Source organism: Paenibacillus sp. WG02 (assembly GCF_055396115.1).
The window spans coordinates 4,238,407-4,353,749 of record NZ_AP036016.1 but is presented as its reverse complement, the minus strand read 5'-3'; the positions used below and the strand labels follow the sequence as shown (position 1 = coordinate 4,353,749).

Below are 115,343 nucleotides of genomic sequence, written 5' to 3'. Positions count from 1 at the left end.
TTATTTGGAAAAAAGCCGGAGGGGAATCGGAACTTGATCCCATTCCCGACAGAGTGTATTTAGTTGTTAAGCTATTGGAAAGTTTAGTACAATTTAAAAAGGACTTATAGTTGAGTCAGCGAATTTATAGAAGGCAACAATTTCCATTGTTTATTTTTGAATCCAATTTATGGTGGTGATTAAGTGGGTACTTGGGGATATGGAATCTTTGAAGATGATTTTACGCTGGATATAAAAGATTATTATAGGCTTTTCAGAAAAGAAGATATTTCTGCAAAACAGATTGAAGCCAGGATAGGCAGAATTTATTCTGAATTGATGATAAAGATCTTGAACCATTATTTTATATAGGATTGGCTGCAACTATGATTGAGTTTGGAGAATTAACTGTAAGCATTAAAGAAAACGCTTATAGGCATATAGAATTAGGAAATGGATTAGAGCTTTGGAGAGAAGCAGGTATAATTCCGTTATTTAGAAGAAAGTTAGCTCTCAATAACTTCAAGAAGAAATTGTTGAAGACAAAATGCATACTTGATACAAGTCCAATTAATGAAGAAGATCTTAGGGAAGACCAATTTGATCCGCATAATCAAAATTATTATGTTTATGAAATCACTTTTCCTTCTGGTAAAAAACTAATTGGCAATACAGCACATAAGGAACAAAGAGAAATGTTCTTTGAACAAAATCCATTGAAATAGAAATATCTTGAGAAAGTAGAGCCCCAGACCCTATTAAACCTTAACGCTTAACACACTTCCATCATGGAGCCGTAAGATAATGTAGGAACATTTATGTCGTTGTTGGATGATATTGATGTAATCTAACGACACAAATGTGCCACATAAAATTTCTTTAATGCCCATAATATATGGGCTTTTCTTTATATATGTAGGAACTTTCTTGTCGTAACTCTGCGTCACAAAAGTTCCCACATTGTACTTAAATGACACAAATGTAGTTACATATTTGGTTATTGTAAAAATAACAAATAAATGTCCTATATACATGGGAGTAGATGTCCCGGTAACCGGTAACTTTCTCAGGAAACAGGAAGCCGCCTTGCGATATGTCGCATTGCGGCTTTGTTTTTATCGTAAACCCTTCATATAACTTTGAACTTTCGGGGCAAGCAGTAGCAGGATGAAACCAAGGATTAGTGATATCGCTCCAATGACACCGAAGTAACCCATTTCGTTTTCTGGTGTGTAGAACTTAACAATCTGTGCATTAACGGCCTGAGCGGCAGCGCTTGATAAGAACCACAGGCTCATGCTTTGAGCGTAGAAGGCGGCGGGCGCTAATTTGGTCGTAGCGGAGAGACCTACAGGTGATAAGCATAATTCACCGAGCACACATATGAAATAGCTCAGAACGAGCCATAATGGATTAACCAATGACCCAGTGCCGCCAAAGTAAGCAGGTAATAGAATGACAATGAAGGATAAGCCGGAGAACAATAAGCTTAATGCAAATTTTACAGGAATGGATGGTTGACGTTCTCCAAGTTTTACCCAAAACCAGGCGAATATGGGTGCAAAAATGATAACAAACAACGGATTTAACGATTGGAACCAAGCAGGTGAAATATGAATACCTGCAAAGTCTAACTGTGTGCGTTCATCGGCATAATTGGCAAGGATGGTTGATCCTTGTTCTTGGATCGCCCAGAACATAACGGAAGCAATGAACAGCGGAATGTAAGCAATGATTCTGGAACGTTCGATAGCTGTTGTTTTAGGACTTCTGTACATGACAATGAAGTAAAGGGTTGGAATGAGAATCCCGAGAATTCCCACTAACTTAACAAAAGTACTAAATGTAAGCAGCCCCATTGGAATTGTAATAGCCAGTGCTATAGCCACAAGAGCAACACCCAAGCCAATCCTGAAGAACGCTTTTGCCCTTTCAGCCGGTGAAAGAGGATTGGCGATGAATGTGCCGGCAAGACCGAGATTTTTTTTCTTGGTGAGCGTAAAAACGACGAGGCCTAGAAACATCCCTACAGCTGCAATTGAAAATCCTAGATGGAAGTTATATTGTGTGCCTACAGTTCCGACAACCAAAGGAGAAAGAAATGCGCCAAGGTTAATCCCCATATAGAAAATGCTGAATCCGGCATCGCGGCGGTTATCTTTTTCACCGTAAATTTCACCTACAACACTTGAAACATTAGGTTTTAACAAGCCAGTACCCAGCACGATGAGCACCATGGAAACAAAGAACAACGTGACGCTTCCAGGCACTGCAAGAACAATATGGCCAAACATAATCAAGATCCCGCCGTAAAATACAGCTTTTGACGTGCCGAATATTCTGTCGGCCAGCCAGCCGCCGATGATGCCGGACATATATACCAGCGAACCGTAGATGGACATAATGGCTAGAGAAAGGGTTTTGTCCAGTCCCAACCCGCCTCTTGACACCTCATAATACATATAGAAAACAAGGATAGCCCGCATACCATAATAAGAGAAACGCTCCCAAAACTCGGTAAAAAAAAGAGTGAATACTCCCTTTGGGTGTCCGAGAAAGCCATGTTGGGGGACACTCTCGACAATTTTTTGTTTATTTGCATCCGACATAAAAACAACCTCATTTATTTTTCTATTTATTGTCAATAAGTTATTAATTCCCATGTTGAGTATGATTTATGTGATCAACACAAGTCGATTTAACTAACGCAGAACGATGGTTCGATAAACAACAAAACGAGGCTGCCGGTGGATCAATGGCAGCCTCGTTACGTTAACGGGCTGTATGGCTGGTGATTGACAGATGCTTACGCTGAACGTAATGAATAGGTATTCATATAGCGAACTGAATTGACAAACTAGATGTTAGGGGAAAGGAGAAGCATCATTTAGAGACATACTTGTGTCTCTTGGATCATCCATAAATCAAAGAAAATAAAATTGAAAGTTGATGCGGATTGGGTCGATACAAAAATATTTATTGAATTCGCAAAATTACTACATTCTATGAATAAGGAACTTAAATTTACTTACTTTAACCTGGGGGGCAGGATTGCATAATTGGTTGTGCAACTGAGGAGCATGTTAGTGAAATAAAAGAAAGAACAGGAATCGAGTTTGTTTGGTTAGTTACATTGTAGTCCAAAATGGTTGCAGAATCGATTGTTCTTGATTGCCTTTTTACGGAGAACAACAGTGTAAGAGCTTGCTTTGAGGCAGCTCTTTTTTTGATTTCATTGAAGTAACAGGCAGGATAGTTCCAATATGTGGTATATTTGATTAAATGACATTTTCTAAGCGGAGGTGCTTATGAATCCTGCCTATGACACCTACATCCAATCGCTGGCCGGTCGGGACGTGACCGTCATCGGCGCTGGCGTCAGCAATTCACCACTGATCCGCATGCTGTGCTCGGCCGAGGCGCACGTCACCGTGTGCGACCGCAATCCGGCCTTGACGCGGGAGGAGTGGGACAATCTAGGCGTCGGGTTGTGCCTGGGGGAGAATTATCTGGATCGCATTGGGGGCGACGTAGTGTTCCGCACTCCGGGTATGCGCCCAGACAATCCGGCGTTGGACTCGGCCCGTGCTGGCGGCAGTCGAGTGACCAGTGAGATGGAGGAGTTCTTTGCGCTGTGTCCTTGTCCTATTTTCGGCGTGACCGGTTCGGACGGTAAGACCACCACTACGTCATTGATTGCAGACATGTTGGCTGACGGGGGGCGTACGGTTCATCTGGGCGGCAACATTGGCACGCCACTTCTGACGCGCGTGGGCGAAATGTCGCCGCTGGATGCATGTGCGGTTGAGTTGTCCAGCTTCCAGCTGATGGACATGACGCGCTCTCCCCATGTGGCGGTGATTACCAACCTCTCGCCTAATCACCTCGACTGGCACCGCGATATAGATGAATATGCCGCCGCTAAGCGCCGCCTACTAGATTTTCAAAGTGCTAACGACTTTGCCGTCCTAAACGGCGACAATCCGGCGACCGCTGATCTGCGCGGGCGGGGACGGACCAAGTATTTCGGCGTGCACACTATCCACGATGGCATAATTGACGGTCTATTACCCATCAGTGATATTCGTTTGCCGGGATGGTATAACGTGGAGAACGTTATGGCTGCCATGACCGCCGTACGGGGGACCGTGTCTGATGAAGCAATCCTGGAGACGGTGCGCAACTTCGTCGGCGTGGAGCACCGAAACCAGTGGGTAGCTACTGTGGGCGGCGTGCATTATTACAACAATTCAATCGGCTCCAGCCCCGCCCGTACCGTCGCTACGCTGCATGCGCATGTGGGCCGAGTGCTGCTGATCGCCGGTGGGCGAGATAAGAAAGTACCCTTTGACGAGATGGCTAGACTGCTGCCAGAACATGTCAAGGTGCTGCTGTTGATCGGAGAAGCGGCCAGTCAAATCGAGGCAGAGGCGCGCAGAGTGCCTAGTTGCCCACCTATTGTCCGCTGCGAAGGCCTGGCCGAAGCAGTGGCGCAGGCGCACAAGCTGTCCGTACCAGGTGACACTGTGCTGTTGAGTCCTGCATGCACTGCTTTTGACCAATATCGTAACTTTGAAGAGCGCGGGCGTCACTTTGTAGACCTGGTCGGGTCGCTGCACCGGTCGGTCGGAGGGAAATGATTGATTACTTGACGGCAGTCGGCAAATGATCGGCTGCCGTTATCTGTTGTAACGGGCAGGATGACGGAATCTACAATACTTGGAAGCATATAATTAAAGCAGTTGCTGTATGAATCGGCAGCCGCTTACGGGCGGTTAAGAACATATAACCAATATCAGAAGGTGATAAATAGGTGAACATAGATATAGAGTTTCTAACCCAAGTAATTAATGACTGGGACCCTGTTGGTCTTTTAGCAGGAGGTGCTCCAGAAAACGAATATAGCATTGAAGTAAGAGAAATCTCTCAGAAATCCTCGTCGTGTAAGTCTGAAACAGACTTAGCGATACTTATTTACAGAGTGTTCAACGATAAAATGGGGGTGAAATTAAATCAACTTGCTTGCTTAAAGCAGGCATTTAAAATAACTGAATACGGAAAATAAGAGCACAAGTGATTAAGCTAACGAGAACCGTTTGTTCAATATACAACAGTGAAAGTCTGCCGGCACGATCGGCAGTCTTTCACTCACTTATCAGGCAGATTTCATTAATGGATCTTTGCAGGAATAAACTAATCTTATCGAGCTATAAAATGAGATCTGAGTGAGGTGGTATTATGTATGACTATATTAGTATTCACTCTGATGATTACACAAAACAAATAAAATCGGAAGTGCTGGAGTATTACTTAACGAGTAATTTGGGGTTTACAAAAGTTAGACACCTAAAATTTATTAAAGAGATCAATGGAGAGACTGTAGAAATAATGGGTATTCCTGCAAATCCCAATGGAGGCTACGCGTTTAATACACTTGATGGTATCGAAGAAGTAAATTTAATTGAGATCGATCTACCGAGATATATTGATAACATTTTAGAACATTCGATATCTGAAATTGCAAACTTAATTGCTAAAGAGTTTTCATGGATGATTGACGATGACCATGGATTAAAATAACACGGAACGATAGTTGAGCGATACGCAACAAAACACTTCAGTATTTTTTTGAAAAAGTGGTGAAAACAATGAAGAAGATTTTTTTAGTTTCTCTGATATCTATAAGTCTATTTATTATTTATCAATTACAAAAACCCATTCTTACAGAAGATAATGCTATTATCAAAGCAAAAGAATATATTCAAGTAATCAACAAAAAAATGAACGCAGATATAGATACGCAGAAGTCAGCTGAATATTGTGTGCTTACGAATGATACGGTTTGGAACAAAATTATAGGAAGTAGGCAATGGTCTGTTATGGTTGTTGGGTATGGTGTAAATATTCAGGCTAATACAGGAGAATTTGTCCAGATGATAGGACCCTTGGATGGAGTCATTTCGGAACTCCCCCAATAATGGTCTCATCATTGAACTAACGGAAACTATAGCTCAATCCACACAAAGAGAGTCAGCGGTATTTAGAGGGAAGGAAAAGATTAGAATGAGCAGGAAAAGCGTGGTTGCCGGGATACTTTTATCCTTGTCTGTACCGATGATCGTGTTTTTCGCAATTGTAGCTATTACTAATCTCGGTATCGTGAAGGGGCCTCCAGAAGATTTTCAATATCACGATTCTTACTTCGTCGTGATACATATTGATCCATACGTGTATCCCGTATTGGCTGTGATTACTTTCACGGTTTATGCAGCAATTTTCTGGGTCGTGCGATACGTTAAGCGAAAGAACCTGTAAGCTTTCGAAGAATGAATCAATGATTCGTTACGCTAGCGGAAACGATAGCTCAACAATTATACGAAGGCACAAGATACCAGTTGCAGCGGACACATCTGCTGCCAACATTAAGGCTCTGATCGCGGGCCATACACCATGGTCCAGATCGGAACCTGATCGCCGGGGTTCTTCTCATTGTAAACATTGCCCACCCAAGGTGTGCCGCAGATATGCAGATAGGAGTAAGGTGTGCCATCAAACATCACCCAGGCACCCGCATCTCTGACTGTATTGGGCAGTCCGAACTTCTTGGCGTCAAAAGGCCAAATTATCATCCAGTGCGGACCAATCGGGATTGCCGGGCTTGTTTTATCGAAAGGGTCGGTATTGCTATGCTGCGTGGCTCCGCACAGCATATAGATGATGCCTGGAGCAGTATTCGTGGGTTTCGGTTTCTTGGCCATGATGTCCATCATCCATTGCAGGCCCATGTGATCGGCGCACATAGGGGGATTGCTGATCTGATTCTCATCTCCGGGAAAGCATATCCAATCGTTGGTGCCTTGACGCAAGATGATCAGTTTGCCGTCTGCACCCATTTCTGCAACTGTTGCATCCTCGGTGATGTGTCGCGGGCCAGACAGCATCGCCCTCGCGATCTTAATGCCGAGGGCTTGCTCTTGATTCGAGGTGGGGACCGACTGTACAGGCGGCATCATTGCGATTGCGCTGTTGCTGTAAGCGCCAGAGGCCCCTTGTTTGTTTGACGAACCAGGTGTGGAACTAATCTTTATTTTCATCGCTGCTTCAGTCCCGGGCACCACTACGGATGAATTTTTCCTTCCTTTAGGTATAGTAGATTTTCGCTTTGCCATGGACTTCTTCCACCTCATTTTAAATAATCATATTGAAGTCCTCCAGGAAGAATTAAAGTTACTCCGCGATAAGGCCTCTCAATATTGTATGCTGTACGCTATTTCTTAAGACAATGTAATGAATGTTGTATTCAATGACCGCGCAGGTAAATCTGCCGAGTTTATTCTTCCAATGAAAAGGTTTTTCGAACCCATAGGAGCTCTTATTGAAAGATGAATAGTTGTTCAACGGGACACGTTAGTTTAATCGAACAGCGGTAGTCTAGGACTTTACTTTCTCGTCCAAGGCTACCGCTGTCTTTTTGTTGGGGCCAGTCTAATACTTATTTTATGGGATCTGACGGTTTTTAAAAATTAAAAATCCGCTTATAGCAGCATATCTAGTCTATTACATTATTTTTTTCTGACAATTGGGCAAAAAGAGATATATTCTTTTGAAGATCATGTATTTTTTCTGAATAACATTTTGGTCAACGGAAAACTTTAGCTCCACAATATTGAACTAGGGTTGCTGCTGCGGTACTCTCGGTGACCTATTGGTTAATTCGATGTTTGCCATCTTCACATGAAATCCAACCCGTAAAAATAGCACCACCCGCTGATGATCGATTTTGAACCGTTAGATCTCCCTGGTGTAATCGCAGAATTCTTTGTGAAATCGTAAGTCCAAGCCCAGTGCTCGCGTTTTGCGGATTTCTTGAAGCATCTCCACGATAGAAAGGCTCGAAGATATGTGGTAAAGCTAGATCGGAAATTCCGGGCCCAGTATCTTCAATTGTGAAAGTTATCCGCGTCTTTTCCATCTGACACCATATTTCAATCCTGCCAGTTGGGGGGGTATATCGGAGTGCATTATCTATTAAATTTCCCACCGCACGTCTCAGCAAATGAGCATCTCCCTGAAGCATGCATCGTTCCTGTGGAGATTCATAAAGAATCACCACATCTTTTTCCTGAGCAATAGCGCGAAAATCATTCAGCGTTTCAGACAATAATGAATTGAACTCCACTTGCTCTCGGTGAATGGATTGTTCCGCGTACTCCAACTTCGTGTAAGAAAAGAGATCGGAAACAAGGCGTTCGAGTTGTTCAGCTTTTTGATAGCAAATCGTAATGTACTTCACAGCTTTCTCCGGGTTATCTGCAAGTCCTCTCTCAAGCCTCGTCAAAAAACCTCGCAAGACAAATAACGGCGTCCTAAGGTCGTGAGCGATTGCACTGATAAAGAAACGGCGTTCTTCTTCCAATTTGGACTGACGTGTCAGCGATTCTTGGAGACCGCTCCCCATAGTCTGGAAGGCTGCGCGTACATCTGCGACTTCCGCGACGGTTGATCCAGGCAGTTCGAAGTCAAGATCGCCTCCAGCGATCCGTCTAGCTGCGGCGCTCATGGCTTCAAGAGGTTTTACAACAACTCGCCCCATTTGATAGCCAATAAAAAGAATTGCACAAGCAGCAGCGACCACTGCAAAAAGAGAAGCCAAAATACTTCCTTTATTTGGAACGAAAAACAGCACACTCCCCATCAACTGACTTCCTTCCATGACAACCGCTTGTCGATCAGGATTTTTTTCTGACCTATTAGACAAGGAACGAAAAATCTCGTGATCAGAAGAATCCAGAAGTAAAACCCCTATATGAGATTGAACGGCTTTTTCGCGCAGATCAGCTTGCCAGTCGGCATCTTTCCAACGTGATACACCAGTAGTCACCTCTCGCAAGATAGTAGCTAATGCTGTTTGCTGGTGCAATTGCATATTGCGTTCGAATACGTTGTGATCGAGAAAGCTCGGAATTTCATAGAACAAGCGAGGAATGACAAGTACGATTAACATGCCCAAAAACATCCATTGTCGTATTTTCAACGGCTTCATCTTCGCACCCCTTCGAAGCGGTAACCGACTCCCCAAACATTGGTAAGAAGTTTGGGATTTTTGACATCAACTTCAATCTTTTCGCGAATCCGGCCGATATGGACAGTAACCGTATGCTTGTCACCGATACCATCCCAAAAGCGTTGCAGTAGCTGATCATAAGTAAACACTTGACGCGGATATTCCAAAAACAAACGAAGGATATCGAATTCCTTGGGCGTAAAAGGCACCGGTTGACCGTTAATTCTTGCTTCATGCGCTTTTAAATCAAGCACCAGTCTATCAAAATCCATTTCAAGTTTTTGGTCCCTATCATTTTTTCCGTAACGGCGTAGCACGGCCTTAATGCGTGCTACGACCTCTTCTGGAGTGGCAGATTTGACAATATAGTCGTCCCCGCCCAAGCTCAAACCACGAATTTTGTCCACGTCCTCGCCACGCGAGACTGAGGAATATAAGCGGAGTATCATTTGTCCGTCGAATTTGGCGGCAGAGCTCGAACCCATTCTGACCAGGCATCATAATATCCAGGATAATGCAGTCCACCATCGATTGGCTCAAAATAACCAAAGCCATTTCGGCATTAAATGCTTCGATCACGCCAAACCCCTCATCTTCGAGAAAATCGCGCATCAATTCCACGATTGTTTGATCATCGTCAACAATTAATACGGTACGTTTGCTGTGCATACGAAAACCACCAATCACAAATCATATAGGATCTTGGATGAATTGTACCATATTTAATCTCGATATTTGCGGGTAGAACTGGATTGTAACTCCTTGGTGATCGTTTTGTGACTTTTTCCAGCATTGTTTTGTGATAATCAACGGGTAGTGTAGGAAATGAAATTAAATAAAATACCAAGCCATTGGGAAAAGCTGTAAAAGAAAAGAATGAATACTTAGAAAGGAGTAAGAAGTATGAAACTAGGTAATGAAAACAAGAAGACTAGAGGTAACTCAGATTCTATAGATCTCCTCAGGTTATCGACAGTCGCCAAAGTGGGGCGTTTTATCTATCTTTTGCTAGCATGGGCGTTTCTAATCTGTATTTTGGTTCAAGTATTCATCGCTGGCTTGGCTATGTTTTCAAATTCAACCGATTGGGGGACTGCATAAAAGTTTTGTGAAAATGTTCGCACTGGTACCCCTTGTGATGTTTCTGCTTACTTTTATTGGCAGCTTTCAAGGACGAATTCGCTGGATAAGTCTTTTGTTGTTCGTTCTGGTTATTTTTCAGTTTCTGACTGTTCAAGTCTTTTCCTCCATCTCGGCAATCACAGCGCTTCACCCGATTATCGCGTTGCTGCTGTTCTGGGGTTCGATTACAACGTTGAAAAGTGCAAAAAAAGATAGGGTATGACAACATTAATAGGAGGAATGGGAATGAGCATTCAGTTAACTGGGAAAATTGCACTCGTCACAGGAGGGAGTGGAGGAATCGGCAGCGCCATTGCCATTCGGTTAGCATCCTTCGGAGCGGTTGTCGCTGTTCATTATCTGAACAACAAGGCTAGCGCAGAAGATACGGTTCGCCGAATAGAAGAGGCAGGGGGACGGGCACAGGCATTCCAAGCAGAGCTTACAGATGTCAAACAAATGGATTCTTTAGTGAACCAGATCCACGCCACTTTTGGCTCTTCCATCGATATTCTAATCAATAATGCCGGACAAATGAGTGGTCGGGCATCAATCACAGAAATGACTGAGGATTATTACACGCAAATGATGGATTCTAATTTCAAGTCCTGCGTATTCTTGAGCAAAGCAGTTTTACCCTCCATGGTTGAAAAAGGAACGGGCAACATAGTTAATATTTCTTCTTTGGCAGCACACAGTGGGGGAGGTTTAGGCATTGCGATTTATGCAGCAGCCAAAGGTGCAATGCTGACCTTTACTAAGAATATCGCGAAAGAATTTGCTGGTAAAGGGATCCGTGTCAATGCTATTGCCCCTGGAGTGATTGCTAATACATCGAATGATCGCTTTAAAACGGATGAAATCCGCAAGTCTATTATCGCAAGCATACCGTTACACCAAGAAGGATTGCCAGAGGATGTGGCGAACAGTGTGTTGTTTTTGGTTACTGACCTTTCCTCATTTATATCAGGAGAGACGTTGGAAGTAAACGGCGGTATGTACATGAGGTAATCAATAGGAAACAAGAAATGGAGTGGTCAGATTTATGGAAAATACTTTAAACCCACAATGGTTGAAACTGATTCAGTTCCAGCATCCCGAGAAGATGTTGAGCTTCATACGCAACATGGACGAGAGTTTGATTGCAGCACTTTATGGAATGGATGTAGTGAGCTATCAGTTGACAAAAAAACAACTGCAGCTACAAGCACTGAACGCGGCAAAAGAATTGCTGGAAGATCCAGCTTTTGCGGATAGAGTCGACCAATTACCTTTTAAACAGGGAGAGAACATAATTGGCGTCGGCGAAAGCACGACAGATGATCTTCTTTCCTGGCTCGAAATTCTGCGGCATTTGCTCGAACTGCGTCGGCCAGAGGACGGAATTGTTGTAATTAATGAAGGGATTTCAGGCCATACCTCCACACAAATTCTCGGGCGATTTACAGGAATTATGTCCAAACAGCCTAATTGGATAATTTGCATGATCGGAAGCAACGACGTATTACGGGTTGGGCCTGAGCCAACCAAAACTCAAGTGAGCCCTGAGGAGACATCCAAAAATTTAGCTGCAATCCGGCATATCGCCGCACTAAAGAGCAAAACTAGTTGGGTATGGATTACCCCTCCAACGTTCGACGAACAGAGGATCGGCGCAAATCCACATTTTCTGCACGGGGAACTTGTCTGGCGTAACGACGATATTCTGGCTATTGGTGATATTATTCGCAATCAGGTGGAAACGGTTGTCGACACGCAATCAGGTTTCGGTGTACCAGTTTCAGCCGAGTTCATTGGGCCGGACGGTATTCATCCTTCGATCGCTGGTCAACAAGCCATCGCCAAATGGCTTGTCGAAGAGCTCACCGGAGGAAAGTCAGAATGAAACTAATCGTGTTTGGAGCTACGGGTGGCACCGGACGTCAGGTCGTCGTTCAGGCTCTTGAAGCAGGCCATGAGGTCACCGTCGTTGTCCGCCAACCTGCAGCGTTCGACATTCACCATGAAAGGATGGAGGTGGTCCAGGGGGATGTGCTGAATTTCTCCTCGATCGAGAAACTCATGTCTGGAAAAGACGCTGTCGTTTCGGCGCTCGGGGTTTCGCATCGCAATCCTACTACCGTCTATTCGGAGGGTACGAGCAATATCATGATGGCCATGAGATCCGCCGGTATTCGCCGCCTCATTTGTCTGTCTTCGGCTGGTCTCGAGATTCCTGCAGACATCTCTTTTATGCAACGGATCGTCATTAAGCTCATTGTGCAGCGTATGTTTAAAAATGCCTACGAAGATATGGCTAGAATGGAAAAAAAAGTTAGTCAATCCTGTCTAGACTGGACGGTCATTAGACCTCCACGGTTGACTAACGGTTTGAGAACGGGAAAGTACCGAACAACCGCAAATCAACATTTACAGCGCGCTGAAGGAATTGCAAGATCTGACCTCGCTGACTATATTGTGGCCCATCTGGACGATTATGAGTCTTTTCAAAGCAGAGTTGAGATTTCGTATTAAATCCAAGGGAGTCAGTAAAAATGAGAAAAAATACAGAAAAAAAACCGAGGTACGTAGAACTATAGTTGCATAACAAAAGGTCAATTTGCTTCAGCAGAGCGGTGACATCAAGCATCATCATTACGATGGTGCTTTTCTTATGCCTATGAGATCGTCATCAAAAATTAGGTCTTATCGGGGGAGCAGATGTGGGGGCATATATTGTAAATTCGATTCAAATCCGTTGTAAAGTACCCCCCATGCCTTGACAAAGAAAAAGGACACCTAATTCTGAACTATCGATTCTCGTTAATTGAAGAACGAAATGTTTTTTTTCATATCTGAGCCAAAAACAATTAAATATCTATCCAAATCACTCACCGAAACTTGACTTTACTATCGCAAATGTCCAAACAATTTATTAATTAGTTTCATAGAATTATATATATTGATGGAAAGGGGGGAAAAGTATGAGCTTTGCAGGACTTCATACTTATACTGCTACGAAGGGTGTCTCTATTATTGCGTGTACAAATAACTCCAAATTTATAAATAATGTATTTAGTAATTATAAAAATCAGATTGGGATCAATAAAGAACTGATTATTATCGTCAATCGAGATGATGTCAGCCTAATTCCTTACCAAAATAAGGCTAAGCATCTCAAAAATGTATCCATTTACCGTATGCCTGAAAAAATTTCACTAGGAAACTGTTTGAATTTTGCCATTGCCAAAGCTAAATATGAATATATATCCAAGTTTGATGATGATGATTATTATGCACCGAATTATTTAAGGAGAAGTATGAGTGTATTAATGCGAAAAGATGTAGATGTTGTTTGGAAAAGCTCCGTTTATGTTTATCTACATTCAAAAAAAAGCTTGCTACTTCGTAATCCTAACCGAGGAGATAGATTAGTCGGATTTGTAGCCGGCGGAACGATTATGTTTAAGAAAAAGGTATTCAATCGTGTGAAATTTGCAAATATATCATTAGGTGAAGATGCACGGTTTTTAAAAAAATGTAGAGCTAGAGGATTTAAAATTTATTCTACAGATAAATTCAATTATGTTTATATCCGAAGAAAAAATTCAAAGAGTCATACTATGAAAGTGCAGGAAAGTTATTGGCTTAAAAATAGTAAGCTGGTCAAATACACTCTGAACTATAAGGGCCTTGTAAGGAAATAACTAATAAGGGTTGGTGTCTTTTGTTGTGGCCTGGAAATGCGGTTTGGAAGACTACTCTAGATAATTAAGGAGAAGAGGGTTATTTTCCATAAAGACAAACCCTCTTCTATACTAACTGCCCCTAACCAAAAACTCGTAGCAATCAAATGGGGGAGTTGATAACTGATTGAAGAGGAAAAACAGCCAATTTTTGAACAAGGGCAAATTATTGTACCTGTTTGAACAACTCCCGAAGTTTCCAGATCCAAAAAAACCAGAAGCGCTAGACAGCCTACTGCCATGGTCATCGTTGCTTCCGCTAACACGTTTTTAAATCCTGATTTCGGCTTCTCCTGGTCCTCATCTTCATGACAAGGTGGGGGCTATTTGACGCTTACATTGAAATGAAGTCAAGGGAGTGGGGCATTTAGTTTGGAATAGGAATTAGATTTGTTTAAGTGGAAGCAGTATGAATCAGAGGTTATCTTGTTAAGGGTAAGATGGTATTTGAAATATAGTTTAAATTATCGTGATTTAGTAGAAATGATGGAAGAACGGGGTTTACATATCGCTCATACAACGATCTTGCGATGGGTTCATGAGTTTGGACCGGAATTAGATAGCGTATTCGTCCCTATTTGAAGCCAACAATCGATTCATTCCACGATGATGAAACATAAAAGTCAAAGGACAGTGGGAATATACTTTATAGAGCAGTAGATTTCAAACGGAAACACAATTGATTTCATGCTGTCTGAAAATCGAGATGCTCCTGCGGCCAAACGATTCTTCAAAAGGCGTTGACTTTATCTCATAATCAATCACCGCGCGTGATCACCGTCGATAAAAACCCAGGATATCCTACAGCAGTTCAGCAATTGAAGGACGAGGAAGTTAATGGGAGCGGTAGAAATAGAAACGCTTTGTAACATCTCGTTATTATCTGGCAACATTTTGGCTAATACTATGGAATCTGCTACACTTAAAGAAGTGAGGTGAACTATTTGGGAAAAAACTTTACTCATATTCAAAGATTAAGAAGATTAATTAAATTCAATTATTTAAAATTACTACGATCTCCAGGCGGGGCAGGGAAGGTTTCACGAGGATTTGCGGTAGGATTTGGGCTTGAAATCATTTTGCCGTACACACTTTATACCGGATATGCATTATTATATCCACTTGTTTTATTGTTTCGAGCATCGTTACCTACTGCAATCATTGGTAACTTACTTTGTAAAGTAACATTTTTACCGTGGATTCTTGTTCCATTAGGAATTAAGATTGGTAAATATATACCTTTCTCAAAACCAGAACACATGTCAAAAGTAATTTACAAATATTTAAAAACATTGATTGGCCTTAGTACTTCTGCGATTATAACAGGAATCATCTCTTACTTAGTTATGTATTTCTTGTATGAAGCAAACAAAACATACAGACTAAAAAAAAGAAAAGAAAAAAACACCTTGAGAGAACTGTAAGCGTCAAATAGTCCCTACCTTGTAAAAGGAAGGGACTGCTTGATTCTATTTATTAAATATACGGCAGGTCAGAGGCAGTTTCTGTGACGAAGGAAGTAGCATAACCAAAGAACCTTAAGGTCATTAGAATCTGGGGAAGTTCAGAGAACATCAGTTCTGTTTTCAAGACGTAATCGGAGTTGCGCTAAACCGCCGTACCCATCATCCTATGCTAATATCGTAGTAAATGATGAACTTTTTGTTTGGACTGTCTCTCCAGATAGTGGTTATATCATCATGATAGCAGAACTTGAATCCTATAAAGGAAGCCGGATTGAAGTTTACATCGATTCAGACATAGATAGCCTTTGGGTGAACTTCCCTAATACGGAATATTTGAACTCAAAGATAAATAGACCTAAAGATGTAAAGTTTTTTATCATTCAGTCGATTGAGCAATGGAGCCCTAAAGAAAAAGGACCACCCTTAGTCTTTGAATTTGATGGTAAACAACTCGTGAAGAGGTTGAACTAACGGAAACGATAGCTTCATATAAAAGATCAAACAGGCTGCCGGTGATAAACTCGGTGGCCTGTTGTACGAACGGGCAGGTATGCGTGGTGTGAAAGATACTACTGGAATTAGTTGAAGAAGTAAGAATGAATTGTTAAAGGCTCATTAAGCTAGCGAAAAACTATAGCTCAGGAGCTGTATTAAAGCAGCTTTTTTTGATTTCAAGCAGTTTAATTTCGGAATTGACAAAAATCATAGAGGAATATACAGTTATATGCAGCTTATAAAGGTAAATTATGGTCCTGGTTTAAAAGAATTCATTCAGAAAGGAGAAAAATTATCATAAGCTTCGGTACTTTGATAGCCTTTGCCTTCGTTTCTCTTGGTATGGTTTGTTCTCCTGGTCCTAACATGATTTACTTAATTTCTCGTTCTATTACGCAAGGGCGTATGGCGGGGGTTATCTCTCTTCTTGGCGTCATGCTTGGTTTTCTTGTTTACATCATTGCAACAATGTTCGGACTCACGATACTTTTTACTGCGGTTCCATTTGTTTTCGAAACAGTCAAAATAGCAGGTGCGGCGTATCTACTCTGGCTTGCTTGGAATGCAGTTAAGCCTGGAGCTACATCTATTTTGTCGACTCGAATTCTTCCAATTGATCCTCCAAAGAAGTTATTTTTCATGGGGTTTATGACTAACCTGCTCAATCCCAAGATTGCTATTCTATATGTGTCGCTACTGCCTCAGTTTGAGAACCCTGCGCGGGGATCATTATTTTTTCAAAGCGCGTCTCTAGGTCTAGTTCAAATAACCGTTAGTTTTATAGTCAACCTCTTGATTATACTGACTGCGAGTAGAGTTGCCGTGTGGTTCAGCACGCGCCCTACTTGGTTATCAGTACAGCGTTGGATCATGGGGAGTGTTTTAACTGGTCTTGCTGTACGTCTTGTTTTTGAACGCCGGCAATAAGTTGGTTTAAATAAATTCGATATTTGTTACAAGTGGAGCGTGTATCGTTGGCGTTTCCTACACTGCCGGATGGAAGCAGAAAAAAATTCACTAGAAGAGATAATAAGCTGGAACACCGAGCTACTTACTCGTCTTGGGTTTGATCAACATGTCATGCATGATAAGCTTTAATTCAACTAACGAGAACGTTGGTTTGACTTGATGATAGTCAATACTAAGGAAACCACTCCATTGTTAGGAGTGGCTCTGTCTATATATACTAATGTATATATTATGGTCAAACTATACTTTGTTTTTAGATATATTTCGGTGAACCTAATCACAAGTAACGGCAAATTTTTGCTCAATGCGATTCCTTATGAAGTTTGGATCTTTCGGGCGACACGTTCCCCTAGCTCGGGGGACGCTTGGTACAGGTAGCCGAACACGATGTTTTGCGTTTCGGGGGATATGCCGGCAAGATCGAAGGCTAGGTTATCTACCAAGTGTTCTTGCTGCAATGGGGAAAGAGCAAGATAATACTGACCTGCTTGCGCGAAGTCGTCTTGCTTGGGCACGTCGGACCGCACGAGGCGTCCTGCCACGAATCTCCCGTTGCCGCTGGTCACAAGGGAATCGGGCGTCCAGTTCTGCTGATGATTAATTGGAATCTTACGGAATTCCGGACCAAGCCGCCGTCGCTGCGAATCCCAATAAATATTTGCACGCCCCTGCAGTATCTTATCGTCCGATAACTCTGCTCCTTCCAGCAGGTTGGAAGGGGAGAAAGCCAACTTTTCTACTTGCTCCATATAATTATCCGGATTGCGATTTAATACCAATCTCCCGACCGGGAGCAAGGGATATTGCCCCTCATCCCATACCTTTGTATTATCCAACGGATCATAAGTGAGAAAGGACTCGTCATTGGGGTTCATCAGCTGCACATAAAGCCCATATTCAACCGTTTTGCCCGCGTTCAGCGTATCGAATAAGTCCTTGCCAGCATAATCCGGATTATCGTTAGCGAGCCGGGCTGCTTCTTGACGGTCAATATACTGCACACCCGCAAGAGGCATCCAATGATATTTCACGTAAGTGCGGACACCTTGCGCGTTTTTCCAGACGTAAGTATTGACGCTGTGGCCCGGGATGTGGCGAAGACTCTTGACAGTGCCCGCGTCGGAGTAGAGCCTGACGAGAAAACTTGTGGATTCCGGTGCTCGGGCGACGAAGCTCCAAAATCGTTCCGGATCGATGAGATTGTTGACGGGCGACGGCAGGAAGGCCTTGATAAACTCGGGAAAGCGGATGGCGTCTCGGACGGAGAACACGGGGATATGGTTACAGACAAGATCGAACACACCATGATCCGTATAGAACTTGGTGGCGAGTCCGCGCACGTTACGAGAAGTATCCGGCGTGCCTTTGTTGCTGACGGCTAAGGAGAATCTTACCGCGACGGGGACCTGCTGACCTGGACTTTGCAAGAAACAAAGCTGCGTGTAAGCCGTCATGGCATGTACGGTCTGAAAGTAGCCGAATGCGCCATAGCCTTTGACATGCACGGGCCTTTCCAACAATTTCGTATGGATGAAAGTCTCCAGCGTTTCATGCAGCACGTTGTCCTGTTCCAATACGGGTCCTCGTTCGCCCACCGTCTGCGAATGAAAAGCATCCGGAGTATCTCCGGACCATTTGTTAAGGCGAGTTCCATTGTTCTCGTTCATCTCTCAGCCTCCCATGCCGGCATGCGAATTGTTTGGATATATCAAAATGTATGAAGAGCTACTATGCGAATATGACAGTGCGGCGTCCAATAAAAGGAACCGTATCATAAGTGATGAAAAAAAATTCGTTTTAGCTGACCGGCTCCGAAAACAAGCGAAGCGCCCCCCATTCGGGCGCTTCATATGTCTTTATGGGAGTTTTTCGGATATCTCTGGATAACGGTCCGGGCAGCGGCGTGAAAATGATCAGATTAGCATCTGTTTGACCGCGATTAGCGTACTTGCCGATAGAGACGATGGTCCATATTCTGGTCCATCAAACATGTGGGAGCTTTTCCTTATGATTTCTTATGAGGGTCAGGGATTGTATTTGAATATTGGGCTTGCTATATTGTTACTTTCAATGTTCTCACTTTTCAAGCAAAGAAAAAGTATAATCAAGCGTTGACGAAGAACTATAGCTAAATAAATATCAGGAGAAGGCTGCCGACAGCAAATGGATCGGCAGCCTTCTCAGCTCCTCTTAATATCTGCCAGGTTGGGGGGTCATCGGAGCGCCTTCTCTTATGATACTTAAACCACCACCCGTGGAAAAGTCAATTTTCAAGTTGAAGGCATCATGCGCAAACCGCCATGTCATCGGAAAGTAAGTAATGTCCCGGAAATTCAATAGTGGGTAGTCTTCAGCACTGTTGTCTATGATTTCTCCGTTTACCTTAATAGGATAAGAAGGCAATACAGCTGTAAAGGTACCGTTGCTATCGTTATTACCGGACAAGTCCTGCTTCATTTCGGTCATTCCAGTTCCTGTGTTCTGAATCTCAAGCCCACCATCTTGGCTCCAATTGATCGTTAAGCCCAAGGATTGGCAGTAATCCCAAGTCAGCGGGAAGTATGTGATGTCTTTATAGAATAGTATCGGATAAGGCGAGGCGGGTGAATAGATTCTCATCCCGTTTAAATTCACCTTAAATCCGGGGATTTCGGTGATCACTGTTTTAGTGCTAGCCGCTTGTACAGCTGACCCTGAAACAAAGAATCCCAATGCTAATAAAGCGAAGACAGAAGACCTACACCATTTTTTCATAAGAGGTACCCACCTTTTAATAATCTTGTTGTACTTTCAATATATATTAACCTCATATGCGTATTCTGCGTTGGTGTACAGATGCAGCTAAGACCTGAATATTGGTATCCACGAGACCAACAGTCGTTGCACTCAACACATATACAATCGTTCCTCCGACCAGCATGCCAGAAATATTTCTTTCATGTTCAATCATCTCCAATTCTTTATCTATTTACCAATATTAGACTACATTCACACTTGTTTCGTTGTGAATAAAAAGAAAATGGTTCCAAATATACCCATGAAGCCAAAATCCTTTTTGTCCTTCAAACTGTGGAGGATATTTAGGATGCGAAACTTCCGAAAAGTCGGAGACGCGGATCACTTCAGATAACAGGACGAGGCTGCTGGTATGAAACGGTATCCTCGCTCCAGAGTAACACATCCGCTTCACCTACAATATGATGTGTATAGAAATCTAAAGAGGTGAGCCAATGGCAGTCGTAAAAGCCAGGAAACAGGATATTGATATGTTGGCAAGGTTGCTTCGAGCTGAAGCTGAGACCGAAGGCGAAAAGGGCATGCTCCTTGTTGGAAATGTTGGCATTAACCGAATAAGAGCGAATTGCTCCGATTTTAAAGGAATCCGGACAATTCCCCAAATGATCAACCAGCCGCATGCGTTCGAAGCATTGCAACATGGTATGTACTATCAAAACGCAAGAGAGAGGGAACGCCGTCTGGCCCGACGGACTGTGAATGGGGAGCGGGATTGGCCAGGCAAATTCTCCCTATGGTATTTCCGTCCAGGAACGTTCGAAAATCCCGGACCATGTCCGCCAACTTGGTATAATCAGCCGCTTGCAGGACGATGGAAGAAGCACTGTTTTTATGAACCGACTGCGACAGAATGTGAAAATGTATATAATACTTTTTAATTTATTAACGAAAAGAGCTCACGATATCTTAACTTGACTTGTCACAGCCATATGTTGGTTGATAAGAATTTTATCTCATTAAGTGCCGCGTAAATAGCGGCTTCTTTGGGTTTAGTGGAATAAAGTTGTTGTCACGGTCATTATTCGGAAACTATACCAACGTGACAGGCCGTCCGATGTCGGATGACAAGAACATTAGCTGAATGAAGTCTGTTTGAGTTCAAAAATAATCTATTGATAAACCTTACAAAAAACGATAGTTAAAAACATTTGAAGGGCTGCCGCGTGGTAGCCCTTTACTCCGAGGGACGGGCAGATTAATTCAATAGTGAGCCTATCATTTCTCCTCGAATTAGGTTATTATTGGAAAAATTACTTGTGAGGAGAGATGCAGATGTCGGACATACAGGCAATTGTATTAGACTTGGAAGGAACATTGTTCGGCAGTGACAAATCCATATCACCTAGAAATGTACTATAAATATTTAGTACTTCCACATATGTACAAATGAATGATAAATTTATTACCAAAAAGGCAGTGGGCAGAATGCTTGATGCTGTAGTTGAATTATTAATTAGAAAAATAGGTTTTATTCTGTTAGGTGGTGTGGTTCTTACCATAATTGTTGTTTTATTTTTTATGGTAGTAGTCTCCATTATTAAGGACATTAAAAAATGAATTAGATTCTTCACTTGAAAAGTATCGTTACATTAAGACATTAAATGACTGCCTTTTTCACGAAAACGTCGAGCAGGATAGCTTAATGCTTAATTTTACCAAGTGACAAACTAATCCTCAGTTGTGTTAATCTGTAAACTGCACCAAAGTTACTACATATATGAATAACGTTTAGTTCTGGAGGATTTTAGTGAGGAAGGTTGTTTATTTTTGCTTCATGATTGTACTGTTAATATTTTTATTTGCATGTGAGAAAGTACATACCAAACAAATTGCTGATTGTAACAATGTTGAGCCGCCAATTACTTTAAGTCCTACAGTTCCAGAGTGGGAAATAAGACCCAATATGCTGCTTTACGAGGCCAAGCCTATAAATGACCCGAAGCCGTTATCTATTGTTTCTTATGAGGTGATTTTAAAAAATCTCAGTATGGACGCGGCAAGAAATATACATGTATATATTGGGAACCAACTGTTTGGTTGGGAACGTATGGGCTTTGATTCTAAATCGGAATTGGCATGTTCAGAATTACAGCCAAATCAATTCAATATTTGGGAATGGTCACATGGTTGGGACACACACCTTGATCCGTCATGACGCTCTATGATGGAACAAACTGTACAGTTACGGTTCGTGTGGGAGGACTCAAAAGGATGGCATCAGGTTCAAGGACATTTGCCAAATCAGTACAGCAAAAGTTTCATGGCAAATGATTTAAGTCCGTTACCCGAAAAGTAAAGAAATAAGCTGTTTCGCAGAAGTCTGTCGCCAGCAATGGATCGGCAGACTTCTAAACTAACGGCAGACTAATTTTAAACTCGTTATGTTAAAATGGGAAAAAAATCTGTAATTGGAGTTTCATGATGATTAATTCTGCTGAAGAATTTGTTAGACTAAGACTTAGTGAAAATATGGATGAATACCTGAAAGCTGCATGGGATGATGCTCCCTTTGAGGTTTGGTTAGAAGTGATTAGGAAGTACCCTGAAATGAGTGAATGGGTAGCACATAATAAATCAATTCCTGTTGAGATAATGGAAATTCTCGCTGACGATACAAATGAAAGGGTTGGATTTAATGTTGCAACAAAAAATCGACTGCCTGAACACTTACAATTAAAATTAGCGAAAGATTCAGATTGCTCAGTTAGACAACGAATTGTCTATAACAAAAAAGCGACATATCAAGTTATAAGTTTATTACTAAACGATCTGGATGATGATATACGAACATCGGCAAAGAAAAGAATTGATGAAGGACGATATAAGTGAGCATTCAACTAACGGATACGTTTGTTCAATGATAGCAATGTAAGGTTTGCCAGTTTGAACGAAAGGTGATCGTAGTCTTTTTTACTAGGCTTACATTATAGATTTAGCGTTTAAATCCATTTAACTGCTGCTCAGCGATTTGTACAAGACGCTTTGTAATTGTTCCTCCGATAGAGCCTGCATCCCTTGTAAGGAGATTTCCATTGTAGCCATTTGGCTGAAGAGGGATGCCCAATTCTTGAGTTACTTCATACTTTAGTTGGTTAATTGCCGCTTTAGCCTGTGGTACGAGTAAAGTGCTGTTATTTGCCATGGGATAAAATCACTCCTTTTCTCAATGTACTTTATTTTGTGGAGATTAAGGGAGGATTATGTAAGAATAATCTCATTTGAAAAGCTTTAGTTCCCAGTAAGAAATTATTGTTTAATTTCGCCGACCAACTAAGTGATTGGCACAATGTGTCTGCTTATATTACTTCTTAAGTGAGTACAATATATATGTTTCAAATTACTCAAAGGGGTGTGCTAAAGTTATGACTAATCAAAAGAAAAGCGTGAAATCCGAAAAGCAAAAAAACCAAAAACCAAATCAAAAGGGTAAAATTGATGAGGCAAATATTAATTAAGGTGGTTAGTTAACAAAATGGTTCACATATAAAGCCCTAAAAAAGCCTGAGGAAACTTTCCCACAGAACAGGCTCAATTTTTTAGCTTATTTCATCAAGATAGAAAGGAGGTAATCTCAATGTCCGATAAAACTAAAACTAAGATAACCAAATCTCAGCGTACCGTAGATAAGGAACTGCAATCTCGAACTCGAAAATCGCCTGACCAGTCTGCACAAAATAATACACACGATCAACCAGGTGATGCTTAAAAACATTTCAGCGAACCATTAAATTAACAGTAGCTGAATCTGTTGATGTTGATTACACAATTGCATGAGGCGAAAACGAACCAATGAGGCTCTATGTGGAATAAGGGTGGAAAATAGCATCATAATTTAGTAGGGAGATCAACTTTCGAATTTGGAGGATAAATACAATGACATCCAGTAGAGGACATCAAGGAGCTCATGGCACAGGACAAATTGTTAAGCAACTGAACAATCAAGCCCAAGCCGCGGAGCAAATTCAAGGAAGTAATAAGGTCGATCAAGAAATTCTTGCAGCCGCAAACGAACATAGTTCAGAACTGGATGAAATCATTGATACGGATGTCAGTTCCTAAGTTGAGCTTCGGCATGGAACGATCTAAAGTAATACGAGTTAAAGACCTGCGGCATGCTTCATGCTGCGGTTTTTTTTCTTGTTCGGCGGCACAAACATAATCGTTGTTTACAGTAAGTAAAAAGTGCGTAACAGCGAACAACAGTTGAGGGGCTTACCTCGCGGCAATTCCTTTTTTTCTTCATTCAACTAAAGGGCAGTTATGCGTGGAAAACAGCAGGATATTTGGGAGGAAAATAGGTCTAGCTGTGGAAGTATATATTATTCATTTTCATTGAGGAGTTTATACTTTTGAAGCTTTTTACAAAGGAAGTCAAGAAGATCGTAGTCGATAATTTCCCGTTTCTTTGCGTAATAGACCAAAGACCGGAAAATGAGTTTATTAGCTTTAAGATATACCCGTCAGTTACTAATTCATCGTATTACTTGATACTCTTTTCTTGGAAAACCAATTGGGCAACGAACTTATGCCAGCCATGGGTTTGTTCAAAGCTAATTCAACATGCGGTAAGCAGTGGTTGGAACTATAAGGATAAAAATGCAATAGTAAAACTCCAAAATGGAGATAATCTTATCAGTCTATTAGGTTTAGACGATTTAAACCCGTAACAACAATAGGTTAACCTAACGGAGAACGTTTGTTCAGTAATGTAACAGAATTGAAATCTTATTTTCATCCAGAATTAATGAATCAAGCCTATAATAAAACTCGACCCCCTTTAAAATATAAACTTTAGACCTGCAGCCCGTTGCTGTGGGTCTCTTTTTTGTTACTCAACCTTCCTGTAGGGCCTAAAAAATGGTCTTTGTCAAAAAAGGAGCGCCTCGGTATGATGGGTTTGTCCACGGGTTTGAAACCCAACACCATCAAGGAGGCGCTCTTATTATGAAGTTTAAGCAATCAGACGAACAAAATCAACGAATAGAACGAATTACTCCATCTCACTTAGTAATTGGCATCGATATAGCGAAGGATGCACATGTCGCACAAGCAACGAACTTTCGCGGAATTGTTCTTTCTAAACGACATCTTACGTTTACCAACAGCAAGGAAGGGTTTGAAAGGTTTGGACGTTGGATTAATGAGTTGCAGCAGAATCACCGTTTGAACAACATAATAATTGGAATGGAACCGACGGGGCACTATTGGTTTAATTTAGCGAATTGGCTGGTAGAACAGGGGTTAAGCGTTGTTCTGGTGAACCCTGTTACGACGAAAAGAAACAAGGAGAATAGAGATAATTCTCCTTCTAAAAATGATCCGAAGGACGCTCTAGTCATCGCGGATGTTGTTAGTAGGGGGTATTACTCTGAATACACAAAGCAATCGCATTATTTTGAAAGGATGCGCGTTATCATGAGTGATCGAGAGTTTTGGGTAGCGAATAGCATACGGCTTCAGAACCGAATCATTCGCTGGTTGGATATTCGTTTTCCCGAATATACGTTAGTGTTTTCAGATTGGACCTGCAAGCGATCCTTGGCGACGCTTTATGAATTCCCTGTTCCAGCAGACTTACATGGGGTGACTACAGCAGAAGTCATAGCAAGCTGGAGAAAGCACATGAAACGAGCTGGCGGAACTACAGGGCTAGAGAAGGCTGCATAGCTCATCGCTTCTGCAGCTAGAAGCATAGGAGAAATTGTAGCTACCCACGAAGCTAAACAGGATTTGCGCCGGCTACTCGATGAGTATTGCCGCATAATCGAGATTCTAGAGATGATTGAGCAAGAAATCTTGGTGCTCCTGGACAAGATACCTTTGGCTCAACAACTTCGCTCCATTCAAGGTCTTGGACCCATCTTCATTGCGGCAATCCTTTCCGGTGCAGGTGATCTAAGCCTCTATTCCCATGGACGACAATTACTGAGAAGAGCAGGCCTGAACCTAGCTGAGAGTATGTCAGGGAAACGGAAGGGGCAGATCGTACTTTCTAAACGTGGAGATGCAACGCTGCGAAAGTATTTGTATTTAGCGACCTTACGTCTTATTGGGAACAATCCGTTATTTCGGAAGTGGCATGAACATAACGTACAGGTAAGGCACATGAAAAAGTACCGTTCTATGTTTAAATTAATTGGTAAGCTAGCACGTATTCTGGTTGGTCTAGCTCAACGAGGAGAGTCTTTTTCTACTGACAAAGCGGTTATACATGACTGTGTAGCTTAAAGTAAATCTATATACGTAGGTTGGTTCATTCGCAGGATTACAAAGAAAGCACGGAGTACCGATTACCCGTTACTTAAGGGCACAGACCCGCATATTGAACTTGATCGGCCTCCACCCCTTGGACAGGTGTAACGAAGGAAGGTAAGGGCATAGACCCGTTGAGATCTGGGAGGGTGAACCCCCGAGGGCATTGTGGAGAAAGCGTGCAGTAATTGGAATAATGAGGAAGTTAAGACTTATCCTCTATTTAAGTATGCCTTCATGGCCGTTCGGTGATGTCACTACCACTACTATGCCGTTATATCCTTTTTACCAAGAGGGTGTAATCCTGCGAATGAGCGAGTAAACGTGAGAAAATCCCTTAATACCGAGGGAAGTAACGGGCAGGATAATTTCAATCGCTTGACGAACATCTTAAATATGGAATGAACGCATATATACCGTCACCTACACGGCGTTTGATCTTGCAGGTAATAAAACTTCCACTTCAGCAACTGTTACGGTTCCTCATGACTGATCTGGAAAGTAAAGGAATATAACTCTACAGGTAATTTTAAAATTATAACAACTGACTCGAATAACCAGGGAGCAGATTGCCACGGCAGCTGCTCTCTGATTTTCTTTGGCGGAAGTTCAGGGAATAATGAGTAATATTATCAAATTAGGGGGGGTGAACTATCGTCGTCAAGATAAGTTCACAGAGATCCGCTTACGAACAATCCCTTGTACCATACGGCTTGACGCTTCGTTCTTCGCGCTACGGCTTCTGCCGAGCAGCTGGCAGGCAGGAGCACAAAGCTTGCGGTGTCACCGACCTTTGGCCATACTTGTTCGCCTTTTTGGTCGAGCGGTGTTATCCCGCCTGTAATGAATCCTAGAGATTGAGAGAGCGAACATTCATCGTTACACCCATATAGTTCAGCGAACCGTCCAGCTTTCTCCAGTTGATCGCCATTTCCAAAAGGAGACCAGTGATCAGTCAGGCTGTCTGTTGCTAATTTCACATGAACACCTTTGTTATGCAGCATCGGGAGAGGCATCGTAGTTCTTCCGATTGGCACCGTCGAGGCAATGGACATGCCCAGAGAAGACATCCTTGCAGCTACTTCTTCGGATTCCTGCTGAGGAGCACTAGCGAACCAAAACGCATGGCTAACGGTCACCTTTCCTTGCAAGCCAGCTTCTTCCGTCAAATCAGCCAGCCGCAGCAAAGTTTGCTTCCCTGCTTCATTTCCATCATGCAAGTGAAGATCAATACCGGCATTGTTCATAACCGCTAGCTCTACCATGGTCTGTAGTGACTTTTCAATATTGCCATCTACCGTGTATGGATCTACCCCGCCGACAAGGGTCGCTCCTTCTGCCAAGGATTGCTTTACCAATTGAACAGAATCCGATCGAAGCAGTCCATGCTGAGGGAACGCAACAATTTCAGAGGATATTTTACCAGAGAATGTCTCCAAGGCTTGCTTGGTTGCCTCTAAACGGTGCAGACCGCTTACGGGCTCGATATTACAATGGCTGCGCACATGCGTGGCACCAAACCCTTGAATAAGAGTCAAAATGCTCTCGGCTTGTTGTCTTGCCATAGGCAGAAGATTAGGCAATAATATTTTTTCTTCTTCAATCCGTTCGAAAATGCTTGAAACTTTTTTCACCGCTTTCCACGGCCCGTCATAATACGTTTTATCTAAATGGATATGCGCCTCCTCGAAAGAGGGCAGCAGCAGGAACTCCTTGCAATCGTACTTGGGAAGTGGTCCCTGAGGCTCCAATTCCGATCCGATAATTTCAGCTATGGCGTCGCCGTCAATCCGGACATGACAAATCTTCGTATGTGTACCGACCACTTGTCCGTCTTCTTTGACATAACCCTGTTCTAATCTTACATTCATTAACCAATATGAAGTATTTAACATGATATCCCGTCCTTTTCACAACAAATAATTGGAGGCTATATTAGGCCCCGGCGTCTACTAATAAACGTTCGATAGCTGTAAAATGATGCGCTCTAGCATGCTCCAGCGGTGTAACTCCATGCTTATCCGGTATCGTCACGTCAGCTCCGTGTTCAATTAGGAGTTTTATGACTTGCTGCTGCCTTTTCCCACCATTGCTTAGTACAATCGCTTCCATCAGTGCCGTCCATCCGAGATTGTTTACGTGATTTACATTCACTTTTGATCGGGTAAGAAGCTCTTTTACGACTTCAACATATCCATGTTCGGATGCAGGAATGAGCGCTGTTCCTCCATAGCGATTGGTGATGGTTGGATCAGCGCCAGCTTCGTTCATCAACTTGACGATTTCGAGCAATCCTTCTGCCCCAGCGTATAAGAGAGGATTATCTAAGAAATGATCTTGTAAATTGATATCTGCTCCAGCCACGATCAACGCTCTAACCGTATCTGCTTGATTGCCGTGTGTGGCGGCTAAAATCGGAGTACGTCCGCGTTCATCTCTTCCATTGATATCCGCGCCATCTTTGATACATTGCACAACGAATTCAGTTTTTCCGCGTTCTGCTGCTTGAATGAGGGATAGATTTATTGACGACACATCCTCTTCGACTAAGTTGACATACGCAATACAAAGCAACTACTTTCTTCCGATTATACGGATATGGTACCATAGCCATTAGCATACGAAAAATATTTAAAAAGTTTGGTTTCTATACGTTTAACATTCGATAAGGAGGTTGTCTCTTCCTTGGATATTCGCCAACTTCGTTATTTCATAGCTATCGCTGAAGAGAAGCAAATTACAGCTGCCGCCCAAAGATTGCATATGACTCAACCCCCGCTTGGCCAACAATTGAAGAACATGGAGCAAGACCTCGGAGTCCAGCTTGTCATAAGAAACGGTAAAGTATAAAGTATTAGAACTGACCGACGCAGGACAGGCCTTATACAAGCATGCCGTTCATATGACGCGGCTCTTAGAAGAAACGGAGAACGAAGTGAAAGAAATTGGCATGGGGACACGAGGCAAATTGACGATAGGCGTGAACACATTGTCTTCAGCACCGTTGCCTCATTTGTTGCGTATTTTCAAAACTCGCTATCCTAAAGTTACTTATAAAATACAGCAGAGTGAATCCTTACAGCTTCTTAGGCTCATTAGAGAACGTTCCATTGAGCTTGCCATAGTAAGGCTACCGCTGGAACTAAGCGATTTTGAAGTGCTGAGGCTTCAAGCTGAGCCGTTTTATTTCGTTACAGCTAAAACCTTTGCGCCTGAATCACATGGATTTACCTACGCTGACATTCAGCGCTATCCGCTTATTCTGCCTAGCAGCGAAGGTCTTGGCTTATATCAAAGTATCATCGATCAATTTACCGAGCGTGGTTTGCAAGCGAACGTCATCGGGGAGTGTTCAGATATCGTCACGTTAATGGAGTGGGTATCCTCAGGGGATGGGGCGACAATCGTGCCGGAATCCATTCTTCATTTGCATCGAGGGTATGACATTCAATCCTTTGCCATTGCAGAGAATCAGCTTAAATTCGCAACCGGATTAATCTGGTTAAAAGAGCGCTATTTAACAAAAGCAGCACAGCATTTCATCGAACTTATCAAAGCATCAAGGATTTGAACCCAATATGGAAAACATAAAGCATGAGTACTCAAATTCCAAATAATATTAAAGTTGAACTAAAAACCACCGCTATTAAAAGTGGATGACTTTATGCACAAACATGAGTGCTTTTAGATCCCCGTCAATCGGGGATTTTTTATTTCAATGCACATATGCATGTGTCGCGAGGTCACGACACAAACATATGCGCATAATCGTGGTGATAGTAAATGTTGGATATGTTATTGTTTATTCTTATGTCCATTAAGCTAAAGGGTAGAAAAATTGCATAGCGACAAAAGTAAATTTGTGGTAAGTATAATATTAATTTATCAATTAACTGGTGGTGTAATTGAGATGCACTGTGATCAATTTATTGAAGCTACTCACTCACTCTTCGGTGACTTATTGACAACATTTGATGAAGGAGAAGAATATGCTTTTTACAATTTTGGTCCTCAGTTGATTTACCGTATTGGTTTTTCAACGAATATTACACCAGATATCGTACGTCAAGCTGCTGAAAACAAGATCGATCTAATGTTACGCATCATGATGCTTGGGATTTCGTATTCGGGATGAAGGAAGAATGCCATAATCTACTGAAGCAATTTCAAATCAGTCATTATTTCGTTCATTTACCACTTGATTACGCTGATTTTGGTACGTGTAATTCACTTTTTCGAGCATTAAAGGTCAACCAAATTATTCAAACTTCTTATCATAATGAAGGTAGGAGTATACCTGGAGTAGGTATATTCAAAGACCCATTAACGTTTGAAGCCTTGAGTGAAAGGGTAACAACCGTATTAAAAGAAAGTGTTAAGTCATGGAAGAATTCTGAAAAACGAATTAGCAAAGTGGGCATTATTATGGGAGCAAGAAACTCAACTAACAATATCCTCGACGCGTTAAAATTTGGATGCGATGCATACATAACAGGTGAAAAAACATTGTATTCGGTACAATATGCTCAATAAACGGAACACGATAGTGAAGGAGCTTACCTCGCGGCAGCTCTATTGGACAGAAGAAGGCAGACATCCATTTTTTATTCGTGTGGATGGAAAACTGGCTGGTTTTGCTCTAGTGAGGATGATGGGGACAAAGGAACATAGCATATCTCATTAAGCTCCTCTCGGAGAACGATAGCTCAATAAAACAGCGGTAGTCTAGGACTTTATTTTCTCGTCCAAGGATGCCGCTGTTTCTTTTATTGGGGCCAGTCTAAAACTTATTTTACGAAGGCTTCCGATTTTGTAATTAAAAACCCGCGTGGGATCAGCAACTCCAGTCTAAAACTTTATTTTCAACGAACACCAACAGTTGTGGATCATCGACATCTACGGCTTAACGCTCGCATGGTTCTGGATCACAAATGAGGACGCTGGGAGATCGGATAGGCCGCCGCAAACTGCTGTTGATTGGTGGGGCCGCATTCGTCATAGCCTTTCGCGACACAACTATCTCCAACTCTACTAAATTTGGTATAATTTGTATTTTTATTCCGATATGTGTATGATAGTGAAAGAATTATTACTATATTTGGTAATAGAAACAATGTGGAGGGAATCAAATGAAACGTTGGATGTGTACACTCGCTGCGATTGCGGTAACTGTCTCGCTGACAGGGTGTAATTTTTCGGAGAAGGCTAGCGGTACTTCAAGAGAAGCCGGATCACTTAAGAAGCTGGGGAAAGACGAGAAAGCAACGATTAAAGTGATGTATTATGACAAGAATTCCTTTTACCAACAGTACGGTAATCTTTTCATGGCCAAAAATCCGAATATTGACGTAGAGGTCATCTCGAATCAAGGCATTTATGGACCCGGCAAAGATCCTCAGGAAGCGCTTGATAAACTCATCGATGAAGAAAAGCCGGATATTCTCCTTGTTAACGGTACCGACCAGCTTGAAAAGTTCGTACAAAAAGGACGTCTGTATGCGCTGGACGATGTCATTAAACAGGATAAATTCGATGTAGAGCACATCCTTCCAGCTACACTGGATACGATTAAGCTCAAAGGCGAGGGTAAGTTATATGGACTTTCACCGGACTTCTACAGTCAGGCTCTTTACTATAACAAGGATCTATTCGAACAGTATGGCATTGAGCTTCCGAAAAATAAGATGAGACTGGGAAGATGTCATTAATCTCGCCAAACGCTTCCCGACCGATGATCAGGGAGATCAGCGAATTTACGGATTTTCCGCTTATTCTTACATGCGTGAAGGAGTCGCCTATCAATATATGAACAGCATCGGCACTACGCTGGGTCTGTCTTATATCGATCCTGAGCAGATGAAACTGACGATCCAGACAGATGCCTGGAAAAAGGCTCTGCAGTTTACCGTCGACTCTCTGAGATCCGGTGCGTTGTACATGCCAAAAAATCAAAACGCCGATTCTAATGCACCGCGCATGTACGAGGATTATCTCAAAGAGAATTTGTTCGTCATGGGTAAGGTTGCGATGACAATTGATGGCAACTATATGATGCAAAATCTGCAAGAGGCCAAAGACCGCCTGAAAGATGTGAAGCCTATCAATTGGGATATTGTCACGGTTCCCGTTGATCCGCAAAATCCGGACTTTTCTAACAGTGTTTCCGTATCCAATGTATTCGGTATCAATGCCCAATCGCCCAATACACGGGCAGCCTGGGAATTCTTGAAATATATCAACAGCGATGAATTCGCTAGAGTCATGTCCAAATCTTCGAGCAGCCTGATGACCCGCACCACTTACTCCAAAGAGAGGAACGGCCATAATTTAGAGCCATTTTATCTCCTAAAACCTAATCCAAACAAGATTACTAAAGGTTACGAGAAAATCCCAGGTGGCTTCTACCAGCCGTTCAGTATGATTGCCAATCAAGAAATTCAGGCCGTTATCGATGGGAATAAATCAGCTGATGAGGCACTTAAGACGATTCAAGATAAAGGACAAGAACAATTACTGCAAGCCAAACAAGCGGATGATGCCCAGAAAGAGGCTCAGTCCAAGCAGAAATAAAGCCAAGAGGCTGCCTCTAAGGTTCTTTTCAAACCTTGGTGGCAGCCTCTATGTTTCGTCCTGATTGAGCCAGATCGATGAACTTCTTTTCTAAAGGCTTACAATGTCAAGCATATGAGGCGATTACCAACAAAGTTACATAATAAATATACCCTGGGGCATTGAGCTAACGGGCATTGACAATAGAATATCTGAAATAAAATTTATGTATAAGAAATTTTGTAAAAAATCCCATTTATAAAAGAAACTTATTACTTGTCCGCTCTGTCTAATTTCTAAGAACTGAGCTATGAGAGTGATGAATTTTGAAAAGGTTTCTTCTAGGTCTAATTTGTGGGATTTGTTTAACTGCGGCAACTACTGTTTATGCGGCTGACACAATTCAAGCATACTTGTTTCCAACCAAATTTGAAATAAACGGACAAAGCAAGGAATTAGAAAGTGACTACAAAGTTTTGAATTACAATGGTCATGCTTATATCCCTGTTCGATTTGTTGCTGAAAGCTGCAAAACCTAATTATAAATACAATCACGGGCAAGATTTTGATATGAATGGTTTTGAGAAAGGAGATCTAAATGCCCAGTTGTATATTAAATGGTCAATACAAAAAGAAATTGAGCATATTGGTTTAGGATATACGCAGGGGCAAGACGAACAAAGACGAATTTACTTCCAGTATGTTCTTCCTGATGGATCAACTCCTGAAGGATTGTACGAATAATTTAATGAATAAAGTAGAACAAATACAAATGATTTTATTCCGCAAACGGGTAACTATGCTCATATACGCCGATTAGAGATATAAATAAAATTAAGTTTAAGGATGTGGTTGAAAGTTGAAAAATAGTGATTACAATGAACATAATAAAAACCTATTTGATGAACTATGGAGAAAACTACAGGAGCAGGATGAAGCTTATACTACTAAATTTTTAAGACTCCTTGAGAAGAATCATTCCTGCTATTTTCTTTCTAATTATATGGGTTCTGGGAATAAATGAATGAAAATCAAATGGTATATATAAAGAAAGAAAAGAATGTATCAATAGATTCGAGAAGTTCGCTAAACTAACGGGGAACTATAGCTCAATAACCAAAATGAAAAGGTAGCTGCTGATACGGCTGCCTTTTCCCCGAACCGGGCAGAATAGCGGTGAAATAAACTCCATTTAAGGAAATTATTTTCGGAAATTTCCCTATTTTCACAACAAAATGTAAGCTTTAGCTTCTATATTTATAAACAACGAAAAGGGGTGCCGTATTGAGAAAATTTATATTGGGATTGAGTTTAGGTTTAGCTATTGCCTGTTCAACTGTTATTTTCGCATCGGATTCTATTCAAGCGTTATTATTTCCAGCGAGTTTTGAAATTAATGGTAGTAATATTGGATTAAACAATGATTACAAGGTACTGAATGTGGATGGACATGCGTATGTACCCATTCGCTTTATAGCGGAAAATTTGGGAGCAACCATCGATTATGATGCGGAATCAGAAAAGATTTTTGTCAAAAATAAAATTCTAGACTTAACAGATCCAGATTACAAAGATATATCTGTTGGTAATTTAATATTAACTAAAGATGGTAATAACACAAAAGTTACGGGGCAATTGAAAATGGCAGGTGTGGGAAGCTCAAAAAATAAAATAGAAGCTAAATTAGCCTTTTATAATGATAAAAGTGAGAAAATTGGCGATATTGCAATAAGCGGAAATGACTTTGGGGTAGAATCTCAAACGTTCGTATCTGAGGGTGCAGGTGACTTCAGAGCCTATTCAGCGGTTAATCTTCGAATAGGTGCTGTAAATGATCATATTATTAGTGAATTACCAAGCGTTCTTTATGAAAACACGAAATATAATTTCACTCTTAAACTACCCAAAACTTGGGAGGGAAGATATGAAGTTGAAGAAAAGGTAATCGAAAGTGAAGGTTTCCGTGCTGATAATTATAATTTTATTGATAAAGCAAATAAAGGGTATGGGGGAGTTGTTTTCACGATCACAGTATGGACAAAAGAGGATTGGCTTAAAAACGGTCCATCACTAATCGGGGTGGGTCAAATATATAAAATAGGTGAAGATGGGGATAAAGTGTTCACATTAGCTCCACCAGGAGATGTTGAATACAATCCTCACGATGAGATGTTAAAAGCAGAATTCTTTTCAATGTACGACCACATAAACACAATAAAAACCACTTTTAAGCTCACCCCTGCACCCAGTCTTGTGGGTTATATTACCAAGCATGAAAATCAAAGAGCTTTAGTGGTTAGTCCGATAAGTAGAGAAATAAATCAAACGAGAAAAGAGTTCTACGATGCAATATGGGTTTCAAATATGCCCCAAGATGTAGAGGTTGGACAATACGTTCATGTATGGCTTGAAGGTGCCATAGCTACGTCATACCCTGGTCAAGGAAAAGCATCGAAGGTCACCATAACTAAAATACAAAAACCTGAAAAAGCAATCCTGTCTCAAGACGAAGTAATACGCAAAGCCCTCTTAAACAAAGATATTTCAAGTATCAACAACTTTGTTATCAATGAAGTAGTTTATGATGAAAATTCAGATGTTTGGACTATTCGATACAAAAGTGCAATTATTACGGATAGTTTAATTGAAGAACATATTATACAAGTTCCAGATAAATAACATTACGCTCCCTCGATATGATTTAATTTTCTCACGCAAGCTCGTGTATTCGCAGGATTTCATCCCTATTGGATTCGATGGAAGAATGAAGAGGGTCAGGATTTGTTACGTTGAGCCTTTAGAAGGCGTGTGGGAATAGAGGTGGGGGCATCCGCACCTAATTATTTCCATATAATGCACGTATTCTCCACAGTGCCCTTAGCGATTTTCGCTCCCATGTCTCAACGGGTCTAAGCCCTCTCATTCTATGATGAACAGCGATGTTGATGACGGATGTAAACCTATAAAAAACAGGTCAAGTAATTATTCAAAAGATTTTGATTCAATCATCAGAAGTGCATATTATAATGAGAAATTTAGCATTGGTGCAGGTTCCATCATTTCAAACTGCGATGATTTGTTCAAATGGTACACCTGTTTACGGGATCGTAAAATCCAATCTCAAAAAACGTACATTAGATTTGTCAAAGAGAACAAAAACAATTACTGCTATGGACTGGAACATCATCATATTTACGGCACAGATAGATATTCCCATGGGGGAGATCATCTTGGGATAAGCACCTATATGCAGAATTATTTCGATGAAGATATTTGTGTAATCATTCTTTCAAATAACGAAGCTATCAATCAGTACAGACTGGGCAATGCAATTTCAGATATCTTGCATCAAGTTGATGTTGATTTTCCGTTAAAACATGAAGAGTTTCCAATCAACGAAAACAAGCTTAAAGAGTATTGCGGAACCTATTTGAAAGATAAGATCAAAGTAGAACTTATTAATGGAAAATTATACTTTACGAGATTTTCAGGAAATCTTCATAACTTAAAAGATCACACATTGAATATCCCATATGATAATCAAAGATTTGATGATCATGATCGAGATGATTTAGGGGAAAACTTGCTGAAAACAATTAGCATTCTTGATAATGCAATTAATAAAGTATTGAAAAGGAAAAATATAGGCTTGTAGCGATACAAAGTTCAAAAGTGGTCATTATTGAGCTAACGGGAAACGATAGCTTCATAACAAGATCTAGCAGGCTGCCGTTGATAAACTCGGCGGCCTGTTGTGCTAACGGGCAGAATAGTTCCAATATGTGGTATTATTATTTTAGTTCTGAACACATAAAACGGGGTGATTAGCTGTGAATAGGTATGGTTTTTACTTGTTCAGTTCTGCAGTATGTATCGTTCTTCCCTTGGTATTTTTAATTTATGGTTATTGGGATGCATCTCAACCAAAGGTGGGTCCTGTTGGGGATGGTAATCAGAATCCGACCTTCTTACAAATCTTTCCTCTAATTTGCACACTGGTTACTGGCGTCATTAATACACCACTTGCTATTTACCAGTATAGAAAACATAAAAAATCAAGTTCAACTTTTAGGTGTCATTATTATACTGTTCGGAGTAATTGTTTTGTTGGCATTTGAAGGTTCTTCTGGATATGGATTTACTTTTGGATTAATTGGTCTTATAACAGGCATTTTCGGTTCATTTAGAGAATCCCAAAGGGCTAAAGAAGAAAAAGATGGTTGAACTTACGGGAGAACGATAGTACTGTTTCAGTGAAGCTATGGGGGAGATAAGTGTGAAAACATTTAAGAAGTTTATTTTGTTACTGACTATGTATCTAACATTTGTTGGTTGTGGAAATGGCGTCATCCCAAATAATCCTGAGACAAGTCCTAGTGCTGTTGCTGAAGACAAATTATACATTCCAGAGAACTATAAAACCCAACTTGAATCGTTAAAATTAACTGAAGTAATATCGCTCCCCTATTTTCATGAACCTTTTATTTGTATAGCAAAGGATGCAAGCGGGCAACAATTTGCTATTGTTTTTCATTCTTTGGAATCAGAAAAAATGGTGAAATTACCTATTTCTTATGAAAAGATAATAAATGTAATTGAGTCTAACGGGTTTAAAGTTGAGATAAACACATCATCCTCCTTTCAAAATATACGCATGTTTGAAATTAATAAAAAATTATTTTGGAATTACAGTGACGGCACAGGTAAAATATTTTTAAATCTTAATGGCGAGGTTGTAACGAATCCGTGGGAAGTTGGATTGAACTAACGGAGGAACGATAGCTGAGCAACCTGGGAGCAAGTCGCCGCCGGCAGCTGTTCTCTTTTTCATTGAAGTAACTGGGAAGATAACGTGGAGAAGAAATTGATGTAATCTCTAGTTGCCGAGATACATTGCGAGGTATTTAGCAATAAAAAATCAAAGGTGAAAAATGAACAAGAAAAAATCGGTATTTTATTTTATTTTAGCATCATTTTTATTCGGCGGAGCCATCTGTCTATTCAAGAGCATCTTTTGGACTTTATTCTTTTTAATATTTATAGGCTTTCTCTTAACGATCAAGATATCAGATGAAAGAAGAAGTTTCGGGAAACAAATGTTTAGTGCGTGTTTAGGTCTTTTCTTTTTCGGGTGGCTCGCAGGCAAGGGCAAGATAGATCAATAGGAGTGTGATAATCATAAAGCAAATACCAAAGGTAATTTCAATTGCTGCTGTATCTGGTGGAGGGAAAACTACGACAACAAAGCAATTAATTAGTAAGTTAGATAATACAAAAGCTCTGTATTTTGATGACTACGATTTTGAAGGTCCAGACGACATTTGTGATTGGGTCGAGAAAGGAGCAAATTATAATGAATGGAACTTGCTCCCATTAATTAATGATATCCAGGAACTCCTCAATGATCGATCACTAAACTATATTGTTCTTGATTATCCTTTTGCTTATTTAAACGATGAAATGCGTGATTATATTGATATGGCTATTTATATTGACACCCCTTTGGATATCGCTATGGCTAGACGGCTCTTAAGAAATTATAAAGAGAACACAATTGAAGATGTACGTAATGATTTAACAAACTATTTAGTAAGGGGAAGGGCGGCTTATTTAGAAATGGAAAGGACCGTTAAACCCAGTTCAGATGTTGTCATTGAGGGTTGTTTAGATACGTACATCATTGTGGATCGAATATTGGAAGAAATAACAGATAGGTTATCTGATTAAACTCCCTCGGGGAACGAGAGTTCTATTTAGAGCAAGTAGGACAGCTGACTATAGAAAGTGAGTGATTAAAGTAATAAATTTGGGTAGATACAGTAGATGGGTGTCAGTTTCCCTGAAAATTGGGTTTAAGGTTGTTTTTTGATCGATGTGTTGGTTATTGTATTATGGATAATAGAACGAGTGCCTCAATGGGTGTTTTATAATATAGAACATAGGAGGATGAAATGGCCTGGAGCAAATTGAAACAAAATCTGGAGAGTTTTCTCAGTCCTGCGCTATATGGAAGGGTCGAATACCTTTCAACCAGCTACCGCTATTTACCAGATAAAGCAGGACTTTGTTATATTGCGGTAGACAAAAAGAACGTACTCAATATGAGTGATACCTTAATCAGATGGTATCAGACGGAGTTGGAAATTAAGAATGATTCAGATATCCAGATTCCTATCAACAATGAAGAAATCGAAGCGGTCAGAAAAGATACCAAGGGGAGTGTTCCGGAGGATCGTTTAAAAGTAATAGCAAGAAGTAGAAAAATATCGGAATATGCAAAGGAGCTTTTGTCAGCACAGTCATCATTAAGTAAATCAAATTTTAGCGTTATAGCTAACAAGTTTTTATCCATTTCTATAGAGGAAAGCTTAGAGAGCAATGATATCTTATTGAATATTCTAGCTTTGGTTGACAGACGAGTTGGAAAAAAGCGAATTTTAAACATGACCGAGAAGATGAAGTTAAAGCATCCAGTTGTACAATATTTTTTTGAACTACGACTTAGTACATTATGAATAATAACTCAGTCACCTCCAAACGGGAGGTTTTTTATTCAAACATTCGCTTATTTGCGAAATGTTTACTTCCGCTCAGATTTAATTGGGATGGATTTAGCAAAACAAACTAGATGATGACCTAATATTAAGTTCAACCCCGAGGGGCTGCTGTATGACCGCCGCGACTACTGTTGAGCTAACGGGAGACGATAGTTCTCTTGATAAAAAATTGGGTTCATCTAATCAAAAGATGTAAGAAGCTGCAGATGAGGTAGCTTTGTTTGTTTTTTGGGATATGATGTTTGTTTGAATCGAAGAAGTTATTACATTAATGAGAGAAGAAATTGGGGCTGCAGAAGATGAAGAGCCAATCGGAAAATTTCCTGAATGGCAAAGAGAGAATATTGAAAAAGCCATCAGTATAATTGAGGATGAAGATGGGGTTTACGTTGACTTCACATTTAGAAACGACTTCAATGAATATGAAATTATGGAGGAGTTTATTGTAAGTCTTAAGGATCAAAGCATTCGAGAAGAATTATATGAAGCCATTCAAGGAAGAGGAGCATTTCGGAGATTTAAAGATGGAATAATAGAACTTGGCGTTGATAAACAATGGCACAAGTATAAAGAAAATAAGATTAAAGAATTAGTAATTGAATGGTGTAAGGACCACAACATTGAAATCCAGGATTAAGAACAGATCTCGTCGTTTCGGCTGCCATGGGATCGATGAGGGACGAAGAACGAGAGCAAACAACGACAGACTGCCGGGATAATCGGCAGCTGTTGAAGTAACGGAGCAGATTAACGCAAACGTTGATGCCAACCTACAGTTTAATTTTCAGTGGGATTTGATAAGGGGATGATAAACATAAAAGTTCTGTTTATATGCAGCAGAAACAAATGGCGAAGTCCAACGGCCGAAAAAATATTTCATAAATATAATGGTTATGATGTGAGGTCTGCTGGGACAGAGGATGGTGCTAGGATTAAGGTAACAAGTGGACACATTGGTTGGGCAGATCTCATATTTGTAATGGAAAAAAAGCATTTGAGCCGACTCAAAGATAAATTTGGATCAACACTTAATGAAAAGGCGATCTGGAACCTAGATATACCTGATGATTATGGTTATATGGATGAAGAACTAATTGAAATACTAAAAGCTAGAGTATCGGAATATATTGAAGTCCCAGAGTGATGATTCTCGGTAAAATGAAACGGATGTGCTGTCTCGTATGAAACTTTTTCTTATTGAACGGGCAGATTTAAATATGAAGATACTACCAAAACGATTTCAATTGAACAAATATTGAAGCATTATATACGAACTTAAGGAAGGACGAAGTCTTTGTTCTAGAACGTTTTCTTGAGAAAATGCGTAGTACACTGAATAAATTAGAAAAAAATGTTGATCGTGCAATTCATTTTATGCCGAGGCATGGAATGAGCCTCATAAACGAAATAGTTGGGGCATTTGAGCGTAAAGAGATCAAAGAAGAGTTTAATATAAATAATGTTCGTGATTTTATTAATCTACAGGGTTGGGAAATATCAGAAGTACGAAAACCGGATTCCTTTGTAGAATACAGGGTCCGGTTTTTTCATGTAATGAATTGCTTAGCGCACGATTTTTTTCCGTTTCGTGAGGTGACCCTACCATGACGATTTTTACAAGGAAAAAGAAAGGGAGAATTCTGAAAAGAAGTTAAATTGATACCCCGCGGATGATGGCTTGAAATCTAATGGGCTCTTAGACTATTTTATGTTGTAGATGAGTACATCGTGTATAATTATATCGTAAAGATTGGCAAAAATTCTATTTGAAGGTTTTCAAGGATGGTAGAGTTGAATCGCAAAAAATCAATGTCTAACAATATATATCTTGGTATAATGTTGATCTCAACAAATGAAGGGGATATAAATGAACAAAGAAGATGTTAAGCAACGTATTAAGGATTACCAGCAGGCAGAAGGAGTGCATCCTATTACTTGCGGAAACAACAGTAAACACGAGAAATTATACCCTAAGGTGCTTGAACAAGGGTTGGTACTTCTTTGCCCTAATTGCAATTACACTCAAACATACATCCCGGATCTCTTTTTCGATGATGGTTTTTATGAGTGGCTGCGGGGCATGAAGAGCTTAATTTAAGTCAAAGGCGGTAAATAATTTTGAAAAGGATACTTACAGTAGCGTCAGCAATCTAATTCCCAAACAGCCTGGCTGTGTTGTAAAATACGGCAGGCTGTTTTTATGTAAGGATTCCTGATCTTGGCAAGATCCACGGACTGGTTCGGAGACTTGATCAAAAGCGCTGCAGCATCATTTTGGATTATTTTGTTTAAAAAGGATAGTACTAAAGCGCAGCGTTAAACTAACGGGCAGATTATTTCCAATATGTGGTATTATTGGGACTGAAAAAAGGTGGGGAATTTCATGGAACTAATCAAGGTTTCCTTTGAAAAGAAAATAATATTACGCAACTTTATTGAGTAAACGGGACACGTCAGATTGGTGTGAGGTGAATTTGCTTGAAATTCGAATATGCACTAACCGGTGCTGGTTGGGCCGATGGATATATCGAATTTAATTCTAATACTGTTTATTTCACAGCAAGTTATATTAATGATGCTCTTGGTGACATGTTGAAGGCAATAATTTCACTTATTCCTGAAATTAGTTCTTATTCTGTTCCACAAGCTCAGTTTGAATGGAATGAAGAACCAGGTGGAACTGTTTGGACTATAAGTAGAAGAGAAGATTTATTACACATTGAAATTCTTTCTTATGAAGATCTACGTAACAGATAAAAAAGCGAGTTATTGATCTAGATGAAACGTGTTTAATTATTGAATTTGTAGGGGCAGTAGTTCAAGCACTAGATTCATTATTGAGGCAATATGGACGAGAAGGTTATAAGGAAAAATGGGTTAATTATGACTTCCCTATAGACAATTACTTAAAATTAAAGGGGTTCGTTAAGGCGAGACATTGAGATAATTGAGAACGTATGTTCAAAACTGATTTGAGAGGGATTTTACTGTATGCACTTCCAGGGAGAAGTAGATAATTATCTGATTGAAGAAAATGACTCTGATCTAGAATATGTTTTGGGTTTTCTAAAACAAATGAATCACGAGACAAGCTCCTTTTGCACGTACTCAATTGATGATCTTTGTTACATACAATGCGCTGGATCTGCTGAAGAGATGACTATTGAATGGAGAGAAAAGACTAATTCTGGGTTTCAGCAGTATGTGGTTGGACGTAAGAAATTACTTAAAACCAAGCGGAAACTGAAATATAGTGGTGGAGAAATTGATCTACTGTCTAATGAAATCCTTAACTACGAAGACGGATTAGTGCTTTTTAAAGCATTTTTCGAGAAAAATGAAATGCCTCCAACAAATTACAGTATCAGGGAGACAACTAATATGTTCGTTTGAGTGCTGAGCTAACGAGAAACGTTAGTTCAAATGAATCAGGGAGTAAGTTTTCCGTGCGGCAGCTACTCCCTGGTTTTTATTAAACACTAAATGGATAGTTCCAATATTATATGGGTCAATTGGATTTGTTCATTGAAGCTACTTTTAGCTAATTTAGACGCCTGCAAGTTTCTTCCGGTCAGGTGTATGCGGAGGCTCTTCTAGCCATTCCCTTTCAATCAGCAAATCAGTTACATCTTTACCGAAACTCATTACTTCAACCATAAGCTTGGAATACTCACCAGCCAAATCAAGTCGCGTCGTCACGGATAGCGCATTTCCAAGATAAGTGAGAGCTGATGAATTAAGTATGTTAAGTAGATTTAGGATCAATTTATCTGAAAAAGGGGATACCGTTGATGTGGTGACTTCTGTATTGACCATGATTGTCCCGAGCAAATCATCTTGAACCAACTTATCGTTGATGAATTTGATTTGATCCATAGACAGTTGTTTTCCCCGTGCCAGTAAACGCTTAATATGTTCGTCCTTAACTACTTGCATAAAAGCTGTAAGAAGGATTAGTCCGAAATAATTTCGTTCTATGTTGAAGAACATTTCGGATATTTCCATTACATTCAGAGTTCTCTGCGGCCAAAACCATTTAGACAGAAAGTTTTCTTTCTTTTTAATAAAGGTAGCATGCTCCGGATAAGGGATCATTGGAGGTCGATCGTAGATTCCCTTGGTTAACATAAGTGTGATGGTTTTGTTGTACAAATCAGTTGTGGACCGTAGACACTGAGTAAAATAGTTTCTTACATCCTCTCGAGCTGTGTTAGATAAAAACAAGGCATACTTCGTCAGGCCAATTCGGCTCAGAGAATACACATAACTCAGAGGGAATGTATCGAAAAATAGCGGGGGGGCTGTAACATTGACATCTGCATCAGTAAATCCAGTGGGGATAGGGAATTTTTCCTTTTCAAAAAGATGCTGAATGGTTTCTATGTGTGATTGCGCTAAGGTCAACGATAATTCAACAAGTGGCTTTACTTCGTCGTCTTCAGTTATTTTTAGTAAATACTTGGAGATACATATCGCTAAACTGTCACTAATGTAAGATGACCACAATGCGGATATTTCCGTTGAAGACAGTCCAACAACATGAGAACCGACCATTGATAACAACCCCTTAAGTGTAAAAATCAAATATTTATTCCACTCGGTAGCTAATGAGGGAAGTATTGTTAGTATATCCCACCCCATGTCAAGTTATTTATTTCCTTCTGGATTTAAAAAACTTGTTACGCAACGAAGAACGAGAGCTCAATAAATAATTATCTGAAGCTGCGCGCAATGGAACGCCGGCTTCTTTAAGTTATCGGGCCGAATAACGTAACACGTATGATATTCATTTATCAAAGTCAAATGGATTAAGTACAGAAAATGTATATTTAAGGACTTTGAATGGTGTAAAACCTGAGACTTAGGATATCTGAACAAAAGTGGGGGATTACGCTAACGGGGAACTATAGTTTATTACAGACTAACACGAGGAGGTCGCCATCAACATGCCGCCTTTTCCTCGCTATCTGGCTGTATAGCAGAAGGAATAAAGAGGAAATGTGTCAAAGCAGATGAATAATAAAATATCATTAATTTAGAAAGGACAACGCTGTATTATGATGATCCATAGTTATGATTTCAAAAATCAAGACGAGTACCGTGCAAGTTTCAATCGTCTTTCCACACTTGTATTTGGTATTGACTTCGAGGCATGGTACCAAAAAGGATCCTGGGACGATCGTTATATCTGCCATTCAATTGTTGCGGATGACCAAATAATTTCAAATGTTTCTGTAAGCAAAATGGACTTGATCATAAATGGTGAAAGCAAAAGGGCTATACAAATTGGTACTGTCATGACACATCCTGAGCATAGGGGTAAGGGATTATCGAAACAACTGATGAATTATGTGTTGGACACCTATGAAAACACATGTGATTTGTTATTTTTATTTGCAAACGGCACTGCACTTGATTTTTATCCAAAATATGGATTCACTGCTATGCCTGAATATCAATTTTATGTAGATGGATCTGTTCAACCTAAGAATGAGATCCTGCTGGAAAAGCTGAACGTGTCTATGGAAGAGCATTGGAAATTAATAAAACAAATGCATGGTTCCCGCAGGCCGATATCACAACAATTTGGTATCGCAAAAAACGAAGGTTTATTTCAATTTTACGCTTTGAACGTGTTTGCCGAATGCCTTTATTATTCACAAATTGACGACGCAATTATCGTTTATGTACATGAAGGCGAAATACTTCATTTATATGATGTCGTCAGTGAAAAACAGGTCGACATTGAAGATTTGGTTTCACGCATTACAACTAAGCAAACGCGAAAAATTCGATTTCATTTCACACCTGATCAACTAATTGACAAAGCTTATGTGGAACCCTTTGGTAAGAATGAAGATGTATTATTTATTAAACCGAATTCTGATATAGGTGAATTACCTCCGTTTTGTATACCTAAACTGGCCCATGCGTAGTTAAGCTAACGAGAAACGAGAGTTCAATGAAAAAACATGAGAAGGCTGCCGACGATCATTGTTCAGCAGCCTTCTCAGCTAACGGGCAGGATAGTTTCAAGGAAAATATTTACACAAGAACAAGTGATCGGTATAATTTAGGGGTATTGAACAAACAGCCAAAGGGGGTTTTTAATTGGAATTTGGTCTTTCCCATAATAAGTTTAACGACAAAAGACCAGGATCCCTTGTTAGTACGATTACTGGAGTGTTAGAACTTCTTTGGTCATTGTATGCGAATATTGGGGAAGCCAGGGAGAACAACGGCACTTGGTCTTTACGAGAAGACACTCCTAATTACTCGACATGCCCTACATGTAACGGCACAGGCACTGTCATTGGTGATATTGATCCAATTCGTATGGTCGCAACCGAACTCTCACTTAAAAAAGGAGCGGTACTTTTATGGGCGGGTACTAACTGCGGACCTGTTGTAAAGATTAGAGAATTGGCCAAAATGATCGGAATTGACTTTGAAAAGCCACTTGCTGAGCAGGATAAGCAATTTACCGATATTTTACTTTATGGATATGATAAGGAACCTGTAACATACGTTCACAAGAAAAAGGAACATAAAAACTATTATCGTGGTTGCGTTTTCGATTTGAAATATATGCGTGATGCAGGAACAACTAGTAAAGGAAACCTTTGGGCGATAAAATTATTCTCCCGACATGATAAATGTCCAAATTGTAACGAAAGCTTGTTGGAACTAGAACGCTTGGTTATGGGGAATTCCCTTTCCGATGTGTTGAGAATGCCGATTTCAGAATCACTATTGTTTGTCCAGAAATTACGTAATTGTCTCGACAAGCTAGTGTTTGATAATTATTGCGAATTGATTTTTGATCTGGAATTGCGTCTGTCTTATCTAAATAAGATTGGTCTAAAGTCTCTATCGGCATTCGATGTTAGAGACTTGGTGAATCCGAAAATTGGTTAAGCTAACGCAAAACGAGAGTTAAATGAAAAAATATGGGAAGGCTGCCGACGATCGTTGTTCGGCAGCCTTCCCAGCTATCGGGCAGGTTAGTGAAATAGCTTCCTGTTTACATACATACAAACATACATTCGTTATTCTAATAGTAGTATTTCCATAATTAGGGGGATGATGAATGGGGAATTCTGAATATATTCGTGATGAAATCATCGAGACTATTGAAAAAATTTGGCGAATCAAAACGTATTCATACGAACAGAATCATCGAGGATACTTAAATCTAAAATGGAAAATAAACACTGATTTGGGAACTTTTTTTTATAAAGCAATATAATTGGAATAGATACAGTTCTCTTGAGAATGTTAAAAAAACACTGGAATTCCAATGTCTACTCAAAAAAGAGAACATCAAATGTCCGCAAATCCTCGAGGCTAATGGACATTTAATCCAAGAGACCCTGTCGGGTGAACGGTTTATCTTAACGGAATATTGTGAGGGGAATGTACTTATTCCAGGCAGTGTTAATAGTGACCAAATGTATTCTTTAGGACAAGCTACAGGGAAGATGCATTTAAGCCTCAACTCAAAACGTCATACTAATCAGATGCTACATTTGAAAGGTTACAGTGAATACATTCCTTTAACCCGTGAGAAGGTTATTCGTTCAGTTAAGTTAACATATTGGAAAGAAGCGGAATGGGTCGGAGTTCATGCCGAGCAAAGTGGTGATGCTATCCAAAGATTTGTAGAGGAATCAATCAATTTGGGTTTCAGATAATTGGACTTACTTAAATGAAATTTTTTAAATACAAAAATATCTAGCTTGCAATGTCTTAAGCTAACGAGGAACGCTATAGTTCAACTTGGAAAGGGCTGTCACAATGATGGCAGCCTTTTCAGCTTAACGGGCAGGATAATTCAATGCTCGTATGGAAGTATGGAATATAAAGGTAATGAACTAAGGAGGGATTACGTGCTTTTTCATTTTAGTGAGGACGATAGTATCAAAATATTTGTACCTAAAGAGAAACAAAATCGTCCGGATTTTCCTGCGGTAGTTTGGGCTATTGATGAAGAGCATGAGTTTACATACTATTTCCCGAGGGATTGTCCTCGAATTGTGTGTAGGAGAGACGAGGCGACAGCGGACAAACATTTACAACTTTTCTTTAACAATACAATTGCTGATACCATAGTTTCGGTAGAAAGTGTTTGGTATACAAGGATTTCAAAGCAGACCATTTTTAGATATTGCTTTGATGATGAGGGCTTTGAGCTTTTTGACAAGACTGCTGGTTATTATATTTCTCGTCAAGTAGTGAAGCCTAAGTCAGTTGATACGTATGCGAATTTGTTAGTGAGATTAATCCAAAAAGGAATTGAATTAAGATTCACAACGAATTTATATCCTCTTAGAGAAGCAATATTAGCTTCTGACTTTAAAGGATTTGGCATTCATAGGTTTAATAACGCAAAAAGACTGTAATAGCTAACGGAAAACAACCGAGGGACACAGAACGAGAGTTCAATAAATAGTAGAAGGAAGTTGACCTCTGAAATTGAATCGATTTCAGTAATCTGGATAAACTATCCTCGATACCTTGATTTGAAGTGGATCGATTATCTTATTATGAACGATGACATGGAGGCATAAAGCATGTTAAATTTATCTGAGCTCGAGAATCTCCATGCAGATATTGAATCCGTTCACGAAGTCGTACAATGTTTAAAAGCAAGAATAGATGGCATATATATTGGAATTCACATTCTCAAAAATCGGGAGAGCAGTTATTTTTATGAGCTCAGTCATTATTATAGAGGTGCAGACAATGCCGGACCTCTTGTTGCAATGGAAAACCGATATAATTCGATAGAGGAAGCGGCAAAGGGAGCACTCCAAGCTGCAACGATGTGTTACCGAGGCACTGATGAAGGTGGGTCTTGGCTTAGAAACGATTCCTTTCTTCAATAAAGAGATCAACTCGATGATAAGCTTCACGATTGCGAAAGATAGGACTGACTGGATTATCCCATCTGTCAGATGAAAAGAATATTATCCCATTACAAGCCGCTTATATTGCGGCTTTTTTGACGCGAAGTAGGGAAGATACAATAAAGCAGTTGTTATAGCTTGTGAGGAGAACCGTTCACATTAAGTTGAAGTGATAAATTTCCATTATGCGGTTAATTCTTAACTATCAAATCACTCACCGAAACTTGACTTTACTATCGCAAATGTCCAAACAATTTATTAATTAGTTTCATAGAATTATATATATTGATGGAAAGGGGGGAAAAGTATGAGCTTTGCAGGACTTCATACTTATACTGCTACGAAGGGTGTCTCTATTATTGCGTGTACAAATAACTCCAAATTTATAAATAATGTATTTAGTAATTATAAAAATCAGATTGGGATCAATAAAGAACTGATTATTATCGTCAATCGAGATGATGTCAGCCTAATTCCTTACCAAAATAAGGCTAAGCATCTCAAAAATGTATCCATTTACCGTATGCCTGAAAAAATTTCACTAGGAAACTGTTTGAATTTTTCCATTGCCAAAGCTAAATATGAATATATATCCAAGTTTGATGATGATGATTATTATGCACCGAATTATTTAAGGAGAAATATGAGTGTTTTAATGCGAAAAGATGTAGATGTTGTTTGGAAAAGCTCCGTCTATGTTTATCTACATTCAAAAAAAAGTTTGCTTCTTCGTAATCCTAACCGAGGAGATAGACTAGTCGGATTTGTAGCCGGCGGAACGATTATGTTTAAGAAAAAGGTATTCAATCGTGTGAAATTTGCAAATATATCATTAGGTGAAGATGCACGGTTTTTAAAAAAATGTAGAGCTAGAGGATTTAAACTTTATTCTACAGATAAATTCAATTATGTTTATATTCGAAGAAAAAATCCAAAGAGTCATACTATGAAAGTGCAGGATCGTTATTGGCTTAAAAATAGCAAGCTGGTCAAATACACTCTGAACTATAAGGGCCTTGTAAGGAAATAACTAATAAGGGTTGGTGTCTTTTGTTGATCAGAAAACCTTTTGAAGAAGCTAACCCATGAAGAAACTGCTGCGTATGTTCAGAAGCATTGTCATTTTTTATTGAGCTAACGAAAACATGAGCTCAAAAAACTTCACCACGAGGCTGCCGCAAAATCCATCGGCGGCCTCGTTCCGTTAACGGGCAGGATAATTAATGCAGTAAGTATAAAGGGAATCATCGCAAAATATGGTATCGCACCCTTTTGAAATGTATAATATTGGGTGGAGGTGGTTTTGTGCTTGTTGAAATGAGTAGGCAAGATTTTGAGTTGTTGGATGATGATGCGCTTGGTTGGAGGTGTATGGAGCCAACCTTTTTGCGGATTCGAGGGAAAGACATGACAGTGAAATCACAGGCCCTGGCTCAACTCGGTACTGGACAACGAGCTCTGTTTATGTTTAGAGTTTTGTACGATCATGCTCGCAACTCGGTTACAGAGTTTTATTGTTGGATAGCTCATTTGTTGGATCAGTCAAATTATTGGTTAGGGGTCATGAAGGCTCTGAATTTTTTTGGTGACACCTCTATGATTGAGATACTTGAAGAAACAAAAATTATCCTAGAAGCGAAGAGCCAAAAACTAGGACAACCATTGCGTGATTTCAATTTTAAAGATCTTGATGATAACAAGGAGCTTCAAACAATCGTCTCACAATTGTATCAAAAATTCCAAGAAACTGCCCCGGACAGTCTAAAACGAATCAGCAACTATATTCGTTTGAATCCAGAAGAATTCGTAGAAGTTAAGGAATAACATCGAAAATCAACCTCCAATATTCCTTTCTGGTCTTTAATCCATTATACGCAATAGGTAGAAGCCAAGGACATATGTCCTTCCCAATAGGGCCGGTTTTATTTTTTAATGAAAGAAAAGAGCTTTATTGGGGAGTGGGAACATGATTGGGATTTTATTTGCGTTTCTAGGCGGGGCCTTTATTACATTGCAGGGTGTGGCGAATGCCCGGATCAGCCAAGATATTGGCACCTGGCAGGCGGCGACGATCACCCAGTTTACCGGGTTCGCGGCGGCTTTGTTGATCTTGCTGTTTGTCCGCGACGGTAAATGGCAAAAGTTTAAACAAGTAAAGCCGATCTATTTGACGGGCGGCGCCTTCGCGGCTATCGTAATTTCCAGCAACGTCACGTCGATTCAGCGCATCGGGGTTACTTTGACGATCGCTTTCGTGCTGATTGCCCAGTTGGGCTTGACCTTTCTCGTCGATCGGAACGGATGGTTCGGGGTGGCCAAGACGAAGATGGGGCTGCCGCAATACATCGGCATCGCGATAATGATCGCCGGCGTGGCGATCCTGCGGTTCTAAATTAGGAGTGAAGCCGAGTCATGAAAGAGTTAAAAGACCGCGAGCAGCTGCACCAATATTTGCGTATGCATCAACTCGAGTTCGTTTTTCCGGAGTCGCTTCTGCCACATTTGACGGTTTACAGCTTTGATCAAGGGGAACTCATCTGTTCCCAGGGCGATCCGGCATTGCACCTATATGTGCTTGTCAAAGGGAAAATTAAAATCTTTACCACCTCGGCGGAGGGAAGAACGCTTATTCTTTCTTTCAAAACGCCGCTTGAGGTGATCGGGGATATCGAATATATCCGCGGGCGTGACATCATCAATACGGTCGAGGCCGTAACGCCTGTTCATATGATCGGTGTCCACCATCGTTGGTTGAAAAAGTACGGAAGCGACCATGCGCCGCTACTGCAATTTATGCTGGATATCATCACGCAAAAATTTTACGTGAAATCCAACTCGCTCAGCTTCAATCTGCTGCATCCGGTGGAAGTACGATTGGCCGGTTATTTGCTGGCCGTCTCCTTCGACGAATCCGATGCACAATTCAAAGGGCAGATTCGTACAACAAGCTTGAAGGACGTGGCGAACTTAATCGGAACGAGCTACAGGCATTTGAATCGCGTCATTGCGCAGCTCTGTGCGGGGGGGTTGCTGGAGCGCACACAAAGTCTTATTCTTATTAAAAACAAGGAAGGGCTGCGCCGGCTGGCGGGTCATAATATTTATGAATAATCGGCAAAAGGAAGAGGAGAAATCATGGCTATAGGACTTTTATTGGCGCTGCTGGTGGGATCGCTGGTCGGTTTGCAAAATATTTTCAACAGCAAGGTGAATGAACGGGCAGGAACTTGGGCAACGACTACATTGGTATTAGGATTGGGATTTCTGGCTTCCATGACAATCGGGTTCCTTTTCGAAGAGAAGCAGCTGTTTGCGTTGCAGACCATGCAGACTTGGTACTGGTTCAGCGGTTTGATAGGCGTTGGGGTGGTTGTGTGCATGGTACAGGGGATCAAGCGGCTTGGCCCCACGTATGCCGTCTCGATCGTTCTCACCTCACAGCTTGCGTTTGCGCTGTTATGGGATTCGCTCGGTTGGTTAGGGCTGACGCAGGTTCCTTTTACATTCAAGCAGTTGATCGGCGTGCTCGTCATTGTCGGCGGCATTCTTGTGTTTAAACTAGGCGGCGATCGGGAAGCTCGGCAAGCGGCAGCTAAGACGATTTAGAGCATTGGAGCGATCATTTTGAAAACATACCGGACTTTATTATTGGACGTCGACGATACGTTGTTGGACTTTGGCGCGGCCGAAAGGGCTGCGCTTCGTTTGCTGTTCGAGCGGCAAAACATTCCCTTAACCGATGAAATCGAGGCGCATTACAAAAAGGTAAATCTGGGACTCTGGAAGTCCTTTGAGGAAGGGAAATTAAGCCGCAACGAGGTCGTGAACACCCGTTTTTCGAAGCTATTTAAGGAATACGGGCAAGAGGTGGACGGCGTCTTGTTTGAAAAGAACTACCGCGCCTATTTGGAAGAGGGGCATCAGTTCATTGAAGGGGCGCTCGAGTTGATCACGGATCTGCAGCATAAATATGATTTGTATGTCGTGACGAACGGCGTTTCCAAGACGCAATATAAGCGTTTGCTGGCTTCGGGATTGCATCCGATTTTTAAAAACATATTTGTTTCGGAAGAAACCGGCTACCAGAAGCCGATGAAGGAGTTTTTCGATTACGTGTTTGAGCGGATTCTCGATTTTGAAGCGGAACATGCGTTGATCATCGGCGACTCTTTAACCGCGGATATTAAAGGCGGGCAGCTGGCCGGTCTGGATACCTGTTGGTTTAACCCTGCGGGGCAGCCTAACGACACCGGCATCGTTCCGACGTATGAGATACGGAAGCTTAATGAGCTTTATGGGATATTAAAATAAATGCCGATTTGGTTTTGCGGAGGTAAAAGTAGCACAGTACATCCAGCATTTAATGGATCAGTATGGATACTACGTGTTAAATGTCGCCCTTTTGCTTGAGCTTCTCGCTTCTGCCTTTGCAGGGGGAAGTCCTCATGAAATATGCGGGACTCTAGGTTTTCGAGGGGCATTTAAATTGGTTTTTAAGCATACTGACCGCGGATTTTGGGCGCTACGGCCGGTGTGACGATTGCGATGTTTGTGCATTGGAGAATGCAATAGGAATTAACATTCTAGAACATAGGAAAAGTTCACTTGATCAAATCAATTGTTTATTACCGGATCAAATATAGAAATATTTTGTCCTTATCAAGAAAGTAAATTAGTGACTCGGCGGCGCGGCAAAGCAGCTGCGCTAATTGGAAAGAGTAGATCCGTAGAATTTACATTGAAATATTTACCAGCGCAATTGGGAACGTTTTTTCCAATATTGAGAACACAATGTAAAAGTTATCGAGTACCTACAGAGGAAAAATTCTTCGGAGATTTATTAGCCGATTTTAAGTTCGCATTTCCATCTAAACGAAATCCATCCCTTATAAGAAGACAAATTGTTAACCTCATGCTAGAGCAGGGGGAAAGGTCACAAATGCGCCGAATCATGCTGATAATTGATGAGGCCCAGCGACTAACGGAGTATCATTATAACTGGCTTATGGATATTTATAATGATCTTGATTATGAAAAAATCAGCATGACCGTTATTTCAGTAGGGCAATCCGAGCTACTCGCAAGAAGAACATTTTTATAGAGCAAATAGTGAATTTGGAAAGTTTATTTGGATTGAAGATCCTGAAGGTCGACTGGTCGAGCTTTGGGAGAAATAACGAGTTGTAATTGGAGCTAAAATGAAAAACGTTGAACTTTTTCTGAATCACATTGAAGAGGTTTTCCTAAACAACCATAGACAAGAAAAAGACGAATACATGAAACCTTGCTCCATTCGGATCAGGGCTTTAATGTATTCGTTTCAAGCGACAACCTATGAATAGAAGTATTCAGCTTCAAAGGCTTTCTCTTACAAAGCTTTAAGCTCCTATCCCTTTAGCGAGCCGGACGTGATGCCGTTAATGATATATTTTTGCATGAAAATGTAGAACAGAATGAGTGGTGCAACCGCCATGAGCATCATCGGGAAGAAATTCGTCCAGTCGGTCGAGAATTGTCCAATATTGCGGAACACTTCTAAGAGCAATACACCCTTTGAACGGGATTGCAAGAACAACAATGGCGTCATGAAATCATTCCACACACCAAGTGTATTCAAAATCGCTACAGTGGCAATCACCGGCGTAAGCAGAGGGAACACAATCTGCCAGAATGTTCTCCAAACCCCACAGCCGTCTACTCTTGCTGCTTCTTCCAGTTCAAATGGAACGGTAGAGCTGATAAAGCTTTTAATTAAAAAGATAGAGAACGGAATGCTGTAACAAATTTCTATAAGAACAATGCCCGTGTGGGTATTCATAAGCCCAAGCTGGGCTACCTGTTTATAAAGTGCTAAGATCCCCATTTGGTACGGTACCATCATCCCAACCATGAATAAAAGGAACACGATCCGATTGAAGTGATTAGTGCGTCGTACCAAGCTGTAAGCAGCCATCGCAGAAAACATAACAATACCCGCAACGGAGGAAATCGTAATGATAAGATTGTTTCCCAAAACATGAATGTAGTTCATTGCCTTAAAGGCGCGAATGTAATTGACGAACGTGATGTTAACTGGAAGGCCCAGCGGATGAGAGACCGCATCAGCTGGGGTCTTAAAAGTCGTGATGATCAAATAGTAAATAGGGATCATAAAAATCGCCGCTAAGACGAGCATGAGAATTTCCGTCACGGCAATTTCTTTTGTATATCGATTCATGGTTACCGCCGCTCCCACATCTTGATTAGTGAAATGTGAATAAAGGTGATGATGCCAACGAGGATAACGAAGACGATACCGAATGCGGCTCCGTAGCTATAGAAACCTTCACTGAGCCCTTTCTTGAGCATGAGTGATACGATCGTTTCCGTAGAATACCCCGGGCCACCGCCAGTCAAGGCGTAGACAATATCAAAAACCTTCATGCCGTTTATCATCCCCATAACCGTATTGAAAGTGATCGCCGGAAGCAGTAGAGGAAGTGTGATATAGCGGAACATTTGCAACCCACTCGCTCTGTCAATCTTCGCCGCTTCGTAGTAATCTGTTGAGATGCTCTGCAAGTTGGCCAAATAAATAACCATTGTGTAACCAACCCACTGCCATATGGAGGCGATGATGACCGAATAGAGTGCAAGATGAGGATCTCCGAGAAAATTGATGCGTTCAAAGCCAAGGGCGACTACAAGTTGATTAATCAAGCCAAAGTCGGAGGGTGAGTACATAAAATTCCAGAGAAAACCGATAACCAATACGCTGAACACTGCAGGAAGGAAGAACGCAGCCCGCAGCAGATTTTTTGTTTTTAATTTTTTATTGAGAAACACCGCTAATGGAATGGCTAGTACATTCTGTCCAAGCATCGCGAGTACCGCATAGATTAAAGTGTTTCTAATACCTGTCAAATAGAGTGAATCTTTGAATAGAGCTATATAATTGTCTAGACCAACAAATTTGACAACAACCGGATTCACGTCCGACCAGTTTGTAAAGCTGTATAAAGCGGTCTTTAACGTCGGAATTATGAAAAAGGTACAATAAATAAGTAAGGCAGGAAGCAGAAGCAGAACATAATTGATCTCTCGTTTGAAAATGTTTAGTTTGTTCATGTGCAACAACCTTTACCTTATAGGATATACAAGGGGCAAAGCGATTTGCCCCTTGTAATTTATACGGCCTATTTAGATTTCTCCAGCAATTCAGTTGCTTTCTTGTCTACCGCTTCTAGCACTTGATGAGGCGTTTTGGTACCGGCTACTATTTCTTGAATACCTTTCCCTAAATCTGCGAAAGCAGCACCAGCAACGCCCCAATTATTAACAGGGTACATGACATTGCCCGCTTTGAAAGCTTCTTGAGCGCCGTTGTACTCTACTGGCATTTCAAAAGTAACGCCTTTCAAGAAAGATGAACCACCTTTATTATCGGCCCAGTAAGCATTCTGACCTTCTGGAGTGGATAACAGGTCAAGCACTTTGTACGCCGCATCTTTGACTTTGGACTTTGCATTCAAACCAAACGATACCCCTGGCCCGCCAACCATCCAACCCAGACCGCCTTTTGTACCCAGGTTCGGAAACATATCAATCTTCATGTTAGGCGCTTTTTGCTTAAAGGTTTCCATGTACCAAGGTCCTGCCTGAAACATAGCTGCCTTGCCGCTTGTAAATTCGTCAATGGCTTGTTCTTCTTCAAGTCCAAGCATATCTTTGGTAAAGACACCGTGTTTCAAGTATTCGGTCCATGTCGTCAAAGCAGGCTCCAGTGCATCGACCATTTTCGCCGTTCCCTTGCCGAAATTTTCATTCCATTTTTTTCCTTCTGTTGTGCCGATATAATCATTTAATGCCAAACCGAGGAAGGACTGGCCCGCTACGTTAGCATTCTTTAGACCGATCGCTTGAGGTTTGATGCCATTCTTCTTCAGCACGTCCGCGACTTGGAAGTACTCATCAAGCGTTTTTGGTATTTTCAGGTTATATTTGGCGAATAAATCAACGTTATAGTAAACCCCGTTAAACCAACTAGCTTGCGGCAACCCGTACAGTTTATTATCAAATGTTACGGTGGATGTGCCGGTTTCATAATATTTGCTAGCGTAGCGTTCTGTTAAATTTTCGAAATAACCTGCCTTGACGGTATTAGCGTCTATGATTCCACCGATAATGTCAGGACCTTCGCCTGCTGCAAGTTGTGTTTTGATAACATCTGCGTAAGTCTTGTTATCGATGAATTGATACTCCACATTGACATCGGGGAGTTTATCTTTAAATAATTGCAGAAGTGTCTTTACACTGTCTTCTTTGTTCCAATACGATAATCTGACTTTTACTTTCTTTACGGGTTCTGGATTCTTGGTTTCTTTCGTTTGCGTTGTATCTTTTGGTGTTACATTTTCCTTTGTGCTGCTGTTGTTCGTACTGCAGCCTGTAAATAGGATTGATATAGCGAGTATAGCAGTGGTGGAGACTAACCATGTTTTCTTCATACAAAGACCTCCCAAGTGTCGATAGTTTGTTTCATAGTATAGTGTAGTATAAATGTCATTTCTATCGAAATAACAGATTTTTTCGAAACCTAACAGAATTCATCTGGAAATTGGCAAGAGATCATGTGCTTCATGCAAAGTGGTATGAATTGGAATACCTAGTGTGCTATGCTTTGGATTATAGTGGTATCTTCTTGAAGTGAATAAATAGCCATCGTATGAACGGATAGGAGGAGAATTATGTATCATATACTAGTAGTCGATGATCAACAAGCAGAAATCGATGCCATTGAATGGCTTATTCATAAGCATGATCTACCATTTTCTGTTGCTCAAGCCAATGATGGGGAAGTAGCGTTGGCATATATAAGGGGTCATCATGTAGATCTGTTATTTACGGATATTCGCATGCCATTCATGGACGGTTTAGAGTTAATTAAGCAGGCAAAAGTAGTACTTCCGGATCTTAAGGTGCTTATTTACAGTGCTTATGGGGAATTTGAATATGCACAAAAAGCGATTCAACTTGGAACGGTTAATTATATGTTAAAGCCGATCGATGTGAAGGAATTCCTCAAAGTGTTCCATAACATAATCGCTCAACTAGAGGACGAACACCTTCAAAGGGAGAAAGATGAGTTGTTAATCAAAGGCTTTCATAAAGGAGTGGCGTATGAGAAAGAAAAGCTCCTGTTTGATCTCCTTCAAGGCCGCGAGAGTGACGTCCATTACGAGGAACGGGCAGCTTTTGCTGGTCTAAGTCATCTATCAAATAAGCGGTTATATATGATTATGATCGGAATGCTACATCATTTTTTTGACCTGCATCATACAGAAGTATTCGAATTCCTTCAGTCGACTTGTCAACACGAGATGCTTTATTTAAATATGAATGAGTATCAAAGCATTATGCTAGTCGCTGTTGATCCAGCTTCAACGATCAGCGATAACCAGCAAGAGCTTATGGCTTATGGGGATTGGATTAAAGAATGGCTGGAGACTCGCTTCGATCGGCGAAGTTTCATTATTGTTGGTTGTCCGATCGATAAGCTAGAAGGGCTTCATGACGAATTCAACCAAATGGAAGAGTTAATGAATTTTCGGTTTTTTATGGATAGCAGTGTCGTTTGCTCCAAAGATGATCAAAGCCTTCATGTCCATGTAGATGATGAATCGTTAGAGCTTATGCTGAAGGATATTTATACTTCCATTGCACAAAATGATTATCGCACACTTGAGTATCGAATAGAATTTCTCATTGCGAGTATGCGCAGTAGTAAGCGATTTAGTTCTATGTATGCCAAACTCATATTTACAGAAATATTGAAAAAAATAGTAGAGTTTCAAGGCAAAAAATACGTCAATTTACTAAAGGATGGCTTGGAGCGAATCGCACTTTGCAATTCGGTTGCTGAGTTGAGGCAAGTCATATTATCCGTTTTTCAGGAGCATTTGCTGCGAATCGAAAAAACGGCGACAGAGGATCAATGCCGCAAAGTGATTGAAGATGTACAGACGCTTATCCAGATCGAATACGGAAGTGATATTGGGGTCGACTATTTAGCAAAGCGCGTCTTTTTATCGCCAAGTTATTTAAGTTTTCTGTTTAAAAAAAGTACTGGCCAAAGCCTAGTCAAATATATTACAGCCGTTCGAATGGAGCGAGCGAAAGAACTGCTGCGTGATTCAACGATTAAAGTTGTTGATATTGCCAGTACAGTTGGATTCGCGAACACGTCCTATTTTAATTTAATGTTTAAGCAATATAACGGCTTGACTCCTGTTCAATATCGGGAGGGGGGTGGTGGAAGGAGGTGACTGCGTTCAAATTTATCCGTAATCTCCGCCTACGCCAGAAATTATTGCTTTCTTATGTGACAGTCATCTTCCTGCCAACCATTGTACTGGGCTTGTATGCCTACCAAAATTCCAAGTCTTCATTGGAAAGCCAGTTATTACAAAGCGCAGATAACGAGGCGAAGAAAGTCACACAAGAGATCAGTTACCGACTTCAGAGGCAGGATGTATCAATGAAATCGATTGTTTTCCATCCAGCGGTCATTGAGTTGATGAGTAATCCGAATCAGGATTTGTACATCCAATTTAAGGCGCTGAATGATAAAATCGAACCTATTTTTTTCAACTTGATGTATATGGTTGGAGATATGAATGAGATTATGTTGTATTCTGAGAGTCTGCAATCTGAATTAGGAAACTTCGTTACTCCTTCTTCAGCAGTTAAGAATAAGGATTGGTATCTAGAAACAAAAGGTAGTGATACAACCAAGTGGTGGTTCGAAGATGGAGAATTGTTTGCCACACGAGTGATTTACAATATCGAGTTTCGGACCGTGAGCGGTGAACTGTATGTCAGGTTTGATTACAATAAAATTTTCGGTGATTTCATTGGCAAGGTGAATGAAGGGAATGGCATCATCATTACCGATAGAGAGAATCGGCCCATTTTAACAGAGCATGTTGGGCAGATGGAAGATGTTCAACTTCAATCACTTTCAAGGAAGGGTACGTCAAAAACAGTAATAAGTGGCGAATCCTATATAGTTGTAAACAAAGATATACCTCAAACCGATTGGATACTGCATTATTTGGTCCCCGATAATCAGTACAAAACGAGTATTGGCAATATTTTAAGCGCAACGGGCATCATTGTACTGATCTGCATGGTTTTCCTCAGTATCATTATCTACTTGTTCTCAGAAACGATGTTAAAAGGAATCGAGAAATTAAACACCAAAATGAAGATGGTGGAAGATGGGGATCTTACTGTTGTTGTATCAACGAATTCCAAAGATGAAATCGGGCAACTTACCGATCGATTCGGTTCTATGCTTAAACAAATTAATCAACTTATTTCGGAGGTATATCAAACAAAAATCACGCAAAAGGCGGCCGAGCTCAAAGCGCTGCAAGCTCAGATTAATCCCCATTTTCTATACAATTCTTTATCTTTAATTAATTCAAAAGCGCTGCGTATAGATGCCCAAGAAATCAGTGATTTGGTGAATCAACTTTCCAGATATTACAGAACGACTTTGAATAAAGGAAAGCAGATTATTTCGATTGAAGATGAATGGACAAACGTCCAAGCGTACATACTTATTCAATTAGCTATGCACAATACAAGCTTTGACATAGAATTCGATGCAGATGACAAGGTATTTCAATTTGAAATGATCCATTTGATCTTGCAGCCGATTGTTGAGAATGCGATTATGCATGGTATCGATCCGAAGCGCGGGGAGCGAGGTAAACTAATCCTACGGGCAAGTCTTGACGGTGAAGATATTATTTTTGTCGTGGAGGATAATGGCGTCGGTATGGAACCGTATATGATTGAGCGTATGCTTGAATATGAAAGCGCTGGTTATGGCATTAAAAATGTGCAAGAGAGATTGCAACTCTTATTTGGATCCGAATACGGGATCTTTATTCATAGTCAACCTGGGATTGGCACTTCAGTTATCGTACGCATACCGCAGTATCGTCACATAAGAGAAGAAGAGTTATGATCAAATAAGGGCCAATGTTTATAAAAGCATGGCCTTTTTCTGTGTTCGTTTTTTTGTTTCCAATCGGAAACTGTTAGATTTCAAAAAATACTGTTATTTTGCAGAGTTTCAAATAATAATACAATGAAAATATGAACAGACGGCGTCCAGCCACCATTGTAAGCGCTTCGAAAGTTTGTTTCTGACACTAATTAAAGAATGAGAGGATTGTTGATCTATGTTCAAACGAACAACGTGTAAAATGATCTGTTTTATGATTCTAGCAAGCTTCTTTTTTCCGAACATTGCTCCTCGTGTCTATGCTGACAGCAGCCAGCTGGACGTGTGGGTGGTAAATGCATTGAAAGCCGTATATAGGACCAGCACGATCCCAGCGAATCCTGGAAACAGCATTGATATTGTTTCAGCCAAGAACGAATACGAAAGTGAGCAAATTGCTGTAAGAAGCAATAGTGATTTCGAGATTACTGGAATTGAATTCTCTGATCTTACATCTTCTGGAAATACGATCTCGAACAGCAACTTAAGCTATCATTTTGAAGAATACGTGCTTGAGGATACCGTGCAGCCCAATCAATATCGACCGGATTTGGTAGGTACGCAAATCTACCCCTTATCTCAAATCCCCGACCCGCTGTCCAACAATCCATCTATACATGTGGTGGCAAATTCAACTCAGCCCGTCTTAATAACGAATTATGTCCCTGCCGATGCTGTTCCAGGCCTCTATCACGGTATAGTTACAGTGAAATCGACTTTGGGCGATTATCAAGTACCTATTAATGTTGAAGTAGCTAACGCTGAAATCCCTCAAACCTCAAAGGCTAATTTCGTTAATTATCAGTGGTCGATGACTAATGGTTTTATGATTGGAGGTTCTCCACCTGAGATTGCTGATGATCCTTTAACTCAGTCAAGTTATGACGTTGGTCAGAACTATTACGGAGTGGAGACGTATAGCGACAAATGGTTCGAGCTTATGGATAATTTTGCCAAAACCATGAGCGACTATCGCCAGAACATGATTTGGGTTCGTACAGACTTATTATTAAACGCAAAGGGTACCAAAATGGTGTCTTTTAAAGATGGAATACCGGAACATATCGACTGGTCATTGTTTGATCGATATGTTCAAACCTTTATGGATAGAGGAATTACTCATTTTGCGAACATTCACTTGATCCATGCATTAGAACAAATGCCACAAAATGAGAATCCAAACAATGATCTTTGGAAAACGTCCATACCAGATTCACTACCTGTTACAGACGCTTATCTTACTAACTACTTGACGGCATTGCACGATCATTTAGAGGATAAAGGTTGGCTTAAAGATAATGGTTTCACTTGGTATCAGCATACTAAGGACGAACCCAACGGTGCTAGCATTACAAACTATATGACGTATATCGCTAGAAAAGTAAAAGAGATCGTTCCGGATTTCAAGACATTGGACGCTGATGCGGCCGGTACTCTAATGAACGAAACCATCAAACCCTATGTGGATGTGTGGGTCCCGTTAACGCCGGTTTTCCAGGATAAGAAAAATCTGTATCAAGCGGAGCAGGCGGCAGGCAAAGACTTGTGGGTGTATACTTGCGATGCCAATCCGGCTCCGTGGTTGAACAGATTCTGGACGCAGCCCATATTGACTGGCAGGCTGTTATTCTGGAATCTTAGTCAAGACGGTGTACAAGGACACTTACATTGGGGATGGAACGTATGGTATGTCCCTCATTATGGCGATTCCACGATCGTATATCCGGATAAGGAACATCTGACGGTGAAGAGCTCGCTGCGCTACGAGGCCCAAAGGGACGGACTTGAGGAATACGAACTGATGCACCAACTCAAGCAAACCAATCCCGGGCTTGCCAAACGTATAGCGGACAGTGCTGTTAACCCGTCTGATCCGAGAAAATATACCATTGACCCTGAATATATCAGAATGCTTCATAATTATCTGGTTAAAGCGGCTGCCGGAGAACCTGTGGGTGCAATTCCTGTGCCAAGTAGTCCTTACGATGGGCAGGATGTACCTATGACCTACATGACCGATAACGCGACCGGCGAGATCACCTTCAACGGTGAATGGTTTGCAAAAAGCCGGAAATACGCTTATATGGGCGGTGTTCAAGGCACGTTGAAAGCGGAAGATAATTTGACCTATACCTTTACAGGGTCCGGTATCGATCTTATTGCGGAGAAAAATGAAGGCTCCGGTAAAATTGCCGTATCCGTCGACGATTCCGCTCCGGTGATTATAGACCTATATGAGAAAGTTCAACTCGATTCGATATCGGTATATAGCAATCATAATCTGTCAGCAGGCAAGCACACGATCAGGGTAGTGAACCTGGAAAACAAAAACCTATACGTTGACGGCTTTCGAGTAAGCATGTATGAAGGACAGATGATCTATGACGGAACGCTGCAAAGTTTGGAGCTGACTAACGCGCCTTCGGTTCTTTTTAATAAAAACAATATTAATTACCAGGCCATCATTCCCAACGATGTAGACGTGATCACGATTACACCAACGCTTGCGGATGCAAATGGCACCCTGGATGTCAACGGGCAACGTTTCGGCAGCGGTAAGAGGCTTACATTCAACATCCCTACAGGTAAAAGTAAGATCCTTATTCGGTCTACCGCAAGTGATGGGGAAACCACGAGACTCTATACGTTGAACTTTCTCAAAGGCAATGTAAATCAACCGACCACCAATATTGCGAGAAGCTATTCAGATATTACAGCAACAGCTGCCAGGGAAGCCAATAGCGGCTATGGTATTTCGAATATGGTTGACGGTAGTTATGGTACCATGTTTGCCAGTAAGAGCGGCTATACTGCCACCCATCCGTTCCCACATGAGATCAATCTTACTTGGGAACAAAAGCAAACCTTTAATACGATTGTCATGGCCACGCCATCAGGGTTATTACAGGGGATAACAGATATTGATGTTGAGGCTACTTCAGATGGAACGAATTGGTCCACAATTGCGAAGAGGGTACCGATTCAATGGAATAGCAGCAAAGACGACAACATCATGGAATACGCGTATGCGAATATCCCTACAGTTCAAGACGCGATGAAGGTGAGGTTACTTGTCAATGACGCCAACTATACGTATTGGGGCATATATGCTTTATATGAGCTAGAGCTTTATAACCTTCCAGACAACGGAGAGATAAGCCCTGTAGCAGATGGAACGCTGAGGAATTTAACAATCTCTAATGTTCCCTCCTTTACGTTTGACAACAACACGACGACCTTCCAAGTCATGATTCCTAATGATGTAAACACCATCGCGATTACGCCAACGCTTTCGGACGATGCAGGTACCCTGCAGATCAACGGAAAGACTGTCGCCGATAACACAGTACAGACGATTGACATTCCAATCGGTAAAAGCGTGGTTCATATCAGGTCCACCGCAAGCGACGGGACGACTACGAAGCTCTACACGTTGAACTTTCTCAAAGGAAATGTCAATGAGCCAGGCACCAATATTGCCAGAAGCTATTCTGATATTTCAGCATCAGCTGCCAGGGAAGGCAATGCCTACGGTGCTTCGAATATGGTTGACGGCAGCTATTACACCATGTTCGCGAGTTTACGAGGCTACAACACCAGTCATCCGTTTCCGCATGAGATTAATCTTACTTGGGACCAAAAGCAAACCTTTAACACCATCGTCATGGCCACAACATCTGGATTAATCCAGGGTATTTCCAATATCGATATTCAGGCTTCTACGGACGGAGTAAACTTTGAAACCATAGCGAAGGGGGTACCGCTCCAATGGAAAAGCAGCATAGATGACAATGTAATGGAGCACACCTTTGCCAATATTCCTGAAGTACGAGATGCACTGAAACTGAGAATACAGATCAATGATGCGAACTATACGACATGGGGCATGTACGCTGTGTATGAGCTTGAGCTCTACAACCTTCCGGAAAACGGAGAGATTGGCGCTATTCATACACATGTTATCACAACGAACGCGGGGGAAAACGGAACGATCAGCCCGAACGGCGAAGTTATAGTCAATGATGGTACTGATCAAACCTTTACATTCAATCCCAACAATGGATACGAAATCGACAAGGTGAGGTTAGACGGTACCGCCGTAACGGTGACCGCCAACGTTTATACAGTTGCCAACATAACTGCCGACCATATGATCAATGTTACGTTTAAGCAAAAGGTCACAGGTCATACACATACGATCACAGCGGGCGCGGGGGAAAACGGAAAGATCAGCCCGAACGGCGCCGTTGTAGTGAATGATGGTTCTGATCAAACCTTTACATTCAATCCGAACAATGGATACGAAATCGACAAGGTGAGGTTAGACGGTACCGCCGTGACGGTGACCGGAAGCGTTTATACAGTTACCAACATAACTGCGGACCATATGATCAATGTTACGTTTAAGCAAAAGGTCACAGGTCATACACATACGATCACAACGGGCGCAGGGGAAAACGGAACGATCAGCCCGAACGGCGCCGTTGTAGTCAATGATGGTGCTGATCAAACCTTTACATTCAATCCGAACAATGGATACGAAATCGACAAGGTGAGGTTAGACGGTACCGCCGTGACGGTGACTGCCAACGTTTATACAGTTGCCAACATAACTGCGGACCATATGATCAATGTTACGTTTAAGCAAAAGGTCACAGGTGGCGGGGGCAGTTACCCTTCTACTGGTGGTGGCAGTGATACAGCCAATGGAAATACCGATGATTATACACTTGTAGTGAAAACGAAAGACCTTACCACACCAGCTTCCAACGGAGTTGTGACGATCATAGCCAAAGATAAAAAGAAAATTGTACTTCCTGCTAATGCAGCCGAGCTGCTCGGACATAATCAATTAGTAATTCAAACGGGGCCATTCACGTTGGAAGTACCCGCTGAATTGCTTAAACAGTTGGCAGATAAATTGTCCGCAAAAGATAAACAAAACAGTTCGATAGAGTTGATCATGACTCCCTTATCCGAAACCGATGCTAACAACCTTCTAGCGATAGGGCAATCATCCACAAATGCACAAATTAAACTTTCCGGCAATGCAATCAATTTTAGCTTATCGATTGTCGGGAAAGATGGTAAAGTGACAAGCTTGAGAAGCTTCGATAAACCGATGACGATTCGATTCAAAGTGGATCCTTCCTTAAATTCGAAACTGACGGGTATTTACTATTTGGTAGACAATGGTACGTTGGAATATGTGGGAGGCACGTTTATTAACGGAGAAATGGTCGCCAAGATTCATCATTTTAGCAAATATGCGGTGCTCGAATTCAAGAAATCATTTACCGATGTTAAGTCCACTCACTGGGCGGCAGATGCGATCGAACAGTTAGCAGCGAAGCACATTATTGACGGCACTAGTGCTACCATGTTCGAGCCAGAGCGTACCATAACAAGGGCCGAATTTACAGCAATGCTTGTCAAAGCGTTGAACCTGACATCAGTGGGCGAATCGAAATTTACGGATGTATCGAAGGGTGCCTGGTACGAGGAAGCGGTTTCCATAGCGATCAAAGCAGGTATTATTAATGGAACAAGCACAACGACTTTCGATCCCGATGCGAGAATCAAACGTGAAGAAATGGTCACCATGATGATGCGGGCGTATGTTATCTTGAAAGACGTTAAGTTAAACGTAAATACGGCTTCTTCCTTTACTGACGAATCCGCTGTGGCAGCCTGGGCGCTTGATTCAGTAAGAGCGGCGGCGGCACTTCATTTGATTAATGGACGCGATGCAAACAAATTCGTTCCGAGCGGTATCACTTCCCGTGCAGAAGCAGCAGCCTTGCTCAATAGATTTTTTCAGTAAGCGTGTTTAGCGAATCATCGCTATAAGCATCCGTTAAAAGTGGTGGTTACATTACCTAAGGTACACACGACCGAGAGCTTGGCACTCCACGACTTCCACAAAACGTTTTGTGGAAGTCGTGGAGTGAGCTGCTGAAGAACTATGGTCGTACAAACCTTGCTCAATACCCTTCTCGAGGTGGCGACCAAGGGTGGCAACCTGCTCTTATATGTTGGACCCTGTCCGGATGTAACTTGGCCTGAGCCCGCCCTAGAAAAGCTGAAATCCGTTGGGTCTTGGTTGGCCCATTCTGGAGAAAATATTTACTGCACATAGCGGATCTTGACGACTGGAATACAGTGATCGCAATGGCAGCAATTCCAACTATATAAGTTGTCCACTTTTTAAATTTGAGTCAAAGAAGGTTGACAATGAAAAGATACGGATGGAGCATTAAGGTGAAAATGGATAGGTTAGCCGATTACACAGCTTTACACGCGGCAGTATGGCCTGAAGTATTAAATCGGTTAAAAGAATGTAACATCCAAAATTACTCTATATACTACCGAGATGGGTATCTTTTTAGTTACTTAGAGTACACGGGACAAGACTTCGAGAAAGATATGACTAACATGGCTGCTGACCCGAACACGCAAGCGTGGTGGAAACTAACAGATCCGTGTCAGGAACCAGTTGATTCTGCTTCGGAAGGAGAATGGTGGGTAACCATGGAGGAAGTATTTCATATGGATTAGGGTGTTTCTTCAAACTTAACTAACTCAACCTTCGCACCTAAAAAACCGAATAAGTCCACACATAGCCTGGCTGTGAGACGGATTAATATAGTCAGATTGATTCGAACGGAACTCGCGCCCGGCATTTCGGCAGCAGTCGTTTTTCTCTCCACGGATTTGACCTTAAACGCATCTGAGTGAGAGAACACTTCGGATCACTCTAATCTTCATGGGATCATTACCGATCATGATAGTCTATCCGTTTGCCGGAGGCGTGAAAGAGTGAATTCGAGAAAGAGTCAGATGGGGAGGTCTACCCTTGTAAAGAATTAAAGTTGTATTAATTGGAACAAGATTACGTTTCGGAAGCGGGAAGGTAGAGAGGGCAGCTCAGGCCAAGGACTTACGCCAGCTTCAATTCCGTTCAAAGTCACTTGATGGCATTTGCTGCAGAGAAATCGCGAGAAGAACATAGAATGATTGAATTAAAAGAATTTGAGGAAAGTCTTCGACAATCGTACTGTGAAAGATGGAGCCGCACACCTATTCTTGGGCACAAATTAGCGTTAACGCGTTAGCCTCCCGTCATATTGTGAGCGGGGTAGGGGATAACGAGTTTGCTCCTCAAAAGGCGATTACGCGTGCTGAATTCCTGAAGCTCATGATGGAAGCTTATGATTTGGTAAAGCTTGGCTATACGGCTTCCTTCACGGATGCGAAAGCGGGCGAGTGGTACTACGATTCAGTGGCATCTGCACAAACTATGAAGATCGTTTCAGGGTACCAAGACGGAAGCTTTGGCTTGAACCAATGCATTTCGCGTGAGGAAATGGCAGTTATGAGCGTACGTATTTTGAAGGCGGCAGGAATCGAGCTACCTAAAACACGGGCAGCTGTAGTTTTTCATGACGCATCACAAATAGCAGGCTTTGCTGTTTCTGACATTACAACCATGAGTGAAGCGGGATGGATGGAAGGGCAAGATTTAGGTAACTTTGCTCCAAAAGCACAAGCAACTAGAGCCGAAACAGCTGTTCTAATTGCCAGAATGATCGGTTTAAATGATTAAATGGGTCGAAAAGAGGAGTGTCCTGAGCGGGCGCTCCTTCTTTGTTATTGGGCCATTTATTTGCTGGAAGAAAGCGCTATATATTAATGTATGCGCTTTAAAAAGTACAAGAAATCATGGAAAAGTGATATATGCCCTTAACTTTGCCTTTGATAAAATTAAATCAGAAGGAGAGGGAGAGCATATGTCAGAAGCAATCATAACTGTGCAAACGGAAGAAAATACGAAGAAAAAAACAAAGAAAAAATTATTTTCAGATTTTAGAGAACATAAAACGTATTATTTCATGCTTACCCCAATGATCGTATTCTTTATCCTATTTTCATACCTGCCGATGTTTGGTGTCTATTACGCCTTTGTGGACTATGATTTTAGCAAAGGAATCGCAAGTAAGTTTGTCTGGTTCAAAAACTTTGAGTTTTTGTTCCAAGGTGGGTTTGACTCCATCATATGGAAATTAACGAAAAACACAATTCTATACAATATTGCTTTTATTGGATTAAACACTTTTTTTCAAATGTCAGTCGCGATTCTTCTAAGAGAGCTTACTTATAAGAAATTTGTAAAGACTTCCCAGACACTTATGTTTATGCCATATTTCGTTTCCATGGTTATTATTAGTTCAATTGTTTATAACTTATTCAATTATGATTTTGGTGTAATTAACAGCGCTTTCACTGCAATGGGTTTTGAGAAGTTTGACTTTTATGCGACACCGGCAGTGTGGCCATTCATTATCGTTGCTGTCGAGATTTGGAAGGGATTGGGGTATGGCAGCGTCATTTACTTGGCATCCATCATGGGAATTGATGAGAGTATTTACGAGGCAGCTTATGTGGACGGTGCTTCCAAATGGCAGCGAATCATTCACATCACATTACCACTACTTAAACCAACAGTAATTGTACTGCTTCTATTCTCATTAGGAAGTATCATGCGTGGGCAGTTTGATTTGTTCTGGAATATTATTGGTCAAAACGGATTCCTCTTAAATGCAACAGATATTATTGATACTTACGTATACCGCTCACTTACTGTCAACTTTAGTATGGGCTTAGGTTCAGCAGCTGGACTGTTTCAATCTGTATTTGGCTTAATTGTCATCTTAACTGTTAATTATATTGTGAAAAAAGCGGATAAGGAAAATGCACTTTTCTAACTTGCTATTTTTCAGATGAAAGGAGTTTATTATGGCTGAATTATCCATTAAAAAGCAAAGAAATACGATACAACAGGATGCTGGTACCAAAATTTTTAATGTGATCGCGGTTACGATCGTATCGTTCTTTGCCATCGTTTGTCTATTGCCCTTCATCCTTGTACTGTCTGGCTCGTTTAGTGATGAAAGCCAGGTCGCTATTAACGGATATAAACTGTTTCCTCAGGAGTTTTCATTACAAGCCTACAAAGTCGTATTTAGTAATTTAGGGGACACGATAGGAAATGCGTACTTGGTCACCATTTACGTAACACTTGTTGGGACGGTAGTAGGACTACTGCTAACCTCCATGAGCGGTTATGTACTGTCACGGACTGATTTTAAACACAGAGATAAAGCGGCTTTCTTTATCTACTTCACTACATTGTTCAGTGGTGGATTAATTCCTTCTTATTTAGTTAATACTACCTTTCTTCATTTAAATCATTCGTTGTGGGCCGTCATCCTACCTGGCTTATTAGGTCCATTTAATATCTTCTTGTTTCGTAATTATATTAAAGGTATTCCTCACTCCTTAGTTGAGTCTGCAAGGATTGATGGGGCAGGTGACTTCCGTGTTTATTGGCAGATCATCATTCCATTATGCAAGCCCGTATCTGCTACGGTTGGTTTGTTTTTAGCGCTTGGTTATTGGAACAATTGGTTTGGATATAGTCTCTATCTGATTTCTGACAAGGATAAGTGGGGATTGCAGTATTTACTCTACAGGATGCTAGCTAGGATGACCGATGCAGTCAAGGACTCTCAGATTGTTATGGATGCCTTACCTTCGGAAACGATGAAGTTGGCTACCGCTATGTTGGTTACAGGTCCCGTTCTTCTATTCTATCCTTTTGCCCAACGTTATTTTGTATCTGGCCTTACGATTGGCGGCGTCAAAGGTTGACACTGTATCAAATCTGTTGTTGACTGGAGGAAACTTCCCTTCGGATTGCTTCCTCTGTAAAACATATATAAAAATTATTGGAGGGGATTTTCTTGTTAGCATCAAAAAAACTAAAAACAGTATTATCCGCAGTACTCATGTCATCTGTTGTCATTTCGTCTGCGGCATGTTCATCCGACAAAGTTGCAACATCAACTCCAGGTGCATCAACGGGGACTACACCGGCTGCATCGCAAGCACCCGGTCCACTTGTAGAATTGAAAGCGATCACAATGGGGGCAGAGCCAGCTAGTGGAATGGCTAACTTCTATAAGAAGTTGGATGAGCTTACGAAAAAAGATCTTAATGCAACAGTCAGATTCACTTTTATTCCATGGGGCGATGAGAAGAACCAAATCAGCCGTGCCATTGTGGCAAAGGAATATGATCTTTATGTAGGCGGAGCATGGTCTGATTTTAAAAACTTTGCAGTTAAAAATGCTTTTGCAGATCTAACACCTTACTTGAAGAACACGCCGAAGCTTACTGAACGCTATGGAGATATTCTAACTCGTCTTAAGATTGATGGTAAAAATTACGGCATCCCTCAATTGAATAAACCGGGTATTGCTGCTGGGGAAGGCATGTTGTTCCGTGAAGACCTGAGAAAGAAATGGGGATTATCAGAAATCACGAATCTTGAAACGGTAGAGAAATATTTGTATAAAGCAAAGCAAGAATTTCCAGATACGCCAATGATTATTGATAAGCGTGCAGTTAACAACGTATGGGCTATGGTTGCAGGTAATAAGTATTTAACAGTTACATCCTTGAATGGAACGGTTCTAACGGTGGCGTCAGTGGATGAACCATACAAAGCAATGAGTATTTATGATACGCCAGAGTTTAAACAAGTTCTTGGATATGTGAAAAAATGGTATGACGATGGGATTATTGCCCATGATGTTCTAGCTTCGCAGGGTAACGAAGGCGACAAAACCAAAGAACTAATGAAAGCTGGTAAAAAACCACTTGAGTTCAACAACCAGTTCTATGCAGTAAGTAGCAATTATATTTCTACCATTAAAGATGCTCATCCTGAATTTGAATTAAATTGGGTAGACTTTTCAATGATGAATCCCAAAGCGATATTCTTGCCATCGCATTCCAATGAGACAACAACGCAAATTTCAGTTGGAGCCAACAGTAAGAACGTTGAAACCGCTTTGAAATTTATCGAAAAAGCACATGTGGATCAGACTTATTATAATTTGCTCAGCTTCGGTGTTGAAGGTGAAAACTATAAAATGGTCAATGGTGCAGTCTCTTCAGATGGTATTGATGCAAAAAACAAAAAGCCAGCATGGACAGGCCTGGCTGATGGTTTTATGAATCCAGAATCGAAATATCCTGCTGAATGGCAAGGTATTTATGAAAAATTAAAATCTGCAGGAGAAGCACTTGTTCCTTCTTTGAAAACGAATCCGTATGAAGGATTTGTATTTAATACATCTGAACTGGCAGCAGAAAATTCGAGTTTAGAAACAGTAAGAACACAATTTGCTCTGCCTCTAGTAGTGGGTATGGTTAAGAAAAACCAAGAGGCTGATCTAGAAGCCTTGAAGCAACAACTTAAAGGTGCAGGCTTTGATAAGTATATGGCAGCTTTGCAGAAACAACTGGATACTTTCGCTGCTACTAAAAAGAAATAGTTCCCATATTTATCCCATCCCGAATAGGGGTGGGATGCCTGCATTTCACCTATCAGATATGCTAAGATGAACTTATGAAGTGATCTTAAAAGGAGCACGATCCCATGCGCTTATTAATTGCAGATGATGATGATTACACCAGGCTTGGCATAATGGAATCGATGGATTGGACAGCATTAGGCATTACAGAGATAAAAGAAGCTAGAGATGGTGCGGAAGCACTCCGCATTGCTGAGGACTTCCACCCCGATATTGTGTTGACGGATATTCGAATGCCCAAGCTTAATGGTATTGAATTCGCAGAGAAATTAGCTGTTTGTTCCACTGAGAGTAAGTTGTTATTTATGAGTGGATATATGGATATTGATTATCTAAAAAGTGCTATTAAACTATCGGCCGTAGATTATATAGAGAAGCCAATTAGGCTGACAGATTTGGAAGCCGCGATCAAGAAAACGGTAGAATTTATTCATGCGAAGCATAAACACCAAAGTATGATGAATCAGAACATGGCCTTACAACGCCAAAAGCTCGCGGGAATGTTGAAATCCAAAAGCATGAACGTGAAAGAAGTCATTTCGCTTTGCAAGGAAACTAATTTTCCCGTGGATAGTACATATATGTGCGTTGTACTCTCACAAGTAACAGATGAGGAAGTACAAGATAGTTGGATAGCTTTTATTAACGATTATTGGAGCTCATACCAAATCCCATCTCTAGGTACAGTACTTGAAAATAACAAGTACCTTTCTGTCTTGTCCGTTAAGAAGCATGACAGAAAGCGAATTTTATATGTAATTGATCTTCTTTTAAAACAAAATGAAAGCTGGGTTGTAGGAGTTGGAAAGGAAGCGCTTCATTTAGAAGCAGTTGCCGAAAGCTATCAAACAGCATGGAGTGCATTAGAAAGTTCTTTTTATCATCCTAATCTACAAATGTTCAGCTTGGATCAGAGAAAGAACGCTCCTCAAGGATTGGGAGTTGAGCTCTATTCGGAATTCTACAGTCTGTTTAAGAATGAGCCTACCCAATTAGCAACTTGGGTTGATATGGTCTGTAAGCAGTTCTGCGAGTTCGAATATCCACGAAAAGAACGGGTTTGTGAATTGTTCACTTCCTTTGCGCAAGCTATATTGCACGAGAAAAGCTCACTTTTAAATAAAATCAACCACATTTTCAATACGAACGATCTAGAACTGTATATTCATAAGTGTCGTTCAATTTTTGAAATTAAGAATTTTATGCTGCAACTACTAGCTTTATATGTGGAGGAATTGGAAGATTCATCCCAATATTCTAGAGTAGTTAGAGATGTTATGTCCTATATTACTTCCAATTGCAGCGATGTGGATTTGGATGTGCGTGAAATTGCAGAGTCTGTTCATCTGTCCACAGCACATCTAGGCATGCTATTTAAGAACGAAACCGGGGTAACGATAAAGCAATACATTGGCGATTACAGATTGGAGCTGGCCAAAAAGTTGATATCCAATGAACATTATAAAATAAATATGATTTCGGAATTATGCGGTTACGCAAGTGCCAGTTATTTCACGAAAGTTTTCCGTGCTGCAACGAATTTGACACCTGTTGAGTATAGAAAGATGATTATGAAATGAAGGTTAAACTTTGGTTTTCTAACTTATCCTTAAAGAAAAAATTGCTATTCTTATTCGCTTTGGTAGGACTTATCCCGTTGATGATTACTTTCATAATTTCTTACCAAAAAATAACAAGTGCGACGTTGAAGTCTCAAAATTATGCAGCCAATCAAAACTATGAACAAACCCTTTCTTCCTTGTCAGGGACATTTACTCGCATTGAGAAATTGTCGACTATGGTCATTTTAAATGATGCACTTGTGTCCGCTTTAGGATCTGATCCTTTACAGAAGGATATTGGTGAACAACTCATTGATTTTGGCAAAATAGAAACCTATACAAAGACATTGGAGGAGAGTTCGGAGAGCGAACATATTACCTACTATATCGATGATCGGTTTGTGGTATCAGGAACAGATACACGTTTTCGTAAATTAAAGTTAATTGAAGGTAGAAATTGGTCTGAGAAAGTAATCAAAAATGCTGGAAGCCCTACTTGGGTATTGTATGAAAATGAGAGTAAAGACGATATATACAAGTATTTGACTTTAGGAAGAATTTTATGGGATACGAGGAACTATAGTGACTCAATTGGTTTAGTAACTATCGATTTGGATTTGAAGAAAATACGAGATAACTTAACGCGAACTGTGCCTGAGCAGGTTGTCTACTTGATAAATGAAGAGGGACAATTGATTGCGGGCAGTGACAATGTCCATGCAGCGAATGTAACTGATTTGGCCATTCGGCCGTCACTCATCAAAGAAACAAAAAGTGATTTTGTTGAAATTAAGCTGAATAACCTTGATTATTTGATCCGATGCAATCAAATTGGCAAATCCGGTATTTATCTGACTTCCATTATCCCCAAAACGGCTGCATTTAAAGCTGTAAATATCGTAAGTACACAAATGATCACGATCTATGTGTTGGTGGCTGCCGCATTAATGATTCTTATTTTCCCCGTAACTAGATCCATTACAGCTCGAATTTTCTTGTTAGCCCGGAAGATGGATCAAGTTCGGCTAGGAGAGCTTAGGAAACTTGATATTGAGCCGTGCGACGATGAAATGGGACGACTCGTTTCAAGCTACAATTACATGATTAATAGTGTTCAGGAACTTCTTCAGGAGCAATATCGGTTAGGCCAGGAAAAGAAGGGGGCAGAGCTCAAAGCGCTCCAATCTCAGATCAATCCACATTTTTTATATAATACACTCGATATGCTAAATTGGATGGCACAACGAGAAGAAAGGGACAATATTCAGCAAGTCGTTTATGCGCTCTCGGATTATTACAAACTTATTTTGAATAAAGGTGAGGATTTCGTTACTCTGAAGGATGAGCTTCGCATGTGCCGCTTTTATGTAGATATTCAACAGAGACGTTTCAGAGGCAGGATTTCATTCGCTATCCAGGTAGAGGAGGAGCTTTTGGATTCTTTACTACCCAAGATCACTCTCCAACCTTTAGTTGAGAATGCGATAGTGCACGGTATTACAGAAAAACCCGATGGTAAGGGGACTGTAACTATAAAGGCAACCATGAAAGATCAGCGATTGATTCTATCCATTGAGGATGATGGAATCGGCTTGAATAATGATCTAAGCGATAGACCCGGTTATCACGGCAGCGGATATGGGGTCAAAAATATCGAGAAACGTTTGGAATTATACTTTGGTGAAACCCAATGTATGCGGTTTGAAAGTGATTCGGATACGGGAACTCGTGTAACCATTGATGTGCCGGTAGTGCGTCTTTCAAATAATATGTAAAAAGCTTATTATATTGATGACCCCCAGTACCTTTCAGATACTGGGGGTGTTTTGTTTGAGTATATAAACATGAAAAGTACAAGAAATCTTGAGAAATTAGGATAGTCCATCTTCGAGCACGTTGATAAAATTGGTGTGAGCATTTATGTAAGCGATTACCGTATTATTTGAAAAAGTGTAATTATCAGTTTATGGAGGATGAATATATAAATATGGAAAAATCTAAACTTATTACTTATTCCATACCTAATCCAGTTCCGAGGAATAAAGATTTCATAGTAAACGTCCGGACACCTGGAGGGGACTGGAAAGAATTAGACGTGCTATTAGTCAAAGTCGATATGCACGATGTTAGGGAAGCAGCAATGGCGAGCTTTGATTTCTGCTGCGAAGTAGAAGTTGAGGTCATCAGCAAGCGCAATGTTATCCAAAACATTGAAATTCGCCCCCATTCTGCAGGTGTTCTACCTGACATGATTGATCAAGGACGACTACGATTTACGTTGAAGCAACCTCAGAAGCTGTCTATTGAGATAAATGGAGACCGTTTTCATAATTTACATCTGTTTGCAAAAGAAATTGAATCAGAACAGCCCAATCCACATGATGCGGGCGTTGTCGTCATCGATCCAGGTATACATCGAACTGAAATTTTGTATGGACGGCTGGAAACAGGCATACATACCATTTATTTTAAACCAGGTATGCATCATATTGAGCAGGTTTTATTGAACATTCCTTCGGGAATATCTGTTTATTTGGCAGGTGGTGCAGTCCTCGTAGGTTCGCTTGTTTGTGATGGTGTAGCGGATGTGAAGATTTTCGGCAGAGGCTTTATATATTTAGCAGATTTCGGCCGATTCTCTGCTTTCCGAGGCGTGCGTATCATGTACAGCAAGGATGTCGAGGTGTTAGGCATCGCCGTCATTGATCCTCCTCATTATAGTATCTACTTAGGGCAGTCCGAGCGAATAAGCATACGAGATTTCGAATCCTTCAGTACACGCGGCTGGTCAGATGGCATCGATATGATGTCGTGTTGTGACGTAGAGATCGACAATGTATTTATGCGGAATTCAGATGATTGTATTGCAATCTATGGCCATCGTTGGGGGTACTACGGAGACGCTAAGAATATTACGGTTAAAAATTCGGTGCTTTGGGCCGATGTCGCACATCCGACGATGATTGGAACGCATGGCGATTATCTTGGTGAAGGAACGTTTATTGAGAATATCCTTTTCGAGAATATAGACATTTTGGAGCATCATGAGCCGCAGGATGGGTATCGTGGATGTCTTACAATCAATGCGGGAGATAAAAACCTCGTGAGGCATGTGACCTATCGGAACATTCGTATCGATCCTTTTGAATTAGGAAGAATTATCGACATTCGTGTGATTTGGAACCCGGACTATAATCCGGTCCCAGGGAATGGCATTGAACATGTGGAGTTTGACAATATTCGTTATCGTGGGAGCGAGGATGTGGTTTCATCCGTCTGTGGATTTGACGAGGATAGGTCTGTCAAAAGTGTCTTAATAAAAGATTTTTATAGAAACGGTGTAAAAATAACAGGTGCTTCTGAAGGTAAGGTGAACGTTGGACCGTTCGTGTCCGATGTGCGATTTGAATAAGTTGAGTTGTAGTTAAACAGAGCACCTATGAGTGAGGAGAGAACACAACATGAAGTTATGTTATCAAGTTCCAGCAGGGAAATGGACAGAGGCGTTACCGCTTGGCAACGGGCGTCTGGGAGCGATGGTCTTCGGAGGGATCGAAACAGAAAAGTTGCAGTTGAATGAGGATACATTGTGGTCAGGTGCACCGAAGGATGGAACGAATCCAAGAGCACGAGACATCTTACCCGAGATCCGCAAAAGCATTAATGAAGGTTCATATACGAATGCAGATGTATTAAGTAAAGAAATGATGGGACCTTACACACAATCTTATCTGCCGCTTGGCGACCTGAATATTCATTTCTATCACGGAGATCTTGCACAAGATTACTCACGTGAATTAGATATTGAGACAGCAACGACAACGATTACTTATAAAATTGGTGAGGTTGCCTACAAACGGACGTATTTTATCTCTTATCCCGATCAAGTAATTGTTCTGCGATTAGAGGCAGATCGACCTAGAATGCTTAATTTCAGAGTGAAATTGTGGAGCCCACTCAAGCATCATACGGGTGTAGAAGATGATCGACTCATCTTGAAGGGGAAAGCGCCAGTGCATGTGGACCCGAATTATTACCGCACGGACAACCCAGTTGTTTACGGGGATGAAGGTATGAGGTTCGAAGGTAGACTTGCATATCGCGTCGAGAATGGTCAGTCCGTTGTGAATCACGATGGCTTGTACATTGAAGGTGCTACGTCAGCTACACTTATATTCAGTGCAGCTACGAGCTTCAATGGTTTTGATCGTAATCCTGCTACTGAAGGCAAGGATCCTTCTTCGATTGTTGAATCTCAGGTGACTGCAGCTCTAGAGAAGAGCTACCTCGCCTTAGTGAACGATCACATTGACGATTATCGTGCATTATTTGATCGTGTTTCGCTAGACTTGGGTGCTGCTGATTTAGTCCCGTTGAAGTCAACAGATGCTAGAGTTGAAGCTCATGGGGCGAGAGATAAGAAGCTGGTTGAACTCTTGTTTCAATTTGGGCGATATTTGATGATCTCCAGTTCACGTCCCGGCACACAGGCTGCAAACCTACAAGGGATTTGGAATAAAGACGTTCGACCGCCTTGGAGCAGCAACTATACGTTAAATATTAATGCAGAGATGAATTACTGGCTTGCTGAAACGTGTAATTTGGCTGAGTGTCATCAACCACTGCTTACGTTCACAAAGAATTTGAGTACAAAGGGAACAATTGTGGCAAGCGTCAATTACGGTGCAAAGGGTTGGACCGCGCATCATAATAGCGATATTTGGTGCCAAGCTACACCTGTTGGAGACTATGGAGCAGGAGATCCGGTATGGGCTAGTTGGCCAATGGCGAGTCCTTGGTTAAGTCAACATCTTTGGGAGCATTATGATTTCGGACGTGACGACACTTATCTTCGGGAAAAGGCGTACCCGATCATGAAAGAAGCGGCCCTCTTTTGTCTAGATTGGTTGCAAGAAGAACCGGATGGAAGCTTGATCTCATCGCCCTCAACGTCGCCTGAACATAAATTTGTAACGGCAGATGGCTCCCTCGCTGCTGTGAGTAAAGGGGCTGCTATGGACCATGCGTTAATGTGGGATCTGTTTACTAATTGCGTCAAGGCAGCCAAGGCATTGGGCATGGATGAATCGTTTCAAGCTGAGTTAGAAATGGCTAAAGCTCGCTTATTCCCTTATCAAATTGGGAAGCATGGCCAGCTGCAGGAATGGTTTCAAGATTTCGAGGATCAAGATGTGTTTCACCGACATGTATCACATTTGTACGGCGTATTTCCAGGAAGCCAATTGACATTAGAGACAACACCTGAGTTGTTCGAAGCAGCTCAATGTTCTTTAGAGCGAAGAAGCGACATTGGAACTGGCTGGAGCTTAGCGTGGAAAATTAATTTATGGGCACGTTTTAGGGATGGAAATCGAGCACTACGCTTAATAGATGATGTATTTAATCTTGTTCATGAAGAAAAAGGCGCTGTTACAGGCGGCGGCGTTTACCCTAATTTGTTCGGTGCTCATCCGCCCTTTCAAATCGATGGGAACTTTGGGTTTACAGCTGGTGTGGCAGAAATGCTCCTGCAATCTCACGCAGAGGTGATTTATTTGTTACCGGCGCTTCCGGATGATTGGGCGTCAGGGCATGTTAAAGGCCTGCGAGCACGCGGGGGCTTCGAAATTGACATTTCGTGGGAGAACGGCAAGATATCGAGTGCGACAATTTTATCTCTGCAAGGAAAATCATGCAATGTGTCATCAGCTATTCCTATACAGGTCGAGGAAAATGGGAATTCAGTGGCAAGTGTTTGCCATGGTAACGGCATGGTCACGTTTGAAACGAAGGCAGGTAAGCAGTATACAATTACAACAGTTTAAATGCTTTTTAGGATATGAAACGATAAGGAATGCAGGAGTGAATTAGATGAATGAAATATCATTAAGTCCAGTATGGGTAGCTGATTTAGGGGATGGGAAGTATCGTAATCCGATTCTTCATGCTGATTATTCCGATTTGGATATTATACGAGTCGGAGACTGTTTTTATATGACAGCCTCTAGCTTTGTTAGCACGCCTGGACTTCCGATTCTGGAATCGAAGGATCTTGTAAATTGGACGATTATTGGACACGCAGTTGACAGGCTTCCATCCGGATATGATGAGAGCGTTCGTCACGCTCAGGGCATATGGGCACCAAGTATTCGTTATCATGACGGGATGTTTTGGATATTTGTCAGTACACCAGATGAAGGAGTGTTTATGACACAAGCGAAGGATGCTTCTGGACCTTGGTCTGAACTTCATCTTGTACAGGAAGTTAAAGGATGGATTGACCCTTGTCCGATGTGGGATGAGGATGGCCAAGCTTACTTGATTCATGCTTATGCGTACAGTCGATGCGGCTTCAACAGCAAGTTAAATTTATGCAAAATGAAGAGTGATGGAAGCGCATTGTTAGACGATGGAGTCGTCGTTTTCGATGGAACAGATAACCATCCTACCATTGAGGGCCCCAAACTGTATAAACGAAATGGGTATTATTATATTTTTGCTCCTGCAGGAGGAGTTGCAACAGGATGGCAGACTGTGCTTAGATCCAGAAACATCTACGGTCCGTTTGAAGATCGGATTGTCATGCATCAAGGAGATACTCAAATTAACGGTCCACATCAAGGAGGTTATGTGGAACTCGATTCTGGAGAATCCTGGTTTGCTCATTTCCAAGATTGTGGAGCGTACGGACGTATTGTTCATCTCCAGCCCATGACTTGGCAGGATGATTGGCCATTGATTGGCGAAGATACGAATGGAGATGGAATCGGTGAGCCAGTAATGTTTAATATCAAACCAAATGTTGGACCTCTTTCATGGCCAGTAACCGTTCCGGATACTTCAGATAATTTTGAAAAAGGTAGCCTCGGACTTCAATGGCAATGGCAGGGAAATAGGAAAGCGGAGTGGTTCTCGCTTGACGCAAGTCCTGGTAACCTTCGTCTGTATGCCAATACGCATCATGCTAACTTGTTCGAAGCTCCGAATATTTTATGTCAAAAGTTCCCTGCACCCGTTTTCACAGCTACAAGTAAGTTGAACCTAGGACCACGTGAAAGAGGTTTATTTCACTCGGGAATGACTGTATTCGGGCATGAATTTGCTTATATGGCTGTGGAGCATAAGGGGTTCAACAAGCGAATGGTTGTAGTCGAAGGAAATCGTAATGATGATGAAAAATTAACTGCTAGCTTTGAGCTTGAGAACTCGTTATCGTCGGTTTATATACAAGTTCATGTTGCTGCTGGAGCACTATGTACGTTCCATTTCAGTTTAGATGGGATCGAATATCAACAGATTGGAGATCCATTTATTGCTAAGCCTGGCGGATGGGTAGGTGCAAAGATTGGACTTTTCTGTTCTCCAATAGGGGATGAAACGGATAATGATTTTGTTGATTTTGAATGGATAAGTATTAAAGAGTAATTTAGACATTTTTATAACGTGAGGAGATTCGAAATGCATAAGAAACTAAATGACGTAGATCAGTATTGGCTAGATTGTACTTGGGAAAAGATACAAGTGAAAATGTCTGCAGAATGCGAACGCGTAGGTGAACGTATTCCTTATGTTCCAGTTAATGGAGAATATCGTGAAGATAAAGGAGATACGGATATTTATTGGTGGACCAATGGCTTCTGGCCGGGCATGTTGTGGCATATGTATCAAGCTACCCAGGAAGAAACTTACAAAACTGCAGCAGAAGGTGTAGAACGTCGTTTAGATGCAGCGTTAGAGGGGTTCGAGGGATTGCACCATGATGTTGGATTCATGTGGCTGCATTCTGCAGTTGCAAACTATCGGTTTACGAGTAATGAAAGAAGTAAAACACGCGGATTGCATGCGGCTAACCTTTTGGCTGGCAGATATAATCCAAGGGGCCGTTTTATTCGGGCTTGGAATGACGATTGCACAGGTTGGATCATTGTAGACAGTATGATGAACATTCCCTTGTTATATTGGGCGAGCGAGGAGACGAATGACCCGCGGTTTCGTTATATCGCGATCGATCATGCTGACACTGTTCTGAGCAGGATTGTGCGTTCCGATGGCTCATGTAATCATATTGCCATTTTGAATCCTGAGAACGGTGAACTATTGGAGACACCTGGAGGACAAGGTTATGCGTCTGGATCAGCATGGTCCAGAGGACAGTCTTGGGCACTGTATGGCTTTGCTTTGAGCTATCGTTATACGAAGGATGACCGCTATCTGAACGCAGCAAAAAGCATCGCTCACTACTTTATCACACAAGTGTCCACAACAGACTATGTACCATTAGTTGACTTCCGCGCACCCGCAGAACCAGTGAAATGGGATACAACGGCAGGTCTCTGCGCAGCGTGTGGATTACTTGAACTAGCCGAGACTGTACCAGAGCTTGAGCAGACATTCTACTGCAATGCTGCGATTCGGATTTTACAAGAAACGGATGAACGCTTCGCAAATTGGAATCCGAACGAAGACGCCATTATTTCAGGTGGGACAGAAGCGTATCACAGTAAAAAGAACAACGAGGTTTCTATTATTTACGGTGATTATTTCTTTATTGAAGCTGTATTGCGTTTAAAAGAGAAACATGTACTTATTTGGTAGGTTTATGAAGTTTCATAGTTACTAAGGAAAGGACAGTTCGATGAAAATCGACTGTCCTCACTTCTGTTGGAAGACCAAATGAGAAGTTCTGCTAATAAGAGTACAATAACAAGATAAGTGATTTACATAAATGGAGTCTTTATTGAAAGGTAAACAAGTAAACAATGTAGAATAATTTGGGGTGATTTATTTAGGTTCACGGTTACATAAGTTTTATCCACCCTTAGAGAGTAAAGAAAGGGATTAAATGAATTTAATTCGTATTTTTAGAAGAAGTATTCAAAATAAAATATTTATTTCTTTTCTTCTTGTTTTAGTCATTCCAACAACTGCGATTAGTTTAACTTCTTATTTTGTTTCTGTGAATATTTTAAAAGAAAAAGTCAGTCAATCGTTTCAAGAAAATCTTCTGTATATTGGAAATTCTACTATGAAGGAATTATCAGGAATTGAGAAAATTACTGAGTTGATTTACATTAATGAGGACATTCAACAAGCGATTAGTTCGGATATTGGGAGTGAACAACAGAACTTTATTAATTTAAAAAGAGTTGATCAGGTCTTTGACAATATTTCCTTTTATTCCAATTATTATAGTTACATTACTTCTCTATTTGTTTTGGGGAATAACGGAAGTAAGTATATGTATGGTAAGGATGCTTATTTTATCGATACCAAGCAGTTTCAGGAATCAAGCTGGTATAAGCAAATGAAATCGTTAAAAGGGAAAGTACTTTGGATTGGCGTACATGATAGTGAATCTACAATGTCTCAAACAAAACAAGTATTTTCTATCTCCAGAGAAATTAATGATTCTAATACCAGAAATATCGGGAGTATTTACTTAAGCCTAGATACGTCTGTTTTTTCTGATATTTTAACTAAGGCTTCACCGAATACACAAAGTCAAATTTACATTGTAGATCAGCAAGGAAAAATAGTATTTCCTGAGCAGAAAGTTGCTAAAAGTTTGGAGTCTGAGGGGATTGAGGTTCCTCAACATACCAATAGTTCCAGCTTCGAAATTAAGAAAAATGGGCAATCTTTTCTTGCTTCTACCTATGACATAGAAAAGTATGGTTGGAGAATTATTCAAATGGTTCCCATGGAGATGCTAACAAAGGATAATAAAATTATTTTTCAAATTACGACGATCGTTTTCATTGTTTCTTTTTTATTCTCAGGGATCCTTTGGTTTTATATTTCGGCAAGTATTGTACGTCCAATCAAACAATTAACATTGACCATGAAAGATGTAAAGGGTACTAATCTGGTCGTTAAATCAACTGTTAAGAGTGTTGATGAGATTGGTCTTCTAAGCGTAACTTATAATTATATGATTGAACGAATTAACTCTTTGTTTAACCAGGTAATAGAAGAAGAAAAACAAAAAAGACATGCAGAAATAAAGGCGCTGCAAGGTCAAATTAACCCTCACTTTTTATACAATACCTTAAATACCATTCGTTGGATGGCTATTATTCAAAAGGCGGACGGTATAAAAGAAGTGGTAGATGCACTTGGAAGATTGTTGAAGAATACATTTAAACACAGGAGCACGCTGATAACTCTCGGAGAAGAATTAGGGATGATAAGGGATTATGTATACATTCAACAAACCCGATACAGGGACAAATTTCAGGTGTATTATGAAGTAGATGAACAATTGCTCCAAGCGGAATGTGTTAAGTTTATATTGCAACCTATCGTCGAGAATGCCATATTTCATGGCATTGAACCTCAAGAAGAACCAGGGGACATTATAATAAAAGTTTCTGCAGAGGATTCAATACTCAGAATTATTGTGGAGGATACTGGAGTGGGGATGTCTCAGCTTCAAATTTCAAAAATAAAAAATGAACATATTGCGGATTCAGATGGCACCATTGGGATCGGTGTGCGAAATGTAAATAATCGAATCAAAATGATCTGCGGTGAGATGTATGGTATTCAAATTGAAAGTGAAGTAGGTGTTTTTACGAAAGTTCATATAAGGCTTCCTTTAATCATTGCTCACGAATTATGATCTTATAAACGGATGGAGTTTAACATGCTAAAAGTACTTATTGTCGATGATGAAGCACTTGTCAGAATTGGTATTAAAACTATAATTCCTTGGGAAGAGTTAGGTTTTGAGCTTATTGGAGAAGCGGAGAATGGGAAAAAGGCGTTAGAAATTGCTCGTACCAGTTATCCTGATATTATTTTAACGGATATTAAAATGCCTGTTATGACAGGGATTGAGTTACTCATGCAATTGAGACAAGAAGAGCATCATGCGAAGTTTATTATACTTAGTGCGCATGATGATTTGGAATATGTCAAGGTAGCAATGAAGAACGGGGCAGAAGATTATATTTTGAAACTAGAGTTAGAACCAGAACATTTAATTCGGATATTGAAAGATTTAAGGAACTCGATAATATCTGCCGAAGATCATACGGTGAAGAAAGTTATTTCATCTCAAATAGAACCTGCTAAGCACGCTGTTCTTCACAGAGATAAGTTTTTTAAAGACGTAATATTAGGAATTGTTCAGAGTAGAGAAGAAATAATTGAACAGCTAGAATTGAATGAAATATCTTTTCCTGAAGGAAACCTTATTAGTCTAAAAATAGAAGTAGATGATTTTACTATTTACCAAAAATACGGGGAGTCCCCACATTTGCTGGATTACTCTATTTTGAACATTCTTGATGAAGTCATAGCTAGTTATGCATTTGGGCACGTTACAAGTCTTCATCCCAAACAATTTGTTGCTATCTTATCATTGAGGAAAAGAGAAGAATTGGAATCTGGAAATGCCATAAATGAATTAACTGAAAATATACGAACTACTTTACGTAAATATTTAAGCACATCAGTTTGCATTGGTATTGGCAGTGTACACCAGAGTTATGAGCAAATAATTCATTCGTACAGGGAAGCTAAGGAAGCAGTACGCTTTAAATTTATATTTCCAAGAGGAAGTAATATTAATTATCGCGATGTATGTCAGATGTCCTTGCAAGAAACTGATGATTTGTCCATGGAAATGAAGCAAGTCGAAAAGGCACTGCTCGATGGAGAAGTGAAAGATGTTAATGATGCCTTACATTTACTGGTGAAGGAAATGAGTCGATCTAATAACCTTACGAAGGAACTTTTGACAGGGTTCAGTTATACAATCTTTTATTTATTCCAAAGTTTTGTGGATAATTACCATCTAGCTGGTAAAGAAATTATTAATAAAGAAATGTATAGTGAGATCACAAAAATGAGCTTAAAGGTCGATTTTATCGACTGGATTAATCGGCTAAAACATCGAATAATCGAGCAATTAGTGGAAAATAAAGAAGGTATGAGAGTATTTTTAACTAAACAATTTATCAATAAGCATTATAAAGAAGAGCTCTCTTTAGAAAAAGTAGCTGAGTACCTGCAGTTGTCTCCCGCATACTTAAGCAATTTGTTTAAAAAAGAGACTGGGCAAAATTTTATTGACTACCTTACGGAAGTCAGGATTGGTCGAGCAAAGTTCTTGTTAAAAACGACAGATTTAAAAAACGCTGAAATAGCAAGAGAAGTTGGTTATGCGGATGAATATTACTTTAGTAAAGTGTTTAAGAAAAATGTAGGGGAGTCTCCTCTGAAATATAGATAATGTAAAAATGTGCTTTGTGAGATGGTTGAAATCACAAATAAGTACATTTTTTTCTTTAAATATTACAAAATCAGTTTCACAATATGAATCTAAGATAAAGATAAGTTAAAAAGTAGAAAGATATTACATTTTAGTGACTCCTTAAAGAGCCTATACTTTAAAAGAAGACAAAAACATTAAAAGGGGTATCGTTTATGAAAAATCTAAGGGCAAAAAAAGTAGTCGTATCGTCACTCATTTTTGGCATGGTCGGCATATCTCTGGCAGGTTGTGGTGGAACGAAAGAGGCTGCCGACACAAGCAAAACATCTTCAGAATCACCTTCATCTTCTAGTTCGGCAACTTCCACATTGAAAAAAGAACCTGTAGTACTAAAGTGGTATACAACTTCTGGAAATAGCAATTTACCTTCTACAAAGAGGCTCTTGGAAGATTATAAAAAAATATCTGGAAATACGGTGCAGCTTGAAACTATTGCTGGTGATGGAGATGCCATCTACAAAAAGATTGATGTGGATCTTTCTGCAGGAGGGGATGTGGATCTTATTCCGCTTCAAAATCCAATTATTCATGCTAAGTATGCAACCAATAATTGGCTTATACCATTGAATGATATTTATAAGGAAGCAGGAGTCGACTATGAAAAGGAGTTCGGTAAAAATTTAACCAAATTCGCTGGTGACAAAATATATTCTCTTCCTCACACGATTGGAACATGGGCTGTTTATTATAATAAAAAGATATTTGATGATGCAAATGTACCTTATCCAAAAGGTGAATGGACGTGGGATCAATATATTGAGACTGCTAAAAAATTAACTGATGCAAGTAAAGGAATTTATGGTTCAACAATGCCTGATTATGATAATATGATGTATCTTTTAGCAGCGCAAAGAGGTATTGATGGATATAAAGCAGATGGAACATCGAATTATGATGATCCTAATTTTAAAGAATCTTTACAATGGTTTGGAGATCTTGGTAATAAATTAAAGATTCAACCTAGCTGACTCGAAATGAAAACGAAGAAAATTCCATATGATGCTTTTATGAACGGGAAATTCGGAATGATATTTACTGGAACATGGTTTTCATTTGCACCTATAGATAAAAAAACATATCCGCGTGATTGGAATATTGGGATTTCACAACCGCCTGTTGATCCAAAGGGAAAGAATAATATCGGCGTTACGGGTGGAACAGGTATAAATAAATATTCAAAACATCCGAAGGAAGCAGCTGATTTTGTGAAGTGGTTTGCAGAAAATTCATATAAGTACGGAGGAGGAATTCCAGCACGCGTTGATTTGAACAAAGAAGAAGTGAATAACATTTTTAATGAAATGGTATCTTCGTTCCCTACTACTGATGGTATTACAGCTGAAAATCTTAGTGAGGTTTATTTGACACCAAATCTTGGTCTTAAACCTGAAAAAATTACGGGGTCAATTGCTACTGAATATGGAAAGACAATATTGCAGGAAGCTGAATTGTATCTTGTGGGACAAAAGTCATTGGATGATACAATCAAATCAATAAAAACTCGAGCAGATGAAACGATAAACAAAGCGAAAACGGCAAAGTAAGTATATGTAAAGAGTTTATTATAAGGGCACTTATGTAAATAAGTGCCTTTTGATTTAGGGGTGAAGAGGTTGTACATGTTAAATAATAAAAAAAACAAAAAGAGTTTAGAAAAACAAGAGGCTAAAGCTGCTTTTATATTTGTTATCCCCTTTTTTATTGGATTTCTCATTTTTGGAATTGCTCCATTTCTATATGCATTATTTATCAGTTTTGTAGACTTCAATGATTTCAAACCACTTAACACATTAAAGTGGACTGGATTAGCTAATTATACAGCTATTTTTAAAGATTCGATCGCCTTGTCTTCTTACTTAAAAAGCTTTTATTATACGATCATTTATGTGCCTTTATTGACAATTGTAGGTTTCTTTGCGGCTGTTTTATTAAATAGAGCTTTTTATTGGAAAAGCTTTAGTAGGTCATTATTTTTGATGCCTTATGTTGCAAACATCGTTGCCATTTCACTTGTATTTTCAATGCTATTTGATCCTTTTGGCGGTTTTGTAAATTCATTACTTAATGTGATCGGAATTGAAAATCCGCCTTTATGGTTTGCTGGCAGCAAAACAGCCATCCTTACCACCGCAATAGTCGCAGCCTGGGCAAATTCCCCTTTTCAAATGGTCGTCTATTTGGCAGCTCTCCAAGGAGTCTCAAAGGATTTGTACGAGGCTGCTGAAATTGATGGGGCAACAAAAATCCAACAATTATTCAGGATTACGTTACCTATCGTATCTCCAACTAGTTTCTTTTTAGTGATTACAGCAACAATTGGGTCTTTTCAAAATTTCACCATTTTCAACGCACTCACAAGAGGAGGACCTGGGACATCTTCCCGAGTTAGCGCTACTCTGCCGCACAAGCAATCTTATTATTTTTAATTATTATGGTGATCTCGGCTATACAATGGAGGGTTCAAAAGAAATGGGTACACTATTAGAAAAAAAGAAAATAACGGCATCAACAATGTTGTACTCAATTATGGTTTTAATTATTGCACTTTTGATGATATTCCCCTTTATTTTTATGATATCAGCCTCACTAAAAACCACAGCTGCAGCATTTGATAAACCGCTTGCCAATATTATTCCAAAAGATATTTATTGGGGGAATTATAAAGCTTTATTCGCGAATCCCAATTATTTTCTTTGGATATGGAATTCGTTTAAAGTAGTCGTGCTTTCTATTGTATTACGTGGTTTTTTTGTCACGATGGCAGCCTATGCTTTTGCTAGACTACAATTCAAGGGAAGAAATATATTGCTTTTCCTATCTTTATCCACATTAGCCATTCCTTCTGATACAACAATTGTTGCAAGATACTTACTATATAAGTACTTGCATTTGTTAAATACACATTGGGCGATAATTATTCCAGCCATTTTTGATGTGTTCTTTTTATTCCTTTTGCGGCAATTTTTTGTGGGGATCCCTAAAGAGATTACAGAAGCAGCTATTATTGATGGATGCTCGCATTATCAAGTTTATTATCGAATTATCCTCCCGCTTGCAATTCCTGCTTTAATGACAATGGTCATTTTCTCATTCGTGTACATTTGGAACGATTTTGCGAGTCCATTTATATTTATCTCTAGCCAAAAACAACAATTGGTTACTGTGGGACTTCAATATTTCACATCTGCTGCTGGCGCTAATTATTCCCTCCAAATGGCAGGGGCATCAATTGTTGTACTACTGCCTATTATTTTGTTCACTTTCGCTCAAAAATACTTCGTAGAAGGCATGGCATCAAGTGGAGTCAAAGGTTAGAACTACTATGTGGAAGGGATTGTTTTGAGTTGACGTATATGATCAAAGCATTATAAACATTGAAGACTGTGTAACTTTTGATGTAACGTCAACTGGAGCGGATGACGTCATACGTCATCGATAATAGAAAATCATTCCAAGACCATCTCGGAAAAGCCAGGAATATCCTAATGCAGAGCGGTACCGTTAAGGTATTGCTCTTTTTTAATTCTTCTAGAACGGATAAATGTACCCCTTAAAAAAGTGTGCCTAAAGGAGATTTATAACCAATTGGACGGTATTGAAATAAAAATTGTACCTTACACTTCAAATAAAGAATTTGTAATGTTGATTTATGAAAGCGTAAACAAATGATTGTTGCATACGGTGATCAAACTTTTTAGAGAGGGAGGTATAATGTTACAATTTTAACTTTTTATTAATAGTGTATAAAAAAAAGGAGCTGTAAACGATGTTAACAAGAAGAAACAGTGAAAGATACAAATATTTTCTAGATATGAAGAAATCTCTTCTGAATTAAGACTATAGGATTCTTTTTGTTCAAGATAGTTAATAAGCCTCTGTGCTGTGTAATCGGATATTGTAAGGGGATATTTATTTTTTGAAGTCGTTATAGAGTTCAAAAAAAAGCTTCATGATTTGCATACTGAGGCTAATAGCCGAAAGGATTCGCTGACTTAAATATTTGGTGATTGGACTTGTATGTGTTTTATTAAATTACAATGAATCGTGTAAAAGTACTATATATTGAATGAGAAAGCGCTATTAAAATTGATAGTAAAGGGGGATGAGTAAATTGAAAGCGCAACCAAGATTGGAGTAACATTGAACTATTAATCAATGGAAGGAGCAACAAGATGAAGCCTAAAAAAGCATTTATTTTTAAATATTTAAGAAAGCGTTTGCTTACAGTAGTTTCGGCAACTAGTATCATGATGTCGCTTGTACCGATTGGCTCTGTTTCTGCCGATACCATCGGCACAAGCAATCTGGTGCAAATTAATGAAACGGTTAGTAATGGTTTTACCCATCCAGGTATCGGCTTTACCAAAGCGATACTCGAAAACGCGAGAGATCAGGTGATGGCGCAAAAAGAGCCCTGGTATTCGGGATATTTGTCAATGGTCAATTCCGATGCTGCTTCGAAAACAGTTACATCAAGCAACCAAAGCTCGGCGGATCCCAATAAACCGGCTACCGATGCTTTTGACTGCCAATGCTTTGAGCCGAAATTTATTTCTGATGGCTTGAAGGCGTATACACAGGCGATGATGTACTATTTTACCGGCGATGAGACTTATCGGGCCAATGCGCTGCATATTATCCGCATTTGGGAACAGATGGATCCTGCGAAATACAAATTTTATACGGATGGGCAGATTCATGCAGCGATCCCAGCCAACCGGATGATAAGTGCGGCAGAAATATTGCGATATACCAGCTATCAGAATCCGGCAAATGCGTGGACGGATCAAGATACCACCTTATTTACGAACAATTTGATTGTTCCGTTGACAGAAACGCTATTTCATAGTCCGGATTACTTTATGAACCAGTTTAATTATCCACTGTTCGGAGCAATGGCTGGGTATATCTTTACCGATAACAGAGACAGATATAACGAGTCTGTTGAATGGTTTACAGTTAATAAGACGGCCAAAGATCAAGGCTTCAATGGATCGGTCAAGCGCTTGTTCCGAATTGTCGATCGCAACGACGCGACGGGTCAGCCGGTTACGCCGCACCTTCAGCATATGGAGATGGGAAGGGACCAGGCGCATGCCGGCGGGGATGTAACCAATTTTGGCCTCCTCGCGAGGCAGTTGACGGCCCAGGGAACTAAGGTGGATCCGATAGAAGGAACCCCATCCACCAATGCGGATGCCGTAGGACCATATGAGTTCCTGAATGATCGAATTTTGGCGGGTGCCGACTATTATTGGCAGTTCATGCTCGGTTACGATACGCCCTGGACGCCGGTTGCGTACGCTATTAGTCCCGATGGAACGATAAGAGATACCTATAATAGCTTATCAGGCGGCTATCGTGGTAGATTTGTCAATAATAATATATGGTATCTCTTCTATTACTACAAGTATATCAAAGGGGTCGATATTGCAGCAAAGGCCCCATATTTTTATGAAGCATTCACCAAGAGGCTTCCGCAAGATGCTGGTAAATGGAACAACGTGGACGGCGGAGGAGACGAGTGGCTCTATTATCCTGCGGCGGCGGCGGCTGACGCGGCAACCTATGCCGAAAGGACGCCACCAGTTGGTTTGATTAAGCTCGCGGATAGGGCTACGATATTAAATAACAATACGTCTATCATGCAAGAAGGCAGTACTTCCTTTGTCAGGTTGGGTGCGAGGCCGGAAGGAACAACTACGGTGGTTACTCACGGGGCGCTTACTGAGAACATGATCGGAATCAAAATTCGGACCAACGGCGTAACTGTATTGGAAGTAAGAGGTAATCCGGAGGAGGCCAAATGGCCGCTATTGGCGCAGATCACGCTTCCGGACACGAAAGGGCAGTGGCAATATGTCACCCTTAACCAGGTATCTTGGGATACCATCTACTATTTGACTGTCAAAGGACCTGCAGGAACCACGGTTGATATGGAACATATCCTCAAAGCGGCAGATCAGAAGCTGACGCCGCCGGTGTTTACTACCGGAAATTCGGATTTGAATCTGTATACCTATGCCGGTTCGCCGGTTCAACTTGATTTCTCTGCTAAGGATGCAAGCAGTACGGATGTTGTTTCGTATGAGCTGCAGAATAATCCGAGCGGGCCTGGAATTAATAATAATACAGGCGCATTTTTTTGGCAGCCTACGCAAGCCGGGGACGTTTCCTTTATTGTCGCTGCTTCCGACGCTACTACGGTAGCAACAAAGAACGTGATGATCCATGTAGCTAATGACCGCGCTTCTGCCGTTCAAGCAGCCATTGCTCTCTATGATTCAAATGCGATTTATTCGTCTGCATCGCTTGCGGCATATCAAGCGGAGTATGCGAAGACCATCAGTCAGATAAACGGCACATCCGATGAAGCTTTCAATCAGCAATTGAAATCTCTGAGGAGCGTAGTACTCGGTCTTGATTTGGTGACACAATTAAGAGCGGACGGCAGCATGCATTACTCCGGTAAAGTATTTTGGTCCAGCTGGGGTTCTGATATCAAAAATATGGATGATCTGGATAATTCAACCGGTTCTTCGTTGAGTACGGCACTGGGTTCTCCACCCCATTTATATCATATTGTGGATTTTGGTCCCGATTATAAAGTTTCAACTTACAAATTCGGATTCTTTAGCAATATCTTTACGGATCGCGTTGCAAACTCCACGGTATATGGATCAAACGATGGGGAAAGCTGGACTGGGCTGACGCCGGGAGTAACTCAGATGACTCAAGCTTTTCAAACCCTTGATGTCGATCCAGCATACCAGAATGTGAAATACCGCTATCTCAAATTGGAAATGATTCAGCCGTTACCTGACGTTCTTTACGGCATAGTTCGGAATTTCCTGGAGTTAAGGGATTTCGATATTTATGGTCAGGGCTACGAAATTGGGAATAAGATAAAGTCCGTATCGATTGGTTCGGATCAAAGCGTAAACGGCAAAATTTCCACAGGCGATACGGCAAAAGTTAGGATTACAGCAAAAGAACCCATCCAGAATGTAAAGGTCAAGATTCAAGGCGTTGATGCAACGGTCAGCACGACGGACAACATCAATTGGACGGCTGTGGCAAAGATAAATGGAAATGAAACAACCGGCTATATGAAAGTATCTGTTGACTATCAGAAGAATGATGGAACGGTTGGAGACACCATGTATGGAACTTCCGACGGCAGTGCGCTGTTACTTGTCGATGGGTCAAAATTCATCAATGTTCCTATGCTACTAGCTACCGTTACAGCTTCCGACAAGCAGTGGCCCGGCAACGGTCTGTCAGCAGTCTCAGGTGGGCTACTTGTTGTTTGATGGCAACACGTCTACTTTCGGAGACTTGAATACGGCTTCCGGCTCCTATTACACTGTAGACTTCGGAGCAGACGCAGCTGTCAAGTTGAGCGAAGTGCTGCTCATGCCAAGAGCATCGGTTCCTGGAAGAATGAATGGCATGGTGGTTCAAGGCTCCAACGATAATGTCAATTGGAAGAACATTACTACCGGTGTTTCAGACTCGCAAGCGAACAAATGGTACCAATTGAAAAATAGTCAAATCCTAGATCATAACGCTTACCGATACCTGAGACTATACAACAGCTCAGCTTGGTCAGGCGACGTGTCTGAAGTTGAATTTTACGGAGATTATACGGCATCCGCTGCAATCATTGCATCCAAAATCTCAAGTGTTGCAACGCCTGTCAAGGGTGCAACGAGTATCTCGATGCCCAAGGTTCCGGCAGGTTATAGCGTATCAATTAAATCCACATCGCCTTCTGGAATTATTGGCACAGACGGAACGATCACATCGCCAGACTATGATACATTAGTGAACGCTGTATTTACAGTTACGAAACTGGATGACGGCACGACAGCGGATACGGGGAGCATCGTTATTTTGGCGCCGGGCAAATATAGCAGTCCCAAAATCGACGTCAAAAATGTGGCAAAAGTGACAGCTTCTGCTGTGCAGTATCCTGGCACCGGTTTGTCAGCGGCGCAGGTAGGTTATTTATTGTTTGACGGAGATACGGCTACAGCCGGTGACCTGAATAGCGGTACGGGCGCCTATTACATTGTTGATTTGGGTGCAGGCTCGTCTGCTCAGTTGAACGAAATCAGGCTCATGCCGAGAGCAGGGACGAATAGCGCCAGAATGAATGGACTCGTTGTTCTGGGCTCCAACGACAATGCAACTTGGACGAATCTTACTCAGCCTGTAATTGGAGCGACAGACGGCACTTGGATCGATATCAGGCTTGACAAAATTTTGGAACACACGTATTACCGTTATTTGAAACTGTATAATAGCAGTGCTTGGTTCGGCAACATCGCGGAAGTTGAGTTTTACGGCGATTATCAATTCGACTTTAATTCCAATGTGCTTCCGCCGAACAACTATACCAACGGAAGCTACTACCTGTATCAAAATGAAGTCAATCGGATTCAATCGGCAATGAGCCAGCCGGGAGCCGATAAGCCAGCGCTACTCAAGCAGTTGCTTCAGGCTCAAGGGCTGCTGGTGTCTCTGGTCGATATGTACCCGAAAATCAACATTACGTCTTCGATGACGACGGCATCTTCCACTTCGTGGGACGGTACGCTCAATGCGGCAATGAACGGGTGGCGCGCTTTTGACGGGGATACAACCACTTCGCCTGATACGAAAACAGGATCGGGTTGGGCTCAAGTCGACTTGGGCTCGGAAAATGCCAAAGTGGTTGGCGGCATTAAGTTTATACCGAGATCCAACAATATTGCCCGGATTAACGGAGCACTGATCCAAGGCTCCAACGATGGTACCAACTTTGACACCTTGTATACAATCAATAACATCACAGATTTGAAATGGTACTCGCAAGTATTGAACAGCAGCAAGACATACCGTTATCTGAGGTACTATACGCCTAACGGCTTTGCCAATGTGGGGGATGTGGAATTCCATGAGAAGATTGTGGATCGAACGCTGCTCAAGCTTTTGCTCAGCAAAGCGGCAGCGATTAACGCTAGCCAGAACACGGCAGACAGCTATACAGCGCTGCAGGCGGCCGTAGGGGCGGCGACAAGTGTGTCTGATAATGCTAACGCAAGCCAGGCCGATATCGATACGGTCTCTTCCAATCTGATAGCGGCGTTGGGCGGGTTAAAATATTCGATCTCGGCAATCGTAGATCCCGTCGCACCGAATGGGCTTAACGGTTGGTATACAGTGCCGGCGACCGTGACGTTATCGACCTATGGCGGTGCGGAATATAATCTGAACAGCGAAGCAGCATGGCATTCCTACACAGCTCCTATCATATTGGATCAAGACGGCACTAATACCTTCAGCTACCGAATGAAGAACAGCGATGGAACGACCAGCGCCGAGCAGTCTATCATTGTAAATATGGATAGAACAGCGCCATCAGACGCGACCTTCGTTACAGCAAATGCACCGGACAATGCCCATATTGCAGTCACGATCAACTATCCCGCTGACTCTGTGACAAATAAGTACAAAGTGGGTGCGAACGGCGTCTGGACTGCTTATTCCATACCAGTCGTTGTTAACGATAATGAAACGGTATACGCAAGAGGAACGGATGCTGCAGGCAATATTTCGAATGAGGTTCATGTTGTGGCAAGCATTGTCGATAAAATACCCCCAGCAGATGCTGTACTGTCCGCCGATATTACGGCTCCGACGAATAGCAATGTAAACGTTACGATCAACTACCCGGATGACGCAGCTGTGAAAGAGTACAAAGTAGGCGATAGCGGTACATGGACAGTGTACACCGCGCCGGTAGTTGTTACAGCCAATGACACCGTGTATGCGAGAGGAACGGACGGGGCGGGCAATGTCTCGAATGTGACGAGCTATGCGGTCAGCAATATCGATAAAATTGTTCCTACTGCAACGGTGGTTTACAGTGAAACAGCAGCGACGAAACAAGATGTTATTGTAACGATCATACCGAACGAGCAGGTTTCGATTACGAACAATAGCGGTTCAGCGAGTCATACGTTCATTCAGAATGGCAGTTTCACATTTGAATTCGTCGATGCGGCTGGAAACCATGGAATGGTTACGGCGACTGTAAACAATATCACAGCGCTGAGTAAAGGCGTTCCGGGAACAGTCGTTCTTTCCGACGATAACGGGTTGGATGGAATAGCAGACGGTAATTATCAGATCACCATGAATATGTGGTACGGAAATAACGGTAAGACTTACAAACTTTATGAAAATGAAACACTAATCGATACCAAAATCCTGACGGATAATTCTCCGAATGCGCAATCAGCTGTAACATCAATTACGTATAAGCCAAACGGGTCCTACCAATATTATGCTGAACTTACGAATGCATACGGGACAACAAGAAGCAGCACGCACACAGTAATTGTAACGCAAGCAGCTCCGGCAAAACCAGTATTGTCGAACAACAACTGGGATAATGACGGGAACTTCAACGTCACAATGAATATGTGGTGGGGAACGAATGGTACAAGTTATCGTTTATATGAAAATGACGTTGTCATCTATTCGCAAGAGTTGACGAACAATTCACCGTCAGCTCAATCGGCAATAGCCACAATAACGAACAAGGCCATTGGTACCTATGTATACCGCGCGGAGTTAGTGAACTATGCTGGTGCAACATCCAGCAATACGATGAGTGTGACAGTAACTAAGTAATAAAACTGATGCACAACAGATGTTAGGGAAAGGTTTCGTGTAACAAGGCTACAGCATGCAGCAGAATACTTACTCCGAGATGCTCAGTACCATTTATCATTTCAATAACATGAATAGATAATAGTCCTGCATAATCCCTCTTACGTTCATTTCGTTGGATATTTCATTGCCAATCGCGTAAGAGGGATTTTTGTATAGGCGTGATAATGGATGTCTTGAACAGAGTACGTTACATACCAACGAACATTAGGGTATTGGCAGCCAAACAGCGAAAGCGGATATTTCACCGGACTGATTTTAATGCTTATGCTAGTAACAGCGCTACCAGTGAAACCCCACCAATATTGTATTAATCAGGGAAAAATAAATTTGTTAATCTACGCGGTCCTTGGGCGGAAATGGTAAAAGTTATATATCATAATAATTCCCATGATTATGCAAAAAAAGTTGAGTTCTTCAAATGGGAGCAAAAGTATAGTCGGCACATCACGTAAAAACACCTCTGAAAAAGTAGTTTAGTTATATGAATCGTGTAATTATGCTATTTTTCAAATAAAATTTATAGAATATAATTTCAACATAAAAATAGTTTTGTAAAACAGTCTAAATAGAAAACGGAGCCACAGTGGTAGGTTCGTATGTTTGCGATTCCGTACAAACCGTCTCAATCCCCCGCATGTACGCACAGGATTTAATTGGCAGGGAACCAAACAAATTTCGATTAATTTATTTATAGGGAGCTATAGTGATGCATAAACCTTCGATTGTTACAGGGAGAGTTGATGTCGGTGGTGGAATCGACCTTTATTTCGAAGAGTCGGGATCAGGGAAGGCTGTCGTTCTGGTGCACGCACATTCCGTCGACCGCAGGATGTGGGATACCCAGTTTGAACGATTGGCCACCCGATACAGAGTCATCCGATATGATTTGAGAGGTTACGGGCTATCCGGGATGCCGAAGGAAGGCAAAGATTACTTGCATGCCGAGGACCTCTACAAGTTGATCAAGCATCTAGGCATCGAGGCGGCTCATATTGTAGGTCTATCGTTAGGCTCATTTGTAGCACTGGATTTCATGCATCTATACCCGGAGTATACGCGTTCGATTTCGATCGCAGCTGGAGCCATATATACAGATGATGGTGAGGGAGCGGATGAGGATAGAGCCCGGACGCTTCCAGGTTGCGATGATTATGCTTCTGCACCGGGGCGAGATGATCAAGTTATCCTTGCACGGGTTAACGAGTGGTTCGCCAGTTTAATGAACTGCTCAGGAGCGAATAAAGAGTTAATCCGCGAGCGGCTATGGCGAATGGTCAGCGAATGGTCGGCTTGGACCTTCAGGCATCAAGAGCCTCGATGCCTACTCGGCAAGGCGCTCTCCCGCAGCTTGCACGCAAATACTTTCAGCATGCCGATTCTTGTTATCGTTGGAAGCGATGACTCGGATGGCAGCATCCGTTCTTCGGAGAAGTTACTTGATCTTGTACCATCCGCCCGACGGGCGGACATCGCGAACGCAGGCCATTTTTCCAACATGGAGCGCCCGAACGAGTTTACGAATGAATTGGAGAGCTTTTTAAACCAAACGGATCATTGATACGTTGTCCATTCGCAGCTACCGGATTGGGCAAAGGTTGGACATGAGAATTGCCCAATATACTAAAAAGAAACCTATAATCAATTAAACTGTACCCCCCTTTAAAGGATATTTTAAAAAAGTCTAGGCAAATTGAAGAAGATGATCTCGTATTGCACTATTGCACAGGGGGCATCTTTTTAAAATTCTATTGGTACCTGATTGAAAGCGGTTCTTATTAATTTCCTACTATAAGGGAAGCTGAAAATAGAACTAACTGTGGTCGATTAACTAAGGTTAAGATCGAGGCAGCCCGTATAACGGGGTGTCTCCTTATCATTTATTATGAAGGAGAATGGCTAAGATGGAACTACTTTCGTCTTTTACTTTTGAAGATATTACAGTGCAATATTGGTGGGAGCCGTCTACCCGACAGGTAGGATTGGTTTTGGTGCCGTCGCAATTAACAGGGCATATCAACACAGGGAAGCAATATAGGGTCGATTCCTTAGTCCAAGTCAAATTGGTGGGTGATGATTATCCGGGAGGCTTTGCACAAGGAAGAACATTGCGGAACTCCGAGTCCGTATCCCAATTCCAGTTTATACGTCAGAGCGTGCTGCGTGAGGAAGAAAGTCAGCATGTAATAACCTATTTTCAACATAAACTGTCCTCGTATCTCATCGAACATAAGTTATCCTATTTCCATGGGTATCAGGCTTTGGAATCACAAATGACTATAACTAATACAAGTTATGAAGACGTAGAAGTTGAGATGTTGTCCAGTTATTCCTTAGGAGGAATGACTCCGTTTGCTCAAGGTGATACGCCATCAACACTGCTCATGCACCGTATACGAAGCAAATGGAGTAATGAAGGACGTTTGGAAACTTGCGCCATTGAAGATTTGCAGTTGGAACCAACCTGGTCGAAGCATGGCGTGAACAGCGAGCGGTTCGGACAAGTTGGATCGATGCCTGTTCGAGGTTTTTTCCCTTTTGTAGCTATAGAAGATACGCAGCACAATGTGATTTGGGGAGCACAATTAGCTCATCCGGCTTCCTGGCAGATGGAAGTATATAGGCGGGATGATGCGCTATGCATGTCAGGAGGTTTGACCGATCGCGAGTTTGGTCATTGGTTAAAGAGAGTGAAACCACAAGAGAGCTTTACGACACCAAAAGCCTACTTGACTGTCGTTGAAGGCGATATTGATGTTGCTGGTCAAAGGCTTACCCAACTACACGAAAGATCTTTGATTGAACTTCCTGAGGTGGAGGAAACATTACCCATCATTTTTAATGAGTTTTGTACGACTTGGGGAACACCGTCCCATGAAAATATCACTCGAATTGCCCAGATGCTGAAGGGAAAAGGAATTACGTATTTAGTTATTGACGCCGGGTGGTATGCGGAGAAAGACAAGGGCTGGTGGAGCAATATGGGTGATTGGAACCTTTCAGCGGAGCTATTTCCGTTAGGATTAAAGGCAGTTGTACAGGAAATTAGGAATAATGGAATGATTCCTGGCATTTGGTTCGAGTTCGAAAGTTGCGGTTATTTAGCTGAAGCATTTTCATGGTCCAATCATTTGCTGCAGAGAGATGGAATTCCGATTACTTCGGGTCAGAGAAGATTTTGGGATTTCCAAGATCCATTCGTGATCGATTATTTGACTAAAAAAGTGATCGATTTCATAAAGGAATATTATCTTGGCTATTTAAAAATAGATTATAATGAAACTATAGGGATTGGCTGTGACGGTGCGGAATCGTTGGGTGAGGGGCTTCGATTGCAGCTTGAGGCTGTGCAAGCCTTTTTACAACGGATACGGAAGGAACTGCCGCACCTGGTCATTGAAAACTGTTCTTCTGGGGGGCATAGGCTTGAACCATCCATGATGGGGCTAACGTCCATGGCCTCCTTCTCCGATGCGCATGAAGAGCTGGAAATCCCGATCATCGCCGCCAATATGCACCGTACGATTCTTCCAAGACAGAGTCAGATTTGGGCGGTTTTAAGAAAAGAGGATTCCGAGCGAAGGCTTAGGTACTCGCTAGTTTACACGTTCTTGGGTCGAATGTGCTTATCTGGAGATATTTATGATTTGCAGGAAGAACAGTGGCTGCTTGTTGATGAGGGAATTCGCTTCTATAAACGTATAGCCCCTCTCATTAAAGAAGGTGTCAGCTATCGCTTCGGTCCGATAGTCCATAGTTATCGACATCCAGAAGGATGGCAAGCCATGGTCCGGATGAATCAGAGTCATACAGAGGCAGTTGTCATCATTCATACATTCGGTGGCGAACTGCCGGAGCAGCTCGACATACGTTTACCTCAGAAGGGGCAGTATGAGATTGAGTCTTCTAATGAAGAACATGCGAATCGGATTTGCATCGAAGGCCACGTTCTGTCGTACCGTACGCAAGGCCCATTTGCTGCTGCTGCTGCTGTACTGTTAAGATTGAAGCCAGAGTGACACCATAGAATGGAAGAGAGGGAGCGGTATGGGTAACATATCGTGCGCAGCATGAGGATGATCAATTATTTTATTAGACCGTTTACGAGGAGTATCTTTCTAATGCTGATTCTGATTCATACGATCATGATTACTTTTACCATCTCTGTTTAATAACATATAACATTTCGGATGTTCTGCGGGATAAAGAGATCAAGTTTATAGAGGAAGCGTTAAAGAGATTGGAGGGTTTTACCAATTGATACGGGTTTTTCTAAACAAGCAAGGACGGCTATTGTTAGCTATCCATTCATGGAAGACCCATTGATAAAAGGCGTTATGGTGCAAACCTCTAATTCATGATAACGTATCTGCATGAAGTCATTAGATGGAGCAAGTTACGATGGAAACCAAATTGAATTTATTTAAATGGAAGCAGTATATCCGCCCCTATTTAACCCCCAAAATAAGAACGGACGAAACGTACATCAGATTCAAAGGTTAATGGAAGTATTTATACAGAACAGTTGATTCTATGGGGAATACAATTGATTCTATGCTATCTGAAAATCGGGATATGCCGGCAGTAAAGCATTTCTTCATAAAAGTATTGAACTCACCACATAATCAATTACCACGTGTGATTACTTTGGACAAAAACCCCGCATATCCACCAGCAATACAAGAATTAATAAATGAAAATGCCCTGCCGAGAAAGGGGTCAGAGATAGGCAATACATTTGCAGGAGTTATCGAGTTAATCCCACCACAAGAATTTCCTGAAAGCTTCAATTTGAATTTGGACATTAACCATGTTGGTTACCATGAAGGAAGTTGGAACTTTGCATTTTCAGTCGTGAAATTGAACGGCACTGAAAAAGTTAAAACTTATCTACCCATGATTTCTAAACAGATCAAGCAGGCTACCCAGTGATAAACTCGGTGGCCTGCTTTGTTAACTAGCAGGAAGCCACGGTAATCCTAAAAATAATCGCTGAACAAATTGGATATTAGTGGTAAAATATTTTCTGGGGAACATTGTCTTAGGGGTGGATACATAATGAAATTCATATTAGAATTTCTGCGATTCATTTTAATAATGGTACTCCTTGGTGGATTGCTAGCTTCATTAGTAATTAATGTTTATTCCACCGTAGGACTTAACCTAAATAACAATGCTTGGTTCATTTGGATTGCCGCTGAAATATTAGTTTTTGTGATCTACAGAAATAAATTGCATTTTTCAGGATGGTATAAAGTAAAAGAAAAACTCTCAAATTCCATTACTTTTGTCATGATTATCTGTTCCTTTATTTTGTTAGTAATTCCCCTTTTTTTAACTTGATGATTGAACTAACGGAAACGATAGCTGAATAGTAACAATACGCGGCTATCGACTATATATCGGTAGCCATGCTGGATTAACGGGTAGTGAGGTGATATCGTGAGTGAGATTAAAAACAGAAAATGGATACTGGAACAGCTACTCACCAAACAAAAAAAGAAACAAGTTGTTGAATATGGGGTATTATTCGACCAATGTATAGATGCCTTAGGGGCAGGAACTTATATAATATCGGAAGAAAAAAGCGAAGAAATATATGATTGTCTCCAAAGGTTATACCCATTCTCACCATATTCTAGGGTTGATTGGGGAAAAGTTAGCTCAAAGAAGATGATGGAAAATGTAAATGTAATTGTGCCTTGCATTACTGAAGTGTACGGGCAAGTTGAAGATTTTATATTTATTCTCTGGAGTTATGGTAATTTCCCTGTATTGAAAACCTCACTTCAAAAAACAATTAATGCAATTGATGATGTACTGGCAGTCAGTTCTGATACATTTATTCTTTCTCCTTCTAAATTTGTTATCGAGTTTCATCACGAAGGAGAAATAACAGTCGGTTTCGAAAACCAGACACTTTGATTAATGTTAAAATAGTGGATAAAGTATATTTAGTATTGGTGGGGGATCATGGAGAAAGTTAAGAAACTTGTTATCAATTTACTTCCTACAGTAGACCTACATACATTATCTTCAAAAGCTATTGTTGAACAAATTGCATTGAAAATTTTTGAGAGTGATTTCGTGAAACTACGGGAAAAAGAAATCTTTATGAATCTTCCGGTTGTACTGCAAGACATAATACTAATTTTAGACTTTGAGGGGAAATGTCAGTAATTTATCTCAATATCAAGTTGTAAATTCTTTATTTACTCATGGTAAGAATGTTTCGGACCTATTAAATGAAATTACTTCTGAAGCAGATAATTTATACTTATACCGTGATAAATTGACCCCCAAAAGTGCGACTACTACATTAAACTAACGGAAAACGATAGTTATTTCAATAAGCCAGTTGACATATTATCCATGACCAATATGTTCGAATGGCTTATTTTATTGATTTTTTTGAAATTAGCTCTTGATAAACCGTGAAATAAAGTACTAGACTGGTGATCTGCCATTCAACTAACGGCTATGATGAACCGCAAAAATAAGCTTCTCCCTTGTTTTATTTTTCTGAAATCAAATTAATATGAATGGGGTATATCATGATAATTGACAAACAAGAATTTTATGTAAATGGGACAAATTATACTATTAGATCTGCAATCGATAAAGATTCAAAAGATTTGTCTGAATTAAGATTACAGATTGATGAAGAGACCGAAAATTTAGACAGAGAAAAAGGGGAGGCGTTCATAGATGTACCAGGTTTTGAACAAATTATTAAAACAGATACAGAAAATAGTAGGAACTTATTTTTAGTTGCGGTAGTTCATGATCGGATAGTCGGGTTTTCAAGATGCGAAGGAAATCATTTAAATAGATTTTCTCATAAAATAGAATTCGGAGTATGCGTATTAAAAGATTTTTGGGGTTACGGTATCGGGAAAAATCTTTTAAAAGAATCTATTTCTTGGGCAGACTCCAATGGTATTAAAAAGATCACTTTGAATGTTTTAGAAACAAATGATAAAGCCATTAAACTTTATGAAAAGCTTGGCTTTGAAATAGAAGGTATATTAAAAAAAGACAAAATCCTTTCTGACGGTAAATACTATAACACCATTATTATGGGAAGATTTAATAAATGATGCGAAAAGGCTGCCTATATGATCGGCAGCCTTTTGCTCACCTAACGGGCAGGAATATTGATAACAAATATCCATGACACGCAAACAAATTTCCATTTATACCCACACGACAAAAGTATATTGTTTATGTGCTTGTTTCGTTTAAAACCTATGTTGATTTTAAGGAGAAGTTTCTTATTGAAATGAGCAAAGTATCTGAAGCTGTTTTTAAAGCTTTCAAACCAGACAAGCTAAATTATGAACTTCTTGGTAATGGTGATTCACATATGAATTGGTATATATTTCCAATAAGGATGACTGAAGCAAATCCCAAATTTCCTGTTTGGTGGACACCTAGAGAAACCATGTATTCAGATGATGTTAAACCCAATGATGAAGTATTGGATGAATTAAAGAACAAGCTTTTAAATGAGTTAAAGCTACTTATCCATATAGATTCATAGAACCTCTTCATTAAACGGAAACGTTAGTTGAACTTCATTCTAGCTGTGTTTACGAAAACCGGATTCCCATGTAAAGGATCCGGTTTTTTCATGCAACGAATTTCTTAGTGTACGATTTTTTCCGTTTCATGGGTGACCCTATTTTGGACTTTTTAACTAGATCTCGATTTAGACTGGCTTTATATGATTCAAGGGCCTGTTGGATCGTTATTTTTTCTCGCATCGGGGTCCTGTAAATAAAAATTGAAAAAGTCCATCGTCGTTTTAAGGACTAATTAATCATAGAACATATACTATATATTCATAAGTTACGATAAATTGTACATTATCATTTAGAATTTATATAATAAACCTGTAAAGGCAAGGGAATTCTATCTAACATCAACATCAGCATAAATACCGGATACAAGTGTAGGATTTTCAACCAAAGGAGGAAATGATTATGAAAGGATCCAAGTTTGCCAATATGCTGCGGATGACCGAACTGGAAACACCGGAGAGCCGCCTGAACCCGTTCGGCGTATTGAGCCAGCTGAGACGTGAAAGCCCGGTACGGTTTGATGAGAATCGCAACTGCTGGGATGTGTTTCCGTATGAAGACGTGCATCGCATCCTCAAAGATCCCAAGACGTTCTCCTCCGCCCGGGGAGTAGCCGCCAACCAAAACCTCCTGTTCATGGATCCGCCCAAGCATCACCAATTGCGCGACTTGGTCAATAAAGCATTTACACCAAGAGCGATCCAAGAGCTTGGCCCACGGATTCGGGATATCGCCGAAGACTTGCTGTCACAAGCGACAGGCGCCGAAATGGACGTTGTCCACGACTTTGCTGCACCGCTTCCCGTCATCGTTATTTCGGAATTGCTCGGCGTGCCTTCGTCTGACAGGCATCATTTCAAACAGTGGTCTGATGTGCTCGTGGAAAGTGCGGAAGACCTGAGTGACGAAGCATTCGAACAGATCATGCAGAAGAGAATGAAGACGGTCGGGGAGCTGACGGACTATTTTCAGGGGATTCTGAAGGAGCGAGCAAGCGAACCGAAAGACGATCTCGTCTCCGCACTGATGCAAGCTGAAATCGAAGGAGAGAAGCTGAGCGAACAGGAGATCGTCAATTTCTGCATTCTGCTTCTCGCAGCCGGTAATGAAACGACGACAAATTTGATTACAAACAGCTTTCGTATCCTGACGGAGCAGCCACAGCTACAGGTAGAGTTGGCCCAAGATCCCGGTGTCATTCCGACCTTCATCGAAGAGGTGCTGCGCTATTATCCACCTATTGTCTCCATTGGACGCGTGGCCACGGAGGATGTGCAAATCGGTGGCAGCCTGATCCGTAAGGGCGATCAGGTAATCACTTGGGTTGGCGCGGCAAACAGGGATGAATCCAAATTCACGAACCCAGACGCGTTTCATAAGCTGCGCAAGCCGAATCCGCACATGTCATTCGGTTTCGGCATCCACTTCTGTCTAGGAGCGCCTTTAGCCCGCCTGGAGGGACACATTACGATCGAGACGCTGCTTCGAATTTGCCATGATATCAAGCTAGTGCCAGGTCAGGAGATCGTACCGATTCAGAGCTCGTTTGTATTCGGATTGAAAAATTATCCGGTCACCTTCGAGAGCCTCACGAAATGATTGGGATATATTCCCACTAACGAGTGCGATAATTCAATTACAATGATTAAGCAGGCTGCCGGTGATAAACTCGGTGGCCTGGCTGTGCTAACGAGCAGAAGAATGGAAGAAGGAGTAAAACGCTTTGTTATAGAAAAAGAACACAAGTGATTTTTTAATATTGGTAGAAGGGTGATTCTCAATGAAAACTATCCAAAAGATGTATGAGCATTTAAATTGGGCTAACCAATGTATTTTTGAAACACTGCAAAGTATTGAAGATGAAAACCAGGAGGTATGGCGTTTATTTCCCCATATCCCTAATGCTGAAAAAGTAAAGTATGGATAACTAGATTACGTGGATTGGACAGTTCACGACTTTCCATATGGTCCGGAGGTCGATATAAAAATCTGTGCAGAACTTGTTAAACAAAACGAAGAGAGCTTCACAGCTTTTTTTACTAATTTAGCAAATACTGATCCTAGATAAATTGCATGGTCAGTGTCATCGAGGACAGATTAACTCACGACTTCGAGCAGTTGGTATTGAACCAGTTAATATTGACTTTATTACATTTGTGAGATAAATGTATTCGGGGTAGCCTTGTTCAACTCACCGAAGAACGATAACTCAAAGGTCGTACAAAACAGTAGCTTTTGTGAGATGTGCAGCTGCAGTAGTATTTGTAATCAGAATGAAATAAACAGTTTACACTGCGTTAATGAACCAAGCCTATAATAAAACTCAACCCCCTTTAAAATATATAAAATTAAGATCCACAGTCTGATGCTGTGGATTTCTTTCTGTTTGCCGCTTTATCGCTACGCTAACGGGCAGTTTAGTTGAACTAGTATAATAATAATAGGGGGGAGTTGCAGAACTTTGTTTTTCGGGATAAAGATCCAAGTGATCGACGTAAGGTTATTATTAGGAAAAACCATGGAGGTAACATACACAGAGATCGTTCCAATCCTTCTGTCCTTCGGATCGGATATGGGAAAGCTGTTTTCAAGTTATGATGAGCACGAAATCAAAACGGTTATCGACTTTTTGAGTAAAAGCATTGAGGTTTTTAAAATAGAAACGGAGAAATTAAAACATATCGAATAGAGTTTAATGAACGCTTGATAGTTGTATTAGCCTCATTTTAAAAAATATTTATGTCATGAATACGATCACAACCGGTCCGGAAGAGATGGGATCAAGATGCATGAAGGATTGCTTCAGTTCTGGCAGAACGGCAGGAGAAGTGGCAGCCGCTGGAACGTTTGGAAATGACGTTGACGGTACCCGTGATCAATACCCTGCACCGAGAGGTTCTTGATAATGAGGCCGCTATTAATTTGACACCGAATAAATACAAACTTCTTTTAGTTTTAGAACGCCACCCAGGAGATGCTCTTTCACTTGGGAAGAAATCACTGAAAAGGTAATGGGGGGCGATAATGATGGAGATATCCGAACAAACGACCAGCATATCAAAAATCTTCGGCAGAAAATTGAACAAGATTTCAAATACTTAACCCGTTCATATTCAGTTCATAAACCTATGTGATATTATCTTTGAAGTTGAAACTAATAATGGAGTGATTCTCTTGGTAAAGTTGCTTATAGTCGATGATGATCCGCATATAAGAGAATTAATTGCTCTTCACATGAGAATGGAAGGATTTGATCTGCTGGAGGCTTCAAATGGACAAGATGCAATTCGGATGATCGATGAACAACTGGTCGATCTGATCATTCTTGATATTATGATGCCAGAGATGGATGGGTGGGAGGTATGTCACCATCTGAGGGCATGCAGCGATATCCCTATCTTTATGGTCACTGCCCATGCTGAAACCGCTCATAAAATGAAAGGTTTTCGGTTGGGAACAGATGATTATCTGGTGAAACCTTTTGATCCATTTGAATTAGTCATGAGAGTTAAGGCACTTCTAAAAAGATACCGAATCGCATCCTCGCAAATGATTAAATTCGGTAAGGTTCATATGGACCAAAAGCGGTTTGAGGTTAAAATAAATGATCAAAGCATTTCCCTTCCACCAAAGGAATTTGAGTTGTTATTCAAACTCGCCAGTTACCCCGGTCAAATTTTTTCACGAGAACAATGCATTGAACAAATTTGGGGATTTGACTACGAAGGGGATGATCGAACAGTCGATGTGCATATTAAACGGCTGCGCGAACGATTTAATGAGTTAACCGATGATTTTCGAATATCCACCATTCGCGGTTTAGGTTATCGGATAGAGGTGAACGAATGAAGATCAGAACATTATACGTCCGAGTTGTTTTCACTTTTCTGGCCATCTTCATTATAAGCCTTATCGTTGCTTCTTTCGTTTCCAGGCTGTTGTATGGAAATCAGATCAAGAATCGTGTACAGGAGAAAGCTCTAACAACAGGCAAACAAATTATTACCTACTGCACGGAAAATCAAGTAACGGATGTTCAATCCTTTGTAGATAACTTGACCCTGACGAAAGAATTCAAATTTATAGTATACCGCGATGATCAACTAGTACTTCCAGCTTCCGAAATACGAAAGATCGATGTAGATAATGTTATTCACGGTTTTGCATTTTACAGTAATACTAAAGGAAGTGAAGATCATATAATCATCGGGCTTCCTTTTCAAGTGAATGGACATGATTACGCATTGTTTATCCAAATCAAACCTGATATCAGAAACTTTTTTAACGACTTTTATCAGATCATTCTTACGATGCTTATCACCGTCCTACTAACAGGAAGTTTGTTGATCCTGATTTCTTCAAGATATTTAGTCCAACCTTTAAAAAAATTTATGGAGGCTACACATCGGATTGCTGAAGGTGACTATACCGTTCAAATGGATGTCAAACATCAGGATGAATTTGGCGTATTGGCCGGCGGTTTTAACCATATGGTGAAAGAACTTCGCCAAATTGAGCAGATGCGGCAAGATTTTGTTTCAAATGTTTCTCATGAAATCCAATCACCCTTAACCTCAATTCGCGGATTTTCCATGACACTGCTAAAAGTGGATATCCCCCCGTCAGATCGCAACCGCTATTTAACGATTATTGTGACCGAAAGCGAACGGCTATCCCGGTTAAGCGAAAATTTATTAAAGCTGGCTTCTCTAGAATCGGAACACCACCCTTATACACCAACTTCCTATCGGTTGGACAAGCAGTTCAGACAGGTAGTGATCGCCGCTGAACCCCAATGGTCCCTCAAACAGCTTGACTTTGATTTATCGCTTCAAGAAACCGTCGTTACTGCGGATGAAGATCAGATGACTCAAGTGTGGACAAATTTGATCGCGAACAGTATCAAATTTACTCCGGATGGCGGACGAGTGAGCATAGAACTACTACGTCAGAGGGAAGATATTATCATAAGGATTACTGACTCCGGCATAGGAATCTCCCCAACGGAAATCGATCGTATCTTTCAACGATTCTATAAAGTGGACAAAGCAAGAGATCGAACTTATGGCGGGAGCGGACTCGGTCTTGCGATTGTACAGAAAATCATTGCCCTACATCACGGACATATTCATGTGCAAAGCGAGTTGAATCAAGGCACAATCTTTACCGTGACATTAAAACACCATGAGCTGCAATAGAGGCTTATGGTTTTTTTGTTCACATTCAGTTCATAAACGAGCCATAAGATCAGTTTATACGATAAATAAAGGAGAGAAACCAATGAGTCTACCTATTCTGCAGCTTCATAATGTAACAAAAAGGATTGGCACTAAAACGATAATTGACAGGTTAAGCTTAGAAGTACCAAATGGTGAAGTGTTTGGTTTTCTTGGCCCCAATGGCGCTGGGAAAACAACGACGATCCGTATGGTGGTTGGCTTAATGAAGATTAGTGAAGGTGAAATTTTGATCGATGGGGAAAGCATTACGAAAGATTTCGAAAGCGCCATTGCAAAAGTGGGGGCAATTGTCGAAAATCCGGAGATGTATAAGTTTTTGACGGGTTATCAAAATCTGATTCATTTTGCCCGCATGTCTCCAGGTGTAACGAAGGAACGCATTCAAGAAGTGATTACGTTAGTTGCTTTGGAAAATCGTATCCATGATAAGGTGAAGACCTACTCGCTTGGAATGCGACAAAGATTAGGTGTTGCCCAAGCGCTGCTGCACAAGCCCAAATTACTCATTCTCGATGAGCCAACGAATGGCCTAGATCCTGCTGGTATTCGGGAACTGCGCGATTATTTGCGCAAGCTGACACAAGAAGGAATCTCCGTTGTCGTTTCAAGCCATTTGTTATCGGAGATGGAGCTGATGTGCGATCGCGTGGCAATTATTAAGAACGGCAAGGTCATCGATGTTCGGCTTATTAAAGAATATTCCAACGCGGGCGACCTGGTTAAAGTGGTTTTTGAAGTGAATCAGAAGGAATTGGCGCAAAATATCCTTGCGTCCGCTCTTCCTTCATTTAACACTACTCTGGTAGAAGATGGCTTGGAGCTTTTGTTGGATCAGGAGCAAATTGCTGATGTGAACGCTCGATTGGTTCAAGGCGGTGTTAGAGTGTACAGCATCAAAAAGTACATTCAAACGCTTGAAGATAAATTTCTGGAAGTGACAGGGAGTGATCAAATTGCTTAATCTGCTTTTAAACGAAAATATGAAAATTTATCGCCGTCTCCGCACCTGGATTCTAGTTGCCGTAGTTATAGTCATAACAACTGCTGTTCTCATCATTGTTCATAATACAAACAAGGCGCCCCAAGTAAAAGGGGACTGGAAAGCAACGATCCAACAACAAATAGACAATGACCAAAAAATGCTAAAGAGTCCGAACTTGCGCCAACAAATGGAGAAAACACAAATTGAGGCGGAGTTGAAAGTAAATCAATACAGATTGGAGCATAACAAACCACCAACGGATCAATCGTTCTGGGGAAGAGTGTTGACTGGGACGAAATTGATTAACCTTGTCACTATTTTCACTATTATTCTAGCAGCTGACAGCGTAGCAGGAGAATTTAGTGGCGGCACAATCAAGATGCTGTTGATTCGTCCGGCTTCACGCTCAAAAATTTTGTTATCCAAATATATTTCGGTATTTGGCTTCGCCATTTTGTTGCTTGTTGTATTATATGGATCGTCCTTATTGATTTCCGGTATGCTGGAAGGATTCAGCGATTTGGGCGCGCCCTACATTTATGCAGCCAGTGACGGCATCGTACATGAAGTAAATATGGTAGGGCACGTGTTAAGCACTTACGGTTATCGGTGCATTGAAATGATTATGATAGTAACGATGGCATTTATGATCTCCACTGTATTCCGTAGCAGTTCGATCGCAATTGCCTCTTCCGTAGGCATTCTTTTCCTCGGGACTGCCATAGGAAAATTCCTGGCCCAATTTAGCTGGGCCAAATATTATTTGTTTGAGAACACCGATTTGACCCAATACTTGAATGGCAGTCCTAAAATCGCAGGGATGACTCTGCAGTTCTCAATTATAGTGTTACTTCTCTATTTCGTCATCTTTAACGTACTGTCGTGGGTGGTTTTCAAGAAAAGAGATGTTGCAGCATAAGTACCTATTGAATTGGCGTCTGATAGGGCTTTTTATAACAATAGTAGTCGGAGTGCTTACATTTTTTGCACATCGTTTATATTAATTTGAACCAAAGAAGCAAAGGCGTTCAATAAAGATGGGAAGATTGTTTATGAGTACCGCTACGCTAACTCAACTTATAATAGGATTGAGGATTTAAAGTGGTGCGCTGTTTTGGAAATTGATAAAAAATTAGGTGTTAGAACACAGAAAAGTTCAGCAACTGATTGAACTCCCATCAAAATTAAATCCGCTAAAAAACCTCAAAAAGACAATAATAAATTCGACCTAGCCGAATGATTTTTTTAAAAAAGGCTGTGCCTGAGAAGAGTTATGAAATTAAAGTAAGAAAGACCTTTCAAGGCTGAACATAAAAATGAGGCTGGTGCAGCAACCAGAGTAGGATTAATCTCCCATGAGTGCTTCCCAACAGGGAGCGACAATCTGTGATGCACCGTGTTCGCCCAAGTCAGACTAAAGGATGGGCTCTATGGCACCATAGTTCATCGACCCTCCTCTCCAGCCATAGTAGCAGTATGGACGAATTCTACCCATTTTCATCCTCTGCGATGCTGCGCTTGCGCTGCATGGATGGCTAACGGGCACGATTGTTGAATACCAGAGGGGCTGCCGCGTGGCAGCCCCTCACTCCGTTAACGGGTCGAATAACTAAAACTTATGTTTCTCTACATGGTATAATATGGAATATTGGGAATTGCAGAAGTAGGAGGTGTTATTGAACTCATGAAATATCGAATATTATTTTCTTTTGTTTTATCGATTCTTTTATTTATTTCGGGATGTACAAACAAAGAATCAGTTAGTAATTTTAAAGAAAAATCAGATGAGGTTGTTTATTATGGGAAAGGAGAAGAGTGGCTTGCCACCTTTTCAATATTTAAAGTTAAAAATTCATTGTTTGATTCGATATATATTCAAAATATTGGGGGGAACAGAGAAGCAAAAATCGGACTAATTGAGTATCAATTAGTTGGAGGAGAAGGCTTTAAGTTTGAAAGCCAATATCCTCAGGAATTACAAGGAGTTAGAAGTTTTTACACGTCATCTGAAGCAAATGCAGATGTTGTTACTATTAAACCCACTACAGATGACGTTTTCAAACTCACTATAAAATACAGTGGGAAGATAGAAACTCTAACACTCAGTGCCATTACGCGTTCAACTAACGGGAAACTATAGTTCAATGACATAAGGTTGCCGCTCACGGGCAGTTTTATTACGTTAACGGGCAGTTTAGCGCAATTTTCCATTATTTGGTATCGTATGAGAAGTGAAACGGACGAGACGAATGGCTATAGAGTGAAGAGTGAGAAACTTTTAGGGAGTGAACAAAGTCAGGATGTATTCTAAAGGCTTCAGAATATTGATTGGTGTTGTTTTTATCGTTTGTGTAGTGGGAGGTGCAATGGCATTCCAAAGCATATATGCTAAAAGTGCGACTAATCAAAGCCATACAAATCCTCTTAACTATCATGAAAATGAACATGGACAGACATATGGTTCTGCTGAAGAAGCCACCTCCGTTGAAATGCTACCTGATTTAATCCATGCAGGAAGTGTGAATGGCATTAAAGGATATTTGCTGAAAAAAGATTATCTCGGTGAACCTGGTCGTGATGTCCCACTGTATGATGTTGATGGGAAAAGCATAATTGGTTCTTTTTATATTGGCGCTAAGAATATGAACTATCCTAAAAATAAAAACGGACAGACATACGGTTCTGCCACAGATGCTACTTCTCAAGAAATGGAACCTGAATTAATCAGTGCTATAGGTGAGGATGGCACAAAAGGATATGTGCTGAAAAAAGACATAGACGGTGAGCAACCAAAATCACCCGAGGAAGCCATCTACCAGAAGAATTTCAACTTACTATCCAAGTCAATAAAATTGGAAACATTCAGGATAATTGGACAATTGAATTTCCAGTATCTCGCAAGTTTACGGATCAAGCTACAAAAACATATGAGCCAGTTGTGTCAAACAAAGTTCATGAAATTACGATATCCGTATCAAAAGTGGTTTTTAGACCACTAAGTACCTCCATTGAATACGAGATCACCGTGCCGATTAATTACTCGTTCGTCGATCCTTCCTCTATAAGTAACATTCAAGTAAAAGACGAAAAGGGAAATAATTTGGGGATAGGCTTAATAGGGGGGGGAAGAAAAGAAAGAGGGTAGTATGAAGATAATTCGCTTTATGAGTGAATATAATTCACCCAAAGAACTTCCTGAACAATTGATCATTATACCGCAACGTAAAATTGAGGATAAACGCACAGATTCTGTAGTTTACTACCACGGAGAGACTATAGAAGAATTGATTTTTAATGTTCCTCTAAGTAAGTAACAAGTTATGTAGCTCTGCTATCGGAATATGGTAGTTCAATAACGAAGGGGTTCCGCGTGGCAACCCTCGTTCCGCCAAACATTCCTGTAAGTTCTAAGATTTGGCCTTTGTCAAAAAAGTGAACACTCTATGACGCGTCTGTCGGATGACAAGAACTTTATCTCTTTCCCGACAAGGTCATGTTAAATACAAAAGGGTTGCTTCCCAGGGCAGCCATACGCAAATGAATACACTTCCCTTACCTGGACAGATTAAGTTGTGATTGGTGGATTTAGGTATAGGAAGGGGAAATTATCTTGAAGGTTTTAATTTGCTTTGTAATCCTACTTTCAATGGTCGGAACACAAACCACTTTTTGTAATTCAGTTGGTGAGAAGCCAATTAAGGACTCAAGGGAGCTGCAACTTCAAGATATGCTGGTGTTGCTTTTACTACCGCAAATGCGAGAGAAGCTTGCTGAGGTATATTCAGGTGTACTTTCAGCACCAGGCTCACCAGACAGATTTTCACTTGACCCTTACGTAACGTAATGATTTATAGTGAACGTAAGAGCAGGACGAAACACGGGCCTACTGCCAAAAAATCGAACAACTAAATTCGAAATCAGAGGAGAAGCAAACATGAGAAAACTCGTATTGTTCATGCATGTGTCGCTGGACGGGTATGCGTCGGATTCGAACGGAGGACTAGATTGGATTCCGTACAACGAGGAATTAGAGAAATACGCCGAGGAGGTCGTAGCCGAAGTCGGCTCTCCCGTATACGGACGCACGACGTATCGGATGATGGAGAGCTACTGGCCCACGGTGCTGGACAATCCGAATGCGTCGAGGCACGGTATAGAGCATGCCAAATGGCTGCAGGATGTTAAGAAGATCGTCATTTCCGGCTCGATGGACATTGTCGAATGGAACAATACGATGCTGATCAAGGACAATATCGCAGAGGAAATCAAGGCGCTCAAGGAGCAGCCTGGCAAAAATCTCGTTATCTTCGGCAGTCCGGGGGCGGCGAAGACGTTGCTTGAGCTCGGCCTGATCGACGAATTCCTGCTGACGATTTGTCCGGTCATCTTGGGCGGCGGAAAATCGGCATTCCACGGCGACGGTGAGAAAATCAGGCTCAAGCTGCTGTCCAACCGAACGCTCAAGTCGGGCATTATCGCGGCCCGCTATGAGTTGGAGAAATAGCCGTGCCGTACAAGGTGTTCCACTAACGCAAAACGAGAGTTCAATAACAACATTAAAAGGCAGCCAGTCCAGGAGGATTGGTTGCCTTTTCTAAAGTATCGGGCATAAAAGTTCCAACCAAAGGCTATCAAGCGATTCGAGAGGAACATGTTCGAGATCATCGTGCGATATTTGATCGCATGACTTTTACATTGGATGACCCAAGTAATCAGACGGCGTCTTCCCTTCCTACGGATGTAAGGCTGCGGTTGTTACAACAAGGACATGAGGATCACGGATTAATCGCATTGTTCGTGCATTACGGAAGATATTTGCTCATGGGTAGTTCACGCCCTGGTTCGCTTCCTGCGAATTTGCAAGGCATATGGAACGAAAGCTTTACACCCCCATGGGAATGTAATTATACAGTGAATATTAATATACAAATGAATTACTGGCTAGCGGAAGTATGTAACCTGGCTGAATGTCACGAGCCTTTGTTCGATTTCATGGATCGACTTCGGGTGAATGGTCGAAAGACTGCCAAATCCGTTTATGGAGCGAGAGGATTCGTTGTTCATCATTCAACTAATCTATGGGCGGAAACGGATATCATGGGCGCCTGGGTTCCAGCTACGTTTTGGCCGATGGGTGGGGCTTGGCTAGCATTGCATGAATGGGAGCACTATCGCTATGGTTTAAATAAGCAATTTCTAGCTGATCGCGCGTATCCGATTATGAAAGAAGCTGCCGAATTTTTCTTGGATTTTCTTATCGAAGATAAAGAGGGGCGCTTAGTAACGGCGCCATCATCCTCTCCAGAGAATAGTTATTCTTTACCAAGTGGAAACAAAGGTGTACTCAGTATAGGTCCATCGATGGATTCGCAAATTTTATTTGCCTTATTTACCGCATGTCTAGAAGCTAGTTCAATCCTTGCTTGTGAGGATACTTTCCGTTGTGAGGTGCAAGAAGCTTTACAACGTTTACCGCGACCCAGCATTGGGAAGCACGGGCAGTTAATGGAATGGTTAGAAGATTATAAGGAGCTGGAACCAGGGCACCGACATATTTCGCATTTGTTTGCGTTACATCCAGGAGAACAAATTACG

The 115,343-nt window shown here is 41.0% G+C and carries 105 protein-coding genes and 7 pseudogenes (1 of these 112 running past the window's edge); 97 read left to right on the top strand and 15 right to left on the bottom strand.

Translation table 11 applies throughout. The annotated features are described in order from the left end of the window. The first annotated feature begins 183 nt into the window (after positions 1–183). Together ACBP55_RS19600 and ACBP55_RS19595 are read left to right on the top strand one after the other, a co-directional pair. Entirely contained in the window at positions 184–351 is a 168-nt protein-coding gene (locus tag ACBP55_RS19600; RefSeq protein WP_464644293.1) for a hypothetical protein, read from the top strand. A 14-nt stretch (positions 352–365) separates the two neighbouring features. Further along, positions 366–704 (top strand): hypothetical protein, encoded by a 339-nt coding sequence (locus ACBP55_RS19595; RefSeq protein ID WP_464644291.1) that lies wholly within the window; start codon positions 366–368, stop codon positions 702–704. Positions 705–1,094: 390 nt separating this feature from the next. Here ACBP55_RS19595 and ACBP55_RS19590 read toward each other — a convergent pair whose 3' ends face one another. Continuing rightward, positions 1,095–2,588 carry a peptide MFS transporter gene (locus ACBP55_RS19590; RefSeq protein WP_464644290.1) on the bottom strand — a complete coding sequence of 498 codons (1,494 nt, stop codon included), beginning with the start codon at positions 2,586–2,588 and terminating at the stop codon, positions 1,095–1,097. A 699-nt stretch (positions 2,589–3,287) separates the two neighbouring features. Here ACBP55_RS19590 and murD point away from each other — a divergent pair. From murD to ACBP55_RS19565, 5 genes are all read left to right on the top strand, one after another. Then, positions 3,288–4,619 (top strand): UDP-N-acetylmuramoyl-L-alanine--D-glutamate ligase, encoded by a 1,332-nt coding sequence (gene murD / locus ACBP55_RS19585; RefSeq protein WP_464644288.1) that lies wholly within the window; start codon positions 3,288–3,290, stop codon positions 4,617–4,619. 173 nt (positions 4,620–4,792) lie between these two features. Continuing rightward, entirely contained in the window at positions 4,793–5,044 is a 252-nt protein-coding gene (locus tag ACBP55_RS19580; protein ID WP_464644286.1) for a hypothetical protein, read from the top strand. Positions 5,045–5,217: 173 nt separating this feature from the next. Further along, the gene (locus ACBP55_RS19575; protein WP_464644285.1) at positions 5,218–5,559 is read left to right on the top strand and encodes a hypothetical protein; all 342 of its coding nucleotides are present in this window, start codon (positions 5,218–5,220) and stop codon (positions 5,557–5,559) included. Positions 5,560–5,627: 68 nt separating this feature from the next. Beyond that, a complete protein-coding gene (locus ACBP55_RS19570) occupies positions 5,628–5,957 on the top strand; it encodes a hypothetical protein (protein ID WP_464644283.1) in 330 nt (109 codons plus the stop codon). 85 nt (positions 5,958–6,042) lie between these two features. Continuing rightward, entirely contained in the window at positions 6,043–6,294 is a 252-nt protein-coding gene (locus ACBP55_RS19565) for a hypothetical protein (protein ID WP_464644281.1), read from the top strand. A gap of 107 nt (positions 6,295–6,401) precedes the next feature. On the opposite strand, the gene ACBP55_RS19560 is transcribed toward ACBP55_RS19565, so the two are convergent. From ACBP55_RS19560 to ACBP55_RS19545, 4 genes are all read right to left on the bottom strand, one after another. Then, positions 6,402–7,148, bottom strand: a complete 747-nt coding sequence (locus ACBP55_RS19560) for a hypothetical protein (protein WP_464644280.1) — start codon at positions 7,146–7,148, stop codon at positions 6,402–6,404. Between the two features lie 533 nt (positions 7,149–7,681). Continuing rightward, positions 7,682–9,022, bottom strand: coding sequence for a sensor histidine kinase (locus tag ACBP55_RS19555; RefSeq protein ID WP_464644279.1), 1,341 nt, complete (start codon positions 9,020–9,022; stop codon positions 7,682–7,684). Continuing rightward, entirely contained in the window at positions 9,019–9,450 is a 432-nt protein-coding gene (locus tag ACBP55_RS19550; protein ID WP_464644277.1) for a response regulator transcription factor, read from the bottom strand. Before ACBP55_RS19550 ends, ACBP55_RS19555 begins: the two co-directional genes overlap by 4 nt. Further along, positions 9,365–9,655 (bottom strand): response regulator, encoded by a 291-nt coding sequence (locus ACBP55_RS19545; protein WP_464653359.1) that lies wholly within the window; start codon positions 9,653–9,655, stop codon positions 9,365–9,367. The genes ACBP55_RS19550 and ACBP55_RS19545 overlap by 86 nt, the downstream gene beginning before the upstream one ends. Positions 9,656–9,946: 291 nt before the next feature. Here ACBP55_RS19545 and ACBP55_RS19540 point away from each other — a divergent pair, with 291 nt between their 5' ends. The 6 genes from ACBP55_RS19540 (at position 9,947) to ACBP55_RS19515 (ending at position 13,851) form a co-directional block, all read left to right on the top strand. Next, positions 9,947–10,144 carry a hypothetical protein gene (locus ACBP55_RS19540; RefSeq protein WP_464644275.1) on the top strand — a complete coding sequence of 66 codons (198 nt, stop codon included), beginning with the start codon at positions 9,947–9,949 and terminating at the stop codon, positions 10,142–10,144. 13 nt (positions 10,145–10,157) lie between these two features. After that, positions 10,158–10,388, top strand: a complete 231-nt coding sequence (locus ACBP55_RS19535; RefSeq protein WP_464644274.1) for a DUF6220 domain-containing protein — start codon at positions 10,158–10,160, stop codon at positions 10,386–10,388. Positions 10,389–10,411: 23 nt separating this feature from the next. Next, on the top strand, positions 10,412–11,176 hold the full coding sequence (locus ACBP55_RS19530) for an SDR family NAD(P)-dependent oxidoreductase (protein ID WP_464644272.1): 765 nt from the start codon (positions 10,412–10,414) through the stop codon (positions 11,174–11,176). Positions 11,177–11,210: 34 nt separating this feature from the next. Beyond that, positions 11,211–12,050 (top strand): SGNH/GDSL hydrolase family protein, encoded by an 840-nt coding sequence (locus tag ACBP55_RS19525; protein ID WP_464644271.1) that lies wholly within the window; start codon positions 11,211–11,213, stop codon positions 12,048–12,050. Continuing rightward, the gene (locus ACBP55_RS19520; protein ID WP_464644269.1) at positions 12,047–12,679 is read left to right on the top strand and encodes an NAD(P)-dependent oxidoreductase; all 633 of its coding nucleotides are present in this window, start codon (positions 12,047–12,049) and stop codon (positions 12,677–12,679) included. The genes ACBP55_RS19525 and ACBP55_RS19520 overlap by 4 nt, the downstream gene beginning before the upstream one ends. 449 nt (positions 12,680–13,128) lie before the next feature. Then, positions 13,129–13,851: a glycosyltransferase family 2 protein gene (locus tag ACBP55_RS19515; RefSeq protein ID WP_464644267.1), complete on the top strand. Its 723-nt coding sequence runs from the start codon at positions 13,129–13,131 to the stop codon at positions 13,849–13,851. 56 nt (positions 13,852–13,907) lie between these two features. On the opposite strand, the gene ACBP55_RS19510 is transcribed toward ACBP55_RS19515, so the two are convergent. Further along, positions 13,908–14,156, bottom strand: a complete 249-nt coding sequence (locus ACBP55_RS19510; protein WP_464653577.1) for a hypothetical protein — start codon at positions 14,154–14,156, stop codon at positions 13,908–13,910. Positions 14,157–14,280: 124 nt separating this feature from the next. On the opposite strand from ACBP55_RS19510, the pseudogene ACBP55_RS19505 reads away from it, so the two are divergent. The 3 genes and pseudogenes from ACBP55_RS19505 to ACBP55_RS19495 all read left to right on the top strand — a co-directional run. Next, positions 14,281–14,723, top strand: a pseudogene (locus ACBP55_RS19505) (IS6 family transposase); the annotation flags it as partial. Positions 14,724–14,834: 111 nt separating this feature from the next. Next, complete coding sequence (locus ACBP55_RS19500) at positions 14,835–15,314, top strand: DUF2062 domain-containing protein (RefSeq protein WP_464644265.1); 480 nt, start codon at positions 14,835–14,837, stop codon at positions 15,312–15,314. Between the two features lie 831 nt (positions 15,315–16,145). Continuing rightward, entirely contained in the window at positions 16,146–16,778 is a 633-nt protein-coding gene (locus tag ACBP55_RS19495) for a LysE family translocator (protein ID WP_464653358.1), read from the top strand. Positions 16,779–17,134: 356 nt separating this feature from the next. Here the strand turns inward: ACBP55_RS19495 and ACBP55_RS19490 are convergent, their stop codons facing one another. Both ACBP55_RS19490 and ACBP55_RS19485 read right to left on the bottom strand, forming a co-directional pair. Then, on the bottom strand, positions 17,135–18,487 hold the full coding sequence (locus ACBP55_RS19490; protein WP_464644264.1) for a catalase: 1,353 nt from the start codon (positions 18,485–18,487) through the stop codon (positions 17,135–17,137). Positions 18,488–19,010: 523 nt separating this feature from the next. Then, positions 19,011–19,574 carry a hypothetical protein gene (locus ACBP55_RS19485; RefSeq protein ID WP_464644262.1) on the bottom strand — a complete coding sequence of 188 codons (564 nt, stop codon included), beginning with the start codon at positions 19,572–19,574 and terminating at the stop codon, positions 19,011–19,013. 476 nt (positions 19,575–20,050) lie between these two features. On the opposite strand from ACBP55_RS19485, the gene ACBP55_RS19480 reads away from it, so the two are divergent. The 3 genes from ACBP55_RS19480 (at position 20,051) to ACBP55_RS19470 (ending at position 22,445) form a co-directional block, all read left to right on the top strand. Then, entirely contained in the window at positions 20,051–20,494 is a 444-nt protein-coding gene (locus tag ACBP55_RS19480) for a cell wall hydrolase (protein ID WP_464644261.1), read from the top strand. An 869-nt stretch (positions 20,495–21,363) separates the two neighbouring features. Then, positions 21,364–21,771 (top strand): hypothetical protein, encoded by a 408-nt coding sequence (locus ACBP55_RS19475; protein ID WP_464644260.1) that lies wholly within the window; start codon positions 21,364–21,366, stop codon positions 21,769–21,771. A gap of 263 nt (positions 21,772–22,034) precedes the next feature. Then, positions 22,035–22,445: a hypothetical protein gene (locus tag ACBP55_RS19470; RefSeq protein WP_464644258.1), complete on the top strand. Its 411-nt coding sequence runs from the start codon at positions 22,035–22,037 to the stop codon at positions 22,443–22,445. A 103-nt stretch (positions 22,446–22,548) separates the two neighbouring features. On the opposite strand, the gene ACBP55_RS19465 is transcribed toward ACBP55_RS19470, so the two are convergent. Next, positions 22,549–22,758 carry a small, acid-soluble spore protein, alpha/beta type gene (locus ACBP55_RS19465; RefSeq protein WP_464644256.1) on the bottom strand — a complete coding sequence of 70 codons (210 nt, stop codon included), beginning with the start codon at positions 22,756–22,758 and terminating at the stop codon, positions 22,549–22,551. Between the two features lie 432 nt (positions 22,759–23,190). Here ACBP55_RS19465 and ACBP55_RS19460 point away from each other — a divergent pair, with 432 nt between their 5' ends. The 3 genes and pseudogenes from ACBP55_RS19460 to ACBP55_RS19450 all read left to right on the top strand — a co-directional run bounded on the left by ACBP55_RS19460 (position 23,191) and on the right by ACBP55_RS19450 (position 25,844). After that, positions 23,191–23,322, top strand: coding sequence for a hypothetical protein (locus ACBP55_RS19460; RefSeq protein ID WP_261304347.1), 132 nt, complete (start codon positions 23,191–23,193; stop codon positions 23,320–23,322). Between the two features lie 167 nt (positions 23,323–23,489). Further along, a complete protein-coding gene (locus tag ACBP55_RS19455; protein ID WP_464644253.1) occupies positions 23,490–23,675 on the top strand; it encodes a hypothetical protein in 186 nt (61 codons plus the stop codon). An 885-nt stretch (positions 23,676–24,560) separates the two neighbouring features. Continuing rightward, positions 24,561–25,844: pseudogene (locus tag ACBP55_RS19450) on the top strand (IS110 family RNA-guided transposase). A 695-nt stretch (positions 25,845–26,539) separates the two neighbouring features. Here ACBP55_RS19450 and ACBP55_RS19445 read toward each other — a convergent pair. Both ACBP55_RS19445 and ACBP55_RS19440 read right to left on the bottom strand, forming a co-directional pair. Next, positions 26,540–27,763, bottom strand: a complete 1,224-nt coding sequence (locus ACBP55_RS19445; protein WP_464644252.1) for an amidohydrolase — start codon at positions 27,761–27,763, stop codon at positions 26,540–26,542. 40 nt (positions 27,764–27,803) lie between these two features. Continuing rightward, positions 27,804–28,442: an ankyrin repeat domain-containing protein gene (locus ACBP55_RS19440; RefSeq protein WP_464644250.1), complete on the bottom strand. Its 639-nt coding sequence runs from the start codon at positions 28,440–28,442 to the stop codon at positions 27,804–27,806. 111 nt (positions 28,443–28,553) lie between these two features. On the opposite strand from ACBP55_RS19440, the gene ACBP55_RS19435 reads away from it, so the two are divergent. The 18 genes and pseudogenes from ACBP55_RS19435 to ACBP55_RS19350 all read left to right on the top strand — a co-directional run bounded on the left by ACBP55_RS19435 (position 28,554) and on the right by ACBP55_RS19350 (position 42,367). After that, the gene (locus ACBP55_RS19435; protein ID WP_464644248.1) at positions 28,554–28,718 is read left to right on the top strand and encodes a LysR family transcriptional regulator; all 165 of its coding nucleotides are present in this window, start codon (positions 28,554–28,556) and stop codon (positions 28,716–28,718) included. Positions 28,719–28,770: 52 nt separating this feature from the next. After that, positions 28,771–29,439 carry a LysR family transcriptional regulator substrate-binding protein gene (locus ACBP55_RS19430; protein WP_464644246.1) on the top strand — a complete coding sequence of 223 codons (669 nt, stop codon included), beginning with the start codon at positions 28,771–28,773 and terminating at the stop codon, positions 29,437–29,439. 267 nt (positions 29,440–29,706) lie between these two features. Beyond that, positions 29,707–30,003, top strand: a complete 297-nt coding sequence (locus ACBP55_RS19425; protein WP_464644244.1) for a hypothetical protein — start codon at positions 29,707–29,709, stop codon at positions 30,001–30,003. Further along, positions 30,000–30,401 (top strand): Nif3-like dinuclear metal center hexameric protein, encoded by a 402-nt coding sequence (locus tag ACBP55_RS19420; RefSeq protein WP_464644243.1) that lies wholly within the window; start codon positions 30,000–30,002, stop codon positions 30,399–30,401. Before ACBP55_RS19425 ends, ACBP55_RS19420 begins: the two co-directional genes overlap by 4 nt. 40 nt (positions 30,402–30,441) lie before the next feature. Further along, positions 30,442–30,531 (top strand): annotated as a pseudogene (locus ACBP55_RS19415) (GNAT family N-acetyltransferase); the annotation flags it as partial. Between the two features lie 466 nt (positions 30,532–30,997). Then, a complete protein-coding gene (locus ACBP55_RS19410; RefSeq protein WP_464644241.1) occupies positions 30,998–31,576 on the top strand; it encodes an ABC transporter substrate-binding protein in 579 nt (192 codons plus the stop codon). Next, on the top strand, positions 31,572–32,438 hold the full coding sequence (locus ACBP55_RS19405; protein WP_464653357.1) for an extracellular solute-binding protein: 867 nt from the start codon (positions 31,572–31,574) through the stop codon (positions 32,436–32,438). The genes ACBP55_RS19410 and ACBP55_RS19405 overlap by 5 nt, the downstream gene beginning before the upstream one ends. Positions 32,439–32,903: 465 nt before the next feature. Continuing rightward, positions 32,904–33,161 (top strand): hypothetical protein, encoded by a 258-nt coding sequence (locus ACBP55_RS19400; protein WP_464644239.1) that lies wholly within the window; start codon positions 32,904–32,906, stop codon positions 33,159–33,161. A gap of 540 nt (positions 33,162–33,701) precedes the next feature. Next, complete coding sequence (locus ACBP55_RS19395; RefSeq protein WP_464644237.1) at positions 33,702–35,096, top strand: DUF3221 domain-containing protein; 1,395 nt, start codon at positions 33,702–33,704, stop codon at positions 35,094–35,096. Between the two features lie 247 nt (positions 35,097–35,343). Then, a complete protein-coding gene (locus ACBP55_RS19390; RefSeq protein ID WP_464644235.1) occupies positions 35,344–36,072 on the top strand; it encodes a hypothetical protein in 729 nt (242 codons plus the stop codon). Positions 36,073–36,693: 621 nt separating this feature from the next. Further along, positions 36,694–37,185, top strand: coding sequence for a hypothetical protein (locus tag ACBP55_RS19385; RefSeq protein ID WP_464644233.1), 492 nt, complete (start codon positions 36,694–36,696; stop codon positions 37,183–37,185). Positions 37,186–37,595: 410 nt separating this feature from the next. Continuing rightward, on the top strand, positions 37,596–38,144 hold the full coding sequence (locus ACBP55_RS19380; RefSeq protein WP_464653356.1) for a nucleoside/nucleotide kinase family protein: 549 nt from the start codon (positions 37,596–37,598) through the stop codon (positions 38,142–38,144). Positions 38,145–38,368: 224 nt separating this feature from the next. Continuing rightward, on the top strand, positions 38,369–38,932 hold the full coding sequence (locus ACBP55_RS19375) for an SF0329 family protein (RefSeq protein ID WP_464644231.1): 564 nt from the start codon (positions 38,369–38,371) through the stop codon (positions 38,930–38,932). A gap of 313 nt (positions 38,933–39,245) precedes the next feature. Beyond that, the gene (locus ACBP55_RS19370) at positions 39,246–39,611 is read left to right on the top strand and encodes a UPF0158 family protein (protein WP_464644229.1); all 366 of its coding nucleotides are present in this window, start codon (positions 39,246–39,248) and stop codon (positions 39,609–39,611) included. 177 nt (positions 39,612–39,788) lie between these two features. Beyond that, on the top strand, positions 39,789–40,118 hold the full coding sequence (locus ACBP55_RS19365) for a low molecular weight protein tyrosine phosphatase family protein (RefSeq protein ID WP_261306412.1): 330 nt from the start codon (positions 39,789–39,791) through the stop codon (positions 40,116–40,118). Positions 40,119–40,841: 723 nt separating this feature from the next. Continuing rightward, entirely contained in the window at positions 40,842–41,072 is a 231-nt protein-coding gene (locus ACBP55_RS19360; protein WP_464644227.1) for a hypothetical protein, read from the top strand. Between the two features lie 380 nt (positions 41,073–41,452). Continuing rightward, positions 41,453–41,731 carry a hypothetical protein gene (locus tag ACBP55_RS19355; protein ID WP_464644226.1) on the top strand — a complete coding sequence of 93 codons (279 nt, stop codon included), beginning with the start codon at positions 41,453–41,455 and terminating at the stop codon, positions 41,729–41,731. Between the two features lie 234 nt (positions 41,732–41,965). Next, positions 41,966–42,367, top strand: a complete 402-nt coding sequence (locus ACBP55_RS19350) for a hypothetical protein (RefSeq protein WP_464644225.1) — start codon at positions 41,966–41,968, stop codon at positions 42,365–42,367. 153 nt (positions 42,368–42,520) lie between these two features. Here ACBP55_RS19350 and ACBP55_RS19345 read toward each other — a convergent pair whose 3' ends face one another. Beyond that, positions 42,521–43,528, bottom strand: a complete 1,008-nt coding sequence (locus tag ACBP55_RS19345; RefSeq protein WP_464644223.1) for a DUF3231 family protein — start codon at positions 43,526–43,528, stop codon at positions 42,521–42,523. A 503-nt stretch (positions 43,529–44,031) separates the two neighbouring features. Between ACBP55_RS19345 and ACBP55_RS19340 the strand changes: the two genes are divergently transcribed. From ACBP55_RS19340 to ACBP55_RS19285, 12 genes and pseudogenes are all read left to right on the top strand, one after another. Then, complete coding sequence (locus tag ACBP55_RS19340) at positions 44,032–44,910, top strand: GNAT family N-acetyltransferase (protein ID WP_464644221.1); 879 nt, start codon at positions 44,032–44,034, stop codon at positions 44,908–44,910. A gap of 175 nt (positions 44,911–45,085) precedes the next feature. Further along, positions 45,086–45,892, top strand: coding sequence for a hypothetical protein (locus tag ACBP55_RS19335; protein WP_464644219.1), 807 nt, complete (start codon positions 45,086–45,088; stop codon positions 45,890–45,892). Positions 45,893–46,863: 971 nt separating this feature from the next. Next, complete coding sequence (locus tag ACBP55_RS19330; protein WP_464644217.1) at positions 46,864–47,376, top strand: DUF6886 family protein; 513 nt, start codon at positions 46,864–46,866, stop codon at positions 47,374–47,376. A gap of 171 nt (positions 47,377–47,547) precedes the next feature. Further along, a complete protein-coding gene (locus ACBP55_RS19325; protein WP_464644215.1) occupies positions 47,548–47,862 on the top strand; it encodes a hypothetical protein in 315 nt (104 codons plus the stop codon). A 328-nt stretch (positions 47,863–48,190) separates the two neighbouring features. Then, entirely contained in the window at positions 48,191–48,913 is a 723-nt protein-coding gene (locus ACBP55_RS19320; protein WP_464644213.1) for a glycosyltransferase family 2 protein, read from the top strand. A 275-nt stretch (positions 48,914–49,188) separates the two neighbouring features. Continuing rightward, positions 49,189–49,707: a hypothetical protein gene (locus tag ACBP55_RS19315; protein WP_464644211.1), complete on the top strand. Its 519-nt coding sequence runs from the start codon at positions 49,189–49,191 to the stop codon at positions 49,705–49,707. Between the two features lie 142 nt (positions 49,708–49,849). After that, positions 49,850–50,275 carry a DMT family transporter gene (locus ACBP55_RS19310; RefSeq protein WP_464644210.1) on the top strand — a complete coding sequence of 142 codons (426 nt, stop codon included), beginning with the start codon at positions 49,850–49,852 and terminating at the stop codon, positions 50,273–50,275. 20 nt (positions 50,276–50,295) lie between these two features. Continuing rightward, positions 50,296–50,994: a Crp/Fnr family transcriptional regulator gene (locus tag ACBP55_RS19305; protein WP_464644209.1), complete on the top strand. Its 699-nt coding sequence runs from the start codon at positions 50,296–50,298 to the stop codon at positions 50,992–50,994. Between the two features lie 24 nt (positions 50,995–51,018). Then, positions 51,019–51,489: a DMT family transporter gene (locus ACBP55_RS19300; protein ID WP_464644207.1), complete on the top strand. Its 471-nt coding sequence runs from the start codon at positions 51,019–51,021 to the stop codon at positions 51,487–51,489. 18 nt (positions 51,490–51,507) lie between these two features. Beyond that, the gene (locus ACBP55_RS19295) at positions 51,508–52,194 is read left to right on the top strand and encodes a YjjG family noncanonical pyrimidine nucleotidase (protein ID WP_464644205.1); all 687 of its coding nucleotides are present in this window, start codon (positions 51,508–51,510) and stop codon (positions 52,192–52,194) included. Between the two features lie 307 nt (positions 52,195–52,501). Then, positions 52,502–52,984 (top strand): ATP-binding protein, encoded by a 483-nt coding sequence (locus ACBP55_RS19290; RefSeq protein ID WP_464644203.1) that lies wholly within the window; start codon positions 52,502–52,504, stop codon positions 52,982–52,984. Positions 52,985–52,991: 7 nt separating this feature from the next. Then, positions 52,992–53,060: pseudogene (locus ACBP55_RS19285) on the top strand (VOC family protein); the annotation flags it as partial. Positions 53,061–53,269: 209 nt separating this feature from the next. On the opposite strand, the gene ACBP55_RS19280 reads toward ACBP55_RS19285, so the two are convergent. From ACBP55_RS19280 to ACBP55_RS19270, 3 genes are all read right to left on the bottom strand, one after another. Further along, positions 53,270–54,100, bottom strand: coding sequence for a carbohydrate ABC transporter permease (locus ACBP55_RS19280; RefSeq protein ID WP_464644201.1), 831 nt, complete (start codon positions 54,098–54,100; stop codon positions 53,270–53,272). Between the two features lie 2 nt (positions 54,101–54,102). Continuing rightward, the gene (locus tag ACBP55_RS19275) at positions 54,103–54,990 is read right to left on the bottom strand and encodes a carbohydrate ABC transporter permease (RefSeq protein WP_464644199.1); all 888 of its coding nucleotides are present in this window, start codon (positions 54,988–54,990) and stop codon (positions 54,103–54,105) included. A gap of 68 nt (positions 54,991–55,058) precedes the next feature. Beyond that, a complete protein-coding gene (locus ACBP55_RS19270) occupies positions 55,059–56,369 on the bottom strand; it encodes an ABC transporter substrate-binding protein (protein ID WP_464644197.1) in 1,311 nt (436 codons plus the stop codon). Positions 56,370–56,609: 240 nt separating this feature from the next. Here ACBP55_RS19270 and ACBP55_RS19265 point away from each other — a divergent pair, with 240 nt between their 5' ends. The 45 genes and pseudogenes from ACBP55_RS19265 to ACBP55_RS19045 form a co-directional block, all read left to right on the top strand. Then, positions 56,610–58,187 (top strand): response regulator transcription factor, encoded by a 1,578-nt coding sequence (locus tag ACBP55_RS19265; protein WP_464644195.1) that lies wholly within the window; start codon positions 56,610–56,612, stop codon positions 58,185–58,187. Further along, the gene (locus ACBP55_RS19260; RefSeq protein ID WP_464644193.1) at positions 58,184–59,899 is read left to right on the top strand and encodes a cache domain-containing sensor histidine kinase; all 1,716 of its coding nucleotides are present in this window, start codon (positions 58,184–58,186) and stop codon (positions 59,897–59,899) included. The genes ACBP55_RS19265 and ACBP55_RS19260 overlap by 4 nt, the downstream gene beginning before the upstream one ends. Before the next feature lie 217 nt (positions 59,900–60,116). After that, positions 60,117–65,762 carry a glycoside hydrolase domain-containing protein gene (locus ACBP55_RS19255; RefSeq protein WP_464644191.1) on the top strand — a complete coding sequence of 1,882 codons (5,646 nt, stop codon included), beginning with the start codon at positions 60,117–60,119 and terminating at the stop codon, positions 65,760–65,762. A gap of 141 nt (positions 65,763–65,903) precedes the next feature. Next, positions 65,904–66,077: an alpha-L-fucosidase gene (locus ACBP55_RS19250; RefSeq protein WP_464644189.1), complete on the top strand. Its 174-nt coding sequence runs from the start codon at positions 65,904–65,906 to the stop codon at positions 66,075–66,077. A gap of 95 nt (positions 66,078–66,172) precedes the next feature. Beyond that, a complete protein-coding gene (locus ACBP55_RS19245; protein WP_464644188.1) occupies positions 66,173–66,496 on the top strand; it encodes an L-rhamnose mutarotase in 324 nt (107 codons plus the stop codon). A gap of 508 nt (positions 66,497–67,004) precedes the next feature. Continuing rightward, positions 67,005–67,544 (top strand): S-layer homology domain-containing protein, encoded by a 540-nt coding sequence (locus ACBP55_RS19240; RefSeq protein ID WP_464644186.1) that lies wholly within the window; start codon positions 67,005–67,007, stop codon positions 67,542–67,544. Between the two features lie 184 nt (positions 67,545–67,728). Continuing rightward, positions 67,729–68,703, top strand: coding sequence for an ABC transporter permease (locus ACBP55_RS19235; RefSeq protein WP_464644184.1), 975 nt, complete (start codon positions 67,729–67,731; stop codon positions 68,701–68,703). Positions 68,704–68,734: 31 nt separating this feature from the next. After that, positions 68,735–69,649: a carbohydrate ABC transporter permease gene (locus ACBP55_RS19230; protein WP_464644182.1), complete on the top strand. Its 915-nt coding sequence runs from the start codon at positions 68,735–68,737 to the stop codon at positions 69,647–69,649. Between the two features lie 92 nt (positions 69,650–69,741). Next, on the top strand, positions 69,742–71,340 hold the full coding sequence (locus ACBP55_RS19225) for a DUF3502 domain-containing protein (RefSeq protein ID WP_464644181.1): 1,599 nt from the start codon (positions 69,742–69,744) through the stop codon (positions 71,338–71,340). 104 nt (positions 71,341–71,444) lie between these two features. Then, the gene (locus tag ACBP55_RS19220; RefSeq protein ID WP_464644180.1) at positions 71,445–72,959 is read left to right on the top strand and encodes a response regulator transcription factor; all 1,515 of its coding nucleotides are present in this window, start codon (positions 71,445–71,447) and stop codon (positions 72,957–72,959) included. Then, positions 72,956–74,716, top strand: a complete 1,761-nt coding sequence (locus ACBP55_RS19215; RefSeq protein ID WP_464644178.1) for a sensor histidine kinase — start codon at positions 72,956–72,958, stop codon at positions 74,714–74,716. Before ACBP55_RS19220 ends, ACBP55_RS19215 begins: the two co-directional genes overlap by 4 nt. 212 nt (positions 74,717–74,928) lie before the next feature. After that, entirely contained in the window at positions 74,929–76,353 is a 1,425-nt protein-coding gene (locus tag ACBP55_RS19210) for a glycosyl hydrolase family 28 protein (protein WP_464644176.1), read from the top strand. Positions 76,354–76,402: 49 nt separating this feature from the next. Further along, positions 76,403–78,766: a glycoside hydrolase family 95 protein gene (locus ACBP55_RS19205; protein WP_464644175.1), complete on the top strand. Its 2,364-nt coding sequence runs from the start codon at positions 76,403–76,405 to the stop codon at positions 78,764–78,766. Between the two features lie 46 nt (positions 78,767–78,812). Then, positions 78,813–80,366, top strand: a complete 1,554-nt coding sequence (locus ACBP55_RS19200; RefSeq protein ID WP_464644173.1) for a glycoside hydrolase family 43 protein — start codon at positions 78,813–78,815, stop codon at positions 80,364–80,366. 33 nt (positions 80,367–80,399) lie between these two features. Further along, positions 80,400–81,536: a glycoside hydrolase family 88 protein gene (locus ACBP55_RS19195; RefSeq protein ID WP_464644171.1), complete on the top strand. Its 1,137-nt coding sequence runs from the start codon at positions 80,400–80,402 to the stop codon at positions 81,534–81,536. Between the two features lie 247 nt (positions 81,537–81,783). Then, complete coding sequence (locus ACBP55_RS19190) at positions 81,784–83,562, top strand: sensor histidine kinase (protein ID WP_464644169.1); 1,779 nt, start codon at positions 81,784–81,786, stop codon at positions 83,560–83,562. A gap of 24 nt (positions 83,563–83,586) precedes the next feature. Then, the gene (locus tag ACBP55_RS19185; RefSeq protein WP_464644167.1) at positions 83,587–85,179 is read left to right on the top strand and encodes a response regulator; all 1,593 of its coding nucleotides are present in this window, start codon (positions 83,587–83,589) and stop codon (positions 85,177–85,179) included. A gap of 194 nt (positions 85,180–85,373) precedes the next feature. After that, positions 85,374–86,765: pseudogene (locus ACBP55_RS19180) on the top strand (ABC transporter substrate-binding protein). A 75-nt stretch (positions 86,766–86,840) separates the two neighbouring features. Next, the gene (locus ACBP55_RS19175) at positions 86,841–87,647 is read left to right on the top strand and encodes a carbohydrate ABC transporter permease (protein ID WP_464644165.1); all 807 of its coding nucleotides are present in this window, start codon (positions 86,841–86,843) and stop codon (positions 87,645–87,647) included. 43 nt (positions 87,648–87,690) lie between these two features. Next, complete coding sequence (locus ACBP55_RS19170; protein ID WP_464644164.1) at positions 87,691–88,536, top strand: carbohydrate ABC transporter permease; 846 nt, start codon at positions 87,691–87,693, stop codon at positions 88,534–88,536. Between the two features lie 857 nt (positions 88,537–89,393). Beyond that, positions 89,394–92,534, top strand: coding sequence for an alginate lyase family protein (locus ACBP55_RS19165; protein WP_464644162.1), 3,141 nt, complete (start codon positions 89,394–89,396; stop codon positions 92,532–92,534). Then, on the top strand, positions 92,527–95,904 hold the full coding sequence (locus ACBP55_RS19160) for a galactose-binding domain-containing protein (RefSeq protein WP_464644160.1): 3,378 nt from the start codon (positions 92,527–92,529) through the stop codon (positions 95,902–95,904). Before ACBP55_RS19165 ends, ACBP55_RS19160 begins: the two co-directional genes overlap by 8 nt. 748 nt (positions 95,905–96,652) lie before the next feature. Further along, positions 96,653–97,504: an alpha/beta fold hydrolase gene (locus tag ACBP55_RS19155; RefSeq protein WP_464644158.1), complete on the top strand. Its 852-nt coding sequence runs from the start codon at positions 96,653–96,655 to the stop codon at positions 97,502–97,504. Between the two features lie 343 nt (positions 97,505–97,847). Further along, positions 97,848–99,962, top strand: a complete 2,115-nt coding sequence (locus ACBP55_RS19150; RefSeq protein WP_464644157.1) for a glycoside hydrolase family 36 protein — start codon at positions 97,848–97,850, stop codon at positions 99,960–99,962. 448 nt (positions 99,963–100,410) lie between these two features. Further along, a pseudogene (locus ACBP55_RS19145) lies at positions 100,411–100,653 on the top strand (DDE-type integrase/transposase/recombinase); the annotation flags it as partial. Between the two features lie 348 nt (positions 100,654–101,001). Further along, on the top strand, positions 101,002–101,286 hold the full coding sequence (locus ACBP55_RS19140; RefSeq protein ID WP_464644155.1) for a hypothetical protein: 285 nt from the start codon (positions 101,002–101,004) through the stop codon (positions 101,284–101,286). Between the two features lie 99 nt (positions 101,287–101,385). After that, a complete protein-coding gene (locus tag ACBP55_RS19135; protein ID WP_464644153.1) occupies positions 101,386–101,868 on the top strand; it encodes a CDI toxin immunity protein in 483 nt (160 codons plus the stop codon). Between the two features lie 48 nt (positions 101,869–101,916). Next, a complete protein-coding gene (locus ACBP55_RS19130) occupies positions 101,917–102,123 on the top strand; it encodes a hypothetical protein (protein WP_464644151.1) in 207 nt (68 codons plus the stop codon). A 374-nt stretch (positions 102,124–102,497) separates the two neighbouring features. Further along, entirely contained in the window at positions 102,498–103,043 is a 546-nt protein-coding gene (locus tag ACBP55_RS19125; protein ID WP_464644149.1) for an N-acetyltransferase family protein, read from the top strand. Between the two features lie 182 nt (positions 103,044–103,225). Next, positions 103,226–103,486: a hypothetical protein gene (locus ACBP55_RS19120; protein WP_464644148.1), complete on the top strand. Its 261-nt coding sequence runs from the start codon at positions 103,226–103,228 to the stop codon at positions 103,484–103,486. A 436-nt stretch (positions 103,487–103,922) separates the two neighbouring features. Further along, entirely contained in the window at positions 103,923–105,125 is a 1,203-nt protein-coding gene (locus tag ACBP55_RS19115; protein ID WP_464644146.1) for a cytochrome P450, read from the top strand. A gap of 181 nt (positions 105,126–105,306) precedes the next feature. Next, positions 105,307–105,453 carry a hypothetical protein gene (locus tag ACBP55_RS19110; RefSeq protein ID WP_464644144.1) on the top strand — a complete coding sequence of 49 codons (147 nt, stop codon included), beginning with the start codon at positions 105,307–105,309 and terminating at the stop codon, positions 105,451–105,453. Between the two features lie 817 nt (positions 105,454–106,270). Further along, a complete protein-coding gene (locus ACBP55_RS19105; RefSeq protein ID WP_464644142.1) occupies positions 106,271–106,429 on the top strand; it encodes a hypothetical protein in 159 nt (52 codons plus the stop codon). A 108-nt stretch (positions 106,430–106,537) separates the two neighbouring features. Beyond that, complete coding sequence (locus tag ACBP55_RS19100) at positions 106,538–106,660, top strand: hypothetical protein (protein ID WP_464644140.1); 123 nt, start codon at positions 106,538–106,540, stop codon at positions 106,658–106,660. Between the two features lie 40 nt (positions 106,661–106,700). After that, complete coding sequence (locus ACBP55_RS19095) at positions 106,701–107,375, top strand: response regulator transcription factor (protein WP_464644138.1); 675 nt, start codon at positions 106,701–106,703, stop codon at positions 107,373–107,375. Further along, entirely contained in the window at positions 107,372–108,724 is a 1,353-nt protein-coding gene (locus tag ACBP55_RS19090; RefSeq protein ID WP_464644136.1) for a sensor histidine kinase, read from the top strand. The genes ACBP55_RS19095 and ACBP55_RS19090 overlap by 4 nt, the downstream gene beginning before the upstream one ends. An 82-nt stretch (positions 108,725–108,806) precedes the next feature. After that, complete coding sequence (locus tag ACBP55_RS19085) at positions 108,807–109,727, top strand: ABC transporter ATP-binding protein (protein WP_464644135.1); 921 nt, start codon at positions 108,807–108,809, stop codon at positions 109,725–109,727. Continuing rightward, positions 109,720–110,667, top strand: a complete 948-nt coding sequence (locus tag ACBP55_RS19080) for an ABC transporter permease (protein WP_464644133.1) — start codon at positions 109,720–109,722, stop codon at positions 110,665–110,667. The genes ACBP55_RS19085 and ACBP55_RS19080 overlap by 8 nt, the downstream gene beginning before the upstream one ends. A gap of 765 nt (positions 110,668–111,432) precedes the next feature. After that, on the top strand, positions 111,433–111,888 hold the full coding sequence (locus tag ACBP55_RS19075; protein ID WP_464644131.1) for a hypothetical protein: 456 nt from the start codon (positions 111,433–111,435) through the stop codon (positions 111,886–111,888). Positions 111,889–112,048: 160 nt separating this feature from the next. Further along, entirely contained in the window at positions 112,049–112,747 is a 699-nt protein-coding gene (locus ACBP55_RS19070) for a hypothetical protein (RefSeq protein ID WP_464644130.1), read from the top strand. Next, positions 112,687–112,893, top strand: coding sequence for a hypothetical protein (locus ACBP55_RS19065; protein ID WP_464644128.1), 207 nt, complete (start codon positions 112,687–112,689; stop codon positions 112,891–112,893). Before ACBP55_RS19070 ends, ACBP55_RS19065 begins: the two co-directional genes overlap by 61 nt. A 1-nt stretch (position 112,894) precedes the next feature. Continuing rightward, on the top strand, positions 112,895–113,062 hold the full coding sequence (locus ACBP55_RS19060) for a hypothetical protein (protein WP_464644127.1): 168 nt from the start codon (positions 112,895–112,897) through the stop codon (positions 113,060–113,062). 296 nt (positions 113,063–113,358) lie between these two features. Further along, entirely contained in the window at positions 113,359–113,592 is a 234-nt protein-coding gene (locus ACBP55_RS19055; protein ID WP_464644125.1) for a hypothetical protein, read from the top strand. A gap of 9 nt (positions 113,593–113,601) precedes the next feature. Next, a complete protein-coding gene (locus ACBP55_RS19050) occupies positions 113,602–114,252 on the top strand; it encodes a dihydrofolate reductase family protein (RefSeq protein WP_464644123.1) in 651 nt (216 codons plus the stop codon). Between the two features lie 119 nt (positions 114,253–114,371). After that, positions 114,372–115,343: pseudogene (locus ACBP55_RS19045) on the top strand (glycosyl hydrolase family 95 catalytic domain-containing protein); its annotated part runs 108 nt beyond the window's last position; the annotation flags it as partial.

Excerpts from the sequence above, each read along its gene's own strand:
- ACBP55_RS19350 (WP_464644225.1), top strand. The coding sequence starts at position 41,966 with ATGCACTTCCAGGGAGAAGTAGATAATTATCTGATTGAAGAAAATGAC.
- ACBP55_RS19270 (WP_464644197.1), bottom strand. The coding sequence starts at position 56,369 with ATGAAGAAAACATGGTTAGTCTCCACCACTGCTATACTCGCTATATCA.
- ACBP55_RS19390 (WP_464644235.1), top strand. The coding sequence starts at position 35,344 with ATGATGAACAGCGATGTTGATGACGGATGTAAACCTATAAAAAACAGG.
- ACBP55_RS19360 (WP_464644227.1), top strand. The coding sequence starts at position 40,842 with ATGAACAAAGAAGATGTTAAGCAACGTATTAAGGATTACCAGCAGGCA.
- ACBP55_RS19170 (WP_464644164.1), top strand. The coding sequence starts at position 87,691 with ATGGGTACACTATTAGAAAAAAAGAAAATAACGGCATCAACAATGTTG.
- ACBP55_RS19060 (WP_464644127.1), top strand. The coding sequence starts at position 112,895 with ATGAAGATAATTCGCTTTATGAGTGAATATAATTCACCCAAAGAACTT.
- ACBP55_RS19245 (WP_464644188.1), top strand. The coding sequence starts at position 66,173 with ATGAAAAGATACGGATGGAGCATTAAGGTGAAAATGGATAGGTTAGCC.
- ACBP55_RS19535 (WP_464644274.1), top strand. The coding sequence starts at position 10,158 with ATGTTCGCACTGGTACCCCTTGTGATGTTTCTGCTTACTTTTATTGGC.
- ACBP55_RS19545 (WP_464653359.1), bottom strand. The coding sequence starts at position 9,655 with ATGCGCGATTTTCTCGAAGATGAGGGGTTTGGCGTGATCGAAGCATTT.
- ACBP55_RS19140 (WP_464644155.1), top strand. The coding sequence starts at position 101,002 with ATGAAATTCATATTAGAATTTCTGCGATTCATTTTAATAATGGTACTC.
- ACBP55_RS19210 (WP_464644176.1), top strand. The coding sequence starts at position 74,929 with ATGGAAAAATCTAAACTTATTACTTATTCCATACCTAATCCAGTTCCG.
- ACBP55_RS19215 (WP_464644178.1), top strand. The coding sequence starts at position 72,956 with ATGAAGGTTAAACTTTGGTTTTCTAACTTATCCTTAAAGAAAAAATTG.
- ACBP55_RS19590 (WP_464644290.1), bottom strand. The coding sequence starts at position 2,588 with ATGTCGGATGCAAATAAACAAAAAATTGTCGAGAGTGTCCCCCAACAT.
- ACBP55_RS19320 (WP_464644213.1), top strand. The coding sequence starts at position 48,191 with ATGAGCTTTGCAGGACTTCATACTTATACTGCTACGAAGGGTGTCTCT.
- ACBP55_RS19200 (WP_464644173.1), top strand. The coding sequence starts at position 78,813 with ATGAATGAAATATCATTAAGTCCAGTATGGGTAGCTGATTTAGGGGAT.
- ACBP55_RS19275 (WP_464644199.1), bottom strand. The coding sequence starts at position 54,990 with ATGAACAAACTAAACATTTTCAAACGAGAGATCAATTATGTTCTGCTT.
- ACBP55_RS19525 (WP_464644271.1), top strand. The coding sequence starts at position 11,211 with ATGGAAAATACTTTAAACCCACAATGGTTGAAACTGATTCAGTTCCAG.
- ACBP55_RS19165 (WP_464644162.1), top strand. The coding sequence starts at position 89,394 with ATGAAGCCTAAAAAAGCATTTATTTTTAAATATTTAAGAAAGCGTTTG.
- ACBP55_RS19105 (WP_464644142.1), top strand. The coding sequence starts at position 106,271 with ATGAATACGATCACAACCGGTCCGGAAGAGATGGGATCAAGATGCATG.
- ACBP55_RS19175 (WP_464644165.1), top strand. The coding sequence starts at position 86,841 with ATGTTAAATAATAAAAAAAACAAAAAGAGTTTAGAAAAACAAGAGGCT.
- ACBP55_RS19300 (WP_464644207.1), top strand. The coding sequence starts at position 51,019 with ATGGCTATAGGACTTTTATTGGCGCTGCTGGTGGGATCGCTGGTCGGT.
- ACBP55_RS19125 (WP_464644149.1), top strand. The coding sequence starts at position 102,498 with ATGATAATTGACAAACAAGAATTTTATGTAAATGGGACAAATTATACT.
- ACBP55_RS19410 (WP_464644241.1), top strand. The coding sequence starts at position 30,998 with ATGAAACGTTGGATGTGTACACTCGCTGCGATTGCGGTAACTGTCTCG.
- ACBP55_RS19370 (WP_464644229.1), top strand. The coding sequence starts at position 39,246 with ATGAGAGAAGAAATTGGGGCTGCAGAAGATGAAGAGCCAATCGGAAAA.
- ACBP55_RS19155 (WP_464644158.1), top strand. The coding sequence starts at position 96,653 with ATGCATAAACCTTCGATTGTTACAGGGAGAGTTGATGTCGGTGGTGGA.
- ACBP55_RS19310 (WP_464644210.1), top strand. The coding sequence starts at position 49,850 with ATGATTGGGATTTTATTTGCGTTTCTAGGCGGGGCCTTTATTACATTG.
- ACBP55_RS19555 (WP_464644279.1), bottom strand. The coding sequence starts at position 9,022 with ATGAAGCCGTTGAAAATACGACAATGGATGTTTTTGGGCATGTTAATC.
- ACBP55_RS19230 (WP_464644182.1), top strand. The coding sequence starts at position 68,735 with ATGGCTGAATTATCCATTAAAAAGCAAAGAAATACGATACAACAGGAT.
- ACBP55_RS19325 (WP_464644215.1), top strand. The coding sequence starts at position 47,548 with ATGTTAAATTTATCTGAGCTCGAGAATCTCCATGCAGATATTGAATCC.
- ACBP55_RS19100 (WP_464644140.1), top strand. The coding sequence starts at position 106,538 with ATGGGGGGCGATAATGATGGAGATATCCGAACAAACGACCAGCATATC.
- ACBP55_RS19430 (WP_464644246.1), top strand. The coding sequence starts at position 28,771 with ATGACGCGGCTCTTAGAAGAAACGGAGAACGAAGTGAAAGAAATTGGC.
- ACBP55_RS19235 (WP_464644184.1), top strand. The coding sequence starts at position 67,729 with ATGTCAGAAGCAATCATAACTGTGCAAACGGAAGAAAATACGAAGAAA.
- ACBP55_RS19455 (WP_464644253.1), top strand. The coding sequence starts at position 23,490 with ATGACATCCAGTAGAGGACATCAAGGAGCTCATGGCACAGGACAAATT.
- ACBP55_RS19150 (WP_464644157.1), top strand. The coding sequence starts at position 97,848 with ATGGAACTACTTTCGTCTTTTACTTTTGAAGATATTACAGTGCAATAT.
- ACBP55_RS19240 (WP_464644186.1), top strand. The coding sequence starts at position 67,005 with ATGGAGCCGCACACCTATTCTTGGGCACAAATTAGCGTTAACGCGTTA.
- ACBP55_RS19305 (WP_464644209.1), top strand. The coding sequence starts at position 50,296 with ATGAAAGAGTTAAAAGACCGCGAGCAGCTGCACCAATATTTGCGTATG.
- ACBP55_RS19445 (WP_464644252.1), bottom strand. The coding sequence starts at position 27,763 with ATGTTAAATACTTCATATTGGTTAATGAATGTAAGATTAGAACAGGGT.
- ACBP55_RS19375 (WP_464644231.1), top strand. The coding sequence starts at position 38,369 with ATGGCCTGGAGCAAATTGAAACAAAATCTGGAGAGTTTTCTCAGTCCT.
- ACBP55_RS19195 (WP_464644171.1), top strand. The coding sequence starts at position 80,400 with ATGCATAAGAAACTAAATGACGTAGATCAGTATTGGCTAGATTGTACT.
- ACBP55_RS19340 (WP_464644221.1), top strand. The coding sequence starts at position 44,032 with ATGATGATCCATAGTTATGATTTCAAAAATCAAGACGAGTACCGTGCA.
- ACBP55_RS19220 (WP_464644180.1), top strand. The coding sequence starts at position 71,445 with ATGCGCTTATTAATTGCAGATGATGATGATTACACCAGGCTTGGCATA.
- ACBP55_RS19075 (WP_464644131.1), top strand. The coding sequence starts at position 111,433 with ATGAAATATCGAATATTATTTTCTTTTGTTTTATCGATTCTTTTATTT.
- ACBP55_RS19530 (WP_464644272.1), top strand. The coding sequence starts at position 10,412 with ATGAGCATTCAGTTAACTGGGAAAATTGCACTCGTCACAGGAGGGAGT.
- ACBP55_RS19480 (WP_464644261.1), top strand. The coding sequence starts at position 20,051 with ATGGCAGTCGTAAAAGCCAGGAAACAGGATATTGATATGTTGGCAAGG.
- ACBP55_RS19090 (WP_464644136.1), top strand. The coding sequence starts at position 107,372 with ATGAAGATCAGAACATTATACGTCCGAGTTGTTTTCACTTTTCTGGCC.
- ACBP55_RS19280 (WP_464644201.1), bottom strand. The coding sequence starts at position 54,100 with ATGAATCGATATACAAAAGAAATTGCCGTGACGGAAATTCTCATGCTC.
- ACBP55_RS19400 (WP_464644239.1), top strand. The coding sequence starts at position 32,904 with ATGGTCATGCTTATATCCCTGTTCGATTTGTTGCTGAAAGCTGCAAAA.
- ACBP55_RS19255 (WP_464644191.1), top strand. The coding sequence starts at position 60,117 with ATGTTCAAACGAACAACGTGTAAAATGATCTGTTTTATGATTCTAGCA.
- ACBP55_RS19420 (WP_464644243.1), top strand. The coding sequence starts at position 30,000 with ATGAAGGAAGAATGCCATAATCTACTGAAGCAATTTCAAATCAGTCAT.
- ACBP55_RS19515 (WP_464644267.1), top strand. The coding sequence starts at position 13,129 with ATGAGCTTTGCAGGACTTCATACTTATACTGCTACGAAGGGTGTCTCT.
- ACBP55_RS19460 (WP_261304347.1), top strand. The coding sequence starts at position 23,191 with ATGTCCGATAAAACTAAAACTAAGATAACCAAATCTCAGCGTACCGTA.
- ACBP55_RS19110 (WP_464644144.1), top strand. The coding sequence starts at position 105,307 with ATGAAAACTATCCAAAAGATGTATGAGCATTTAAATTGGGCTAACCAA.
- ACBP55_RS19565 (WP_464644281.1), top strand. The coding sequence starts at position 6,043 with ATGAGCAGGAAAAGCGTGGTTGCCGGGATACTTTTATCCTTGTCTGTA.
- ACBP55_RS19070 (WP_464644130.1), top strand. The coding sequence starts at position 112,049 with ATGTATTCTAAAGGCTTCAGAATATTGATTGGTGTTGTTTTTATCGTT.
- ACBP55_RS19205 (WP_464644175.1), top strand. The coding sequence starts at position 76,403 with ATGAAGTTATGTTATCAAGTTCCAGCAGGGAAATGGACAGAGGCGTTA.
- ACBP55_RS19190 (WP_464644169.1), top strand. The coding sequence starts at position 81,784 with ATGAATTTAATTCGTATTTTTAGAAGAAGTATTCAAAATAAAATATTT.
- ACBP55_RS19520 (WP_464644269.1), top strand. The coding sequence starts at position 12,047 with ATGAAACTAATCGTGTTTGGAGCTACGGGTGGCACCGGACGTCAGGTC.
- ACBP55_RS19120 (WP_464644148.1), top strand. The coding sequence starts at position 103,226 with ATGAGCAAAGTATCTGAAGCTGTTTTTAAAGCTTTCAAACCAGACAAG.
- ACBP55_RS19185 (WP_464644167.1), top strand. The coding sequence starts at position 83,587 with ATGCTAAAAGTACTTATTGTCGATGATGAAGCACTTGTCAGAATTGGT.
- ACBP55_RS19265 (WP_464644195.1), top strand. The coding sequence starts at position 56,610 with ATGTATCATATACTAGTAGTCGATGATCAACAAGCAGAAATCGATGCC.
- ACBP55_RS19345 (WP_464644223.1), bottom strand. The coding sequence starts at position 43,528 with ATGGTCGGTTCTCATGTTGTTGGACTGTCTTCAACGGAAATATCCGCA.
- ACBP55_RS19570 (WP_464644283.1), top strand. The coding sequence starts at position 5,628 with ATGAAGAAGATTTTTTTAGTTTCTCTGATATCTATAAGTCTATTTATT.
- ACBP55_RS19595 (WP_464644291.1), top strand. The coding sequence starts at position 366 with ATGATTGAGTTTGGAGAATTAACTGTAAGCATTAAAGAAAACGCTTAT.
- ACBP55_RS19560 (WP_464644280.1), bottom strand. The coding sequence starts at position 7,148 with ATGGCAAAGCGAAAATCTACTATACCTAAAGGAAGGAAAAATTCATCC.
- ACBP55_RS19115 (WP_464644146.1), top strand. The coding sequence starts at position 103,923 with ATGATTATGAAAGGATCCAAGTTTGCCAATATGCTGCGGATGACCGAA.
- ACBP55_RS19085 (WP_464644135.1), top strand. The coding sequence starts at position 108,807 with ATGAGTCTACCTATTCTGCAGCTTCATAATGTAACAAAAAGGATTGGC.
- ACBP55_RS19485 (WP_464644262.1), bottom strand. The coding sequence starts at position 19,574 with ATGAAAAAATGGTGTAGGTCTTCTGTCTTCGCTTTATTAGCATTGGGA.
- ACBP55_RS19490 (WP_464644264.1), bottom strand. The coding sequence starts at position 18,487 with ATGAACGAGAACAATGGAACTCGCCTTAACAAATGGTCCGGAGATACT.
- ACBP55_RS19130 (WP_464644151.1), top strand. The coding sequence starts at position 101,917 with ATGGAGAAAGTTAAGAAACTTGTTATCAATTTACTTCCTACAGTAGAC.
- ACBP55_RS19465 (WP_464644256.1), bottom strand. The coding sequence starts at position 22,758 with ATGGCAAATAACAGCACTTTACTCGTACCACAGGCTAAAGCGGCAATT.
- ACBP55_RS19470 (WP_464644258.1), top strand. The coding sequence starts at position 22,035 with ATGATGATTAATTCTGCTGAAGAATTTGTTAGACTAAGACTTAGTGAA.
- ACBP55_RS19540 (WP_464644275.1), top strand. The coding sequence starts at position 9,947 with ATGAAACTAGGTAATGAAAACAAGAAGACTAGAGGTAACTCAGATTCT.
- ACBP55_RS19575 (WP_464644285.1), top strand. The coding sequence starts at position 5,218 with ATGTATGACTATATTAGTATTCACTCTGATGATTACACAAAACAAATA.
- ACBP55_RS19250 (WP_464644189.1), top strand. The coding sequence starts at position 65,904 with ATGGTCGTACAAACCTTGCTCAATACCCTTCTCGAGGTGGCGACCAAG.
- murD (WP_464644288.1), top strand. The coding sequence starts at position 3,288 with ATGAATCCTGCCTATGACACCTACATCCAATCGCTGGCCGGTCGGGAC.